The organism is Actinoallomurus sp. NPDC052274 (genome assembly GCF_040679475.1).
Taxonomy (GTDB): domain Bacteria; phylum Actinomycetota; class Actinomycetes; order Streptosporangiales; family Streptosporangiaceae; genus Actinoallomurus; species Actinoallomurus liliacearum.
The window spans coordinates 1-115343 of record NZ_JBFAUT010000022.1 but is presented as its reverse complement, the minus strand read 5'-3'; the positions used below and the strand labels follow the sequence as shown (position 1 = coordinate 115343).

Sequence of the window (115343 nt, the reverse complement as noted above, 5' to 3'; positions counted from 1 at the left end):
TCATCAAGCACGCCCGGCGCGGAACGAGCGTGCCGGACCGCCTCGACACGGCCCACCACACGATCGTGGCCGTCTACGACCAGCACGCGGTCATCGACGTTCCCGACGGTCACAACCTACGCGTCGGCGACCGGATTGCGCTCTCACCAGGGCACCCGTGCACCACGTTCGACAAATGGCGTGCGATCCATCTTGTCGATGACGCCTATATCGTCCGGGACGTGCTCGCCACCTACTTCTGACCGTCGGCGAAGGGCGCCACCACCGTCGCCGAATCACCATAAAACAGACCCTGGGCGCTCCCGGTGGAACCGAGAACGCCCAGGTCAGAACGGCTGCGCCGCCAGGGACTTGAACCCCGAACCCGGGGATCACGAGTCCGATGACGACACTTCCCGTGAGCCGGACCGCGTCAGTAGCGCCGGCCGATGCCGACCGAATCCGGGTACTGGACGGCGTCGTGCGCTCCACGGACGGAAGCATGCTGAGGCCGAGTTCTCGGGCACCTTCCAGGTGCTTGGCCCGCTCCTCCTCAGTGGTCCCGATGATCGGACCCGCCAGGTAGTCGATCACGCTTGTGGATCACCAGGTGACAGGGAGTTCGTAGACGCCGTAGACGGATCCGTCGTGCTTGAACGGGATCTGCCGCAGGTCGGCGGCGAGCCGAAGAGTCGGGATGCGCTTGTAGAGGGTGTTGCAGACGACCTGCAGCTCCATCCGCGCCAGCGGCTGGCCGAGGCACTGGTGCACGCCGAAGCCGAACGCGACGTGGTGGCGCGCCCCACGCCGGAGGTCCAGCCGGTCGGGGTCCTCGAAGGCGTCGGGGTCGCGGTTGCCGATGTCGTTGGGCAGGATGACGCCCTCACCGGCGCGGATGGTCCGCCCGGCGATCTCGATGTCCTCCAGCGCGACCCGACGCCGTCCGTTGTGCGTGATGTGGAGGTAGCGCAGCAGTTCCTCGACCGCCGAGGCGACGAGCTTCGGGTCGTCGGTGTCGCGGAGCAGGGCGAGCTGGTCGGGGTGCTCCAGCAGCGCGAGGGTGCCCAGGGCGATCATGTTCGCGGTGGTCTCGTGCCCGGCGATCAGCAGGAGCACGCCGATCGCCGCGGCGTCCTGCCGGGCCAGCTCGCCGGACTTGATCCGCTCGGTCAGCCGGGACAGCAGGTCGTCGCCGGGGTCGTCGAGCTTCTCGCCCACCAGGCGGTCCAGGTAGTCGCGGAGGTTCTCGCTCGCCGCCGCCCGATCCTCGGGCGTCGCGGTCCGCTTGATGATGGTCTTGCTGTTGGCCTGGAAGAAGTCGTGGTCGGCGTACGGTACGCCGAGCAGCCGGCAGATGACCAGGGAGGGCACGGGCAGGGCGAACGCCTCCACCAGGTCCACCGGCTTCGGGCCGGCCAGCATCTCGTCGATCAGGTCGTCCACGATCCTCTGCACCATCGGGCGCATGGCCTCGACCCGCTTGATGGCGAAGGGGGCGGTGACCATCCGGCGCAGGCGGGCGTGCTCGGGGTCGTCCATCAGGATGAAGCCGATCTTCGGGCCGCCCGGTTGGATCGGCGCCGATCGCGGATAGCCCGGACGTTCGGCGTCGGAGCTGAGCCGCGGGTCGGCCAGCAGCGTCCGCTGGTCGGCGTAGCGGGTCACCAGCCACGAGGTGCTGCCGTCCTCCAACCGGACCCTGGTCAGCGGGCTCCGCCGCTGCTGGGCCATCAGGTCCGGGGGCGGATCGAACGGGCAGCCCGCCGCCCGGGCCATCGGGTACTCCGGGATCTCGGCCGATTCCGCGCCGGACTGCTGCAATGCGCTGGTCATCGCTTCTCCCTTCCGGTTCTCTGGGCGCTCGCTCGTCGCTACTCGCTCATCGCTACTCGTTCAGCCGGATCGCCCCGGCGGGGCAGATGTCGGCGGCCTCGCGGACCGCGGCGTGCAGGCGCTCGGCGGGCCGCTCGTCGAGCAGGACGACGATCCCGTCCTCGTCCCGCTGGTCGAACACCTCCGGCGCGAGCAGGACGCAGTTACCGGCGCTGCAGCATTTGTCCTGGTCAACGGACACTCTCATCGTCGTTCTCCTTCGAGTCGTCGCGGTCCGGCGTGACCGGGGCCAGCAGCAGCCCGACGATCGCGTCGGTCAGCCCGGTCGCCGCGTCCTGCCAGCTCGACCGGGCGGTGGGCGTGCCGTCCGCGAGTGCGCGTTCGCGTTCGGCGGTCATGTGCACGAGCAGCTGGCGGATCATCTCGTCGCGCTCGGCGCGCACCTCGGGCGGCAGTTCGGGAATGCACCGGTTCAGCCCGTCCACGGCCTGGCGCAGCATCGGCCGGCTGAGCGAGTCCTCGGCCATGACGGCGCGCAGTTCGGGGTCGGTCATCACCTGCGCGCCGAACCGCGCGAACCAACTGGGGCTGCCCAGCGAGGCCAGATGCTCGATGTTCGGACGTACCAGGCAGTCGACCCAATCGCGGGCATTCGCGGAGCCGGCTGCCTCGGCCACCATCCGGGCGCGGATCCGCTCGATGTCGTCGGTGTGTCTGCGGACGATCGCGCGGATCAGCTCGGTCTTGGTGCCGAAGTGATAGCCGACCGCGGCCGTGTTGCCCTGGCCGGCGGCCTCGCTGATCTGGCGGTTGGACACGGCGATCAGCCCGTGCTCGGCGAACAGCCGCTCCGCCGCGGCCAGGATCGCCTCGCGCGTCGCGTGCACCCGTTCGGCCCGTACCGTTCCGCCCGCCATGGTCGGCTCCTCACCATCGGACCGGCAGGCCGCGCAGCCCGCCGACGACCAGCCCCTCGATTCGCTGGAGATTCTCGGCCTCGACGGCGAGGTCCAGGGACGGCAGGCGGTCGAGCAGTACGCCGAGCACGACCTGCAACTCGGTGCGGGCCAGCGCCTGCCCGAGGCAGGAGTGCGCCCCGCTGCCGAAGGCCAGGTGCGGGTTCGGGCTGCGGGCCAGGTCCATCTCGTCGGCCCGCTCGAAGGCGGTCTCGTCCCGGTTGGCCGCGGCCATGTCGCACAGGACGGTGGTGCCGTCGGTGACGAGCGTGTCGCCGATCTCGACGTCCTGGTCGATGTAGCGGACCATGCCGAGTCCGAGATCGCTGTCGAACCGCAGCGCCTCCTCGACCGCGGTACGGATCAGGGACCGGTCGGCCAGCAGCCGCGCCCAGCGCCGCCGGTCGGCGAGCAGCATGGCCACCATCTTGGCGATCATGTTCGCGGTGGTCTCGTGCCCGGCGACCAGCAGGCCCTGGCCGGTGGCCACCAGTTCCGCCTCGGTGAGCCCACGGCCCTCGGCGTCGGTCGCGACGATGAGCCGGCTGAGCAGGTCATCGCCGGGCTCGGCCCGACGGGCGGCGATGTGGCCCGCCATGTACTCGTTGAACTCCGCTTGCGCGACCTTCATCTGGTCATCGGTGTAGCGGGTCAGGTTGAGCATGGTGTCCGACCAGCGGGCGAATCGGTCCCGGTCCGACTCGGGGACACCGAGGAGGTCGCAGATCACCCACACCGGCAGCGGGAACGCCAGGCTCGCCTTGAGGTCCGCCGGCTGTCCCTCCTCCACCATCGCGTCGACGAGCCGGCCGGCCATGGCCTCGATCCGCGGTCGCGCCGCCGTCATCCGCTTGGCGGTGAACCACCGGCTCACCAGACGCCGCCATCTCAGGTGCTCCTGCCCTCCCTGCGGGAGCGTGTTGGCCATCTCGTTGTTGAAGAGTCCGCCGGACTCGGTGTCGGTGATCCGGGCGGCGCCGGGCGCGTTGAGCCGACGGCCGAACCGCGGATCGGACAGCACCTGCTTGACGTCCGCATACCGGGTGAGCAGCGACATCTCGTCTCCGCTGGGCATCGTGACGCGCGCCACCGGGCACTCCCGTCGCAAGGTCGCCCATTCCACCGGGGGCTCCAGGGCCGTCGGACGAGGCAGCGGATAGCGCGGCTTTTGCTCATCGACCTGACTCACAGTGGACCCTTCTGTCGGAGTCGGTTGATGTCGCCAGTGAACCTCCCGTAAGACGGTAAGTCAATCGGTTGATTTAAATTTCCGGTAGAGCGGCGCCGACCGTCACGTCTCCGAGCCGGGTCGGCGGGTGAAGCCGTGGAGCAGGTCGAGAAGGGTCTGATTCAGCGTTTCGGGTGAGGTGGGGAGGCGGTCCGCGCCGGTCAAATGGCGGAACACCAGTCCGTCCAGGCAGGCGATGAACAAGGGGGCCTGGGTCGCCGGATCGGTGGCGCCCGCGGCGGCGAGGGTGTTCTCCGCCAGCCGGTGGTAGTGGTCGCGGGCCCTGTCCAGGGCGGCTTGGAGTTCGGGCCGGCGGCCGGCCTCCAGCATGAGTTCGTAGCGGGCCCGCATGCGTTCGCCCGCGGAGGTCGTCCAGTACCGGATGACGCCGGCGGCGGCTTCGGCGATCTCGGTCGGGTCCGCGCTCTGCCCCAGGATCGCGGGCCGCGCGGCGAGGTCGGCGGTGTCCACTTCGACGAGACGTTCGACCGTCGCCTGCAGCAGTGCCTGACGTGTGCGGAAGTAGTACGAGCAGGATCCCTCCGGGAGGTCGGCCGTCTGGTCGACCGCGCGATGGGTCAGTCCGCGCATGCCCGCCCGGGCCAGGGTCGTGATCGCGGCGTCCGCCATCTGCCGCCGTCGTGTCGTGGTGTCGGTCACGTCTCGCTCCGCGTGAGTTCATCGGTCTCTACAAGTGTAGAGTGCACGTCGTCCACTACAGACGTAGAGGAGAGGGAATGGGGAACGAGATGCCGGACTCGAACACGGCGGTGCGCGGCGCGATCGTGGCCGGTGGCGGAATCGGTGGACTCGCGGCGGCCTTGGCCCTGATCGGGCGTGGCTGGCGGGTGCAGGTGCTGGAACAGGCCGCCGAGTTCGGTGAGGTGGGGGCCGGCCTGTCGCTGTGGCCCAACGGCGTACGGGCGCTGGAGGCGCTGGGAGTGGGAGCCTCAGTGCGCGAGCACGCGCTGCCCGAGACCCAGGCCGGCTTCCGCGATGTCTCGGGGCGCTGGCTGTCGCGCACCGACACCGCCGAGCTGGAGCGTCGCTACGGGCCGGTGGTGATGATCCACCGGGCGGACCTGCTGGACATCCTGCGTCGAGCCGTCCCCGGCGCCGCGCTGCGCACCGGAGCCACGGTGACGGCCGTCGACACCGACGGGCCACGGGTGCGAGTCGCGCACACTCAGGGCGTGTCCCACGCCGACCTGCTGGTCGGCGCCGACGGCATCAACAGCACCGTGCGGCGGTCGATCTGGCCACAGGCCGCCGCGCCCCGCTACGCGGGATACACCGCCTGGCGGCTGGTGGTCGACACCGGCCCGCTGTCGGCCGGCGGCGAGACCTGGGGACGCGGCGAACGCGTCGGGATCAGTCCGCTCCCGGGCGGGCGGGCCTATCTGTTCGGTGTCGCGAGCGTTCCCGCCGGGCAGCGCAGCGCCGACGGGGAACTCGCGGAGCTGCGTCGCCGGTTCGCGCACTGGCACGACCCGATCCCGGCCCTGCTGGCGGCCGCCTCCGAGGACGCGGTGAAACGCCACGACATCTACGAACTGCCGCCGCTGCGGTCCTACGCCACAGGGCGGGTCGCGCTGCTCGGCGACGCCGCGCACGCGATGACCCCGAACCTGGGCCAAGGAGCCAACCAGGCTCTGGAGGACGCCGTCACCCTGGCCCCGCTGTTGGACGCCCACTCCACGGTTCCCGCGGCGCTGGCCGCCTACGACCGGGATCGCCGGCCGCGTACCCAGATGATCGCAGAACGGTCCCGCCGCATCGGCGTCCTGGCGCAGTCCACCTCGGCGCCCGGCCGGGCGCTGCGCGACCGCCTGATGCGACTGCTCCCGGCCTCCGTCATGCTCCGCGGCCTCGCGCCGGTACTGCGCTGGCAGCCTCCCCGCGTCACCACAGGCTCAGGGAACGGGTGAAGATCTGCGCGAGGTCCTCGTCCGTCACCGTCCGGGGCGCCATGTCCAGCAGGCGGCGCTGTTTCGCGGCTCCCTCGACGAGGGCCGGAACGTCGGCCTCGGTGTAACCGGTCCCGCCGATCCCGTCGGGCATCTCGATGTCCCGCATGAGGCTCAGCAGCGCCCTCGGAAGGTGCTCGGCCGCGTCGGCGGGCCGCTCCATCTCCGGGGCGAGCAGCTCCGCCGCGCGTACGTGCCGCTCCGGGCAGGACTCGAAGGTGAACCGGAACGCCTCCGGCGCCGTCAGCGCCACCGCCATGCCGTGCGGGACCAACGGTTGTCCGTCCGGGTAACCGGCGGGGCGGAACTCCCGGACCCGCCCGGCGATCGGATAGGCGCCGGCGTGGGGGATGTGAACGCCGGCGTTGCCGAACCCGAGCCCGGCGAACGTCGCGGCCAGCGCCATGTCGCCGCGGGCACGGGCGTCGTCGCCGTCCCGTACGGCGGTCCGGAACGACCGGGCGATCAGGGTCAGCGCGCGTTCGGACCACATGTCGGCGACCGGGTTGGCGCCGCAGTACGGCACCCGCTGCTCGGGGGACTTGCGCTCGAAGGAGGTGTACGGCTTGGCCGTGTAGCTCTCCAGGGCGTGACAGACGATGTCCATGCCCGCCGACGCGGTGACGCCCGCCGGCTGGGTCATCGTCAGATCGGGGTCGACCACCGCGAGGGCGGGCCGCAGCCGGGGATGGCTGATCCCGGTCTTGACCTTCAGCTCGAGCACGTCGAGCACGCAGACCGTCGTGCTCTCGGCGCCGGTACCGGTCGTCGTGGGAACGGCGATCAGGGGCAGCAGCGGCCTGGCCGGAGCCCGTCCGGCGCCGATCGGCGGGTTGAGGTAGTCCGCCAGTTCGCCGTCGTTGGTCGTCAGCAGGTTGATCGCCTTCGCGGTGTCGATGCTGGATCCGCCGCCGACCGCGACGTAGGCGTCCCAGGGGCCGGAGTCGCGGGCCCGCTCGACGGCCTGGCGCAGACCGGCGTCGGTGGGTTCGACGTGCACGCCGTCGAACACCTGCGCCTCGACCCCGTACGCCTTCATCTGGTCCGCGATCCGCTGCGGGGCGCCGGTGGCGGCGACGCCCGGATCGGTGACGAGCAGGACCCGGCGCGCGCCGTACTGGGTCAGATCGAATCCGATTTCGGCGGACGCGCCGGGGCCGAACTTCAGCAGTGGCGCGCCGTAGGTGAACACCGATTCGGGGTTGCTCGGGATGGATGCCATGGATTCGCCTCCTCCCGGCCAGCGTAGAAGCCCGTCGATCGTCGCCGACCCGCCTACCGGGGCAGGTCGTTCGGGCGATGGCGCCGGGTACGCGCCGAGACCTCCCTTGACGACCCGGGCGGGTCCCGTTAGCTTTCCGCGACATGGGACGTCCTACCATCGGACGTCCTACCTCCAGGATTGGGGATGCTCATGCGTCTGCAGAAACGCGGGGGTACGGTGCTCGCCGCCGGTGCCGCCGCTCTGGTCGCGGCCACGGCCACCGGCGTGGCGCCGGCTCAGGCCGCAGCCGGCCGGTGCGAGGTGTCCGTGCCGTACACGGCGAAGACCGAGGGGTACAGCGCGTTCCGCATACCCGCGGTCGTCGAGACCAGGTCGGGCGACCTGCTGGCGTTCGCCGAGGGCCGGTCGGACGGGCTCGGTGACGCCGGGAACATCGACACCGTCGTGAAGCGGTCGACCGACGGCGGCTGCACGTGGTCGCCGCTGCGGGTCGTCCAGGACAGCGGCCCGAACACCTCCGGCAACCCCGCGCCCGTCGTCACGGCGAGCGGCCGCATCGTGCTGCTGACCACCTACAACGCCGGCAGCGCCACGGAGACGCAGATTCTGCGCGGACAGGTGCCGCCCGAGGACAGCCGGCGCGTGTTCGTGCAGTACAGCGACGACGAGGGCACGACCTGGTCCGCGCCACGGGAGATCACCGCCGCGGCCAAGCTGCCGAACTGGCGCTGGTACGCGACGGGGCCCGGTCACGCGACGCGGCTGACCCACGGCCCGCACCGCGGGCGGCTCGTCGTTCCGGCGAACCACTCCATCGCACCGCCCGCGGGCTCCTCCGACCTCGGATCGGAGGCCAAGTACTACGGCGGGCACGACCTCTACAGCGACGACAACGGCCGGACCTGGCACATCGGCTACGTCGACGACGTGCCCGACGGCCAGGTGAACGTGAACGAGACGACCGCCACGGAGCTGCCGGACGGGCGCGTCTACTTCAACACCCGCGACCAGAACGGCACGGCGCCCGGAAACCGGGCCGACGCCTACAGCCTGGACGGTGGCCGGACGCTGCGGCAGCCGTTCCGCCCGCAGCCGGCGCTCGCCGGACCGGTCGTGGAGGGCAGCGTCCTGCAGGTGCGCGGGCGCAAGGCGCCGCTGCTCTTCGCCGGCCCGGCCGATCCGAGCAAGCGGGCGGTGATGACGGTGCGCGCCAGCCGAGACGGCGGGGTCACCTGGCGGTCCGCGCTGACGCTGTCGCAGCTGCCGGCGTCCTACTCCGACCTCGTCCAGATCGACGCCCGCACGGTCGGCCTGCTCTACGAGACCGGCACCGCGGGCGCCAACGAGACCATCACCTTCCGGCGCATCGACCTGCGCGACCTGTCCTGAGATCCGATCGCCTTCCGGTGACTCCTGCCGCGTCGGCCCGTATCGGTGCGGCAGGGCCCGGAAGAGTCGGATCATGGGGGCATGGCCCAAGACCCCCGATTCGACGAAGGCCAGGCGGCGGCCGTCCCTGACCCGGTCGCGGACGCGCCGGCCTCGACCCCGGACGGCCCGGACCCGGACCTGGCCCTGACGCACGCCGCGGAGACCGCCAAGGCCATCAAGCCTCCCGAGACGTCCCGTACCGAAGAGCTCGAGGCGACGCTGACCCGTGAGCTCCGGCCGGCCCGAGTGGTGCCGCGCTGGGCCGGCTGGCTGATCATCGCCGCCGGTGTCGCCATGCTGCCGTGGATCACCGGACTGAGTTTCGTCCTGCCCACCAGCCACGAGGCGGCCCACTACAACGCGTCCTGGATCGGCTTCGACCTCGGGCTGTGCGCGATGCTCCTGCGCACCGGCTGGCTTGCGCAGAAGGGCCGGGAGCACATCGAGCTGAGCGCGGCGATGACGGGCACCCTGCTGCTGGTCGACGCGTGGTTCGACGTGGTGACCGCCGACAGCCGCGGCGAGTTGACGCTCGCGCTCGTCCTGGCGTTCTGCGGTGAGCTGCCGCTGGCCGCCTTCTTTCTGTGGATCGCCGGGCGCGTCGAGTACCGCCGTCAGCGGCGCGCCGAGGCGATGTCACGGATCCTGCGAAGGCTGCGGACGTATCGCTCCCGGGCCGCCCGTGCCTCCGGGGAACAGCGCGGCTGAGGGCGGCCGTCACCTGCTGGGCTGGGGGACCTTGCAGTTCGCGGTCGGGTTCAGCCCGATGTAGTTGAGCGGACCGGAGATCATCGTGAGGCCGATCGTGGCGAACTTGGTGCAGCTCCCGTCGAAGTGGGAGTAGTAGTGGCGCTGCCCGGCGGCGAGCCCCCCGATGACCAGCCAGACGACGACCATCCACCGTCCGACCCGCATCGCCACCTCCGCTGACCCCGCCGTCGACTCCGGAGGCGCGACGGTCTCTAAAAGATCGCCCATAGTTAAGCAAGTCCCGCCGGGCAGTGTCACCTCACCCGGCAAAGGCCGGGTACGGGGCGCCCGGTCTCAGGGCAGGGTCGGCGAGCCGGAGCCGGCGACGTGCAGGGGGACGCCGCGCGTGCGCAGCGCCGCGACCTGGTCGGCCGGTGTATCGGAGTCGACGATGACGAGGTCGAAGGCGGTCAGCGCGGCGAGCTGGTGCAGGCCGTTCTTGGCGAACTTGCTGTGGTCGACGAGCAGGACGCGACGGTCGGCGGAGTCCATCAGCGCCCGTTTCACCGCGACCGTCTCCTGCGACTGGTGGTAGCAGTGGCCGTTGGTGATCGCCGTCGTCGACATGAACAGCAGGTCGGCGTGCAGCGACCGGATCGTCTCGCTGGTGCGCAGGCCGAGGAAGGCGTCGTAGGCCGGGTAGTACGCGCCGCCGAGGGCGATCAGGTCGATGTCGGGCTTGCCGGCGAGCAGGTTCACCGCGGCCAGGAAGTTGGTGATCACGGTGAGCGGTCCCAGTGCCGGCAGCAGCTCCGCGACGGCCAGGCCGGTGGTGCTCTCATCGATCATGATCGAAGAGCCGGGGGAGACGAGCTCGATCGCGGCCTGGGCGAGCTGCCGTTTGGCCTCGGCCATCGCCTGCAGGCGGTGCCGTACGTCGCCGTGGTAGATCGCGGACGGCTGCGCCGTGGCGCCGCCGCGTACCTTGCGCAGCCAGCCGTTGCTCTGCAGTTCGTCCAGATCGCGGTGGATGGTCATCACGCTCACGTCGAACGCCTCGGCAAGGCTCTTGACGTGCACGAACCCTTCGTCCACGACACGCTGACGGATCTTCTCCCGGCGCTCTCGCGCGCCTGCGGCGTCGCTTGCGGCCGGTCCCGTCGCGTCCTCTGCCACCTGCGTTCCCTTCCCCCGAATGAGCCTGGATGTGATGTTCCGCGCGGAACGTAACATACACCCCGCGATGGTCGAAGAACGCCGGATCCGGTGGCCGGGGCAGGGACGCCAGGCACGCGAGGTCAACGTTTTGTAACACTCGATAACACGATTTGGTGTTAAAAACTCACAGAAGCTTGACATGGTTCTGCTCTCGGGTGTTTCGTTCGTCACTCGAGAGGCGGTTCTCGCTGGCCGCCGTGCCTCCTCGACCCCCGAACCATCGGAGGAGAACGTGACAATGCTTCGTCTCAGAACGGTCGCTGCGGCGACGGCCGCCGTCGCCGCGCTCACCGCCGCCACGGCCTGCTCGCAGAACGGCTCTGGTGGATCCGGCGACGCCAAGAAGGCCAAGATCGCGTTCCTCATGCCGGACATCGCCTCGACCCGGTACGAGCTGTACGACGCGCCGCTGTTCAAGGCCAAGATGAAGCAACAGTGCGCGGGGTGCACGGTGCTGTACCAGAACGCCGGTGCCGACGCCTCCAAGCAGCAGCAACAGGCCAGCTCGGTGCTGGCCCAGGGCGTCAAGGCCATCGTCATCGACCCGGTGGACTCCGCGGCGGCCGCCTCGATCGTCCGGACCGCGCAGGCGCAGAAGGTCGCGGTGATCGCCTACGACCGGCCGATCCCGGCGATCAAGGCCGACTACTACGTGTCGTTCGACAACCAGAAGATCGGCGCGCTGATCGCCCAGTCGCTGGTCGACCACCTCAAGCAGGAGAAGGCCAGGGGCGGGATCCTCGAGGTCAACGGCTCGCCGACGGACGCAGCGGCCGGCCTGATCAAGAAGGGCATCCACAGCGCCGTCGACAACAGCGGGCTCAAGCTGCTCGCCGAGTACGACACGCCCGGTTGGGAGCCGGCCAAGGCGCAGGACTGGGTGAGCGGCCAGATCAGCAAGTTCAACGGGCAGATCGCCGGCGTCGTCGCGGCCAACGACGGCACCGGCGGTGCGGCGATCGCGGCGTTCAAGGCGGCCGGCGACACCGCGGTGCCCCCGGTGACCGGGAACGACGCCGAGCTGGCCGCCGCGCAGCGGATCATCGCCGGCGACCAGTACAACACCATCTCCAAGCCGATCAAGATCGTGGCGGAGGCCGCGGCGGACGTGGCGTACAAGTTCGTGCAGGGCAAGCCGCCCGCGGGACAGACCACGCTGTTCAACACGCCGTCCCAGCTGTTCACACCGACCGTGGTGACCCAGGAGAACATCGGCAAGGTGCTGCTCGGCCCCGGCGGCGCCCTCAAGGTCTCCGACGTCTGCACCCCGACGTACGCGGCGGCCTGCACCAAACTCGGGATCAAGTAGCGGTCCGCCGGCCCCGGCTCACCGGACCGGGCGCCGGCGGCTTCGGCCGTATCGACGAAGGATCAGCATGTCCTCATCGCCCTCCCAACCGAGCCCGCTGCTGTCACTGCGGGGCATCAGCAAGACCTTCGGTGCCGTCGCCGCGCTCACCGACGTCGACCTCGACGTCTCGGCCGGTGAGGTCGTCGCGATCGTCGGCGACAACGGCGCCGGAAAGTCCACCCTGGTCAAGACGCTGTCGGGGGTCCACCAGCCCGACGCGGGAACCATCACGTTCGACTCGCGCCCGGTCACCATCCCGAGCCCGGCCGCGGCGCAGCAGCTCGGCATCGCCACCGTCTTCCAGGACCTGGCGCTCTGCGAGAACCTCAACGTGATCGAGAACCTCTTCCTCGGCCGGGAGCTGCGCGGGCTGCGCCTGGACGACGTCGCCATGGAGGTCCGCTCGCGGGAGCTGCTCCGCCGGCTGTCGGCGAAGATCCCGAAGCTGTCGGTCCCGGTCGCCGCGCTGTCGGGCGGCCAGCGGCAGACCGTGGCGATCGCGCGTTCGCTGCTCGGCGACCCGAAGATCGTCATCCTCGATGAGCCCACGGCGGCGCTCGGCGTCGCCCAGACCGCCGAGGTCCTCAACCTGATCGACCGGCTGCGTGAACGCGGCCACGGAGTGATCATGATCAGCCACAACATGGACGACGTGCTCTCGGTCGCCGACACGGTGGCCGTGCTGCGCCTCGGCCGCAACAACGGGGTCTTCGACGCGGTCGAGGCCACCACCGAGCAGATCGTCACCGCGATCACCGGGGCCGCCGACAACGCGGTGACCCGGCGCGCGCGGCGGGCGCGCCGCACCGTGTCGGCGGGCGTCGAGGAAGGGGCCGACCATGAGTGACCTGAGCACCGCGCCGCCGCTCGCCGAGCAGGAGCAGTACGAGCCGGAGGAGCCCACCGGGCTGCGCGCGGTCGTCGCGCGCCTCCGCGGCGGCGATCTCGGCGTCATCCCGGTCGTGGCGGGCCTGGTGGTGATCTGGACCGTGATGCAGATCCTCAACCCGGTCTTCCTGTCCAGCGTCAACCTGGTCAACCTCACCCTCGAGTGCGCGCCGGTCGGCGTCATCGCGCTCGGCGTCGGGCTCATGCTGCTGGTCGGCCAGATCGACCTGTCGGTCGGCTCGCTGAGCGGGCTGGCGGCGGCCCTCACCGCCATCCTGTTCGTCGATCACGGGTTGTCGCCCTGGCTCGCCGTACCCGCCTCGGTGGCGTCCGCCGCCGTCATCGGCCTGCTGTACGCGCTGGTGTTCAACCGGCTCGGCGTGCCCAGCTTCGTCATCACCCTCGCCGGCCTGCTCGGCTTTCTCGGCGTGCAGCTGTGGGTGCTCGGCAGCAAGGGGTCGATCAACCTGCCGTACGACTCCGGTCTGGTCACCTTCGCCCAGCTCGACTTCCTGCCCGCCTGGCTGTCCTACACCCTGGCGGTCGTCGCGGCGGGCTGGCTGTTCACGGCCGGATACCTGCGGGCGCGGGCACGGCGCAGCGCCGGGCTGCCCGCGGCGTCGCTGCGCGGGCTGGTGCTGCGCAGCGTCGTGCTGCTGGCCGGCCTCGGGCTGGCGGTCTGGTACCTCGACCGCGCCCGGGGCGTGGGCTGGATGTTCGTGCTGTTCCTCGCGCTGGTGCTGGCCACGCACTACCTGCTGGCGCGCACGAGGTTCGGCAAGTCGATCTACGCGGTGGGCGGCAACGTCGAGGCGGCCCGCCGGGCCGGCATCAACGTCAAGGGCGTCTACACCTCGGTGTTCGTCCTGTGCACCTCGCTCGCGGCGGTCGGCGGCGTGCTGGCCGCGGCCCGCCTCGCCGCGGCGAACCAGAGCACCGGCGGCGGTGACGTCAACCTCAACGCCATCGCCGCCGCGGTGATCGGCGGCACCAGCCTGTTCGGCGGGCGCGGCAACGCGTTCGCCGCGCTCCTGGGCATCGTGGTCATCCAGTCCATCTCCAGCGGGCTCACTCTGCTCGACCTGAACTCGTCCTTCCGCTACATGGTCACCGGGGCGGTGCTGCTGCTCGCGGTGGCGCTGGACGCGGCGGCCCGGCGCTCGCGCGCCTCCCACGGACGCGCGTGAGGACCTGACGACACGAGGAAGGAAGTAACCATGGCGGTCGTCTGCGTCGACGCGGGCACCACGATGATCAAGGCGGTCGGCTACGGCGACGACGGCGCGGAGCTGGCGGTCGAACGCCAGAACACCACCGTGCGGCACCCGGCGCCCGGCCACGCCGAGCAGGACCCGGCCGAGGTCTGGCAGGCGGTCGTACGCGGCGTGCGGCGGGTGCTCGAACGCCTCGACACCCCGGTGACCCACCTGGCGCTGACCGCGCAGGGCGACGGGTCCTGGCTGGTCGACGCCTCGGGGGCGCCGACCGGCCCGGCGATCCTGTGGAACGACGGCCGGGCCGGGGCGATCGTCGAGCGCTGGGCGCGCGAGGGCGTCCTGGAACGGGCGTTCCGCCGCAACGGGTCGCTGACCTTCGCCGGCCTGCCCAACGCGATCCTCAGCTGGCTCCGCGAGCACGACCCGGACCGGCTCGCCCGCTCGGCCGCCTCGCTCACCTGCGGCGGCTGGATCTTCCTGCGGCTCACCGGGGAACCGGTCGCGGACCTGTCGGACGGTTCCGCGCCGTTCATGGACATCCGCGAGCGCGACTACTCCGACGAGCTCCTCGCCCTGTACGGGATGGAGTGGGCCCGGCCGCTGCTGCCGGAACTGCGCGGCGACGGCCGGCGCGTCGCGCCCCTGACCGCGTCCGCCGCGCAGGAGCTGGGCCTGCCCGAGGGCACGCCCGTGGTCCTCGCCCCGTACGACGTGGCGTCCACCGCGATCGGTGTCGGCGCGGTCGAGGCCGGTCAGGCGTGCACGATCCTGGGCACGACGCTGTGCACCGAGATCGTGCTGGACGAGCCGCTGCTCGACACGAATCCGTCCGGTCTCACCGTGGCGCTCGACCAGCGCTACCTGCGGGCCTTCCCGACGCTCGCCGGCGGCCAGGTGATCGACTGGGCCTGCCGCATGCTGGGCCTCGGAGGTGACCCGGCCGCGCTGTCGCTGCTCGCCGAGCAGTGCCCGCCGTGCGCGGGCGGCCTGGTCTTCCTGCCGTACCTGTCACCGGCGGGGGAGCGGGCGCCGTTCCTCGACCCGCGCGCGCGGGGGTCCTTCCTCGGGCTGTCCATCGACCATGACCGGGAGCACCTGGCCCGCGCCGTCCTCGAAGGGCTGTGCCTGGTGATCCGCGACTGCCTGACCGCCTCCGGGGCCCGGCCCGTGGAGCTGCGGGTCAGCGGCGGCGGGGCGGCCAGCACCGCCTGGCTGCGGATGCTGGCCGACGTGACCGGCGTCCCCGTCGTCCGGACCGCGGACGCCGAGGCGGGGGCGCGCGGCGCGTTCATCGTCGGCGCCGTGGCCACCGGCCGGGCCGCCGGTGAACGCGAGGCCGCCGACGCCTACATCCGGCCCGGCGACGTCTTCGCCCCGGACCCGGAGAACGCCGTACGCTACGCCGGCCTGTACGAGGCGTTCCTCGAGGTTCGCGGTGCCACCGCGGCGGCCTGGCCGACGCTCGCGACCCTGCGCGGGGAGGCGGAGTGAGCGGCCACGACGAGGTCTGGCTGGGCGTCGACCTGGGCACCCAGAGCGTACGGGTCGTCGCCGTGACGGCCACCGGCCGGATCGCCGGGGCGGGCGCCGAGCCGCTGACCGGACGACGCGAGGCGGGCCGCCACGAGCAGGACCCCGAGGAATGGTGGCGGGCCACCGCGGCGGCCTGCGGGCGGGCGCTGCGTGACGTACCGCCCGGCGCGGTGCGGGCCGTCGCCGTCGACGGCACCTCCGGGACGATCCTGCTGACCGACGACGACGGGGCGCCGCTGACCCCCGGTCTCATGTACGACGACACGCGCGCGACCGAGGAGGCCCGCCGGGCCGACGAGGCCGGCGCCGCGGTGTGGGCGGAGCTGGGGTACCGGCGGATGCAGCCCGCCTGGGCGCTGCCGAAGCTGCTGTGGCTCCTGGACCGGCACGAGGGGCCGGTCCGCCTCGCCCACCAGGTCGACTTCGTCAACCGGCGGCTGGCCGGCCACGCCGTCCCCGCCGACCTGAGCAACGCGCTCAAGACCGGGGCGCACCTGATCGAGGAGACCTGGCCGGCGCAGGTCATGGACGCGCTCGGGATACCCGCCGGCACGCTCCCAGAGCTCGTACGGCCGGGCACCCCGATCGGCGTGGTGTGCGCGGCCGCGGCCGAGGCCACCGGCATCCCGCAGGGCACCCCGATCATCGCCGGGATGACCGACGGCTGCGCCGCGCAGCTCGGCGCGGGGCGGTTGACCGTCGGCTCGTGGAACTGCGTGCTGGGGACCACGCTCGTACTGAAGGGCGTCTCCGAGGAGCTCGTCCACGATCCGTACGGCGCGGTGTACTCGCACCGGGCGCCGGACGGCGAATGGCTGCCCGGCGGCGCGTCGAGCACCGGCGCCGGCGTGCTCGCCCGCGACTTCGCCGGCCGCGACCTGCGCGAGCTGGACCGGCTGGCGGAGCGGCACGAGCCCGCGCGGGCCCTCGCGTACCCGCTGGTCTCCGAGGGGGAGCGGTTCCCGTTCGCGGCGCCGGACGCCCGCGGCTTCCTGCTCGGGAGCACCGGCGATGAGGCCGACGACTACGCCGCGATCCTGCAGGGCGTCGCCTACCTCGAACGCCTCTGCTTCGACCACCTCGACCTGCTGGGCGCGCCCACCGGCGGCGACATCACCTTCACCGGCGGCGGCTCGCGCAGCCCGTACTGGTGCCGGCTCCGCGCCGACGTGCTCGGCCGGCCGGTGATCCTCCCGGCCGACCCCGAAGCCGCGCTCGGCGCCGCCATCCTGGCGGCCTCCCCGGGCCGCCGCGTCGCCGAGGTCGCGGCCGAGATGGTCGCGGTCCGCGAAACGATCGACCCGGGTCCGCGTGCCGACCGGTTCGACGACGGGTACCTGCGTCTGGTGGGCGAGCTGGAGCGACGCGGCTGGCTGCCCGCGCCCACGGCCGCGCACGCACGCGCCCGCGCGGCGTCCGATCGAGCGGCGCCGACTCAGGAAGGAACGTCACAATGACCCAATTCGTCCTCGTCCGCCATGGAGAGACCGAGTGGCACGCGGAGAACCGCTACGCGGGCATCAGTGACATCGCCCTGACCGAACGCGGCCTGGAACAGGCACAGCAGCTCGCCGCCTGGGCCAGGACCGCCGGGCTCGTCGCCGTCTGGACCTCCACCCTCACCCGGGCCCAGCTGACCGCCACCGCCTGCGCCGAGGCCATCGGCGTACCGCTGAACGTCGACGAGCGGCTGCGCGAACTGGACTTCGGGCACGCCGAGGGGATGACCCGCGCCGAGATGCACGAGCGGTTCCCCGAGGCGCTGCGGGCGTTCCGCGCCGACCCGGTCGCCGACCACCTGCCCGGTGGCGAGGACCCGACCGCGGCGGTCCGCCGGTTCACCGGCTGCCTGTACGACCTCGTGGACCGGCACCCCGACGACCGGGTTCTCGTCGTCGCGCACACCACGGCCATCCGGCTCGCGCTCTGCGAGCTGATCGGGGTGCCCCTCCGCGACTACCGGCGGATCTTCCCGTCGGTGCGCAACTGCGCGCTGACCGAGATCCGCCTCAGCCGCGAGGCGGCCGCCCTGCTGGAGTTCAACACCCCCATCGAGAGAATCAACGCCGTCCAGGAGACCACATGACCGAGCGGAGCGAGGGAATCGAAAGCACAGCACCTATGAGTCACCCCTCCGACGAAGGAGGGCACATGACCACCCGCCTGCTCGCGGCCGGAGACCACTTCGTCCTCAACCGACTCCTCATCGACGCCGTACGGGCACAGGCCCCGGGTGAACTGGAGTTCGCCGAGATCACGCTGGACTGGCCACTGGTGCCGTTCGGCCGGGTCGCCGAGGTCGACGAGGCGTCCGGCACCGAGGACCAGATGATCGAGGCGCTGGGCGACGCGGAGATCTGCCTCACCCAGATGGCGCCGCTGACCCGCCGGGTCATCGAGGCGTGCCCGAACCTCAAGCTGATCGGCATCGGCCGCGGCGGACCGGTCAACGCGAACCTCGAGGCGGCGGCCGAGCACGGAGTGACCGTCTGCTACGCGCCCGGCCGCAACGCCGGCGCCACCGCCGAACACACGCTCGGCATGATCCTCGCCGCCGCCCGCCGTATCCCGCAGACCCACGCCGACCTGACCGCCGGCCAGTGGCGAAGCGACTACTACCAGTACGACGAGGTCGGCATCGAGCTGGCCGGTAGCACGGTGGGGCTCGTGGGCGGTGGCGCGGTCGGCCACCGGGTCGCCCAGATGCTCGCCGCCCTGGGCGCGCGGGTGCTCATCCACGATCCGTACCTGAGCGAGACCGCCGTCGGCGAACTGGTCTCCCTGGACGAACTGCTGTCCCGCGCGGACGTCGTCACGCTGCACGCCCGCGTCACGCCGGAGACCAAGGGGATGATCGGCGCGCCGCAGATCGCCGCGATGCGGCCCGGCGCCATCATCGTCAACTGCGCGCGCGGCGCCCTGCTCGACTACGAGGCCGTCTGCGACGCGATCGAGGGCGGCCACCTGTTCGGCGCCGGGTTCGACGTCTTCCCGGAGGAGCCGATCCCGGCGGAGTCACGGCTGCTGTCCACGCCGGGCATCGTGCTGACCCCGCACCTGGCCGGCGCCAGCCGCCAGACCGCCGCGAACGCCGCCCGCATCCTCGCCGAAGACGTCGCCCGCTACCTGCGCGGCGAGCCACTGGCCCACGTCGCGAAGGCCTGACCGGCCGCCCGGGACGTGTCCGGCGGATCCGCCCGCCGGACACGCCCGGCGCTGACGTTCACGCGCCGGCGTGCAGGGCGGCGCCCCGCCCCACCGGGTCAGGACAGGCTGTTCCGCAGGTTCGTGACGCGGGTACGGGCGGCGTCGAACGCGCTCTGGCCGAGCTGCCCGCCGCGCAGGGCGTTGGCGAGACCGGTGACCGCGCTCTGGGCGTAGCCCGGGTCCTCCCCGCAGACGAGCAGGAGGTCCATGCCGGCCTTCGCGGCCGAGACCGCCCGCTGCGCCGTGGTGCCGAAGTTCGCCAGCGCGCCGGCGACGAGGGCGTCCGTGATCGTCACGCCGGTGAAGCAGAGCCGGCCGCGCAGTTCGTTCTGCACGATGGTCGGCGACAGACCGGCCGGCAGTTTGGCGTCCAGCGCCGGGTAGATCGCCCACGACAGCATGACGAGGTCGACGCCGGCGCTGATCGCCGGGCCGTACGGCGCCTCGTCGATGGACCGCAGGTTCGACGCCGAGACGTTCAGCGTGACCGGCGCGTTGTCGGTGTTCTGCGTCTTGCTCGCGGCGCCCAGGCCGGGGAAGTGCTTGGCGGTCGCCGCGACGCCGGTCGCCTGCTGGGCCCGGATGAACGCGCTGCCGCACTGGCCGCAGACCGTGGGGTCCTTGCTGTAGGACCGGCCGTACTGGTCCTCGAAGTCGCCGGCGGTGCGGTACACGTCCAGCACCGGGGCGAGGTTGACGTTCATGCCCACGCTGGCGAGGAGCCGGCCGGCCTGGTCTCCGGCGTCGGTGGCGGCCGCCACCGGGTCGGCGGACTGGCCGATCTGCTTCTCCGACATCGTCGGCCCGCCTGGCAACCGGCGTACCTGGCCGCCCTCCTGGTCGGTCATCAGCAGCAGCGGCGCGGTGACGGGGCTGGACCGGTTGGCCTCCTGGAGGTCGGCGCAGACCGCGGCGATCTGGCTCAGGCTCGAGATGTTGTCGCCGAAGAAGATGACGCCCGCCGCCTGGCCCGCCGCGATGGCGTCCAGCAGGGGCTGCGGCACGGTCGTGCCGGAGTAGGAGTAGATGACCCGCTGCCCGGCCTGCTGCTCCGGTGTCAGGGTCACCGCGGGCCGTACGCTCCGGCCCGCCGCGCGTGCGGTGCCGGCCATACCGAGGGTGGCGAAGGCCGCGCCGGCTCCGGTGAGCAACGCGCCGCGCCTGGTCATGGAGTTGTCGTGCATCTCATGTCCGCGCGCCGGGTCTCGCGTGACGGCCGGGCGCGCTGCCTCTCTTCCTGTCCGAGGGTTCGCCGCGGTGGCGGGGGAGTCCGGCCTGCGCCGGGGACCGCCGGCCGGGCGCGCCCGCGGACGCGCCCGGCCGGGTTCGGCGCTGTGCCGCTCAGCCGTTGGCGAGGGCCTTGACGCGCGTGATGTCGCCGTTGAAGTAGTCCTGGTCGCCGGGGAAGGTGCCGCTGTCGGCGAACTGCCAGATGGTCTGGTAGCCCCAGTTGTACGGCATCGGGCCCGGGGATCCGTTGTAGTTGGCGAGCATCAGCGGGTTGGTGGAGGAGAAGTCGCCGGTGTTGCCGGTGCACTGGCTCCACCAGCTCGTCGCCGTGTAGATGACCGGCCAGCGGCTGGTCTTGGCGTGGTACTCGTTGCTGAAGGAGAGAATCCAGTTGACCATCCCGGACGCCGACAGCCCGTAGCAGGCCGCGCCGTAGGGGTTCCACTCCATGTCGAGCATGCCGGGGAACGTCATGCCGTCCTTGGACCAGCCGCCGCCGTGGGCGACGAAGTAGTCGGCCTGAGCGGCGCCCGAGGAGGTGTTCGGCGTGGCGAAGTGGTAGGCGCCGTGCACGATTCCCGCGTAGTACGCGCCGGTGTACTGCTGGCTGAAGTACGGATTGGTGTACGTCGTCGACTCGGTCGCCTTGACGTAGGCGAACTTCGCGCCGTTGGCGGCGACGGTGGACCAGTCGACGTTGCCCTGCCAGCCGCTGACGTCCAGGCCCGGGGTCTGGGCGACGTTGGGCCGGAGGACCGCCCGGCCCGACCCCGGCTCGTGCCTGGCGACCTGGGAGCCCAGCCAGTCGCGCTCGGGGTGGGTGACGGGGTCGGGGGCGGCGGAGGCCGCCTGGACGCCGGTGAACAGCGCGCCGCAGAGGGCGACGGCGGCGGAGAGCGCCGTGAGACGCGACGTACGCGCCGTACGGGGGGAGCGCTTGAGTGGTGACACGTGATCCTCCAAGGAGGGGCCTGGGGACTTTCCGTGTACTCCGCGGGGGACGCTCGCGCTGTCGGTAGCGGTGGCGGGGGGACCGCGGATCGGGGCGGGCGGGGATGGCTCCTTTCGGGCTCGGAGTGCCCACTGGTAGTAGATAACTTGCGCCGCTACCCTAGAAAAGGTGGAAAAGTACCCCAACTGGTGCGGTCGAATTGGCGAGATCTCGCGTCTCTCCCGGTCACAGCGGTCCGAGCGAGGATGCGACGTCGATAGAGTGCGCCGGTGACTCCCCACCGATCCCCCCGCGTGCTCGTGATCCAGAACGCGGAGCGCAGCGGACCCGGCCGACTCCCCGGATGGTGGGAGGAGATGGGGCTCCAGGTCGTGGTGGTCCCCGGCGCCGAGACCCCGGCCACGCCGGAGGGCTTCGACGCGGTCGTCCTGCTCGGCGGCGGCTTCCTGCCCGACGACGACCGGCATGCCCCCTGGCTGCCGGTGGAGCGTGCGCTCACCCGGCGCGCGGTGGCCGACGGCGTTCCGTTGCTGGGCATCTGCCTGGGCGCTCAGGTGCTGGCCGCGGTGACCGGAGGCACGGTGCGCGGCGACCACGGCCGGCCGGAGCGCGGGTCGTGCCGCGTCTCGCTGCGCCCTGAGGCGGAGACCGACGTCCTGTTCGCCGGGCTGCCTCGCGAGATCCGCGTCATTCAGAACCACCGGGACCAGATCACCGAGCTGCCCCCGGGCGTCGTACGACTCGCCGAGAGCGAAGCCTGTCCGGTGCAGGCGTTCCGGGTGGGGGAGCGCGCCTGGGGCGTGCAGTTCCACCCTGAGGCCGGCGCCGATCGCCTCGACCACTGGGACGAAGCGGCCCTCGCCGACGCCGGACTCGACCTCCGGGCGCTTCGCGCCGAGGCCGAGAGGGCCGAGCCGCAGTCGGCGCGGAACGCGAAACGCCTCGCGGCCAACTTCGCCGAAGTCGTACGCCGGGCCGCCGGCGAACCCTCCGATCGCCTCGTCGACGTCCGCGGCGATCTGTCGTAGGGCGCTCGTCGATCGCGCCCGCGGCGTGGCGGGAGCGCGCCTCGGACCGGCGTGTCGTGCTGGTGCCCCGCCCACGCCCGAGATCGCCCCGCTGATCGCCGACTTCCTCGACCGCCTTCGGGGCCGGGGCGATAGAGCGAGCCTATAGGCGTCTAGTTTAGTCACATATTACCTATTAATAGTGTTATGCGCTGATTAAGGAGGGATGATGGCAATTACGGCTGTCCCGAGGTAACCAATCGTGGACTGTCGTGTTTCGGGCTCTATGCCATTCCGATCCAAAGGAGGCGCAGCTGTGTCGAGGAAAGCGTCCGTTTGCGGCCTGGCGGCCGCGGCAGTGGCGAGCGGTCTCCTCCTGGCCTCGCCTGCACACGCCCAGACCCGTACGACGGCCCCGGCCGGTGGGCAGATCACGTCCGCCACGGCGGGGGACCTCAGCTCCGTCCTGCCCGGTCAGGACGGCCGGCGGAGACGCGAGCGTATGCGCAGGGAGCGCGAGATGCGCAGGGAGGAACGCCTGCGCGGCCGGCAATTCCCGCGTGAGCGCCGGGTCACCAGAGAGTTCCCGCGCGAGCGCGGGACCTTCAGGGAGTTCCCCCGCGAGCGCGGCGGCGTGTCCGCGACCACCGGACGGGTCCGCGCGACCACCGGCGAGGAGCGCGGCCGGATGGAGTTCCCGCGCGAGCGCGGCATCACCGAGAGGGAGCGCCCCGGACGGGAGGAGCGCGGTCGGCTGGAGATTCCGCGTGAGCGCGGCATGACCCAGTCTCAGCGGCAGTCCCAGTCCCAGATCCAGGGGACGCGGGGCGGGCTGGAGGAGCGCGGCCGGCCGGAGTTCCCGCGTGAGCGCGGCATGACCCAGTCTCAGCGGCAGTCCCAGTCCCAGTCCCAGGGGACGCGGGGCGGGCTGGAGGAGCGCGGCCGGCCGGAGTTCCCGCGGGAGGGCGGCCGAGAGGAGATTCCGCGTGAGCGCGGCATGACCCAGGCCCAGTCCCAGGAGCAGTCCCAGTCTCAGGGCCAGGGCCTGGAGGACTAGGAAACGCGACCGAGGCCGAGTGACCAGGGGAACTCCGAAGCGGTATCCGGTCCCCTGCGATTCGAGGGCACAGGCGGCGCCTGTGCCCTCGTCCTGTGCGAGACCCGCGCGGTTCCGCGCCGCCGAGCGATAGGCATGACCTATCTTCGGCCTGAGAGCGCCCCGCTCATCCCCGCCTTCCGGGACCGCGCAGGGGCGTCGGCGTCCCGTCGAATGGGCGTGAAATCAACGGATTTCAACACCACGATGGGCTGATTTCAACAAGGTCGCCACTGTATTGACGCGATCGACCAGACTGCTTACTGTCGCGTCAACATCTAGATGTCCCCGCCATCGAGTCTGCCGCGCCGGCACCGCAGACGAATCGCTCTCCTTCGCCCCTGGAGCCGTCCGCTATGCGCAGACACCGCCCCGCCCTGGGCAGACGCGTCCTGCCATCCATCGGCGCGATCGTCGTCCTCATCCTCGGCCTGTCCGGCCTGACCGGTACGGCGCAGGCCGCCACCTCCCTGCCGTGCGACATCTACGGCGCCGCCGGCACGCCCTGCGTCGCCGCGCACAGCACCGTGCGCGCCCTGTTCGGCGGGTACTCGGGCCCGCTTTACCAGTTGACCCGCGCCTCCGACCACGCCACGCACGACGTGGGCGTGCTGTCGGCGGGCGGCTACGCGAACGCGGCCGATCACGACGCGTTCTGCAACGGGACGACGTGCGGCATCACGAAGATCTACGACCAGACGTCGCTGCGCAACGACCTGACGCCCTCCCCGGCGGGCACGGCCGGCACCGGCGCCGACTCGCCCGCCGACGCGAGCGAGATCGCGGTCACCGCCGGTGGCCACAAGGTGTACGGCGTCTGGATCTCCCCGCAGCACGGCTACCGGCACGCCGTCGGGTCCGGTGTCGCGCAGAACGGGCAGCCCGAGGGGATGTACATGGTCGCCAGCGGCACCCATGTCGGATCCGCGTGCTGCTTCGACTACGGCAACGCCGAAGCGGTCCCCTCGGACACCGGCAACGGCCACATGGACGCCGTCAGCATCGCGACGACCTGTTACTTCACGCCGTGCACGGGCTCGGGCCCGTGGGTCGAGGCGGACCTGGAGAACGGGATGTTCCAGGGCGCCAACGGCTCCAACACCGCGAACCTCGGCAACAACAGCACCTATGTGACCGCACTGCTGAAGAACAACGGCCAGACGACGTACGCCCTGAAGGGCGGCAACGCGCAGTCCGGCGGCCTGTCGACGTGGTGGAACGGCGCGCTGCCGAACCGCGGCGGCTACATCCCGATGCACCAGGAGGGCTCGATCATCCTGGGCACCGGCGGGGACAATAGCAACTGGAACATGGGCACGTTCTTCGAAGGCGTGATGACCTCCGGCTACCCGACCGACGCCGCCGACAACGCGGTGCAGGCGAACATCGTCTCGGTCGGCTACTCCGGCCAGACGAACGTGCCGAACGGCCCGCAGGGCACGATCACCGGTCCGGGTGGCAAGTGCGTCGACGTCATCGCCGACGACACCGGTGCGAACGGTTCCGGGGTCGACCTCTGGGACTGCCAGTCGTACGCCGAGGACCAGCACTGGGAGCACTTCGCGGACAACTCGCTGCGCACCCTCGGCCGCTGCCTGGACGTGACCGGCAACGGCACCGCGAACGGCGCGCAGGTGGAGTTGTGGGACTGCAACGGCGGCGGCGCCCAGGTCTGGCTGCAGCAGGCCGACGGTTCGCTGCGCAACCCGCAGTCCGGGCGCTGCCTGGACTCGCCGAGCGGCGCGACCGCGAACGGCACGCGGTTGCAGATCTATGACTGCAACGGCTCCGCCGCGCAGAAGTTCGCGGTGAACGGCGGTGGCGCGATCGTCGGCCCGGGCGGCAAGTGCGCCGACGTTCTCGGCGACGACACCGGCGTGAACGGCACCGCGGTGAACCTCTGGGACTGCCAGTCGTACGCCGGGGACCAGCACTGGGTGCACCTGTCCAACGGGGCCCTGCGCACCCTCGGCCGGTGCCTGGACATCAACGGCAACGGCACCGCGAACGGCACGCAGGTGGAGCTGTGGGACTGCAACGGTGTGGGCGGTCAGGTCTGGCAGCAGCAGGCCGACGGTTCGCTGCGCAACCCGCAGTCCGGGCGCTGTCTCGACTCGCCGAGCGGCGCGACCGCGAACGGCACGCGGTTGCAGATCTATGACTGCAACGGCTCCGCCGCGCAGAAGTTCGCACTGAGCTAGGCACGCCACGGCGAGGCCCGCCGCGCCGATACGGGCGGGCCTCGCTGAAACGCCGCAAAATGTCCTGAACAGCTCTTTCGAGGCGGATAACGGACGCGAGAGGCTGATGGCGTCAATACCGGGCGAAACGGATGGAGCACCCATGGCCCTGGACGTCAGGTCGGTCCGCGCGGCGTATCCCGCGCTGCGGGACGGCTACGCCTACCTCGACGGCGCCGCCGGAACGCAGGTCCCGGAGCCGGTGATCGAGGCCATCGCGGCGGCGTACCGGGCCGGGATCGGCAACGTCGGGGGAGCCTTTCCGGCGAGCGAACGATCCGACGCGATCGTCGCGGACGCCCGCCGGGCCGTCGCCGACCTGGTCGGCGGCGACCCGCGCGGTGTCGTCCTCGGACCGAACATGACGACGCTGACCTACCGGTTCGCCGCCGCGCTGGCGCGCACCTGGCGTCCGGGCGACGAGATCGTCGTCTCCCGCCTGGACCACGACGCCAACGTACGGCCGTGGACGCAGGCGGCCGAACGCGCCGGCGCGACCGTGCGGTGGGCCGAGGTCGATCTGCCCTCGGGCGAGTTGCCGGCCGAGCAGTACGACGCCCTGCTCGGCGAGCGGACGCGGCTGGTGGCGGTGACCGCCGCGAGCAACGTGCTCGGCACCATGCCCGACGTCGCGGCGATCACCAAGCGGGCGCACGAGGCCGGCGCGCTGACCTACGTCGACGGAGTGCACGCCACCCCGCACACGCCGGTCGACGTGGCGGCCCTCGGCGCGGACTTCTACGCGACCAGCGCCTACAAGTGGTCCGGCCCGCACGTCGGGGCGGTCGTCGCGGCGCCGGACCTGCTGGAGACCGTCCGGCCGGACAAGCTGGCCTCCTCATCGGACGCCGTCCCGGCACGGTTCGAGACCGGTACGGCGGCCTTCGCCGACCTGGCGGGCGTCAGCGCCGCCGTCGACCACCTCGCCGGACTCGACCCGGAGGCCACCGGTGATCGGCGGCAGCGGCTGCTCGCGTCGATGGCGTCGGTCGAACGGCACGAACAGGCCGGGCTCGCCCGGCTGCTCGACGGCCTCGTCGCCCAGCCGCGCGTCCGCCTCCTGGGCGGCCCCCGGCGCCGTACCGCCACCGTGTACTTCACCGTCCAGGGGCACACGCCACGCCAGGTGGCCGAACACCTCGCCGCGCGGAAGATCAACGTCTGGAACGGGCACAACTACGCGTGGGAGGTCACTGCCGCGCTGGGCATCCGTGACCACGGCGGCGCCGTACGTGCCGGGCTCGTCCACTACAACGACCGTTCCGACGTAGACCGCCTCATCGCCGCGGTGGCGGAGCTGCGCTGAGAGGCGGCCGTCAGAAGATCACGCGGTCGGTGTCGCGGGTGCCTTTCGCGTATCGGGTGACCGCCTCCTTGAAGGCCTTGTCCGGGTCGAGGTGGCGGAGTTCCTCGGCGATGAGTTCCGCCGTCGGCCGCCGGTGCAGGGCGACCTGACGGTCCGGCTGGTCGGGCCGGGACAGGATCGCGATCCTGCCGTCCGGGCGGGTCACCGCGATCGGACCGGACCTGGTGGACAGTCGTACGGCGGTGATGCCGGGCCCGTAGGTGGAGCACACCTCACAGGGCACGGACAGCCGGGCGGCGAGCCAGCCGCCGAGCAGTTCGGCGCTCGGGTTGCCGGGCTCGGCCTCGACCTCGGCGGCGGTGATGTCGGTGTCCGGCGGCCCGTCGAGGATGGCCGCCAGCAGCGACCGCCACGGTGTGATGCGCGTCCAGCACAGGTCGGTGTCGCCGGGGGAGTAGGCCGCCGCGAGCCGCCGGAGCGCGTCGAGCGGGTCCGCGGCGCCGGCGGCGTCGGTGACCCGGCGCTGCGCCATGGCTCCGAGCGGGTCGCTGCTCGGCCGTTCGGGCGCGGTGCCCGGCCACCAGATCACGACCGGCGTGTCGGGCACCAGCAAGGGCAGCACCACGGAGTCGGCGTGCTGGGCGACCTCGCCGTACAACCGCAGCAGCACGGTCTCCCCGGGGCCGGTCTCGCCCAGGCGCACCTCGGCGTCGAGCCGGGCCTCCTCCGCGGTGCGGCGCGGAATGACGCCCAGGATCCGGCATGGGTTCTCCCGGGCGGCCTGGGTCGACGCGCGCACCGCGTCGTACTGCGCCGCCTCATCCGTCACGATGACAAGGGTCAGGACCTTGCCGGTGGCCGCTCCGCCCATCCGGTGCCGGGTGGTCGTCAGCGTGGCCTGGATCTTACGGGTGTCGGCGTCAGCGAGCTCGATGATCATTGTGGAGTCGCCTCCCGCCTCGTCACGGGCCGCTCTCGCCTGCTACGCCTTCCATTCTCCCGGTCGCGGGAACCGTGCGGACACCGGGCCTCGGTTACGTCCCGGCGTCGGGAGGATTTCGCCGAAGTTTCACCGGTCCAATGGTGGGGCGGACAACAAATCCCCTGGCCAGCGCATATGCCCGGTGGATCGGGCGGTCGGGCGGCGGCGCTGTTACCGAAATGTTACATCCTGACTCTCTTGACTGGCGTGGCAAACAGGGCCACCGTCTCTCTCTGAGAGCGCTCTCAGGAAACCTTCCCGCCGGTTTCCGACGGCATCCGTCGGACCGTGACCCCCGCCCTGGCGCGGTGCCGTTCGGGCCCGCCCCCGCCAGCCCCGCGCCATCTCCCTCCGCACGAAAGGGAGCCGTATGCACTCCATTTCCCGTTCGGCGGCACGCCGCCGCACACCGCTGCACGTCCTGGCCGCCGTCTGCGCCGGGTTGACGCTCCTCGCCGGCTGCCTCCTCGCGGCCACCCCACGGTCGGCCCGGGCGGCCGCCTGCGGTGGTGACAATGTGGCGCTGAACCGTCCGACGACCGCGTCCTCCACCGAGAACTCCGGCACGCCCGCCTCGGCCGCCGTGGACGGGAACACCGGAACGCGCTGGTCCAGCGCCTTCAGCGACCCGCAGTGGCTGCAGGTCGACCTGGGCTCGTCGCAGCAGATCTGCCAGGTGACGCTCACCTGGGAGGCGGCGTACGGGAAGGCGTTCCAGATCCAGGTGTCCGACAACCCCAGCGCCGGCTGGACCACCATCTACAGCACCACGACCGGCACCGGCGGCACCCAGACGCTGAGCGTCACCGGCACCGGGCGCTACATCCGGATGTACGGCACGGCCCGCGGCACCCAGTACGGCTACTCGCTGTGGGAGTTCGCGGTCTACGGCGGGAGCACGACGACGCCGCCGCCGGACTCCTTCTGGGGCGACACGAGCGGCATCCCGGCCGCCCAGAACGTCCTGATGTTCAAGATCTTGAACCGGACGAACGGCAAGTACCCGGACAGCCAGGTCTACTGGAGCTGGAACGGGCAGACGCACTCGATCGCCGAACAGCCGTACATCGACATGCCCGCGAACTCCGCCGGCCGGATGTACTTCTACCTCGGCTCGCCGACCAGCCAGTACCGCGACTTCATCGAGTTCACGGTCGGCCCGGCGGTGTTCAACGGCAACACCACGCGCGTCGACGGGTTCGGCCTGAAGCTGGCCCTGCGCCTGCACGCCAAGGACGGGTACGACACGCAGGTGGGAGAGGACCAGACGACGTTCGCCGAGGACCGCGCGGCGACCTTCCAGCGGTTCCAGAACGAGGTGCCGACCGAGTTCAAGCACCTGGCCACGGTGCAGGCCCCGTACTACATCCCCGCGCCGGGCAGCGACAGCGCGTTCCGGGCCGGCGGCCAGTACGCGAACTACTTCACGAGCTACGCCCAGTCGGTCGGCGTCAACGAGAGCACCTCGAACATCACCGGCTGCGCGGGCTCACTGGCGAACAACCCGGGCATGTGCGCGGCGCTGAACCGTCACGTCGCCCAGCTGCCCCAGTCGCAGTGGTCCGACCCCACCCAGTACTACAAGGCGGCTCCGGCCAACTACTACGCCAAGTTCTGGCACGACCACGCGATCAACCACCTGGCCTACGGCTTCCCCTACGACGACTACGCCGGCCAGTCCTCCTTCATCTCACACGGAAACCCGCAGTACCTGCTCGTCGCCGTCGGCTGGTGACCGAGCCGCTCCCCGAACCGCAACGGTGACCCCCGCCCACCAACGGGGGCGTACGGCCCGCCCCGTACGCCCCCGGTGAAGGAGCACACATGTATCTCGAACGGCACGTGAGACCCCGCCGCGAGACGCCCCCGGCCACCGGCCGCGCCGCGTGGAAGGGCCGCCTCAGGGCCGTGGCCGGGGCGCTCGTCCTCGCCGTCGGCCTGATCACCCCGGTCGCCACCGCCACCGCCATGCCGGCCGGAGCGGGCGCCGCGGCGCCCGCCACTGTGCCGGCGCCGCCCGCGGGCTTCAGCCTGACCTGGAGCGACGACTTCACCGGCGCGAGCGGCAGCGGTGTGAACACCGGGACCTGGAAGTACGACACCGGACCGGGCAGCGGCTTCGGCACCGGCGAGATCGAGACGATGACCAACAGCACGGCCAACGTCTACCAGGACGGCGCCGGACACCTCGTCCTCAAGGCCCTGCACTCGGGCTCGGACCCGCGCGCGGGCTGGACGTCCGGCCGGATCGAGACCCAGGCCGCGACGTTCGGCGCCCCCGCGGGCGGCGTCGTGATGATGCAGGCCTCGATCCAGCAGCCGAACGTGACCACGGCGAACGGCGCCGGGTACTGGCCGGCCTTCTGGATGCTCGGCTCGACGCTGCGCAGCGGCACCCCGTGGCCGACCTCGGGTGAGGTCGACATCCTGGAGGACATCAACGGCCGGAGCTCGGTGTTCGGCACCCTGCACTGCGGCACCAACCCCGGTGGGCCGTGCAACGAGTCCACCGGCATCGGCAGCGGGGAGCGCGGGTGCTCCGGCTGCCAGACCGGGTACCACACCTACGCCGTGCAGATCGACCGGTCCGTCTCACCGGAGCAGATCCGCTGGTATCTCGACGGCAACAACTACTTCACGCTGAGCGCGAACCGCGTGGACGCCACCACGTGGGCGAACGCCGTCGACCACCCCTTCTTCATCATCTTCGACCTCGCGATGGGCGGCGGCTTCCCGGACGCCTTCGGCGGCGGTCCCAACTCCGCGACCGTGTCCGGCGGCCAGCTGAACGTCGACTACGTGGCCGTCTACAACAAGGCGCCCGGCGGTGGCGGCGGGACCGGCACGAACCTGTCCCAGGGGAGGCCGACGACCGCCTCCTCGACCGAGGCGCCGGGTACCGTCGCGGCGAACGCCACGGACGGCAACACCTCGTCCCGCTGGTCCAGCGCGTTCAGCGATCCGCAGTGGCTCCAGGTCGACCTGGGCGCGGTACACCAGCTCAGCCACGTCGTGCTGAACTGGGAGGCCGCCTACGGCAAGGCGTTCCAGCTTCAGACGTCCAACGACGGCTCGAACTGGACCACCGTCTACTCGACCAGCGGCGGCACCGGAGGCGTGCAGGACGTGAACGTCTCCGGCTCCGGACGCTACGTGCGGATGTACGGGACCCAGCGGGGGACTCCGTACGGCTACTCGCTCTGGGAGTTCCAGGTCTTCGGTTTCTGACCCTCAGGCCGACTCCCGGACGACCAGCTCGGTGGGCAGGGTGACGACGGGCTCGATCTCCGCACCGCCCACCAGGCTCAGCAACTGGCGTGCCATCCGGCGGCCGATCTCGAGGATCGGCTGCCGGACGGTCGTCAACGGCGGATCGGTGTCCCGCGCCAGGTCGGTGTCGTCGAAGCCGATCACCGCGACATCGTCCGGCACCCGGCGGCCCGCCCGCCGCAACGTCTCCAGCGCGCCGCCGGCCATCAGGTCCGACGCGGCGAAGACCGCGTCGAGCTCCGGTTCGGCCGCCAGCAGCCGCCGCATCGCCTCCGCGCCCGAGCCGAAGGTGAAGTCGCCGACCTCCACGACGGGCGGCCGGCCCGCCTCCCGCAGAGCCTCCCGGTAGCCGGCCAGCCGGTCGATCCCCGCGACCATGTCCGGCGGACCGGCGATCGTGGCGATCCGGCGCCGCCCCGAGCCGAGCAGGTGGCGTACCGCCGCGACCGCGCCGCCGTGGTTGTCCACGCCGACGTACGGGACGGAGACGGGACCGAGGGGACGTTCGTTGCACACGACGGGGATTCCGATCCGGGTCAGCACGGCGGGGAGCGGATCGGCGCCGTGCAGCGAGGAGAGCATCACACCGTCGACGTGGCGGGCGGCCACCGACCGCTCGATCCGGTCGTGGCTCGCGGCCGATCCGGCCAGCATCAGCACGAGCTGCTTGTCCGCCGCCTCCAGTTCCTGGCTGATCCCCTGGACGAGACCGGCGAAGAAGCGGTCGGCCGAGAACACGCGGGTCGTCGGCTCGGGCACCACCAGCGCGAACAGGTCGGTGCGCCGGGTCACCAGGGTCCGCGCGGCGTGGTTCGGCACGTAGCCCAGCTCCTCGATGGCGCGTCGCACCGACTCCTCGCTCGCCCGCGTCACGGACAGGCCGTTCACCACGCGGGACACCGTCGCCCGCGACACACCCGCCCGAGCCGCGACGCTCTCCAGCGTCGGCCGCTCGCCCCCTGGCCGCCCCATACGGAAATCCCCTCTCTGCGGGAGCGCGTGCGCCGCCCGCCGGCGTCGGCGCACGCGACGTGGTCATCGTCGTGACCACCGGTGACGGCCGTCAACCCACGGCAGCGCGGATCGGCCGCCGGTGAAACCAGCAGGTGGGAGGGGGCGTTCCGATCGGCGGCCCGGCCGGTCCCGTACGGCTGGGAGCGGGCACTCACGACAGAGCCGCACATCCAATTTTTTCGCATGACTGATCGGAAGATGCAGAGATTTGTCTAGATATTGCGATCGCGTGTCATGGGAGTTACCTTCCCTGTAACACGCTCCACCCCGCCCCCAGCCCCGCCCCGTCACGGCCCTCGATCTGGATCGCCCCACCCGCCGGCGTCCGCACTCGTCCGTGCGGCGGCCTCCGGTGCCCGGCTCCCGCCGCAGCGTGCGCGCGGGCCTCTCCAGGTCCGTGACCTCCCGGGGCCTCACCGAGAGTGAGCCGTACATGTCCGATCAGTACGCGAGACGCCGAACCCGTCTCGGTGCCCTCCTCAGCGGCCTGCTCGTCGCCGCCGGCCTCGTCCTGCTGTCGGCCGGGCCCGCCGACGCGGCCGCGAGCGGCGGTGTCGGCGCGACACTGCCGTACGTCGAGGTCCAGGCGGAGAACGCCACGACCAACGGCACGGTCATCGGTCCGAGCGCGGCCTACAACACGCTGTCCGCCGAGGCCTCCTACCGCAAGGCCGTGACCCTGCAGGGCAGCGGCAAGTACGTCGAGTTCACCACCCCGGTCGCCACGAACTCGATCGTCTTCCGCTACAGCATCCCGGACAGTTCCAACGGCTCGGTCTACACGGCTCCGCTGTCCTTCTACGTCAACGGGACCAAGCAGAGCGACTTCACGCTGACCAACGCGTACAGCTGGTACTACGGCGGCTATCCGTTCACGAACACGCCGGGGAGCAACCCGCACCACTTCTACGACGAGGTGCACCGTCTCTTCTCGACCACCTACCCGGCGGGCACGAAGTTCCGGCTGCAGGTGGACGCGGGGAACACCGCCTCCTCCTACACGATCGACTTCGCCGACTTCGAGAACGTCTCGGGCGCCCTGTCCCAGCCGTCCGGCTCGGTCTCGGTGACCAGTAAGGGCGCCGATCCGACCGGCAGCGCGGACTCCACCGCGGCGTTCAACGCGGCGATCTCCGCGGCGGGGGCCGGTGGCACCGTCTGGATCCCCGAGGGCACCTTCAAGATTCCGGGCCACCTCGTCCTCGACAACGTCACGATCAAGGGCGCGGGCATGTGGCACTCGACGATCGTCGGCGCGGCCCCCGGCTTCTACGGCAACTACGCGCCGAACGGCAGCAGCGGCGTCCACCTCGCGGACTTCGCCATCTTCGGCGACGTCCAGGAGCGCAACGACGGCGCCCAGGTCAACGGCATCGGCGGCGCGCTCAGCAACTCCACCGTCGACCGGCTCTGGATCGAGCACGAGAAGGTCGGCGCCTGGATGGACGGGCCCATGACCAACCTCGTCTTCAGCGGCATGCGGATCCGGAACACGACGGCGGACGGCGTCAACTTCCACGACGGCGTGACCGGCTCGAAGGTGACGGGTAGCGACCTGCGCAACCTCGGGGACGACGGCCTGGCGACCTGGTCAGACACCAACGCCGACGCGAACGACTCGTTCGACCACGACACCGTGCAGTACCCGATCCTCGCCAACGGCATCGCCATCTACGGCGGCCACGACAACACCGTCGCCGACAACCGGGTCATCGACGCCGGCCTCACCCAGGGCGGCGGCATCCACGTCGCGCAGCGCTTCAGCTCGACCCCGCTGGGCCGCACCGACGTGCTGCGCAACACGATCATCCGCTCGGGCAGCCTCGACCCGAACTGGAACTTCGGCGTCGGCGCGCTGTGGTTCGACGCGCGGGACGCGGCGATGAGCGGTCAGGTCAACGTCGACAACATCCTCATCCAGCAGAGCCCGTTCGAGGCGATCCAGTTCGTCTCGGGCTCCAGCATCACCAACGTCTCCATCAACAACGCGACGATCCAGAACACCGGGACCTGGGTCGTGCAGGAGCAGGTCGGCGGCTCGGCCAAGATCACTAACAGCACCGCCACCGGAACGCAGGCGCCCGCTCCGATCTACAACTGCGGCGTCGGCTTCACCCTGACCGACGGGGGCGGCAACTCCGGCGTCTTCGGCTCGACGGGGTGCCAGAACATCACCAACCCCACCTTCCCGCCGTACCTGCCGGACAACGGATCGCTGATCTCGATCAGCCCCACCGCCCTCGGCTTCGGCAGCGTGGCGACCGGCTCCACGAGCGCCGCGCAGAACGTGACCGTCACCAACAGCGGCACCGCCGCCGCCCCGGTCGGCTCGATCACCACGAGCGGTGACTTCGGCCAGACCAACACCTGCGGCAGCTCGATCGCGGCCGGCGCGTCCTGCACGGTCAGCGTCAAGTTCAGCCCGACCGCGGCGGGCTCGCGCACCGGCAACCTGAGCATCACGGCGTCCGGGATCACCAACACCGTCCCGCTGTCCGGCACGGGCGTCGCGCCCGGGCCGATCCTCAGCCCGAACCCGGCGAGCCTGAGCTTCCCCGGCACGCTCGTCGGCCAGTCATCGGCGACGCAGGCCGTCACGGTCACCAACACGGGCACGACGTCGGCCACCGTGTCCGGTGTCAGCGCGAGCGGCGACTACAGCCAGACCAACAACTGCTCGACCCTGGCGGTCGGCGCGTCCTGCACGGTGACCGTGAAGTTCACCCCGTCCGCGTCCGGCACCCGTACGGGCAACGTCACGATCACCGGCAACGCCAACAACAGCCCGACGACGGTCGCCCTGACCGGCAGCGGCATCGGCACCGACACCAACCTCGCCCGCGGCCGGACGGCCACGGCGAGCAGCGAGGTGAACGGCACGCAGACCGCCTCGACCGCGACCGACGGCGACGCCAACACGTACTGGGAGAGCGCGAACGGGTCGTGGCCGCAGTGGCTGCAGGTCGACCTCGGCGCCGCGTACAGCATCGGGAAGGTCACGCTGAAGCTGCCGCCGTCCTCCGCCTGGGGCACGCGCACGCAGACGCTGTCGGTGCTGACCAGCACCGACGGCTCGAGCTTCGGCACCGCCGTTGGCTCCGCGACGTACACGTTCACCTCGCCGACGAACGTGGTGAACATCCCGGTGCCGGCCACCAACGCCCGCTACGTCCGCGTCAACTTCACCGCCAACTCCGGCTGGAACGCCGCCCAGGCCTCCGAGCTCGAGGTCTACCCGAGCGGGAGCTCGTCCGGTGGCTCCGCGACGCTCAGCGCCGCCCCGACGTCGCTGAGCTTCGGGAGCCAGGCGGTGAACACGACCAGCGCGGCGAAGGCCGTGACGATCACGAACACCGGCTCGGCGGCGGCCTCGCTGTCGTCCGTCGTGGCCACCGGCGACTACTCGATGACGAACAACTGCGGCAGCTCCCTGAGCGCCGGCGCGTCCTGCACCGCGAACGTGAGCTTCCGGCCGACGGCGTCCGGTACGCGCACCGGCACGCTGACCGTCAACAGCAACGCCACCAACAGCCCGACGACCGTCGCGCTGACCGGCACCGGTACGGGCGGGACGGCCACCGATCTCGCGGCGGGCAAGCCCACCGGCGAGTCCAGCCACAACGACGTCTACCCGTCGGGCAACGTCACCGACGGCAACCAGGACACCTACTGGGAGAGCGCCAACAACGCCTTTCCGCAGTGGGTCCAGGTCGACCTCGGCTCCGCGCAGAGCGCCGACCGGATCGTCCTGCAACTGCCGGCGTCCTGGGGCGCGCGCACCCAGACGCTGTCCGTCCTCGGCAGTACGAATGGGAGTGACTTCACCACGCTCAAGTCGTCCGCCGCCTACACCTTCGACCCCGCGAGCAACAACACGGTGACCATCCCGATCACCGCGACCACCCAGCGGTACTTCCGGGTCAACGTCACCGCGAACACCGGCTGGCCGGCCGGTCAGATCTCCAGCCTCCAGGTCTGGAACGACTGACCCGACGAGTCGGTCCATCGAGTACTCGGCCCCCGTCAACGACACCTCTCTGCTCGCCGCGGTTCGGCACAGAGAGGTGTCGTTGACCGTACGGTCCCTTCCTCTCAGGGGCGGGCGGGTTCGATCACACCGAACCACCGCCGCACGGCCGTCCGGAGTCCTTCCAGTTCCGTGGGATCTGGGTGGGGCGATGCGGATGCCCAGGCCACGTAGCAGTCCGGGCGAAGGAGCAGGGCGGTGGTCGCTGAGCTCTGAGGGCGCGCGGTGACGATATCGACTTGGTCGTGCCACAGGGCGAGCGTCTCCGCCGGCGATGCTCCTTCGGTCAGGTCGAGCAGCAGGGGGCGTGCGGTTCTGGTCAGCTCGGCCAGCCGGACCGGCCCGGTCGGGGTGTGCAGTTCCAGGTCCGGGGCGAACCGGCCGATCAGCGGGTGCGCCTCGGGTTCGCCCATGTCGTAGCGGACGTCGGCGCCTGCGATGAGTTCGGCGAGGCGCTGCACGGTGCTCTGGTCGCGGAGCAGTTCGGTGAACAGCTCGCGCAGTCCGGTGACGTCGCCGCCGGGGGCGATCAGGGCCGACTGCGCCTGCGCGTTCAGGATCATGCGGTGGGCGGCCGCTCGCCGCTCCGTCTCGTAACTGTTCAGCAGCGCGGGCGGGGCGCTGCCACGGAGCACGGTGGCGAGTTTCCACCCGAGGTTGACCGCGTCCTGCAGGCCGAGGTTGAGCCCGGGCCCTCCTCCCGTGGCGGCGTACACGTGGGCGGCATCACCGATCAGGAACACCCGGCCGTCGCAGAAGCGTTCGGCGAGTCGGGTGTTGCCGCCGGTCAACCGGCGCAGCACGTGCGGTCCTTCACCGTCGGGGGGACCGAGTGGCACGTCGACGCCGAGCACGCGGCGGATGCTCGCCCGCAACTCATCAAGGCCCATTGGAGCGTCGGTCTCGGGCTGGTCCCACTCTGTGGTGCTGACCAGCGGCGGGTGGCCGGGCATCGGCGCGTAGGAGAACCCGCCGCGTTCGGTGCGGTGGGGCAGGAACGGCAGAACAGCGCCGTGGCCGGGTACGTTCAGCGCGCCGGTGGCGGGATCGACCAGCTCCGCCGGGACCGTCGCGTGCGCTGTGCGGACGGTCATCCGGTCGTAGGTGACGCCGGGGAATCCGATGCCGGAGAGCTTCCGCGTGGCGCTGTGTGCCCCATCCGCGCCGATGAGATACCGGGCCCGCAGAGGGTATGCCCCGCTCGGACCCGCGACGTCGACGGTGACCGCGTCGTCGTCCTGCGACAGGCCGACGACCTCGTGTCCCCGCCGGATCTCCACGCCCAGTTCGATGGCGCGCTCCTGCAGGACCTGCACGATGCGTCGTTGCGGCACCGGCAGGGCGTGAACGGGGCTGTCGTCCAGCAGGCTCAGGTCCAGGCCCATCGCGCCGAACATGAAGTATCCGGAGTTCGGCTGCGGCGGTCCCGGACTACCGCTGAGACGTTCGTACAGCCCCCGGCGGTCGAGCATCCTCACGACCTGGCCGAGCAATCCGTTCGCCTTCGGTTCCTCGCTCGGCTCCGGTAGCCGCTCCAGCACCACGGGCCGGACCCCGGCCAGGCTCAGTTCGCAGGCCAGCATCAGCCCGTTCGGACCGCCGCCGGCGATGACGACATCTGTGATCATGAGTCTCCTCGGTTGCCTACCTAAGATTTAAGGTACATGTCGTACCTTAAACTCGCTGATGCAGAGCTGGCAATCAAGAAGGATGAGTACGGTCAGTACCGTTCATCGGAAGATCCGACGCAGCGGAAAAGCGGGCCGAGCCGCGGAGTGGCTCCCGGTCAGGCGGTCATCCCGCGGACCGCACCCTGTCCCGGGGGTGGGTGGCGGCGAATGCGGGGACCAGCCAGCGGCGGAGGAAGGGCCGCGGATCCTCGGCGGCCGTCCGCCGGTGCTGCGGGCCGGGGATGTAGGAGTGCAGCAGGCGTAGCAGGAACTCGGCCAGGCCGCTCAGTTCAGCGTCGTCGTAGCCGTGCGCCGGCCAGTCGATCGAGAGGCGTTCCAGCAGCTCACGGGTGAGGCGGATGGCGATCGGCGACAGCATCTCGGCGCCGAAGCTGGCCGTGCGGCCGGTGGCGAGCAGCAGGCCGACGTGCGGCTCGACGGGCACCCGTTCGATGGTGAACGCCAGGGCCTCGACGAGGATGTCGGCGGGCTCGGTGAACGGGGCGACGTGCGCGATCAGCCGGTCGGTGAACTCGTCGGCGGCGGCCAGCGAGGTGGCTTTGATCAGCTCCTCGATGTTGCGGTAGTACCGGTAGATCGTCGCGCGGGTGACCCCGAGCTCCTCGGCGACGTCGGTCAGGCCGGTCTTGCGGGCGCCGTACCGGTCCACGCAGCGGGCGGTCGCGTCGATGATGCGCCGGCGCGCCTCATCGTCGCTCTTCGGCGGATCGCCCCGCCACCCGTGCGTGCGCATGGCCCCCATTTCACCAGACCGGCCGGAACGGCGTCGATCACGTCACTCGGCCTTGACAGTACATGTTTTCAGAATATGTACTCTCGTATGCCGGGCAGTCCCGCACGGGGAGAGAAGCGAGCCCTGGAGCAGTGATGAAGACGGTTTCCGGAGGTCCTGACCACCTCGAGGAGTTGCGCACCGACCCGATCGCCCTGATGCGCCGCGTTCGGGAGGAGTGCGGCGACGTCGGCCGGTTCATGCTGGCGGGGCGGCCGGTCGCCCTGCTGTCCGGCGCGGGGGCCAACGAGTTCTTCTTCCGGGCCCCGGAGGAGGACCTCGACCAGGCCGAGGCCTACCCGTTCATGACGCCGATCTTCGGCGAGGGCGTGGTCTTCGACGCCACGCCGGAGCAGCGCCGCGAGGCCCTGCACAACCAGGCCCTCAAGGGCGCGTACTTAAAGGGGCATGCCGCCACCATCGCCGCCGAGGTCGAACGTATGGTCGCCCCCTGGGGCGAGTCGGGGCGGATCGACCTGCTCGACTGGTTCGCCGAGCTGACCATCTACACCTCGTCCGCGTGCCTGATCGGCAAGAAGTTCCGGGACCGGCTCGACCGGCGCTTCGCCGAGCTGTACCGCGATCTCGAGCGCGGCACCGATGCCATCGCGTACGTCGACCCGTACGCGGACATCGAGAGCTTCCGCCGCCGCGACCGCGCGCGGCTCGCCCTGGTCGAGTCGGTGCGGCAGATCATGGACTCGCGACCGCCGCGACCACCGCGCGAGGACCGCGACCTGCTCGACGTACTGATGTCGATACGCGAGCGGGACGGCACGCCGAAGTTCACCGCGGACCAGGTCACCGGGATGTTCATCTCGATGATGTTCGCGGGCCACCACACCAGTTCGGGCACCGCGGCCTGGACGCTGATCGAGCTGCTGCGCCATCCGGACGTCATGCGGGACGTGGTCGCCGAGCTCGACGACCTGTACGCGGACGGCTCGGAGATCAGCTTCCAGGCGCTCCGGGAGATCCCCCGCCTGGAATCGGCGATCAAGGAGGCGCTGCGGCTGCACCCGCCGCTGATCCTCCTGCTGCGGGTGGCGAAGACCGAGCAGCGGGTCCTCGGCGAGACGATCCCGGCCGGGACGATGGTCGGCTGCTCGGTGGCGGTCTCGAACCGCATCCCGGCCGACTTCCCCGACCCCGACGCCTTCCGGCCGGAACGGTACGGGAAGGGCCGCGAGGAGGACCTGGTCAACCGGTGGACGTGGGTGCCGTTCGGCGCCGGGCGGCACCGGTGCGTCGGCGCCGGCTTCGCGATGATCCAGCTCAAGGCGATCTTCTCGGTGCTGCTGCGCGACTGGGAGTTCGAGCTCGCCCAGGATCCCGGCTCGTACCGGAACGACCACAGCAAGATGGTCGTCCAGCTCGCCCGGCCGTGTGCCGTCACCTACCGGAAGAGGCGCTCGTGAGGATCGAGGTCGACCTGGACCTGTGCCAGGGCCACGCGATGTGCGAGCTGGAGGCACCCGACCTGTTCGCGGTCGAGCGCCGGGGCAAGGTCCGCCTGCTGGATCCGGAGCCTCCCGAGGACGCCCGTGCCGAGGCCGAGGCGGCCGTGCGGTACTGCCCCACCGGAGCCCTCACCCTCAAGCCCACCACGCCCTGACACCGAGGAGGTCGGCATGGCGGGTCACTCCCGCGACGAACTGGACGACATGGTCCGGCACTGGCTCGAGACCAACCGGCGCTGCGAGGAGATCGGCGACTGGCGCCCGCTCGCCGAGCTGTACACCGAGGACGCGACGTACGGCTGGAACGTCGGCCCCGACCAGGACTTCATGGCCGTCGGGCGCGAGGAGATACGCGAACTGGCCCTCGGCAGTGAGATGGGCGGCCTGGACGGCTGGTCCTACCCGTACCAGAGCATCCTCATCGACGAGCGCAAGGGCGAGGTCGTCGGGTTCTGGCGGCAGGTCGCCGACGCGCGCCGTTCCGACGGCGGCCCGTACGAGGTCGCGGGGATCGGCGGTAGCTGGTTCCGGTACGCGGGGGACCGGCAGTGGAGCTGGCAGCGGGACTGGTTCGATCTCGGCAACGTCACCTCCCTCTTCGTCGAGATGATGAAGGCGGACGCCCTGTCGGACGGCATGCGCAGACGCCTGGACCGCGTCGCCGCGGGCGGCCCGATCCCCGGCTACTACAAGCGCGGCCAGACCCCCGTGCCCCTTTGGTGAGCCGACTCCCCGGCCCAGGAGGACGTCCATGCCCGAACAGCCCGTCAACGACGCCATCAACCTGACCAGCGGCGACTTCTGGGGCCGCGACCCCCACGCGGAACTGCGCTGGATGCGGGAGAACGCACCCGTCTACTGGGACCCGAACAGCCGGACGTGGGGCGTCGCGAGCTACGCCGACGTCAAGTCCGTCTCCCGCCGGCCGGACGTCTTCTGCAGTGGCGAGGGCATCCGCCCGGACACCTCCAACCTGCCGATGATGATCGACATGGACGATCCCGAGCACAAGCTCAGGAGGAAACTGGTCAGCGCCGGATTCACCCCACGGCGGGTCGCGGCGCAGCGCGCGTACCTGCGGCGGATCTGCGACGAGATCATCGACTCCGTGTGCGAGCGCGGCGAGTGCGACTTCGTGCACGACATCGCCGCGCAGCTCCCGCTGATCGTCATCGGCGACGCGCTCGGGTTCCCGCGCGAGGAGCGCGAGTCGCTGCTCACCTGGTCCGACGACATGCTGCGCGCCCTCACGGGCGGCGACGACCCCGGGCTGCTGGAGCACGCCACCCGGGCGTTCACGGGCTTCACCGAGTTCGCGTCGAGCACCATCGCCGACCGGCGCGCCTGCCCGCGCGACGACCTCATCAGCGTGCTGATCAACGCGACGGTGAACGGCGAGCGCCTCGACCACGAGTCGCTCATCCAGGAGTCCCTGCTCATCCTGATCGGCGGGGACGAGACCACCCGGCATGTCATCTCCGGTGGCGCGTGGCAGCTCTTCCTCCATCCCGAGCAGCGGCAGAAGCTGGTCGACGATCCGGCGCTGATCCCGACCGCCGTGGAGGAGATGCTCCGTTGGGTCTCGCCGATCAAGAACATGGCGCGCACCGCGACGCGCGACACCGTGCTGCACGATCGGCGCATCGCCGAGGGCGACAAACTCCTCCTGCTGTACCCGAGCGCGAACCGGGACGCACGGGTCTTCCCCGACCCGGACGTGTTCGACGTCACGCGCACGCCGAACGAGCACCTCGCCTTCGGGAACGGCCCGCACTTCTGCCTGGGGAACAGCCTCGCGCGGCTGGAACTGACCGTCCTGTTCGAGCGGCTGCTCCTCCGCCTGCCGGACCTGGAGCCGGTCAGTTGGGAGGAGCCCGCCCACCGGCCCGCGAACTTCGTGTCCGGGTACGAGGCCCTGCCGGTGCGCTTCACGCCCGTACGCCGCTCGGCCGCGTGACCCGACCGCATGAACCTCGGCGCGTCGGCCCGACCGCGTGAACCTCGGCGCGTGACCCGACCGCGTGCGCCGCACCGCGTCAGCCGCGTAGCGGCCGGCGCGTGCGGAACCGGAAGTCCGCGCCGGTGCTGAGCCTGGCGAGCCCGACCTCGGGCGGTTCGGGCACGGGCTCGGCGCCCGGTTCCACCGTGACCTCGAAGGCCACCCGCTCGCCCGCGCGTACGGCGGTGTGCCGCACCCGCGCCCGTGGCTCGCCGCCCCGCACGAGCGCGCCGAACGCCGCCGGACCGTGCCGTTCGTCCTCCAGGGGTGCCAGCCACGTACGCCCGTCGGGCTCGGCGGTCAGCGGGCACTCGCGCAGCGCGAACCGCAGGCGGTCCGGCGCGAGCCGTTCGCAGGCGATGTCGGCGTAGCCGGTGGGCGCCAGCATCGGATGCACCCGCAGCAGCCGGGCGACGCCCCCGACACCGCCGCCGATGCGCAGCGCGCGCCGCAGCCGCCCCGAGGTCAGCGCGCCGAGGCCGGCGAGCATGCGCGGCGTGAAGGAGCGGGCGACGTCGGCGCCGAGGCGCTGCTCGACGGCGATCAGGAAGCTGCGGAACAGCAGGTGGCTCTGGATCGCGACCTCGCCGAGCGCGACCCGCAGCGCGGTGTGCGACAGATCCTCGAACTCGAACCCGGGGTCGAACGGCCCGCCGTAGTCGGGCCGGCCACCGGGCTCGGCGCCCTGGACCGGCGGAGGCGCGGGCAGGGTCACGCCCGCCGCCAGCGACGCCTGGACGAGCGGCAGGTTCGGGTGCGGGCACGCAGGGGGGCCGTGGTCGTCCACGAAGACGCTCCACCGGCAGTGCGGCCACCGGTCGGCGGGGACCCGCGGCGGCCGGTGCACCGGCCGCACCTTGGCGTGCGGGTTGACCGCGCCCGCGGTCGCGTCGAAGGTCGGGTCCTCGATGGTGTGGCACATCCCGCGGACGAAGTCCTCGCCCATCGGCTCCACGTCCAGCAGCGCGCCGCACGAGGCGAGGAAGAACTCGCCCTTCGCCGCGTCGTGCAGCCGGTAGCGGAAGTCGAGGAACTGGTGCGGCGCGCCGATGTCCAGCTGCATGTTCTTGAAGATGACGTCGACGCCGGTGCCGCCGAAGCCCAGCGCGCGCCGCACTCGCGGCGCGTACACCGGGCTCGCCGCCATCCACTCGTCGATCGCGACCTGCTGCATCGTCTCCCGGTCGACGTGCTCGAGCACCAGCGGCATGCCGATCCGGTCCTGCAGATGCCCGTGCAGCAGCCACTCACGGCCCAGCGCGCACAGCTCCCGCCGGCCGAGCCGGTCGATCGTGAAGGTGCGGTCGGACTGCTGCGCCTCTCCCGCCATCCCGGGCTCCCATGTTGAGCGAACGCTTGGTCAAAATTACAGCGGCGAGACCTTGTACGCCATCACTTACCGAACTACTGTCTGGACACGTGTCCAGTGACGCGATGACGGAGGCGACCCGGCGGCGACTGACCGACCGCCAGGCCGACACGGTGCGCCGGCTGACCGACGCGGCGGTCGAGGAGGTCCGCCGGACCGGCGTCGACGGGCTGACCGTCCGCAACGTCGCGCGCCGCGCCGGCGTCGCGCCCGCCACCGCGTACACCTACTTCACGTCGAAGAACCACCTGATCGCCGAGGTGTTCTGGCGGCGGCTGAACACGCTGCCGCCGGTCGACCCCGCGCGGGAAGGGGCGCGGGAGCGGGTGATCGAGGTGCTGCGGGAGATCACCTTCCTGGTCTCCGACGAACCCGAGCTCGCCGCCGCCTGCACGACCGCGCTGCTCGGCACCGACCCCGACGTGCGGGAGCTGCGCCGGCGCATCGGCGTGCTCATCCGCCGCCGCCTCCAGGCCGCGCTCTCCCCGGAGGCCGACGAGCGGGTGCTGGGCGCGCTGGAGTTCGCCTACGCGGGCGCCCTCGTCCACGCCGGCATGGGTTACACGTCCTACGCGCAGATCGCCGACCGGCTCGCTGAAGTGGCCGGACTCCTGCTGTGAGGTGACCGCCGTGGCCTCTACCCTCGAGGTCTCCTACAACCCCTACGACTACGCGATCCACGAAGACCCCTATCCTGCGTACGCGCGGCTGCGCGCGCACGCTCCGCTCTACCGCAACGACGAGCTCGACTTCTGGGCGATCTCCCGCCACGCCGACGTGGCCGCCGCCTTCCGCGACCACGAGCGGTTCTCCAGCGCGAACGGCGTCTCCCTCGATCCGAGCGCGTGGGGCCCGGCCGCGCACCGGACCATGTCCTTCCTGGCCATGGACCCGCCCACCCACACGCGAATGCGGTCCCTGGTCTCGAAGGGCTTCACGCCGCGCCGCGTGCGCGAGCTCGAAGGCGACATCCTGCGGCTGACCCGCCGCCACCTCGAACCCGCGCTGGCCAGGGGCGAGTTCGACGTGGTCGCCGACTTCGCCGGCCGGCTCCCGATGGACGTCATCTCGGAGCTGATGGGCGTCCCGCAGGCCGACCGCGACGAGTTACGGCGGCTCGCGGACCTCGTGGTCCACCGCGAAGAGGGCTTGGGCGACGTGCCGCCCGCCGGCATGGAGGCCGCGCTCACGCTGGCCGTGTACTACCAGGACCTGGTCGCCGAACGCCGCCGCAGGCCGGGCGCCGACCTGACCTCCGCGCTGCTGGCAGCCGAGGAGAGCGGTGACCGGCTGAGCGAGCAGGAGATCATCGCCTTCCTCTTCCTCATGGTCGTGGCGGGCAACGAGACCACGACCAAGCTGCTCGCCAACGCGCTCTACTGGGGCCGGCGGAACCCCGCGCAGCTCGCCAAGCCGCTGGCCGACCCCGCGCGGGTCGTCGCCTGGCGGGAGGAGACGCTGCGGTACGACACGTCGAGCCAGATGATCGTCCGTACGGTCGCCCGGGACACCGAGCTGTACGGCCGGGTCGTGCCGGCGGGCGCGCGGATGCTGCTGCTCGTGGGCTCGGCCAACCGCGATCCGGCGGTCTTCGCCGACCCCGACACCTACGACCTGGAGCGCGACACGTCCGCGCTGATCAGCTTCGGTGGCGGCCGTCACTTCTGCCTGGGCGCCAACCTGGCACGCCTCGAGGCTCGGATCGCCTTGACCGAGTTCGTGCGCCGCGTGCGCGCGTACGAGATCGACGCCGCGAACGCGGTGCGCGTGCACTCGATCAACGTACGGGGGTTCGCCGCCCTGCCCATCGCGGTGACCCTGCGCTGACGTCCACCGATCACCTTCCAGGGAGTCCGCGATGCCCCGGTTCGCACCTCATCCGCAGCGCCGCCCGGCACTGATCACCGGCGCCTCCTCCGGGATCGGCGCCGCCACCGCCACCCTCCTCGCGGCCTCCGGCCATCCGGTGACCCTCGGCGCGCGCCGCGCGAACAAATGCGAGGAGATCGCCGCGACCATCCGCGCGAGCGGCGGCGAGGCCCTCGCCTGCGCGCTGGACGTCGCCGACTCCGACTCGGTCAAGGGCTTCGTCTCGGCCGCCACCGAGGCGTTCGGCGACCCCGAGATCGTGATCTCCGCGGCGGGCGACCTCGACGCCACGCGCGTTCACGAACTCGACTCCGAGGCGTTCGCCGCGCAGCTCCAGGTCCATCTCGTCGGGGCCCATCGTCTGGTCTCCCACGTGGTGCCCGGCATGGTCGCTCGCGCGCGCGGCGACATCGTGTTCGTCTCCTCCGACGTCGTGCGGGTGCCGCGCACCCGCATGGGCGCGTACGTCGCCGCCAAGAACGGAGTGGAGGGCATGGCGCGCGCGATGGCGATGGAGCTGGAGGGCACCGGCGTCCGCGCGTCAGTCCTCCGGCCGGGCCCGACCATGACCGGAATGGGGATGAGCTGGGACGCGGAGACCACCGGCGCCGTCCTGGAGGACTGGGTGAAGTGGGGCGTCGCCCGCCATCCGTACTTCCTGCGGCCGGAGGACGTCGCCACGGCGATCGCCACCGTCGTGCACACGCCGCGCGGCACCCACCTGACGCTGGTCGAGGTCCAGCCCGAGGCCGCGGTCGAGAAGAACAAGGGAGATCGATGAATTCGCTGGACGACTGGCGGGAGAGCCCGTCCCCGCTCCTGATCGACGGAGAACTCGTCCGTGCCGACCGGAGCTTCGCGACGATCGACCCGGCCACCGAGGAGACCATCGGGGCCGCCTCCGACGCCACGCTCGCCGAGCTGGACCAGGCGATCGCCGCGGCCCGCCGCGCGTTCGACGAGTCCGGCTGGGCGGCCGACCTCCCGTTACGGGTCCGCTGCCTGCGTCAGCTCCACGACGCGCTGGTACGCCACGGCGACGAGCTGCGCGACCTGACGGTACGCGAGGTCGGGGCGCCGCGGTTCCTGACGTACGGAGCGCAGTTCGACGCGCCCGTCGCCGACCTCCTCTGGTTCGCGCGGCGCGCCGAGGAGTACGAGTGGACCCGCGACCTCGGCCGTGCCGCGCCGATGGGCATGGTCAGCGACCGTCAGGTGGTGCGCGAACCGGCGGGCGTGGTCGGCGCCGTCACGCCGGGGAACTTCCCGCACCAGATCAACCTGGCCAAGCTCGGGCCCGCGCTGGCCGCGGGCAACACCGTGGTGCTCAAACCGAGCCCGGAGACCCCGTGGTGCGCGGCTGCGCTCGGCCGGCTCATCGCCGAGGAGACCGACCTCCCGCCGGGCGTCGTCAACGTCGTCACCGGCACCGACCACGCGCTCGGCGCGCGCCTCGCCGCCGATCCCCGGGTCGACCTGGTGTCCTTCACCGGCTCGGCGGCGACCGGCCGCGCGGTCATGCGGTCGGCGGCCGAGTCGCTGAAGAAGGTCCTGCTGGAGCTCGGCGGCAAGTCGGCCTTCATCGTCCTGGACGACGCGGACCTGGGGAGCGCGTGCTCGTACGCCGCGTTCAGCGGGATCACGCACGCGGGGCAGGGGTGCGCGATCACGACGCGGCTGCTCGTTCCCCGCGCACGCCACGACGAGGCCGTGGACATCACAGCCCGGACGCTGGCGAAGATCGGCGTCGGGGATCCCGGCGACGACGGCACCGTCTGCGGGCCGCTGATCTCCGCGCGGCAGCGCGACCGGGTCGAGGAGTACCTCGCGCTCGCGGTCGAGGAGGGCGGCGCCTTCGCCACCGGCGGGCGCCGGGCCGACCGGGAGAAGGGCTTCTGGATCGAGCCCACCCTGGTCACCGGGCTGACCAACGCGTCGCGGACCGCCCGCGAGGAGATCTTCGGCCCGGTGCTGGTGATCCTGCCGCACGACGGCGACGACGACGCCGTGCGCATCGCGAACGACTCGCCGTACGGGCTGTCCGGCGCGGTGCACGGCGGCGACCTCGAACGGGCGCGCGCGGTCGCGCGCCGGCTGCGCACCGGCACGGTCGGCGTCAACGGCGGCGTCTGGTACTCCGCCGACGTGCCGTTCGGCGGTTACAAGCAGTCCGGCGTCGGCCGCGAGATGGGCCTCGCCGGGTTCGAGGAGTACCTGCAGGTCAAGTCGATCGCGGAGGGGGCGGGATGAACCGCTTCGAGGGCAGGGTCGCGGTCGTGACCGGCGCGGCACAGGGCATCGGCGAGGCGTACGCGCGCGGGCTGGCCGCCGAGGGCGCGAGCGTCGTGGTCGCGGACATCGACGAGAAGGGCGCCGCGGTCGCCGACGACATCGAGGGCCGCTTCGTGCGCACCGACGTGTCCGATCCGGCGTCGGTCGAGGCCATGGCGGCGGCGGCCGTCAGCGCGTACGGCGGGATCGACTACCTGGTCAACAACGCCGCGATCTTCGGCACGATGAAGCTGGACTTCCTGTTCAGCGTCGACTGGGACTACTACAAGAGGTTCATGGCGGTGAACATGGACGGCGCCCTGCTGTGCGCACGGGCCTGCCATCCCGCCATGGCCGAGCGCGGCGGCGGCGCGATCGTCAACCAGTCCTCCACCGCGGCCTGGCAGTACTCCGGCTTCTACGGCCTCGCCAAGGTCGGCGTCAACGGCATCACCCAGCAGCTCGCCCACGAGCTCGGCTCGCTCGGCATCCGCGTCAACGCCATCGCGCCCGGACCGATCGACACCGAGGCCAACCGCCGGGTCGTGCCCGGCGGTATGTCACAGAAGATCGTGCGGGACAGGATGGCGCTCAAGCGCATGGGCACTCCCGAGGACCTCGTCGGCATGTGCCTGTTCCTGCTCTCCGACGAGGCGTCCTGGATCACCGGGCAGATCTTCAACGTCGACGGCGGCGAGGTGTTCCGCGCATGACGTACGGCTTCGTCGGACTCGGCCAGATGGGCGCTCCCATGGCCAGGCGCCTGATCGGGCGGGATCTGATCGTCTACGACGTTCGTCCCGCGGCGATGGAACCGCTGGTCCAGGACGGCGCGCGGGCCGCCGACCGGCTCGCCGACGTGGCGTCGGCCTCGCTCATCTCCCTCATGGTCCGCGACGACGCCCAGGTCGACGAGGTCGTCACCGCGCTGCTGTCCTCCGCCGAGCCCGGCACGGTCATCGCGATCCACTCGACGATCCACGCCGCGACCGCGACCGCGCTGGCCGGCCGTGCGCGGTCGTACGGCGTCGAGATCGTCGACGCTCCGGTCTCCGGCGGGTTCATGGGCGCGGCGGCGGGCACGCTCGCGGTCATGGTCGGCGGCACCGCCACGGCGTTCGACCGGGTTCGGGAGCCCTTCTCCGCGTGGGCCGACCTCATCCTCCACGCCGGCCCGGTCGGCGCCGGCACCCATCTGAAGCTCGCCCGCAACCTGCTGCACTTCGTCGCCTTCACCGCCGCGGCCGAGGCGGAGCGCCTCGCCGAGGCCGCCGGCGTGTCACTGACCAAGCTCGGCCGCGTGGTCCGCCACTCCGACGCCGTGACCGGCGGCCCCGGATCGATCATGCTCCGCCGTACGACGGCGCCCCTCGACCCCTCGGACCCGCTGCACGACATCATGCGCCACGTCCGGGACCTCGGCGAGAAGGACCTGTCCCTGGCCCTGGCCCTCGCCGACGAACTCGGCGTGGACACCCCACTCGCCCGCCTGAGCCGCGCGCGGTTCGCCGAGGGCCTCGGCCTCTCCTCGGGCGGCACGTCATGAGCGAGCGAAGCGAGGGAATCGGCAAGCACAGCGCCTCTGGTCACTCCTCCGACGAAGGAGGTCTCATGAGGGACGACAAGCGCCGGCGTGGCCTGGAGAAGATGAGCGAGGTGTACGGCTGGGAGGTCGGCGACGGTCCCGGCGACTTCTTCGGCCTCACGGTGGACCACCTCTTCGCCGAGATCTGGACCCGCCCGGGCCTGTCCATCCGCGACCGCCGCCTCCTCCTCATCGGCCTGCTCGCCGGTCAGGGCCTGAACGACGTGCTCGACATTCAGCTCCCCGCCGCCCTCGGCAACGGCGAACTGACCCCCGCCGAACTCCGCGAGATCGCCATCTTCCTCACCCACTACGTCGGCTGGCCCCTGGGCGCGAAGCTCAGCGTCCAGATCGACACCCTGATCGCCCGGCACGAGAAGAAGCCCGGCTGAGACTCACGAAGAGATGAGATCGAACTCCTCCCACGTCCCGATGGCGGTGCGGTTGGCGATCAGCGCCGCGGCTCCGGCGTTCTCCGCGGTGACGTAGTCGTTGTTCGCGTGCGCCCGCAGGCTGACGCTGCCGTCGGGGTTGTGGATCAGGTCGAACGTCTCCCACGGGCCGATCGCGGTCCGGTTGGCGATCAGCGGCGACGCGCCGGCGTCGTCCGCGGTGACGTACTGGTTGTTCGCGTGCGCCCGCAGCGCGATCGCGCCGCCGCCCAGGTCGATCTCGTCGAACTGCTCCCACGGGCCGATCGCGGTCCGGTTGGCGATCAGCGGCGACGCGCCGCCGTTGTCCGCCGTCACGTACTGGTTGTTCGCGTGCGCCCGCAGGCTGATCACGGCGTTGGCGGTGCCGGCACCGAGGCCGAGAGTGGAGGAGGTACCGGACAGCGACTTGGCGCCCTGGTTGGCCGTGCCGGTGAGCCGGGTGGCGGAGTAGCCGCTCAGCGGTTTGGCGGTGCGCTCCAGGACGTACACGGTGTTCGCCGACGTCGGGAAGGTGACCTCACCGCTCGACGACGTCGTGACGATCGCGTTGTCCGACACGCGCCGGACCCGTACCTGCTGGGTGCCCCAGGGATTCACCACGGTGGCCGAGTTCCCGTACAGGCTCTTGAGGCCGACGTACTTGACCTCGCCGGCCTCGCGCTCGGAGCTGACCAGGAAGCCGTTCTTGGCCAGCAGCGTGAACTTTCCGACGAACGAGGAGTCCGACGGCACCGCTGGAAAGACCCGGATCTTGTCGTTGTAGCTCTGCAGCAGCGACTCGTTGACCACCGACAGGTGGACGCCGAGGTACTCGAAGACGCCGTTCGTGTTGTCCGTCAGCCCGTTGGGATACGTCTGGTACTTCCGCAGCATGGTCTTCATGCCGTTGTACGCCTGGTCGCCCAGGCCCAGCCGCGCGGCCTGGATCGCGTCGTTGGCCCAGACGTTGTCGTACGGGAAGGGCCGCCGGTTCCAGGTGTTCACGGCGGTCTGGTAGTCCGGAGCGCCTATTCCGGTCGTGTTGTACGGCCAGATGACCTCCGACGCGACGTTCTCGTCGTTGTGCGTCTGGGCGATCGGCGGCGTGTGCGGCAGGTAGGCGCTGCCGTCGGTCGGGTAGGGCGCGAGGTTGTCGAGGATGCTCTGCCACTGGCCCCGCAGGTCGGCGTCCAGACCGAGGGTCTGGCTCGCCTCGATCGTCACCGGGAAGAGGCTCTTCACCGCGGCCAGGTCGGTGATGGCGCCCGGGACGTTCCAGTACGTCTCGTGGGAGTTGGAACTGGCCATCGTGTACTTGCCCGAGCCGTCGCGGGTCAGCTTCGCGGCGTAGAACCGCACGACGTCCCGCATGAACGGATAGGCGGTGTTCCGCAGGTAGTCCGTGTCGTTCGTGTACCGGTACTGCAGGTACATGTTGTACGCGGCCTCGGTGCCGGTGGACAGGATGTTCTTCGTGTAGTCGCTGTTGATCGTGCCGCGCGCGTTGCCGTCCCAGCCCATCGTCTCCGGCACCCACAGGCCGTCCACGCCGTAGCGGGTGTTCGTGTACGACTTCAGCGCGGTCTGGTTGCGGCTGTAGAGCCGGTTGAACGTGCTCAGCAGGTCGGTGTGGTTCGAGGCGAGGAACGAGTTGTAGACGTCGCGCTGGTTCCAGTACCAGTAGCCGTAGCTCCACTTCGTCTGGTCGCCGGTCGAGCGGTACACGCCGTTGATGAAGTGGAACGGGTAGTTGCCGTAGCCGCCCGAGGCGATCATGTACGTCGCGAGGTAGTAGACGTTCTCCAGGTAGTCCGCGTCGCCGGACAGGCCGGAGTACTGCACGAACGACCGCTGCCAGAAGCCGTGCCACCAGTTCCGGTAGTTGGTGAGCGTCGTGGCGTACCCGGTGCTCTTCACCGCGGCGAGCTGAGACCGCGCCTGGGCGACCGAGTCGTGGTTCGGCGCGTTCAGCCGGCTCGCGGCGGTGAACCAGATCGTGTAGCTGGAGGACGGCGTGATGTTGAGCCGTACCTTGGAGCCGTTCACCACCTGGCTCGTGTAGTTCGCGCCCTCGACGGTCGCCGCGAGGGTGGAGCCGAAGCCGTTCGCGTCGTTCTGCCCCCGGCTCAGCCCGACGCCGCTCGCGTCGGCGAAGGTGGAGTAGGTCTTCCAGGTGTTCAGGTCCGGGACGTCCGCGACGTTCGTGACCGTGCTCGGATCCCACAGGCTCAGGTCGAGTGCCACGCCGGTGACGTTGGTCCGGCGGTCGTCGACATGGATGCCCATGACCTCGGAGTTCGGCGACCCCATGATGGTCACCGTGCGGTCGGAGTCGTACTTGGTGGTCAGCGTTCCGTCGTACAGCGACAGCCGCTGCTGGTAGGTGGAGTACCCGGTGTCCATGCCGGGAGTGGAGTACAGGTTCACCAGGCCGCCCGCGTACGCCGACTGCTCGGACAGGTCGGCGCCGGAGACCTGCATCGTCAGGCCGTTCTGGTTCCACACCATCGCGCCGGTACGGCCGTTGCCGACGGTCAGCCCGTACGCGGAGTTCGTGTTGGGCCGGTTGTAGACGATGTCGTGCTTGCTCAGGTAGCCGGCGTAGTCGACGTTCAGCGCGCCGGCCGAGCCGTCGAACGCCGCGTCGGTCGGGGACGCGAGGGCCGGGACGATCACCGCGAGGTCCAGCACGCCCGCCACCAGGGCGAGGACCGCCAGGAGCCGCCGCAGTGGCCGGCGGTGGGACCGATTGTCATGATCCATCATTGTCACCACGTCAGTCCTGAATGAGGTCGAACTCTTCCCACGGCCCGATGGACGCGCGGTTCGCGATCAGTGACGAGGCGCCCGCGTTCTCGGCCGTCACGTACTCGTTGTTCGCGTTCGCCCGCAGGCTGACGCTGCCGTCCGCGTTGTGGACCAGGGCGAACGTCTCCCAGGAGCCGATGGCCGTCCGGTTGGCGATGAGCGGCGAGGCTCCTGCGTCGTCCGCGGTGACGTACTCGTTGTTCGCGTGGGCGCGCAGCGCGACCGCGCCGCCGCCCTGGTCGATCAGGTCGAACGTCTCCCAGGAACCGATGGCCGTCCGGTTGGCGATCAGCGGCGACGCGCCGGCGTTCTCAGCCGTGACGTACCGGCCGTTGGCGTGGGCGCGCAGGCTGATCACCTGACCGGTCGGCGGGTGCTCGGCGACGCCGAGGACGTACGTCAGCTGGGCGCTCGTGAACTCCGGCTGCAGGGTGCTGGAGGTCGCGGACTGCACCTGGAAACGGCCGGGCGGTGACACCGTGCCGCCACAGCCGGCGTTCGGCGTGCCGACGTGGGTGGAGGTGTCGGTGTTGCCGGTGACGGTCCAGTCGCGGACGCCGTTGACGGCGTACCCGTAGCCCATGTGCGCGCCCTGCAGCGTGTTGCCGGTGACCGAGGCGCCGTAGTTGGTGCCGGTTCCGCAGCCCCAGACCTGCGGGCCCATGGCGATGCCGACCTTGATGAAGGCGCTCTGCGCGTTGATCGTGTTGCCGGTGACGGTCGTGCCCGTGTAGTTGCCGTTCATCGGCGCGTAGTCGACGAGGTTGATACCGCCGAGCAGCGTGCGGGTCCTGGCGACGATCGTGTTGTTCTTCACCGCGGAGCCGGGCGCGCCGAAGATGACGATGCCGCCGTCGGTGGCGTCCTGCACGGTGTTGCCCTGGACGGTGCTGTCACCGCAGGCCAGCGAGATGCCGTCGGCCCACGTGCCGCTCGGCGCGTCGGTACCCGCCGGACCGATCGTGTTGTTCAGGATCTTCGCGCCCTGGCAGGCCGGCGTGCTGTTCGTGACGGCGCCCTCGATGAAGTGCAGCGTCGACCAGCTCCGTGTGTCGTGCGCGTAGACGTTCTGCACGGTCTGGCCGGTGCCGGAGGCGCCCATCTCCATGAGTGCGCCGCCGTCCAGCCGGCCGAGGGCCGGCCGTCCGCCGTCGACCTGGATGTTCCGCACCGTCACACCGGACTGGTCGGTGCCGTTGATCGCCGTCGTGAGCGAGCCGGACAACTTCAGGGTGGCCCGGCTGTCATCGGTGGGCAGGCCCTGCGTCTCGACGCGCTGGTTCGGTGCGGTGAACCTGATCGAGTCGCTCAGGGTGAAGACGGCTCCGGGGCACAGGACGGCGGCCGCGCCGGTCCCGGTGAGGGCGGCGTTGATGGCGGCGTCGGTGCCCGACGGGATGCACGCCGCGGCGGCGCGGGCTCCCGTGGCCGTCGCCGGCACCAGGAGGGCCGCGACGGCCGCGAGCATGGCCGGGAACGTGACGGATCTTCCGCGAATCGGCATTGAGTCGATCCTTACTGGCGGTGGCGGGGGGAACTAGCGCGAAGCCCTGCGGAGGGGCCTGGTCGTCGTCCACACGAATGTCGTGGTGCCGGCGGCGCCGGTGGAGTCGGTGGCGGTCACCGTCACCGTGCTGGTTCCGGCGTGGCGGGCGGCGCCCGTGATGGTCCCCGAGCGGCTGATCGACAGACCGGCGGGCAGGCCCGTGGCGGTGAAGGTCGGGTCACCGGTGGCCGCCGCGGTCATCCGCAGGTGAACCGCCGTGCCCACCGGGCTGCTCATGCCGCCCGGGTCGGCGACCGTGACCGCGCCCGTGCGGCTCGGCGTGCCGGACAGGTCGCTCTTGAGGGTGCTCGTCACGTTGAGCGAGCCGGTCAGCGGCAGGTTGCGCGAGGAGTCGCCGACCAGGATCTGGTACGCGCCGGGCGTCGTCGTCCAGCCGCCGGCCGTGTCGTCCCAGTGCGCCAGGTCGCGGGCGGTCACGGTGAACCGTACGGTCTGGCTCTGGCCCGGTTGCAGGTCGACCCGCTGGAACCCCTTGAGCTGGTGCGGCGGCTCGCCGGTCGTCGCCGGAGCGCCGACGTAGAGCTGGACGACCTCGGCCCCGGCCCGGCTCCCGGTGTTCGTCACGGTCGCCGTCACCGTCGAACCGCCCGAGCCGAGCGCGCCGACCTGCAGGTTGGAGAAGGAGAACGTCGTGTACGACAGGCCGTAGCCGAAGGGGAACAGCGGCGTGATGTTCTTCGCGTCGTACCAGCGGTAGCCGACGTCCAGGCCCTCGGAGTACTGCACCTGGCTGCCGTTGCCGGGCCACTGCGCGGTGGTGTGCGCGGGCACGTCGTTCAGGCTCGCCGGGAAGGTCACCGGCAGCTTGCCCGACGGGCTGACGTCGCCGAACAGGATCGCGGCCAGCGCGTTGCCGACCTCCTGACCGGAGTACCAGCCCTCGAGGACTCCGGAGACCTGGTTCAGCCACGGCATGGTCACCGCGGAGCCGGTGTGCAGGACCACGATCGTCCTGGGGTTGGCGGCCGCCACCGAGGAGATGAGCTGGTTCTGCTGGCCGGGCAGGTCGATCGAGGTGTTGTCGGTGCCCTCGTTCTGCGGATAGGTCGCGAACACGATCGGCACGTCGACCGACTTGGCCAGCGTGACCGCGCGGTTGACGCCGTCCGTGCCGTCGGCCGCCTCGAACTGCACCGTGGCGCCGGACCCGGCGCGGTTCTGGATGCCGGTGAGCGGCGAGACGGTTCCCGAGGAGGTGACGGTGGCGCTGCCGCCCCCGACACTGGCCACGCCCGCGCCGCCGTCGGCGCCGATCACGGCGATCTTCTTGGTGGTGGAGGTGGACAGCGGCAGCACGCCGGTGTTCTTGAGCAGGACGGTGCCCTCTTCGGCGATCTGGCGGGCGATGGCCTTGTGCGCGTCGGTGGTGACGACCGCGCCGGTCGAGCCGGTCTTGGTCTTGTCGAACAGGCCGAACGCGAACATCTGGGTCAGCACCCGGCTGACCATGGTGTCCAGCGTCGCCTGGCTGACCTGGCCGGACGCGACCGCCTGCCGGAGCTGGTCACCGAAGAACGCCGCGCCCGGCATCTCCTGGGTCATGCCGGCGTTGGCGGCGGGAGCCGCCGAGTGCAGCGCGCCCCAGTCGGAGGTGACGAACCCGGTGAAGCCCGCCTGCTGGTAGAGCGCCGTGTTCAGGATGTACGGGTTCTCACAGGCGAACTTCCCGTTGATCACGCTGTAGGCGCACATCACCGAGGCCGCGGCGCCCTGGCCGACGGCCGCCTGGAAACCGGGCAGATAGATCTCCTGCAGCGTACGGGTGTCGACGATCGCGTTGTCCGACATGCCGTTGCGGTAGGTCTCCTGGTTGTAGACCGCGGCGTGCTTGGCCTGGGCCATGACGCCCTGGCTCTGCACGCCCTTGATCTGCGCGACGGCCATCTGGCCCGTCAGGTACGGGTCCTCGCTGAAGCTCTCGAAGCCCCGGCCCCAGCGCGGGTCGCGGTCGATGTTCAGTGTCGGGCCGAGGGCGACGTCCGCGCCCTTGCCGGCGAACTCGCTGCCGGCCACCACGCCGTACTGCTGCTCCAGCGCGGTGTCGAACGTCGCGGCCCCGGCCACCGGCGCGGGCAGCTGGGTGACGCCTCCGAGTCCGTCGCCCGGTCCGCCCGGCCCGTCCTCCAGACCCATCGCGGGGATGCACAGCGACGGGATCGCGGCGGTGTTCCCGATGTACGGCGAGGACGCGCCGGTGCCGTGCAGCAGGGTGATCTTCTGGTCCTGGGTCATCTGCGCCATGACCTGGGCGACGCGCTGGGACACCGGCGCGGTGGACCCCACCCAGGGGCAGGAGCCGTTACCGCCTCCGCCGTCGCCGCCGCCGATGGTGAACACGGCGAACTCCCAGAGCGAGTAGCCGTACTGGGTGGCGCGGGCGGTGCCGTACATCCGCACGTAGCGGCCGGTCCCGGAGATGTTCAGCGTCTGCGTGCCGCCGGCGCCCGTGGTGGTCGAATAGATCGTCGTCCAGTTCGTCCCGTCCCCGGAGACCTGGACCTGGAACGCGGTGGCGTAGGCGGCCTCCCAGGTCAGCCGGGCCCCGCAGACCTGCTTCGACGATCCCAGGTCCACCTGGAGCCACTGCGGGTCGCCGAACGCCGAGGACCAGCGGGTGCCGGTGTCGCCGTCGGTGGCGGCGGAAGCGGGCGTGCCGGCGTTCTCGGTGGACGAGGCCGTGGTCGGCTGGTGCGCGGCGGAGTCGGCGGTGCCGCACGACGCCGTGCCCCCTGAGCCGTAGACCTGGAACTCCCAGAGCGAGTAGCCGTACTGGGTGGCGCGGGCGGTGCCGTACATCCGCACGTAGCGGCCGGTCCCGGAGACGTTCAGCGTCTGGGTGCCGCCGGTGCCGGTCGTGGTGGAGTAGACGGTGGTCCAGGCGTTCCCGTCGGCGGAGGTCTGGATCTGGAAGGCGCTCGCGTACGCGGTCTCCCACCGCAGGACGACCTGGCTGACGGCGGCACTGGAACCGAGGTCCACCTGCAGCCACTGCGGGTCGCCGAACGCCGAGGACCAGCGGGTGCCGGTGTCGCCGTCGGTGGCGGCCGAGGCGGGCGTGCCGGCGTTCTCGGTGGAGGAGGCCGTGGTCGGTCTGCCCTGGGAGAGCAGGACCGCCGCGGCGCGGCCGGGCGGTGCCGCCGCCGTCGACGCGGCGATCAGCCCGATCAGGGCGACGAGCACGACGATCAGTGAGCGTGGCGAGTCGAGGACGCGTCTGGGGCGAGCGCGGAACATCGAGGCTCCTCGGCCGGTGGGAGGCGGACACCGGCGACTCGAGGTGGCGGATCCGGCGTACGCGCGGTCACGGGGGCGCCGCCTGCGGAAGGCGGTGTCCAGCGCCGGTTCGCCACACCTGGCGGGGTGGGTGGCGGGGACGGGGCGTGGGAGCTCTCGACGCTGAGAGCGCTCTCAGGCAGAGTGACGCCGATCACAGAGGCTGTCAAGGAGATCCGATCTTTGACGTCTCTTGACAAGGTACTGCAAAGAGCAGATAAGTTCACGAAAAATACGAACAGCCGCCGATCGGAGCCTGCCGATGAGAAGACATCTGCTGAGAACCGTCGCCGTCATCGGGGCACTCATCGGAGGGCTGCTGGCCGGTGTGCCCGCGCACGCCGCGGCGCGGCCGTGGCTGAACACCGCGCTCGCGCCGGTCGACCGGGCGAACGCGCTGCTCGCCCAGATGACCCTGGCGGAAAAGATCACCATGATGCACCAGGGCGCCTCCTGCGACTACGGCGCCTGCGTCGACGGCAACACCCGCCTCGGTATCCCGCAGCTTCGCCTGCAGGACGGCCCCGCGGGCGTCGCCGACGGCGCCACCGGCGTCACCCAACTGCCCGCCCCCGTCGCCGGCGCGGCGACCTGGGATCCCGACCTCATGGGGGAGTACGGCAAGGTCATCGGCGCCGAGGCGTGGGGCAAGGGCGCGAACACCGTGCTCGGCCCCACGATCAACATCGACCGTGATCCGCGCTGGGGCCGGTCCTTCGAGTCGCTGAGCGAGGATCCGTACCTCGCCGCGCAGCTCGGGGCCGCCGAGATCCGGGGCATCCAGGCGCAGGGCCCGATGGCGCAGGTCAAGCACTACGCGGTCTACAACCAGGAGACCTACCGCAACACCGCACAGGACAACGCCGTCGTCGCGGACCGGACCCAGCGTGAGATCTACCTGCCCGCCTTCGAGGCCGCGGTCAAGGACGGCAAGGCGTACTCGGCGATGTGCTCGTACTCCCAGATCAACGGCACCTTCGCCTGCGAGAACGGGCAGCTCCTGAACAACGTCCTCAAGCAACAGTGGGGCTTCCCCGGCTTCGTCACCTCCGACTGGGGCGGCACCCACTCCACCGTCGCCTCGGCGAACAACGGCCTCGACCAGGAGATGACCGGCAGCACCTACTACGGCGACGCCCTCACCACCGCCGTGAACAACGGCCAGGTCTCCCAGGCCACCATCGACGACCACGTACGCCGGATCCTGACCTCGATGTTCGCGAGCGGCCTGTTCGACTCCCCGCCGACCGGGACCATGGGCGCGACCGTCACCTCCGACGCCCATCAGGCGACCGCCACGAAGACCGCAGAGGAGGGCAGCGTGCTGCTGAAGAACAGCGGTCCGGTGCTGCCGCTCGGGTCCTCCACCTCGTCGATCGCGGTGATCGGTGACGACGCGGGCGCGAACGCGATGACCGCGGGCGGCGGCAGCGCCCACGTGAACCCCTCGACACTGGCCTCCGTCGTCACGCCGTACCAGGGCATCAAGTCCCGTGCGGGCAGCGGCACCAAGGTCACCTACGCCCAGGGCGTCGCCTCGCCGAACGGCCAGGTCGTCGACTCGTCCTACCTGACCCCGGCCTCCGGCTCCGGGACCGGGCTGACCGCCCAGTACTACAACAACACCGGCATGACGGGGACCCCGGTCCTCACCCGGACCGACCCGAACGTCAACTTCCTGTGGGGCGGCCAGCCGCCCGCCTCCGGCCTCCCCGGCAACGGCTGGTCGGTCAAGTGGACCGGCAGGCTCACACCGCCCACCACCGGCACGTACACCTTCGCGCTGACCAGCGACGACGGCAGCCGACTGTACGTCAACGGGCAAAAGGTCATCGACAACTGGGCGGACCAGCCGCCGACCACCAAGACCGGCACCATCGCGCTCACGGCCGGACAGCCGGTGGACATCGAGGTCGACTACTTCCAGGACGGCGGCGGCAGCCAGGTCAGCCTCGGCTGGCAGATCCCGAACCAGAACCTGCACGACGAGGCGGTCGCGGCGGCGCGCGCGGCCCAGGTGGCCGTGGTCTTCGTCTCGAACGGCGAGGGTGAGGGCGCCGACCTGAACACCATCGACCTGTCCGGCGACCAGAACAGGCTCGTCACCGACGTCGCCGCCGCCAACCCCAACACCGTCGTCGTCGTGAACAGCGGCTCGGCGGTCACCATGCCCTGGGCGAACGCCGTCAAGGGCATCGTCGAGAACTGGTACCCGGGCCAGACGGACGGCACGGCGATCGCGGCGCTGCTGTACGGCGACGTGAACTTCTCCGGCAGGCTTCCCGTCACCTTCCCGCAGAGCCTCGCCGACGTGCCGGCGAGCACCGCCGCGCAGTGGCCCGGCCAGAACGGCACCGTGCAGTACTCCGAGGGCCTGAACGTCGGCTACCGCTGGTACGACGCGAAGAACAAGACGCCGATGTTCCCCTTCGGACACGGTCTGTCCTACACGACCTTCGGCTACAAGAACCTCACCGTCGGGACGCCCGACGCCTCCGGCAACGTGGCGGTCGGCTTCGACGTCACCAACACCGGGTCGCGGGCCGGGACCGAGGTCGCCCAGGTCTACGTCGGCCAGCCGTCCTCGGCCGGCGAGCCGCCGAAGAACCTGCGCGGCTTCAGCCGGGTCACGCTCGACGCCGGCCAGACCAAGCACGTCACGGTCACACTCGACGCCCGCAGCTTCCAGTACTGGAACGGCGGCGGGTGGGCGACCACGGCCGGGACCCACCAGGTCCTCGTCGGCGCGTCCTCCCGGGACATCCGGCTCACCGGCCAGGTCACCGTGACCTCCTCGACGAGCCACGTGATCACCCTGCGGGCGCACGCGAACAACCAGTACGTCACCGCGGAGAACGCCGGCGCCGCGCCCCTGATCGCGAACCGGACCGCCATCGGGCCGTGGGAGCAGTTCGACGAGGTCGACCAGGGCGGCGGCGCGATCGCGCTGCGCTCGCACGCCGACGACAAGTACGTCACCGCCGGAGCCTCGCCGTTGATCGCGGACGCGACGAGCGTCGGGGCGGCACAGACCTTCGACCTCATCCACAACTCCGACGGCAGCGTCAGCCTGCGAGCGCACGCGAACAACGACTACGTCTGCGCCGAGAACGCGGGCGCCGCCTCCCTCATCGCCAACCGCACGGCGATCGGTCCTTGGGAAGAGTTCGACCTCATCAACGACTGACTGGAAGGAGCGTCATGACCATCTCCCGCCGAAGGTTCATGACCTCAGCGGTGGCCGGCTCGGCCCTCGCCGCCCTGCCGGGAGCCACGTCGGCGCTGACCGCCCCGGCGCGGGCGGCCAGTGGGCCCGGCGACGTGGTCGGCAAGATCACCGTCGGCTACCAGGGCTGGTTCGCGTGCGCCGGGGACGGCGCGCCGATCAACGGCTGGTGGCACTGGAGCCAGAACTGGTCCCAGCCGCCGTCCACGAGCAACAACGTCATCAAGGCATGGCCGGACATGCGGGAGTACAGCAGGACGTACAAGACGAACTACCCCAACCTCAACGGCGGCGCGTCCGCGACGCTGTTCTCCTCCTACGACCAGCAGACCGTCGACACCCACTTCGCGTGGATGCGGCAGTACGGCTGCGACACGGCCGCGCTGCAGCGCTTCAACCCGACCGGTGGAGAGGGCCCGACGAGAGACGCGATGGCGAGCAAGGTCAGGTCCGCCGCCGAGTCGCACGGCGTGAAGTTCTACATCATGTACGACGTCTCCGGCTGGACGAACATGCAGTCGGAGATCAAGGCCGACTGGACGAACAAGATGCGGGCGCACACCTCGTCCTCGGCGTACGCCCGGCAGAACGGCAGGCCGGTGGTGGGCATCTGGGGCTTCGGTTTCAACGACGGCAACCACCCCTGGAGCGCGTCCGTGTGCCTGGACGTCGTCAACTGGTTCAAGGGCCAGGGCTGCTACGTCATGGGTGGTGTGCCCACCTGGTGGCGGACGGGAGTGAGCGACTCACGGTCCGGCTACCTGGACGTCTACCACGCCTTCAACATGATCTCGCCGTGGATGGTCGGCCGGGTCGGGGACGCCGCCGGCTCCGACTGGTTCTACGCCAACGCCAACCAGGGCGACCAGGCCGACTGCAACGCCCACGGCATCGACTACCAGCCGTGCGTGCTGCCCGGGGACCTGTCGGCCCGTCAGCGCGCCCACGGCGACTTGATGTGGCGCCAGTTCTACAACATGGTGCGGGTGGGCGCGCAGGGCATCTACATCTCGATGTTCGACGAGTACGGCGAGGGCAACCAGATCGCCAAGACCGCCGAGAACGCCGCCATGGTCCCGTCGGGCTCCGGGCTGTGGGCCCTGGACGAGGACGGCACGCCCTGCTCCTCGGACTACTACCTGCGCCTGACCGCCGACGGCGGCCGGATGCTGAAGGGCCAGCTCGCCCTGACGCCGACCCGCCCGACGAAGCCCACGTGACGGGCGGTAACGGCCCATCCGGGCTGGGTAGCATGCCACCATGCCGTCGATCCGGGAGCACGCCGAGCTCAAGCTGCAGCCGTTGCCGCACGCGCGGCGGTCGCTGGCCGAGCAGGTGATCTCCGAGGTGCGGCGGGCGGTGCACACGGGCGCGATGGTGCCCGGCCGGCTGTACTCGGTGTACCAGATCGCCGAGCAGCTCAACGTCTCCCGGAGCCCGGTTCGCGAGGCACTGTTGCGGCTCGCCGAGGCGGGCCTGGTGCAGGTCGAGCGCAACCGGGGGTTCCGCGTCGTGCTGCCGCACCCTCGGGAGATCGTCGAGATCTTCGGGGTGCGGCTGGCGCTGGAGCTCCCCGCCGTCCGGCGGGTGGCCGACGGCGACCTCACCGACCTGGGGGAGACCCTGCGGGCGACCATGGCGGAGATGGCGGCGGCGGTCGAAGCCGGTGACGAGGCGCTGTTCTTCCACTTGGACCAGGCCCTGCACGACCACATCCTCGTCGCGGCGGGCAACGGCCGGGCGCGGGCGATCGTCGGCGGCCTGCGCGACACCATGCGCATCCTCGGCACGTCGACCGACGACCGGTCCCGTACGCTCCGGCAGGTGCACGAGGAGCACGAGCCGATCGTGGCGGCCGTCGCCGCCGCGGACGCCGACGGGGCCGTACGGGCGATGCGGGCGCACCTCACCAACACCGGCCTGATCCTGGCCAGGCAGGCCGCCCGGGCCCAGGGCGAGCCGGTCGACGTGGACGCCCTGTGGGCGTCCATCGTCGACGAGCTCTAAGGCAGGGCGATCGCGAGGTCGAGGCCGAGTTCGTCGCGTACGCGGGTCAGCGACGCGGCCCGGATCGAGGCGTACAGCTCGTACGGGTCGTGCAGCGGCCGGCCGAGCACGCCGGCCAGCGCCTCGGCGCCGAACTCCGCGCCGTCCCTGGTCACGTCCTTGGATCCATCGGAGGTCAGGTTGGACTGGAAGATCCCGGCGGCCGAGCGGGGCAGGAAGTCCTCGTACACGATCGGCCGGGCCGTGACCCATCCCTCCGCCAGGAGGCCGGCGAGGTCGGCCGGGGGAGTGGAGCCGGGGCGCGCACCCGTGGTGTGGCCCGTGGTGTGGAACGTGAAGTAGGCGAGGTCCCCGGCCACGAGCTCGGCCTCGGTGGACGGCACGCGGCCCTCCCACAGCTTGGCCGCGACGGCGTTACGCTCCTCGGCGGTCACCCGCCGGCCCGCGAGCGCGGCGTCCAGCTCCGCGGACAGTTCGTCGTACAGCGCGCGTCCCGCCGGGGTGACGGCGATGCCCCGCGCCTCGACCTCGCCGAACCGCACCCGCAGGTCGTCCTCCACGACGCGGCCGTCGTCCTCCCGGAACACCCGCGGCTCGGCCAGCGCGCGGAAGGAGGTCTGGCGCAGCAGCAGGTCCGGACCGTTCCAGCGAGGTGGCCCCTGGATGGCGTCGATCATCGTGATGCCGCGTTCGCTCATCCGCGCGTAGAGGGCGTCGATGTCGAGGACGCGCGGGGTCAGGTGGTTGACGTGCGTGCTCGGCACCCCGCCGATGTCCGCGGCGACCGAGGACACCCGCTCCAGTTCGGCGTACCAGCTCCGCGAGACCGGCTCGCGGGACAGCTCGAACGCGGCCGTGGCGAGGGTGAGGAACTCCTCGGCCGCCTGGTCGTCCAGGCCGCCCTCGGCCTCGGCACGGTCGGCCAGCTCCAGCAGCCGGGGCGGGAACAGCCGGCGCGCCCCGAGGAACTCGCCGAGCCTGCGCTCGAGGTCCTCGTCGAAGAACCGCCGGTCGCCCGTCACCAGCATGGAGGTGAACACGCGGAAGGGGTTGGCGGCCAGCTCGGCCTCGTCGACGGGCCGGAACGCGGTGGAGACGACCGGGACCGAGCTGGCGGCGGCCTCGCGCAGGTCGTAGTAGCCGACGGGGTACATGCCCATCGCGCCGAAGACGCGGGCGACCTGCGCCATCTCGGCGGGCGTGCCCACCCGGATCGCGCCGTGCCGCTCGGCCGTGACGCGGTCGATGGAGCCGAGCCGCTCGGCGTCGGCGCCCATCCGCTCCAGCACGTCGCGGTTCACCTCCTGCGCGACGTCGACCAGCGTGTTGTACGCGGGGACCTCCGTGCCGTACATCGCTGACAGCCGTCGAGCGAAAGCCGCCCGGAGCGCCGTCGAGTCGACCATCTGCCCTGCCTCCTTGCCGCCGAACCGTCGCCTTGTGACACGGAAGGGTACGGAGAATGTGCGCGGAGCGCCAGGGGTCGCATGTAACATGCTACTTATGGACCGGGCCGCCAACCTCGCCACCGACCTGCGCCGACGCGGAGTCACCGACCTGCTGACCGACTCCATGTCGCGGTCGGCGTTCTCCTCCGACGCCTCCCTCTACCGGGTGCCACCCCTCCTGGTGGCGCGGCCCCGGTCCGCCGAGGACGTGGCCGCCGCGGTCGAGCTGTGCGCTCGGCACGAGATCCCGCTCACCGCACGCGGCGCGGGCACGTCGGTGGCCGGCAACGCGGTCGGTCCCGGGCTCGTGCTCGACTTCAGCCGCCACCTGCGGAAGGTGGTGCGCGTCGACCCCGAGACCCGGACCGCCGTGGTCCAGCCCGGCGTCATCCAGGCCGAGCTGCAGCGTGCTGCGGCCCCGCACGGGCTCAGGTTCGGCCCCGATCCCTCCACGCACACCCGCTGCACCATCGGCGGCATGATCGGGAACAACGCGTGCGGGTCCCGGACCCTCGGCTACGGCCGTACCAGCGACAACGTCGCCGGTCTCAAGGCCGTCACCGGCAACGGCACCATTCTGGACCTCTCGTCCCCGCTCGGCGAGCCCGCGCCCGGCGGCCCGGCCGAGGTGGCCGCGCTGCACGACCTCGCGGCCGCGAACCTCGCCACGATCAGGACGGAGTTCGCCCGGTTCGGCCGTCAGGTGTCCGGGTACGCGCTGGAACACCTGCTGCCGGAGCGGCGATTCGACGTCGCCCGCCTGCTGGTCGGCAGCGAGGGCACCCTCGCCGTGCTGACCGAGGCGACGGTCACCCTGGTCACCGACCCGGCGCACCGGGTCCTGGTGGTGCTCGGCTACGACGATATCGCCGCGGCCGGCGACGCCGCCCCCACCCTGCTGGAGCACCTGCCCACCGCCTGCGAGGGCATCGACGCGCGCATCGTCGACGTCGTGCGCACCCGGAAGGGCCCGGACGCGGTGCCGCCGCTGCCGCGCGGTGCCGCGTGGCTGTTCGTCGAGGTCGCCGGGGACGACGAGGCCGAGGTCCGGGACCGGGCCGGGCGGGTCGCCGCCGGCTGCGAGGACGCCCTGGTCGTCACCGACCCGGCGCGGGCGGCGGCGCTGTGGCGCATCCGCGAGGACGGCGCGGGCCTGTCCGGCCGCAGCCCCGCCGGGCGCCCCGCGCACGGCGGCTGGGAGGACGCCGCCGTGCCCCCGGCGATGCTGGGCCGCTACCTGCGCGACTTCGAGTCGCTGATGGGCGAGTTCGACGTGACGGGCCTGCCGTACGGGCACTTCGGCGACGGCTGCCTGCACATCCGGATCGACTGGCCGCTGGACCGGCCGGACGGGCCGCAGCGGTTCCGCTCCTTCCTGGAGTCCGCGGCCACGCTGGTCGCCGGCTACGGCGGTTCGCTGTCCGGCGAGCACGGCGACGGCCGGGCCCGCAGCGAGCTGCTGCCGCGGATGTACTCCGAGCCGGTCATCGACCTGTTCGCCCAGGTCAAGGGGATCTTCGACCCGGGGGACGTGCTCAACCCCGGCGTGCTGGTGCGGCCCCGCCCGGTCGACGCCGACCTGCGGATCCCCGCCGCCCGGCCGGTGCGGGGGAGTCTCGCGCTCGCGTACCGCCACGACGGCGGCGACTTCGGCCAGTCGGTGCACCGCTGCACCGGCGTCGGCAAGTGCCGCGCCGATAACACCGGGTCCGGCGGCGTGATGTGCCCGTCCTACCTGGCGACCCGCGAGGAGAAGGACTCGACCCGAGGGCGCGCCCGGGTCCTGCAGGAGATGGTCAACGGCTCCCTGGTCTCCGGCGGATGGCGTTCACCCGAGGTCCACGAGGCCCTCGACCTGTGCCTGTCCTGCAAGGGCTGCGCCTCGGACTGCCCGACCGGGATCGACATGGCCGCGTACAAGTCCGAGGTGCTCCACCAGAGCTACCGCGGGCGGCTGCGTCCCGCCGCGCACTACTCGCTGGGCCGGCTCCCGCTCTGGGCGCGGCTGGCCGGCCGCATGCCGCGCGTCGTCAACGCGGCCCTGCGGGTGCCGGGGCTGCGGCGGGCGGCGCTGGCCGTGGCCGGCGTGGACCGGCGGCGCAATCTGCCCGAGTTCGCGCCCCGGACGTTCCGCGACTGGTTCGAGCGGACCCGCGACGAGCGCCCGGCGGAGGGCCGGCCGGTCATGCTGTTCGTCGATACCTTCACCGACCACTTCGCGCCGGAGGTCGGCCGCGCGACGGTGGCCGTGCTGGAGGCGGCGGGGTACCGGCCGCAGATCAGTGAGCGCCGCCAGTGCTGCGCGCTGACCTGGATCTCCACCGGTCAGCTCGACGCGGCCAAGAAGATCCTCGGCCGTACGGTCACCGAGCTGGCCGAGGCCGCCGAGGCGGGCATCCCGATCGTGGGCATGGAGCCGTCCTGCACGGCGGTCCTGCGCTCGGACGCGCTGGAGCTGCTGGACGAGGCGGTGGCGGCGCCGGTGGCGGAGCGGACCCGCACGCTGGCCGAACTGCTGGCCGAGACCCCGGACTGGCGGCCGCCCTCGTTCGACGGAACGACGGTCGTGGCCCAGCCGCACTGCCATCACCACGCCGTCATGGGGTGGGGCCAGGACGCCGAGATGCTCGAGAACGCGGGCGCGGAGGTGCGGCGGCTGGGCGGCTGCTGCGGCCTCGCGGGCAACTTCGGGGTCGAGAAGGGGCACTACGAGGTGTCCGTCGCGGTCGCCGAGCACCAGTTGCTGCCCGCGCTGCGCGAGGCGGACGCCGATACCGTCGTCCTCGCCGACGGCTTCTCCTGCCGCACGCAGATCGCAGACCTGTCGCCCCGCCAGGGCGTCCACCTGGCCCAGCTCCTCGCCGAGCGACTCGCCCCCGATTCGTAGATCCGTAGCCGAGCATGCTCAATCCCGTCCACCTGCGGACGCTGACCGCCGTCCTGGACGCCGGGTCGTTCGCCGACGCGGCGCGGCGTCTCGGCTACACCGCCTCGGCGGTCTCCCAGCAGATCGCCGCGCTGGAACGGGCCGTGAAGATGCCGCTGTTCGAACGCGGCGCCCACACGATCAGGCCGACGCCGGCGGCCGTCTACCTCGTACGGCGGGCCGTCGACGCGCTGTCCGCGCTCGAGGCACTCGAAGAGGACGTCCGCGGCATGGCGGAGGGACGCATCGGCCGGCTCCGGCTGGGCAGCTTCCCGACGGCCAGCCAGCGGCTCCTGCCGATCGGCCTGGCCGCCTACGCCCGCGCGTACCCGTCGGTGGAGATCCTCCTCGACGAGGGCGAGCCGGACGAGCTCATCCCGCTCGTACGGGCCGGTGAGCTCGACCTGGCGCTCGTCTACCGGTACGACCTGGTGCCCCGCGCCTGGCCGCGCGACCTGGAGGAGACCCCGCTGCTGGGGGAGGACCTGCTGCTCCTGCTGCCCGAGCGCCATCCGCTGGCCGCCGCCGAGGAGGTCGCGCTCGGCGACCTCGAGCACGAGACCTGGGTGGCCGCCCGGGAGGGCACCGCCGGCGCGTCCTGCCTGCGCCGCCTGTGCGCCCAGGCGGGCTTCGAACCGCAACTGGACTACCGCAGCAACGACTACGGCGTGATCCACGGCTTCGTACGGTCGGGCCTCGGAGTGGCGCTGGTCCCGGCGCTCGCGCACCTGCCCGGTGCGGGCGTGGTCGCGACCCGGCTCGGCGGGACGGCGGCCCGCAGGCACGTCATCGCGGTGCATCGCCCGGCGGCCGTGAACCCGGCGGTGACCGGCGCCGTACGGACGCTGCGCCAGGCCGCGGCCCGGCTCGCGGAGGACCTGCCCGCCATCGCCGTCGAAGCATAAGAAGTTCTTCGGCCACGGCGACAGATGGCGATGCTCGGCCGCTTCCTCCGGCCGTGCGCGGTCCCCGATGCTGGACGCACCGAGCGAACCGAGAGGTGGGCAGCGCTGCCGTGAGCGATGACGTCTTCGCACTCATGGACGAGTGGGGACCCGAGAAGGTCGTCTGCGTGTCCGACCGCAGAACCGGGATGCGGGGTGTCCTCGTGCTGGACAACACCGCCCGCGGGATGGGCAAGGGCGGCACCCGGATGAGCCCCGGGGTGACCGTCGGCCAGATCGCGCGGCTCGCCCGCACGATGACCTGGAAATGGGCCGCCGTCGACCTCTTCCACGGCGGCGCCAAGGCCGGCATCGTGGCCGACCCCACGGCGCCGAACAAGGAGGAGATCCTGCGGGCCTTCGCGCGGGCGCTGGCGGGCGAGGTGCCGAAGGAGTACGTCTTCGGCCTCGACATGGGCCTGACCGAGAACGACGCCGCGATCCTGCTCGACGAGCTCGGCGACCGCGGGGCGGCCGTCGGCCTGCCGGCTGCGCTCGGCGGCTTCCCGTACGACCAGCTCGGCGTGACCGGGTACGGCGTCGCGGAGGCGGCCGACGCGGCCGCCGCCGAGCTCGGCCTGGAGCTGCGCGGCGCCCGCGTCGCCGTCCAGGGACTCGGCGCGGTGGGCCGGGCGGCCGTCCGCAGGCTGAGCGAGCTCGGCGCGGTGGTCGTGGCCGCGTCCACCGTGGCGGGCTGCGCGTACGATCCCGACGGCCTCGACGTGGACCGCCTCCTCGCGCTCAGCGCCGAACTCGGCGACGACTGCGTCCGCGAGTACGGCCCGCCGGCGCCCGCGGAGCGGGCCCTGTCGGCGGAGACCGACATCCTCGTGCCCGCGGCCCGCGAGGACGTCATCGACGTCGACGTCGCCGGGTCGACCACCGCCAGGCTGGTCGTCGAGGGCGCCAACCTCCCGGCCACGCCGGCGGCCCGGGAGATCCTGCACAAGCGCGGTGTCGCGGTGGTGCCCGACTTCATCGCCAACGCCGGCGGCATCGTCGCCGCCGCGCACTCGATGGACGCCCGCTACTCGCCCTTCCAGGTGGAGCCCGGTGACGTCTTCTCCATGATCTCCAGCAAGCTGCGCGCCAACGCGGTCGCCGTGCTCCGCGAGTCCCGCCGCGCGGAGGTCACCCCCCACGAGGCGGCGTACGCGCTGGCCCAGAGCCGCGTCCGCGAGGCCATGGTCCTGCGCCGGCGCGTGCCCGAGCACGTCTGAAAGGAACCTGTCGATGAGTCGTGAGCTGCCCACCCGCGCGTCGGCGGTCATCATCGGCGGCGGCGTCATGGGCGTCGCCGCCGCGTACGAGCTGGCCGCGGCAGGCGTGACCGACGTGGTCCTGATCGACCAGGGGCCGCTGGGCTCCGGCTCGACGTCCAAGGCCGCCGGGGGAGTGCGCGCGCAGTTCTCCGACCGGGTCAACATCGAGCTCGCCGTGCGCAGCCTGCGGACGTTCGAGACCTTCGCCGAGCGGTTCGGGCAGGAGATCGACCTGCACAAGCCGGGTTACCTGTTCCTGCTCGACTCGCCCGAGGCCGTCGCGGAGTTCGAGCGGAACGTCGCGGTGCAGAACGACCTCGGTGTGCCCAGCCGGATCATCACGCCGCGCGAGGCGGCGAAGCTGTCCCCGCTCATCGACACCGACGGGCTGCTCGCCGCGGCGTACTCGCCCACCGACGGGCACTGCACACCCGAGTCCGTGGTGCTCGGCTACGCGGGCGCGGCCCGGCGGCACGGCGCGACGCTGCTGCCGAACTGCGCCGCCACCGGCATCGACACGCGGAACGGCCGCATCGTCGCCGTCGAGACCGAGGGCGGCCGCATCGAGACCGACACCGTGATCTGCGCGGCCGGCGCCTGGTCGCGCGCCGTCGGCGCGTGGGTCGGCGTCGACCTGCCGGTGACCCCGCTGCGCCGGCAGATCCTGGTCACCGAGCCGATCCCGGACCTGCCGCCGACGGCGTTCACCATCGACTTCGCCACCTCGTTCTACTTCCATCGGGAAGGGCGCGGCCTGCTGATCGGCATGTCCGACCCCGAGGAGACGCCGGGGTTCAAGCTCGACCGGTCCGACGCCTGGCTGCCCCGCCTCGGTGAGGCCATGGCCCACCGCGCCCCCGCCCTGCTGGACGTCGGCTTCGGCACCGGATGGGCGGGCCTGTACGAGGTGACGCCCGACCACAACGCCCTCATCGGGACCGCACCGGGCGTCGACCGGTTCATCTACGCCACCGGCTTCTCCGGCCACGGCTTCCTGATGGGCCCGGCCGTCGGGGAGGTCGTCCGCGACCTCTACCTCGACCGCGCGCCGTTCGTGGACGTCACCGGCCTGGACGCGCGGCGGTTCGACCTGGCCGGGGCACGTCCCGAGCTGAATATCGTCTGACCAGAACCCACTACTCGAGGGAGAAACCCTGATGGTGACCACGCTGCCCGGCGCCGACGAACTGGCCGCCCTGGCGCGAGAGACCGCGAAGCGCTGCGGTGTGGACGTGGACGCGCTCGGCGCCGAGGTCACGACCACCTCGCCGATCAACGGCGAGCGCCTGGCCGCCGTCGGGTGGGTCGACGCCGGCGCCGTCGATGAGGCCGTCGGACGAGCCCGCGAGGCGTTCCTGGCCTGGCGCCGGGTGCCGGCGCCGGTGCGCGGCGCGCTGGTCAAGCGGTTCGGCCGGTTGCTCACCGAGCACAAGGACGACCTCGCCACGCTGATCAGCCTGGAGGTCGGGAAGATCACCTCCGAGGCGCTCGGCGAGGTCCAGGAGATGATCGACATCTGCGACTACGCGCTCGGTCTGTCCCGCCAGTTGTACGGGCGCACGATCAGCTCCGAGCGGCCGGGCCACCGGCTCATGGAGACCTGGCATCCGCTGGGTGTGGTCGGAGTGATCAGCGCGTTCAACTTCCCGGCGGCCGTCTGGTCCTGGAACACCGCGATCGCCCTCGTGTGCGGCGACCCGGTCATCTGGAAGCCGTCCGAACTCGCCCCGCTGACCGCCCTCGCGTGCGCCGCCATCCTGGACCGCGCCGCGGTCGAGGAGGGCGCGCCCGAGAACCTGAGCCAGGTCCTCCTCGGCGGTCCCGAGGTCGGCGAGGCGCTGGTCGACCACCCGGGGATCGCCCTGGTCAGCGCGACCGGCTCGACGCGCATGGGCCGCGCGGTCGGCCCGCGCGTCGCGGCCCGCTTCGGGCGGTCACTGCTCGAACTCGGCGGGAACAACGCGGCCATCGTGTGCCCGTCGGCCGACCTGGACCTCGCCGTGCGCGGCATCGTGTTCTCCGCCGCCGGGACGGCGGGCCAGCGCTGCACGACCATGCGCCGCGTCATCGCCCACACCGACGTCGTCGGCACGCTCGTCGACCGCCTCGCCGACGCGTACGGCCGGCTGCCGATCGGCAACCCGCTGACGGCCGGCACCCTGGTCGGGCCGCTCATCAACGAGCGCGCGTACGAGGCCATGCGCGGCGCGCTGGACGCCGCCATCGCCCAGGGCGGCGCGCTCGTCGCCGGCGGCGGGCGCAGGCTCGACCAGCAGGCGCCGGGCGCCTACTACGCCGAGCCGGCGCTGGTGCGGATGCCGGAGCAGACCGAGATCGTGACCCGGGAGACGTTCGCCCCGATCCTGTACGTCCTGCCGTACGAGAACCTCGAAGAGGCCATCGCGCTGAACAACGCGGTTCCCCAGGGCCTGTCGTCCAGCATCTTCACCCGGGACCAGGCCGAGGCGGAGCTGTTCGTCTCGCCCGAGGGCTCCGACTGCGGCATCGTCAACGTGAACATCGGCACGTCCGGCGCTGAGATCGGCGGCGCGTTCGGCGGCGAGAAGGAGACCGGCGGCGGCCGCGAGTCCGGCTCGGACGCCTGGCGCGGCTACATGCGCCGCGCCACCAACACCATCAACTACTCCGGCGAACTGCCCCTCGCCCAGGGCGTCGAGTTCACCGTCTGACCGAACGCCCGGCCCGCCGCGACGCGGCGGGCCGGGCACACGGGCTATCGGACCGTGCAGTTCCCCGGCCGGGCGGAGGATGCCTCGAATCCGAGGTCGCCGATGGACTGGCCGTGAGCGAGCTCGCGGCTCTCGCCGTTGAAATCCGGGTGGTCGTACAGGCACCAGGGCCGGGCGTCCTGGTTCTGCGCGCTGCGGACCGGCGGGGCGAGGAACCGCTCCTCCTGGTGGATGAGCCGCAGATGGCCGTGGCCGTGCGGCCCGGTGAAGGCGCACACCACCCCGAAGATGCGCGGGCAGGGCAGCGGCTCATCGGCATGCGCCGCTGACACCGGCCCCGCCACCCCCGCCGCGACGGCGGCCCCGGCCACCGCCAGCGAGACCCGGCGAACGATCGTGTTCATGGTCCTCCTCGATCAAGAGGCGTACCGTACGCAAGGAGTTATAGCAGAGCGTGAGATTCAATGGACGCTTAGTAGTCACTGCTGGTCGGGTGACTTAATGGTCACCCCGCATCACGGGCGATCAGCGCACGTCGCGGGTTAGACGGGCTCGCAGCGGAACGCCGCGCGACCCGTGCGGCGTGCTTCGTCGACGGCCGCGAGGCGCGCGAAGAGCGGCGGGCTCATGGCCTTCCTCCATCCGTCGAGAGGCTGGACGAGCCACTCGGTGTGTTCCGCCGGATCGAGAACGATGCGATCGAGCCGGTCGGGTGTGAGCACGCCACCGTCGAAGACGAAACCGACCTTGGCGCACGGCCAGGCGGGCCGGGGCGGCAGGAAATGCGTCAGGAGAAGGCGCGGTTCGCCCGCGAAGTCGAGGCTGGTCTCCTCCCGGCACTCGCGTACCGCCGCGGCGAAGGGCGTGGCGTCACCGTGTTCGACGTTGCCGCCGGGGAACTGCCACGCTTCCGCGCCTTGGGCCGACCGCAGCGCAAGGGGGTCGCCGGCGACATCGGTGAAGTACAGCGCCGCGTACATCGTGGCGCTCGGGAGCGTCTGGATGTACTGCTCGGGGGGAAGCCAACTCACGAACGCTCTCCGACTTCGCTGGTATGCCCGCCGCCGCAGTGGCCGCGTGCTCATCCAGGCCCAGCGTACGCCGGGGCGGAGAACCGAAGTCTCGGTGATCCCTGCCGGTACCGGCGGACGATCGCCCGGAACCGGGATGATCCTGGCCGCTTCATCAAGCCTTAACCGAGGCTTCTGTACACGCTCGCCCTGGGTAACCAGAGACTCCGGGGCGAATGGCGCGTGCAGAACGGCTCGACGACCGCGCAGGTCAGCCCCAAGAAGGCGAAGGGCTCCGGGGATGACCCGGAGCCCTGTCACCGCAGTTTGCCTCACGCGGCAAGCGCCTTCTCGATCATGCGGTTGATCCGTTCCTCGTCGCCGTCGAGACAGGGACCGCCCCGGCCAAGTTGGAGGCTAGATCGCTTGGTTCTCAGCCGACCCGGGGCTCTACGCCGAGTGACCGTCAGCGGTACAGACCCTCGCCCAGCGTCCAGCGTGCGCCTTCACGTGGCGAGGGCCAGGGCCAGGACTGGGATTTGATGACCGCCTGGGTCAACTGATCAGGATCGGCCGCCTCGATCAGTCGCCATCCGGCCGGGGGCGGGACGATCGCCCACCACGCTCCCGTGCGTGCGCCGAACCAGAACACCAGCCCCGGGAACCGCCGATGCAACACGACGACCGGGTCCGTGTTCATGGCCGTCCGCCTGGCCTCGTATCACGCCTTTTCAGGTATTCGGCGAGTTGCGCCGCCGCGCCGGCGGGGTCGTCGGCTGGGTGATCTTCATACTCGTCGCGTCGCCACACGAAGGAGCCGCGTGAGACGTCGACTTCCACCCATATCTTCTGTTGGGTGAGATCGCTCCGAAGCGATACGGCGGGACGCGCATCGCTCAGCCCGGGCTTGAGACCCAGGGCGGCCAAGTGGCGACACAACTCGATCAGCGTCTCAAGCGCCTGTTCCCGGTTGGCCTCAGCCACTGTGTGCTCCTTTGGTTGAAGCGGGGCCGACTGGAGAACCTGCGGATTCCTGACTGCACCTGAGCGGATAGAGGTAAGCGCAGATCCGCCTGTTGCTGTCGCCAGTCCCGCAACCCGTCGTCCCGCCCGCAGCCGGATGGCTGCGAGTCGACGCACGTAGGAGCTTGCCGAGGCCCAGTGTCCCGTCTCGATATCGGACAAGCCCCGTCTGCGGCTTTTGCTGCTCAGTTGTGTCTCGTTTCGTTCTCCCTCGTGTTACGTTCGACGCATCCGGGCGGTTGCAGGGAGGGGCATAGCGGTGGCCACTATGCTGATTCGGCTCAAGGCCGTACTGCGGGAAAAGCACCTACAGCCGCATGGTGCATTTTGTCGGGAATACGACAAAGTGGCACGTGTGATCGATCCGGAACTCGTCGGCAGTTGGCCCAGCCGTGCACAGTTCAATCGATGGCTGTCCGGCGAGTTGAAGGGGCTTCCACACCCTCATCACTGCCGGGTGCTGGAGAAGATGCTCCCGGGTTACACGGCGACGCAGTTGTTCGAGCCATACAAGACTGACGTACCGAACGCCGCAGAAACAGGCGTATCTGACGGGGCCGGGCTGTTCTCTCTCATCGAGAGCCGCATTGATCGTCCGGCGGTCAGCGCCATCGAGTGGGGGCCGGAACAGTCGCAGGCGGGGAGGGGCCACACCGGGCTGTCCGCGCGTGACGCCGCGAACGTGAGTGAGAGCACCCAGCGGGTGGGCCAGCGACTGCTCAAGCTCAAGCAGGAGCAGTGCTTAAGCGATGAGGAGATCAGCCAACTCGCTCACCTCGCCGGTTACATCATCGACCTGGACACCCGCATCGACATCCATATCGCCCGCGGCGGGGCAGCACACGTCACCTACCGTTACGAGCTGCTGAACTTGACGGACCGCCCGCTGACCCGCCTTGCGCGGGAGCTATGGTTCGAGCACACCATCGGCAAGCTCGACCTCTCCCCGTTGCGAGAGAGCACCAGGCGCATGGCGATTCAGCGCAGACATGACACCCCGAACCTGTCGAAGTTCGCCTGCCAGCTATCGCCGGCGATCCAGCCAGGAGAGTCCGCGGTGATCGGCTACGTCTGCGAGGGCGGCAGGTTCGAAGACGCCTTGTACTGGCGCCAAGGCATCAACCGTTACACCCGTCGCTTCACCCTGAACCTCCGGCAAGCGGACGCCGGGGACTTGATCGGCTGCTCGGCCATCGAGGAGCATCAAGATGGCCTGGAGGTCTCCGCTACCGAAGAACTGATCTGGGACTACGAAGGGGACGACGTCATCATCACGCTGACCCGCGACTACCTACGCCCTGGCCAGTCGGTCACGCTGCGCTGGACGGTGACGCGTGAGCGCGCGTGACGCCGTAGAGCACACTCTTCGAGCCTGGAACCGGCACGAGCTGGATCGGGGCGCGCCTGCCGTCATCGACTTCGATTTCCTCCCGCCCGAGGACGACCCGCCAACGCCCGCCGACCGGCTCACCACCTTCGAGCGGCTGAGCGCGCTGACCGCTGAAGTACGGGATCCCGCCGTCCTCAAACGGATCACCGCCGATCTGGCGTATCTTCGCGCGCTGATGGGCGAGCGCCCGCCGCTGGATGTCTACATCCGCGCTACTCAGGGGTGCTCCGCAGCCGGATGGCCGACCGAATACGTCACCGCGAAGGGCGAGCAGGCCCGCGCCTGCCTTGACGCACTCGGCATCGGTTGGGGAGAGACCACTTTCACCGACCTCGCCCAAGCGGAAGGGCACATCGACGTCGACGCGGCACCGGACGCGATCCGGCAGGCCGCCGCCGAGTACGAGCCTGCGGTCCGCCGCATGACCGGCAGCAGCGCCCCGTACGAGCTGACGGTGGAGACGACCTCCGTCGACGCCTACTGGGCGTACTGGCTGGACGGCGCCGGTCAGCAGGTCCGGCTCCGACTCAACGTGCGGAACGCAACGTTCACCAAGGTCCAGGTCCGCCAGTTCGCCCTTCACGAAGTCCTCGGCCACGGGCTGCAAAGCGCCAGCATCGCCACCCGATGCCAAACCGAAGACGTCCCCTGGGTACGCCTGTCATCGGTCCACGGTCCTCAGCAGGTCCTCCTCGAGGGACTCGCCCAAGCCATGCCCCTGTTCGTCAGCCCCGACGACGAAGCATTGATCAGTCGCGTCCGTATCGACCACTACCTCCAACTCGTGCGAGCCGAACTCCACCTGGCCATCAACGCCGGAACGCCGATCGAAGAATGCGTACGGCACGCCAGACAGCGCGTCCCCTGGTGGAGCAACGACCGGATCGCCGGCACACTGACCGACCGCAGTACCGATCCACTGCTCCGCACGTACATGTGGGCTTACGTTGCGGGGATCGACTGGTTCGCGAACCTCGCCGAGGCCGACAGCGCCAGGATCGGCCAGGTGGTACAAGCCGCCTATCAGGCACCACTCACACCGGCCGATCTCGAAGCCCTCTGGCCGCAGGGCCCGACCATCGGAGGCCCCAGGAAGCAGCCACAACTAGGCAGCCCAGAGGCCCGTCACCGAATGGCCAACCGCGCCGGATGAGGACTTTCTTCACGTATTCAAGGGCGCCCCGCTGCGCGGGCCGCCGGGCGACCGCCCGGCCCTCGGGCCGGGCGTGCGGCCTCTGCGGGCCGACCCGTCCGGAGACCGGCCGGCCGCCCTACCCGGATACGGAACACCACTGAAAGCGGAAGCCAGCCGACCGGTAGGCCGCTCGTTCTCCCGCGCTGTGCAAGTCTCCCAGCCGTGGCCGGCGGGTCAGGCTAAGCCGCGACGCCGTCGACAGGTCCAACTTTGACCCACCGGCCACGGCTGGAGGGTTGACGGCAACGAGGAGATCAGGGAGTGGGAGCGACGGCTCAGGCCTGACGATCGCAGTGGGTGGTTACGCGCTCCACGGGCTGGGGCGATCGGCTAACGCGGCGCTTCCGGTCCTCGGGCCGTGGCCGGCCCTGCGGTCCGGGTCACCTTGTTCTCGGACATGACGGCGAAGGTCTTCCCGCGAGACAGCAACTACTCGCCGGGAGTTGAAAACGATCACTCTCCTCGGGAGTTGTCAGCGTCCCGTTGCCGCTGCACATGGCTGAAGGGTAAGCATGATGTCACTTGGCATAGCGAAGAACGCCTACGAAGGGCAATGCTTTGCTGAAGTTTCGCATACAATCTCGTCTATCCCTCTCGCTGATGTCCGAAGGCATCCCCAACGTGAAGGACAGTCATGGATTTCGAGAGCGTCGCAAGCCTTGCTGGGAAATCGGTGGTCACGGCCCTAACTTCTAAGGTAGTTGGCGAGGCGATCAGCAAGATCACAGCCGTCTTCAACAAGCAGAAGCCCGCTGCTGAAGTCGCGGCTAAGTTGGAGAGAAGCCAGGCGGCCATCAAAGCCGACCCTGGAAATAGCATTGGTGAGACCTACGTCTGGAAGCTTGAATTCCTCGGTCTCCTGAGAGAGCATCCTGAGGTTCTTGCGGACGTGCAGGCTCTCGCCGAGACACTCGCGACTCTTGCAGGCGAAGAGCTTTCGAATATCAATCAGACGGTGATCAGCTCGAAAGGAGTCACTCAGGTCGGCCGGGATATGATCGGTGCGAGCGAAACTCGCAAGGTCCGAAAGCGCTGGCGCTGGTAGTGGCCACGAGCCCTCGGGATAAACCCGACATCGGTCAAAGTGTTGATGACAGCAATAATGTCACCCAAGTCGGACGAGATGCTTACATCCTTAATATCCATAATGGACAGCCAGAGGAGAACTCCTCGGAGGAGGTGGATTCGCCAACCCGGCCGATCAAAGTGCTTGGCGTTCTTGCTCTGATAGGATTTATTGTCTTTGCTCTTATACGTCAGTGTGTCGCGGGTGGCGATCCTGGGAACTCTCGCGATGGTGCACACTCTATCCCGTTTACTGAACCTGGAGATACGTGGCCCGCCGGAGCGACAGGTGAGCTAATTACCCATCCTATCGTAGCTAAATTCGTCTCCTGCGCTAAGGCGGCTGTCCTTGATCCCCTAACATGCCCCAACGCTAGCGACGATTCTAGGTCGGACGCATTCAAAGTCCATTGGGAACTTGTTGGCGATCCCGGCGATGGGGCGGTTATCTCGTTTCACGGGACTAAGGCAGACGTAATCGGCCATGCCGTGATGACGGTTTCGTATGAAGATCCTGCCGGTCCACAGTTCGAGCTTCATGAGCTCCAATATCGGACTACGGTCGACTGGAATAACGGAAATCCACAGATCGTAAACCCGCTGAGTCTTACTAAAATCACGCCTAAGAGGAGCGTCATCACCAAGAGCCGGCCATCCGCAGGGGCGTGGACCCACGTTGAGTCGGTCCTCCGTCAGGCATTCGACCGCTGCGTATCAAGTCATAAAGTCCCCATGCCGCCGACATGTCCCAGGAACCTTACTACCGACACAGATCGCGGAAGAGTAAGGTGGAGCTTCGATGGAGACCCTCTACTCAATACAGCTTCCAGTTATGACCCGAGTTGGGGGCTGATACATGTGAGAGGGAATTACGCTCTCAATTTCACTTATAATGTTCTTTTCTTCGGATCGCAGTCGGACTCGCGGAGCGGGATATACGACGCTGTGCTATCGGCCGCAGGGTCGCACGTTAGGGTTTTGGAGATCGCGAAGCGCTGAGCGGCGTCATCCTTCGAGCTGGGAGAAGATGCTGCGCGTGGACTTGGGATCTGCGGCTTGACGGCTCTGCAGCTAAGATGTCGCGCCGCTACTGGGAACAGGTTCCCGGTCATGTCCACCTGGCAAACTCGCGGCCGAATGCGGTCAGTGTCGGCCGTATCACACTCTGCCTTAGGCAATAGGTGTTAGATCAGAGCCGTGAAGCATGCCGCACCCTGGTTCACCTCGGGGACCTTCTGGACCATCGTCGGAGTCGCCGTCGCGTTGATCGGCATACCGATCACCAACTGGGTGACCCTCAGAGCAGGCTATCCCAGGCGGCGGTTGTACTACGGATTGCCAGTCGTAACGCCTATGTTGAACGCTGAGGATGACATGCGGGAGGGCATCGAGGTTCGCAGAGGCGGTCGCGTACTAACCGAGCCGCATGTGGTGGAGATCAAGCTCATCAGTCAAAGCCGACTAGATATTGCGAACCACCACTTCAATGCCGGTCGTCCGCTTCGGCTTGATGTTGGCGCTCCGATAGTCGAAATCCTCAAGGTGAGCACTCAGCCATCTAACCGGGAAATCCCAAAGGTGGAAGTCGTCGGCACTGGTATAGAAATCGGTCCTGCTCTGATCGGCAAACGTCAGGAAGTCTCATTCTTCCTGCTCGTTGACGGCCCAAAGCCTCGACTGACCTGCCCACATCCCGCCGCTCATTGACGTCGAAGTTCGCTATCGACCGCCCGATATAGATCCCGTAAAAGACGGTCTAACGATAGGAAATTCTGCTATTGCACTCCTGGCGGGAGCAGTGCTGGGATACATGCGTGACTGGTTCATGGGCGCTTTCGTAATAATCGCTCTTGGCTTGTCGTGCTGGCTATTCATCAGAGATATTCGCAGGAAGCGTTCCGAGAATTCCCGTTGATGGTTGACCCATTCCGGGTCGAGCCCGCGTCGCATCCACACGCGAGAGGTAGGCATGACATGCGCACTGTGGCCGACTGCTGTACAGCACGGAAGTACAGCAACACCGTCGTGCAGCGCCGGCCACGATCACACGGCAACACATGTCCGAGCAGGGCACGCCAGGGTCAACCTTGATCGTGCCGGTAGTTCGGGACGAAGAGGTCGCGGGTTCAAATCCCGCCACCCCGACAGATGCCCAGAAAGTCAGAGGCCGCTTGGCTGTCCCGAGGTGTAATCTCCCGATGTGGTAGGTGGCCAGATTGAGAGACCGGAGCATCTTGTCAAAGCCAAATTCGCTTAAGTCGCTAAAGCTCATTAATTACAAGGGCTTTGAGAATCATACGATCAGCCTGCGCCGGACAAATGTCTTGGTAGGTGCAAACAACGCTGGCAAGACGACCGCTCTGGGTGCATTGCGGCTTATCATCGCGATGCTTCCCCAGGCGCGCCGGGTTGCCCCGTCGGAAGTAGGCGAAGTCGAGGGGCGGCCGACTCGCGGATGGCCGATCACTGCAGCGGCGGTGGAGGCGTCGGCATTCTCGAACGAGAACATTCGGTACGATTTTCGGCCAAGAGAAACCCGAATCGAGGTGGTCGTAAACACAGGTGTTCGGCTAGTCGCTTCATGGGCCAAAGTGGAAGACTACGACTTGGATGAGCGCCCACCGTCAGGGATGTTTTTCATCTTTCCCCCTAATGACAACGTGACGATGCCGCCAAGAGCTGTGGCTCGGGAGTTGGTGCCGAACGTAGCAGTGGTTCCAACGCTGACGCCCTTGGATGACCGCGAGTCTTACGTCGGAGACGACACGCTGCGCCGGCACATGACGGGACGGAAAGCAAGCAGGTATTTTCGCAACGCACTATGGCGGTTGGGTGAAGAAGAATGGCGCGACTTCACGTCCTATGTGTATGAACGCACGCCCGAGCTTGCGAACTTGTTCCTTCGCCGTGCTCCGGGTACGCCGCAGGACGATTTCGACCTCTTCTATACCGAAGAACGAACCCGTCATGAGCGAGAGATCGGGTGGGCTGGCGACGGCATCCAGATCTGGCTGCAGGCACTGTTTCACCTGTGGCGGCAGCGCGGGAGCGATGTGGTCATCCTAGACGAGCCGGATGTGTTTCTGCATCCGGATCTGCAGCGGAGGTTGGCGCGGACGCTGTTTGGGACGGCTCAGCAGACCGTTGTTGCAACCCACAGTGTGGAAATCCTAGCCGAGGCGGAGCCGGGCAGCGCCGTGTGGATCGACCGTTCGCGTAGGACCTCGGAGCGTCCTCGTGCTGACGGGTCATTGGCACTCATGGGGCGACGGCTCGGCAGCGGATATGAGCTGGGAGTTGGACGGGCATTGCGGAGCAGTTCAGTTCTTTTCGTCGAAGGCGACGACGCCCCCGTGCTTGCGCATCTGGCCCGACGGCTCGGGATATCAACAGTTGCATCTTCCGATACCTACGCCACCGTGCCCCTGGGCGGATTTAGCAGGAACTGGCTAGCCAGTGCGTTCACTGAGACCATGCTGGCCCTGGGCAGTGCTGTAGCGACGTTCGTGATCCTGGACGGAGACCTGCGGTCTCAAGAGGCGATCGACTTCGAGACTCGGGAGCTGCGGAAGGTCGGCGCCCGGGTCCACGTGTGGAGTCGACGCGAGCTGGAGAACTACATGCTGGTGGCGTCTGCAATCGCAAAGGCGGCTGGCATTCCGCGCGAGGACGCCGCGGAACTCCTAATCGAGGTTGTGAGCGAGCAGAGGGAGGAAGCCGTCCTCGCGCTGGAAAGTCAGAGACTCGATGAGCACAAGCGCAAGATCGGCGAGACAAAACTCGCTCAAAAGACTGTTCTGGAGAATGCGAAGACCGAATTTAACACACGTTGGGCGACGCTTGAAGGACAGCTTGGGCTCGTAGACGCGAAAGTAACGATCCGAATGCTCAACTCTCGACTTCAAGCGCGTAAGGCGAAGACCGTCAACATGCACTCGCTCGCCAGAAACGTACCACCCGGTGACATGCCCTCCGAAGTGCAAGACGTGATCCGCAAGCTCGAGGCCTTCATTAGAGGACACTGAACGCATCCTTTCTGCACTTGCGTATCCTCCGAGCACCAGGTGAGCCTCCGGGGATGAGCTGCGCGGGTCAGCGATAGAGGCCTCGTGCAATTAGCTGCAATTAGGGGCGGTGATCAGGGCTCAATCACGGTCACTCACGGGTGGTTGGTTGGCCAGGTTAGCGCGTGTGACGTGGTGGAACAGGATTTTTCTCAAGCTGATAGCGCAAGGATGCATCGCCGTTTTATCAACGTGCGGCTCTGAGCACGCCGTGCAAGGATCATGGTGTCCCGACAACAGGCGCTCCGGGGCGCCCGAGGTTCTCGCGGCCGAACCGGCGGAGTAAGAGGCGGCTCACGGGGCGGCCGTATGCGTGGCGCGCGATCGGCGTCCTGGGTAGGCCCCACCGGACCCGGCCAAGAAGCGTTGCCCACTCTGCGGGATATTTGCGGGATGACGGTCGACCGCATCATGCACCATGGCGACTCGATCGCAGGTCAGAAGCACACCGGCTGACGCATCACCTGTGGATTCCTAAACCGTGTGCAGCCCTCCCCGGGACGGGGAGGGCTGCGGTTCGCGGCGGGCGTCATCCGTCATCGGGCGACGCCCGCCACTTGGTCATCGGCGCCAGCGGCGCTTGGTGACCGTGGTCTCGATGTCGAACGTGCCGGTGGGGCTGCCGTCCCAGTCGAGGCGCGGCGTGATCTCGCCGCGCCGGACCTTCAGCGGGCTGCCGGGCGGGAAGTACCACTCGGCTTGGGTCATCGCGTCTTCGCGGACCGCCGGATCGCGCAGTTCTGCACGCGTCCGGTCGTTGAGCCTCACCTTGGCGGTGCGGCCTTCCTTCCTCGTGTAGGAGGAATTGCGTGCCACGAGGATCATCTCCTGGTGCTTGTGGGTGACGTGCTGGCTGCACATCCCCGGATTTGCGTTGTGTGGGTCTTACGGGAGCGACCGTCCGCAGCAGGAGGGGCTCCGCCAACCCGGGTTCTCGAAGAGGCCTCCGCCGGAGATTCAGGTTCTGGCGGTCGCCGCGACGCTGTCGCGTTCGAGGAAGCGGGCCGGGACGACGGTGCGGCGGCCGCGACCGTCGCCGTCCGTGGCGTCGGCGCGGCCGATCTGGGCGAACAGTTGCTCGGCGGCGGCGCGGCCCATGTCGTACGACGGTTGCACGACGACCGAGATCCTCGGGCGCACCAGCGTCGTCCACTCCAGGTCGTCGAAGCCGAGCAGGGAGATCTCCTCGGGGATCGCGATGCCCCGCTCGGAGAGCAGCGAGAACGCGCTCTTGGTCATGTAGCTGTCGGCCGTGAACAGCGCGGTCGGCGGATCCTCGATGTCGAGCATCGCCTCGACGGCCTGCGTGCGGCGCTTCGGCTCGCCGCCGTGCGGGACGAGGGCGATGAGGTCGCGGTCGGGATGGATGCCCGCCGCGGACAACGCCCGCAGGTATCCCCGTACCCGGTCGAGGGAGGGGCGGGAGGGGCCCGCGACGCTCGCCCGTACCTTGCCGATCCGCAGCGCGGGGGGCTCCTCGGGCTGGACCGAACCGAGGAAGGCGACGCGGCGGTGGCCGAGGCCGATGAGGTGGTCGATCGCGGCCGTCGTCGCCGCCTCGTTGTCGGCGACGACGCTGTCGATGCCGGCGTCGCTGAGCTGCCGGTCCAGCGACACGACGGGGACTCCGGCCCGGGTGACGGCGTCGATGTGGCCGTGCTCGCGCACCGAGATCGGGGTGATGATGATGCCGTCGACCTTGTGCGAGAGCAGGACCTTGGTGGCCTGCTGTTCCTGGCTCGCCCGGTCGTCGGTGTTCATGACGATGACCTGGGAGCCCTCGCGCAGGGCCACGTCGCAGATGCCGCGCATGGCGGCGGAGAAGAAGGCGTCGGAGATGTCGGCGCAGACGAAGCCGATGACGTCGGACTTGCCGCTGCGCATCGTACGGGCGATGCGGTCCGGCTCGTAGCCGAGTTCGCGGACCGCCTGGTTCACCCGCTCGATGACCTCCTGGCTGGAATAGCCGTACCCGCCGAGCACACGGGAGGCGGTGGCCCGCGAGACGCCCGCGCGTTTCGCGACGTCGTTGATGTTGGGCCGCGACCGCTTGGGGCGTTCCCGGGATCCGGGTTCAGGCGCCACGTTGAGTTCCTTCTGGTTCGTGCGGAGGCGGCGTGCTCACAGGTCGACCCGGGTGCCGATGCCGTTCGAGCGGGCGGCGGCGTACGCGCGCCACGCCAGCACGGCGTCCTGAACACCCAGGCCGTTGCTGTGGAACACTACAGTTTCCGCTTCGTCGGCGCGTCCCGGATGATCACCGCGGAGCACCTCGGCGATCGGACGCACCGCCTCCTCTTTCAGCATGCCCGCCCGTACGGCGGCCAGCACCGGTCCGGTCGACCGCAGCGCCTGCTCGGGCAGGTCGGTGAAGGTCCGGGCGGCCCGCGCGGAGCAGGCGACGTCGATCTCACATCGGTCCGGGGCGTACGAGCCCATCGTCAGCACGGTCGTGCCCGCCCGCAGCCAGGCTCCCTCGATCACCGGGGTACGGCTGAGGGTGCAGGCGGCGATCGTACGGCTGCGTTCGCACAGGTCCCGCGGTGACGCGGCCACCTCGACCGGGAGCTCCGCCAGGCGGGCGTCGAGGTGCGCCCGGCCGAGGGCGTGCAGCCTGGGACTCCACATCAGGAACCGGTCGACCGGCAGCAGCGCGTGCATCAGGCCGACGAACTCGGTGGCCTGCGCGCCGGCCCCCAGCACGCCGACGGTGTGCGGCCGGTCGGGGGACAGGGCCCGCGCCGCCGCGACCAGACCGCCGGCCGTGCGCAGCGCGGTGATCGTCGTGCCGTTCAGCACGCCGACGGTCCGGCCGGAGTCCGGGTCGTGCACGGTCACGGTCGCGTGCACGGTCGGCAGGTCCCGCTCCGCGTTCTCGGGATGCTGCGTGCCGGCCTTGAAGACGACGCCGGTCTCGCCGGCCGCGACGGCGCTGTGCACGAACGCCATGCCGTCGGGGGCGAACGTCGTGTAGTGCGTGTGCGCCGACCGTACGCCACCGCCCTCGGCGGCCAGGAGGAAGGCGCGGTCCTGGGAGTCCACGACGTCGGCGGCGCCGACGGCGGCCCGGATCTGCGCGTCCGACAGGATCAGGACGTCCATCTCAGAGCACCCGGGCGAGGAAGGAACGGGTGCGCTCGTGCTCGGGCGCCGCGAAGATCTGCTCCGGCGGGCCGGCCTCCACGACGCGACCGCCGTCCATGAAGACCACGTGGTCGGCGACGTCCCGCGCGAAGCCCATCTCGTGGGTGACCACGATCATGGTCATTCCCTCGTCCGCCAGGTCGCGCATGACGGCGAGCACGTCGCCGACCAGTTCGGGATCGAGCGCGGAGGTGGGCTCGTCGAACAGCATGAGCTTCGGTCGCATGGCCAGGGAACGGGCGATCGCGACGCGCTGCTGCTGCCCGCCGGACAGCGAGTCGGGGTACGCCTCGGCCTTCTCGGCCAGGCCCACCTTGGTCAGCAGCTCCATCGCGCGCCGGCGCGCGGTCGCCCGGTCCACGCCGCCCACGACGACGGGGCCCTCGACGACGTTCTCGATGACCCGCCGGTGGGGGAAGAGGTGGAAGCCCTGGAAGACCATGCCCATTTGGCGGCGCTGGGCCGCGAGCTGGGACGATGTCATCTCACGGAGCGCGTCGCCCTTCCAGCGGTAGCCCATCGGCTCGCCGTCGAGGTAGACGTGCCCGCTGTCGGGGACCTCCAGCCGGTTGACGCAGCGCAGCAGGGTGCTCTTGCCGGAACCGGACGGGCCGATGACGCACTGCACCTGGCCGGCGTGGACGTCGAGGGAGACGTCGCGCAGCACGTGGTTCCCGCCGAACGCCTTGTTGACCTTCTCGATGCGCAGGAGAGGGAGCATGACCGGCTCACGCCTTTCCGAACGAGGGGAGGAACCGCAGCCGCTTGACGTTCTTCGTCGCCCCGGCCTGATGGTGCGTCGTCTTGAGCCGCTTCTCGACCTGCTGCTGGGCCACGGTGAGCAGCGTGGTCAGTACGAGGTACCAGATGGTGGCCACCAGCAGGAGCGGGATCGTCTTGTAGTTGCGGGAGTAGATCATCTGGGCGCTGTAGAGCAGGTCCGGGGTGGCGAGGACGCTCACCAGCGAGGTGAACTTCAGCATCGAGATCAGGTCGTTGCCGATCGGCGGCACGACGATGCGCAGCGCCTGCGGCAGGACGACCCGCCGCATCACCTGGAACCTCGACATCCCGATCGACAGCGCCGCCTCCGTCTGCCCCTTCGACACCGCCTGGATGCCGGCGCGGATCATCTCGGCGGCGTAGGCGCTCTCGGTCAAGGACAGGCCGAGGATGGCCGCCGTGAACGCCGAGATGACCGTGTTGGTGTCCCACGACGCGAGCGTGGGACCGTACGGGACTCCGAGCTTGAGCTTCGGGATCAGCGTGGCCAGGTTGAACCAGAAGACCATCTGGACCAGGGGCGGCACGCCGCGGAAGAACCACAGCCACAGCCAGCTCACCGACCGGAACAGCGGGTTGGCGGACAGCCGCATGACCGCGAGCAGGATGCCGAGGGCCAGCCCGATCACCATGGCGAGGACGGTCAGCTCGAGGGTCGTGACCAGCCCGCTGAGGATCTCGCCGTCGAAGAGGTACTCCAGGACCGTCGACCACTTCATGTTCCGGTTGGTCACGAGGAGCTGCGCGAACATCCCGATGATCAGGATGAGGACGACCCCTCCGACCCACCACCACGGGTGCCGGAGCGGCACCTTCCGCGCGCCCTCGGCACTTCGGAACCCACGGTCATCTTCGGCCTGGTCGGCCGGGCTGCCCGCCATCTGCATCGTCGACTCCTTCACGTGGGGGTGGGTCAGAGGGGTCCGGGCGGCCTCAGCCCTCGGGGTGGGCCTTGGTGATGAGGACGGCCGTCTTGAGGTCGCCCTGACTGGTCACGCCCCACTGGGAGCGGATCTTGGCGTAGGTGCCGTCGTTGATGACCGCCTGGAGCGCCGCCTTCAGCGCCGGGCCGAGGGGGCTGCCCTGCTTCACGCCCAGGCCGTTGTAGACCGCGTTGACGAGCAGGTCCGAGGTGTCGAGCTGGCCGCTCTGCTTCGCGCTGTACTTCAGCTTCCCGGATCCGGCGGCGACCAGTTGCACGCGGCCCGACGTGACGGCGAGCTCGGCCGAGGGCTGGTCCTTGAACTGCTCGATCCGCATGGGGGTGGAGCCGCACGTCTTGGCGTTGTTCTCCGTCAGGTACTTGTACTCCCACGCCCCGGTGAGCACCGCGACGGACTTGCCGCACACGTCCTGGATCTTCTGGACGTTGAGCCCCGAGCCCTTCTTCCAGCCGAAGGCGGTGCCCTCCTTCTGCAGGGGCACGAAGTCCAGGCTCGCCAGCCGGTCGGGGGTCACGCCGAGCGAGGCCACCGCCACGTCGTACCGGCCGTTGTCCAGTCCGGGGATGATGACGTCGAAGCCGGTGGCCTGATAGGTGAAGGTCATCCCCATCTTGGCCGCCATCGCCTTGGCCAGGTCGACGCTCCAGCCCTTGATCTTGCCGCTCTCGACGTACTCCTCCGGGGCCCAGTCCCCGAAGACGGCGACCTTGGCGCTCTTGAGGTTCGCGGGCACGAGCTTGGCGACCGCGGGGTCCGCCGCCTGCTTCGGGGCCGCGTCCCCGGACGCGGTGGAGGTCTTGGAGTCGTTGCCGCAGGCGGAGAGGACGAGTGCCGCGCACGCCGCGAGCGCGGCCAGAGCCGCGCCGGCGCGGCCACCCCGGGTACCGGTCATGATGATTCCTTTGCTGCTGTGGCGGACAGGTGCCGTGTCAGGTCGGAGGTGATCGGTCTGGCGTGCCCGAAGGCACCGAGGGAGGTGCAGACGTGAGCGGCGTGCGCGCAGGCACGGCGCAGGGTCTCCTGCTTCCCGAAACCCGAGGTCAGGCCGGTCAGCATATGAGCGATGAAGGTGTCTCCGGCCCCCAGGGTGTCGACCACGTCGACCGGGGCGGCCGGCTCCGCGAAGAACGCGCGGCCGTCGTAGAGCTGCGCGCCCGCCGCGCCGCGGGTCGCCAGGGCGACGCGCGCCCCCTGGTCGCACGCCCAGCGCAGCAGGTCGCCGGTCTCGGCCTCGCCGAGATGGGAGGCCGAGAAGAAGGCGTAGGTGACATGCGGGAGCAGCCGGGCCGCGTACTCGTCGCCGGTGTGCGCGTCGAAGTCGAACGACAGGGGCAGGCGCTCCGCGACGGCCGGCAGTTGCTCCTCGAGTTGCGCCGAGTAGCTTGAGTGCGCCAGGTCGTGGGCCGCGATGAACTCCAGGTCCTCGTCGTCGAGCCGGAACCGCGCCACGCCCCGGTCGTACGGCCCGAAGGTGCGCTCGCCGCCGACGTTGACCACCGTGGCGTAGCCGGTCGGACCGGCCGGCCGCCGCAGGCGTGAGACGTCGACGCCCTCCGCCCGCAGGGCCGCGGCGAGCTGGTCGCCCCGCTCGTCCCGCCCGGCCGATCCGACGTAGGAGGACCGGGCGCCGGCGCGGGCCGCGTGGACGGCGACGTTCACGCAGTTGCCTCCGGGGTACATGTGCCCGGTCTCCGGATAGCAGTCGATGATGTTGTCACCGACGGCGGCGAGCCGCATCAGTACTCGACCTTCCACATGTAGCGGCGGTCGGTCAGCGGACGGCCCGAGAACGCCTCGAAGTGCTGCGCCAGCCGGGCGGTGACCGCGCTGGCCATGACGAACGCCCCGACAGTGGCGCGCAGGTCCGCCGGCACCCCCGGAAGTGACAGGGACGCGCTGTCGATGACGTGGTTGCGGTGGTTGTAGCGCTCCAGGAAGTTCAGCGCCCGCTGTCCCATCGGACGCGTGGCGTCCTCACCGAGCAGCAGGACCACCGGCACCTCTCCGTCGATGACCTCGAAGGCGCCGTGCAGGAACTCACCCGAGCCGGTGGCGACCGCGTGCTTGATCTGCATCTCCTGCAGGTAGCAGGCCCCGAAGGTCTGCGCCGCGCCCTCCAGGGGGCCGGAGCCGAGGACGTACACGCACGGCTCGTCCACGCACGCCGCCGCGATGTCGCGCAGCCGGTCGTCCAGTTCGCGCACGGAGGTCTCGAACGCCGCCGAGCAGCCGCGGAAGGCGGCCACGGCCTCGTCGTAGTCGTCGGCGACGCCCTGCGCCTTGAGCAGGGCGTACGCGATGAGCCCCTGGAGGACCTGCTTGGCCTCGACGCTGCGGTGCAGGACGATGTCCGCCGCCTCCTTGGCGACGACGCTCTCCGGGTCCTTCGTGACGAGCAGCACCGGCGCCCCGGCGTCCCGGGCGAACCGGACGGCCCGCGCCGTCTCGGCGGTGCCGCCGTTCGTGCTGCTCGCGATCACGATCGAGTCGGGACCGAGGGCGGACGGATGCCGCAGCATGAACTCGTCCGCGTTCAGCGCCACCGCGGGGATGGGGGAGCGCTCCAGGATGAAGCGCATCGCCCCGAACATGAACAGCGAGCCGCCACAGCCCACCAGGTAGATGACCCGGGTCGTCGGCTTGAGTGCCTTCTCGACGAAGGCGGTCACCTGAGCCTCGATCTCGGGCGTCACGGCGACGTCGATATCGCCACGGAGGGTATCGGGAATCGGGCCAAGGGGACGGACGGGCTGGCGTACCAGGCTCAATGCAGGCTCCACTGTGAGAACGATCTCAGATTGGGGGTGATGATGCCCCCGCCGCGACGGGCCCGTCAAGACCCCGACGGAGGTCGGTCCGCCGTTGGTCTGCGGCTCCCAGGCCAGGCGTCGTCAGGAGGCCTGCGTCGGGCGGTGCCGAGTGGGTGACGCTGGACGCGGGCCGGTCCCCCGAGCCCGCCCGGGGTCGTGACCTTCTCCGCCGTCGAGCGCTGTCTTCCCTGGCCGCACAGGAAATTCCTCGCCGATTCCGTGGTGCGGTTCGATTGGCGGATTCCACCGCCGTACGGCCCCATTTCCAACGTCTCCGCCGGGCAGGACGATCAGGTTGGTCCGACGCGCCCGTGAGATGAATCGATGTGCTTAACGGAACGGCCGGCGAGCACCTTTCCATGCCGCGCACGCCGCCCGACGACGTCCGGCCTGGTGGGCCGCATCGGTCTCTCGATCCGCGCGAGGGCTTTCGACCCATATCAAAACCCCGTCGCGTGATCTTCCGACGCGCTTTGATGGTGCTTCACCGAAAGATCCACTTGTATGCAGAAGGAGCAGTATGCGGGCAGCGACCCTGGCGATCGGCGTCTCCGGCCTCCTGGTTCTCACGGCGTGCGCGTCTCCGGCGCCGACCGTGAAGGTGGCCGCCGAGGATGACGCCCTCACCGTCTACGTGCGGCCGGGCGGCGCCTCGGTCGCCGGTCGCTCGGGGGAGGCGCGCGCCGACTCGGCGGGCCGCGTCGGCGTCACCGCGCAGACGGCGGTCGGCTCCCTGGCGGACGCGCAGGCGGTGATCGCGGCGAGACGGGCGAAGAACGTGTCTGTCCTCCTTCGCGGAGGGACCTACCACGACGCGGACGTGTGCTGGACGGTGGGCGCCCCGGACGAGACGATCACAGTGTCGCCTCAGCCGGGGACGGGCCCGGTCGTCTTCGACGGGCAGGCGGCCAAGAAGACGGGGTACTGGACGATCGTCACGCCGAAGTCCGCCAGGCTCGTCTTCAAGGGTCCGATGACGATCCGCGATTACGGCGACGGCGGCATCAAGGCGCAGGGGAACAGGACCGACGGCCCGGTGCGCGGTCTCGTCGTCAAGGGGATCACCTTCACCCGCCTCGGCAACGCCTGGGTCAAGGGAGCCGGCGGCTACGCTGGCGTGCACCTCAACTACGTCGAGAAGGCGCAGATCCTGAACAACAGGTTCATCAACCTGGAGAACACCGCGGGTCCCGCCAACATGCACGGCGTCTACTTCGCGTTCACCCCCACGGGAAAGACTCCGGGGAGCAACCACGGACTGGTCGAAGGGAACACCTTCCAGGTGATCTCCGGGGACCCTATTCGCGCCACCGACGGCAGCAGCTACAACGTCGCGCGGGGCAACGTGTTCAAGACGGGTAAGGGTCACAACGGAAAGACCCGTGGGAACGGCTACAAGGGGATGTTCACCTATTGGGTCTTCCCCCGCGCGGCCAGGTGCGGCAAGGGCAACAAGTTCTATGGCAAGAAGTCGTATCAGAGCTATTCGAACACGAAGGCTCCCGGCGCCACGTCCGGCCCTTCCGGCAGCAAGTGCAAGTCGGTGACCAGGGTGGGCGGCTGACCGCCGGTCTCCGAGCCCCGCGGCGCCCCGGGCGGGCACCGCGGTCGGCATGACCACGGCCGGTCCCGGACCGCTCCGCTCAGGAGGCCGGGGCCGGCCGTCGCGTCGATCCGAACGGCTGAGCGACGGCGGAGGCCGGTCGGTGATTCGTACGGGCCCCGGTGGGGCTCGGACCCGGCCGTCCGTCTCGGCCGGCCGCGTCAGTGGAGGCGGCGGCTACCGGCCGCCTCGTCGAAGATGAGCCAGGTGCGCGTCGACCGGATGCCGGGGAGCGTGTGGATCCGGGCGAGGACGACGTCGCGCAGTGTGACGTTGTCGGGCGTGCGGACGAGCATCACGAGGTCGACGTCGCCGCCGACGAACGCCAGGTGCTCGATGTACGGCACGTCGCGCAGGCGCGCGGTGACCTCCCGCCAGGAGTGCTGCTCGATGGTCAGGAGCACGTACGCCGCGGTGCCCAGCCCGGTGCGCACGGGATCGATGCGGGCGGTGAACCCGGTGATGACACCTTCGGCGACCAGCCGTTCGACCCGCGCGTAGACGTTGGAGCGGGAGACGCTCACGCGCTCGGCGAGGGTGCGCATGGACAGGCGGCCGTCGCTCTCCAACTCGCGCAGGATGGCTCGGTCGACGTCGTCGAGGGGGGCCGCCGATCGTCCGGCGGTCCCCGGCTGTGCCGCCGCCTCGAAGGACAGATGATCCATCGGCCACCCCTCGTAGAGCCGTTTGTCCGTGTTTCCGGCCACATGCTGGCCTTTTGGCTGTTTTACAACGATATTCCTAGCACTGGCCGAGCAAGGAAGGCGGGGCCGTATGACGGATCGACAGCACGATGGCGGCCCGGAGGCGCTGCTCCCCTCGGAGCGGCCGGTCCGCTTCCTCACCGACACCGGAACGGCGGTGCGCGGCCGTCCCCGCTATCCGCTGCCCAGCCCGGAGACGCTCCGCCGGGCGTACCGCGCGATGGTCGTCGGACGCCGGTTCGACACCCAGGCGACGGCGCTGACCAAGCAGGGACGCCTCGCCGTGTACCCGTCGAGCCGCGGGCAGGAGGCCTGCCAGGTCGGGGCCGTCCTCGCCCTCGAGGACGGTGACTGGCTCTTCCCCACGTACCGGGAGTCCATGGCGCTGGTGACGCGCGGCATCGAGCCGACGGAGGTCCTCGCCCTGCTGCGCGGCGACGCCCACTGCGGCTACGACCCGCACCGCCACCACGTCGCGCCGCAGTGCACGCCGCTGGCGACCCAGACCGTCCACGCCGCCGGACTCGCCTACGCCGAACGGCGCAAGGGCAGCGGCCGGATCGCCCTCGCCTGCGTCGGTGACGGCGCGACCAGCGAGGGCGACTTCCACGAGGCACTGAACTTCGCCGCCGTCTTCAAGGCGCCGGTCGTGTTCCTGGTGCAGAACAACCAGTACGCCATCTCCGTCCCGCTCGACCGGCAGACCGCGGCGCCGTCCCTGGCCCACAAGGGCGTCGGGTACGGGATCCGCTCCGAGCGCGTCGACGGCAACGACCCGGTGGCGATGCTCGCGGTGCTGTCCGCCGCCGCCGAGCACGCGCGCTCCGGCCACGGACCGTTCCTGGTCGAGGCGCACACCTACCGTCTCGAGTCGCACACCAACGCCGACGACGCGACCCGCTACCGCACCGACGCGGAGGCCGAGGAGTGGCGCCGGCGCGACCCCATCGCCCGGCTGGAGGCGTACCTGCGCCGCCGCGGCCACCTCGGCGACGAGGACGTCGCGGAGGCGTCGGCCGCCGCCGAGGAGTTCGCCGCCCGGCTGCGCACCGCGATGAACGCCGACCCCGAGCTCGCCCCGCTCGGGATGTTCGACCACGTCTACGACGTCCCGACCCCGCAACTGGACGAACAGCGGGCGTCGCTCCGCTCCGAACTCGAGGCCGAGGAGGCGCTGACGTGACCAGCCCGTCCACCACCATGGCGCAGGCCCTCAACTCCGCGCTCCGCGACACCCTGGCCGACGACGAACGGGTCGTTGTCTTCGGCGAGGACGTCGGGCGGCTCGGCGGTGTCTTCCGTATCACCGACGGCCTGACCGCCGAGTTCGGCGAGGACCGCTGCTTCGACACGCCGCTCGCCGAGGCGGGCATCGTCGGATTCGCCGTCGGCATGGCCATGGGCGGCTTCCGGCCCGTCGTCGAGCTGCAGTTCGACGCCTTCGCCTACCCGGCGTTCGAGCAGATCGCCTCGCACGTGGCCAAGATGCGCAACCGCACCCGCGGCCGGGTCGAACTCCCGATGGTGATCAGAATTCCGTACGCCGGCGGCATCGGGGGAGTCGAGCACCACTGCGACTCGAGCGAGGCGTACTACGCGCACACGCCGGGGCTGAAGGTCGTCACGCCCGCCACGGTGGACGACGCGTACTCGCTGCTGCGCGAGGCGATCGAGGACCCGGACCCGGTGATCTTCCTGGAGCCCAAGAGGCTGTACTGGTCGAAGGCGCAGGTCACCCTGCCGGTGCGTGCCGAGCCGTTCGGCCGCGCCGCGATCCGCCGCCAGGGCCGCGACGCCACGCTCGTCGCGTACGGCCCGACCGTTCCCGTCGCTCTGGAGGCCGCGGAGGCCGCCACCGAGGAGGGCTGGGACCTGGAGGTCGTCGACCTGCGGACGATCGTGCCGTTCGACGACGAGACCGTCACCGCGTCGGTGCGCCGGACCGGCCGGTGCGTGATCCTCAGCGAGGCCGCGGGCTTCGCCGGGGTCGGCGCGGAGATCGCGGCCCGGGTCCAGGAACGCTGCTTCCACAGCCTGCACGCCCCCGTGCTCCGGGTGACCGGGTTCGACATCCCGTACCCGCCGCCGATGATCGAGCATCATCACCTGCCGAACGTCGACCGGGTCCTCGACACGCTCGACCGGCTCCAGCGCGACGACCGCCCCGACCAGCGTTTCCTGCCGCTGGGCGGTGCGGCGTGACCGCGACCGGCACCGAGGTGATCTTCCGCCTCCCCGACCTCGGCGAGGGACTGACCGAGGCCGAGATCACCGAATGGCGCGTCGCGCCGGGGGAGACCGTCACCGTCGACCAGAACGTCGTCGAGGTGGAGACCGCCAAGGCCGCGGTCGACGTCCCCATCCCGATCGCGGGCACGGTCGCCCGGCTGTACGGCGAGGTCGGAGCCGTCATCGCCGTCGGCGAACCCCTCATCGCGGTGACCGTCGCGGCCGAGACCCCTGCCGCCCCGGCGGTGGCCGACCCGTTCGCCGATGACGAGGGCCGACGCGCAGCCGAGCGGTACCGCGAGGAGGAGCGTGCCGGCTCGGGCAACGTCCTGGTCGGATACGGAACGGGCACGGCCCGCCGGTCGCGCCGCCGCCGCGCCGGACGCCCCGTCCCGCCGTCGCCGCACCGAGCACCCGCTCCGACGCGGGTCGCCTCGGCGGCCGCGGCCCCCTCGAGCGCCCCGGGGACCTCGGAAGCCTCGGCACTCCCGGAGGAGTCGGCGCTCTCGATGGCCCCGGCGCTCTCGATTGCCCCGGGGACCTCGGAGGGCCCGGCACTCCCGGTGGCTTCGGCGCCCTCGAGCGCCCCGGCCACCTCGGTCGCCCCGGCTGCCGGGACGCCCGTACGGCCCGAGGCGCCGCGCGTCATCTCACCCGTGGTCCGCCAGCTCGCCCGGACGCACGCCATCGACGTCGCCGCTCTCACCCCCAGCGGCCCCGGCGGTGTCGTGCTCCGCCGCGACGTCGACGCCGCCATCGCCACAGCCGCCGCGCCGGGAAAGGCCGCGCCCGCACTGGCCCAGGCGCCGGGGATCACCGCCTCGGCTCCGGCGGCGGCCACCGGCCTGGCCGTGGCCCCGGAGCCGGCCGTCCACCGGGCGGACGAGGGGCGGACGGACGACGAGACTCCCGTCCGCGTCCCGCTTCGGGGCGTGCGGCGGGCCATCGCGGAGAAGCTCTCGCGCAGCAGGCGGGAGATCCCGGATGCGAGCACCTGGGTCGACGTCGACGCCACGCCCTTGGTCGAGCTCAAGGCAGATCTCGCCCGCGCGCTCCCCGACGCCCGCATCGGGATGCTGGCGCTGTTCGCCCGGATCTGCGTCGCCGGGCTGCGGAGATTCCCCGAGCTCAACGCCTACGTGGACGCCGAACGCCAGGAGATCGTCCAGGTTCCGCAGGTGCATCTCGGCTTCGCCGCGCAGACCGACCGGGGCCTCGTCGTGCCGGTCGTCCGTGACGCCCACCGGCTCACGCTCGCCGAACTCGCCGCCCGGATCCGGGAACGTACCGAGGCCGCCCGGACCGGCCGGCTCGATCCGCGCGACCTCACCGGCGGGACGTTCACGCTGAACAACTACGGGGTCTTCGGCGTGGACGGCTCCAACCCGATCATCAACCATCCCGAGGCCGCCATGCTGGGCGTCGGCCGGATCACGGACCGGCCCTGGGCGTTCGAGGGGGAGATCCGGCTGCGCAAGGTGGCGCAGCTGTCCTTCACCTTCGACCACCGCGTCTGCGACGGAGGCGTGGCCGGCGGCTTCCTCCGCTTCGTCGCCGACTGCGTGGAACGCCCAGAACTCCTGGTCGCCCACCTGTAGACGCGCCGCCGACCGCACCGCGCCGCAACGCTCGGCGAAGACGCGCCGCAGGAGGCGACATGCGGGGGTCCGTCCTGATTCGTCAGCCGGATCACCGAGCCTTCGGCGCGCCACCACCGAGTCTGCGCGAAGGCCGACGGAGCCGATCGCGTTCGCGCGCGGTTGGACGTGGATCCACTGGTGATCGCTGCTGTCTAGCAGCAGCGATCACCAGGGATCTTCACACCGCCGGGCGTGGGGCGGCTCCCTGCCCTGCTTTGATCACATCGGTCGCATGCGCGCACGGGCAGGCGGCAGCGGCATGGGAGGGTGACGGGTATGCGGGTGCTGGTCGAGTGGCAGCGGGCGATCGACACCGAGCCACGGGGCGCGCTGGTCAGGTTCCGGCGGTAGGTCGCCGAGCGAGTGTGGAGCGATCTCGTGGATCCGCGGTTCGCGACCGAGGTGGGGATCTGCCACTCCGATGGCCTGTTCCGGGCGTTCACCTCGCTGATCGGCCATGCCCCACAGACCCCCGAAGCCTGTGCCGGTGACCGGCGGGTGGGCCGGTCACCGGACGCGGCGGCTATCCGCCGGACTGCTCGCTGCGGTGCCGTACCTTCTCGGTCAGGCGGTCCAGGCTCTCGGTCAGTTCCTGCTCGACCCGGGAGCGGGGCGGCGCGTGCTCCTCGTCGAAGAACGACAGGTGGACGACCGCCTCGCTGCGGTCCGGCTCGATGCCCGTGACCTGGAGCCAGCCGGCGTACTCATCCGTGTCGCGGGTGCCCCACTCCACCCGGAGCTGATCGCGCTCGGTCCGCATCAGGGCGCGCTCTCGCTCGGAGCCGTGCTCGACCGTGACCTCGGGCAGGTCGGCCGCCTCCAAATGCACCTCCTGGGGCATCCACTCGTCCATCGTCTGCGGGTTCGCAGCCTCGTCGAAGACCAGTTCGGCGGGGGCGGCGAAGGCCCGGGACCTCTCGTACTCGGTCATCGTCGTACTCCTTCCCGTCAGGGCGGCGGTAGCCGCCGCTGACCGGTCGGCTACCCGAATGTGCCGGTCCGACACTCCGGGTGACACGGGAGTACGGTCACCGCGGTGGGGTCTGGCCGTAGCCGGAAAGCCTCTCGGCGACCCGCGCGATCTCTTCGGCGTCCAGGAGGCGCGGCGTGCCGGCGCTCACCGCGCGCAGGTAGAGCTCGCTCAGCCATTCGAGGTATTCGCTGCCGGTCCGGGCCGCGCGCAGGTCGGCGCCGATCGTCACCGTGCCGTGGTTGCCCAGGATGCAGGCGGTCGACTCGCGCAGGCCCTGGACGGTGTTGTCGGCCAGTTCCCGGGTCCCGTATGTCGCGTAGGGCGTCACGCGGACCGGGCCGCCGTACTGCGCGATCATGTAGTGGATGGGCGGCAGCTCGTCGACGAGCGTGGACAGCACCGTGGCGGCCGTCGAGTGCGTGTGGACGATCGCCGACGTCTCCTTCGCGGCGTACACCGCCAGGTGCAACGGCAGTTCCGAGGTCGGCCGCAGCGGCGCGTCGACGGGCGTTCCGTCCAGCGCGTGCACCCCGACGAGATCGGCGGTCAGCTCGGCATAGTCCACGCCGCTGGGGGTGACCGCGACGCGGTCGCCCACCCGGACGCTGACGTTGCCGGACGTGCCCGGCAGGAGACCGGCCCCGGACAGGCGTCGGCAGGTGTCGACGATCTCTTCGCGGACCTCACCGAGCAGCATGGCACTTCCCCTCACACGGCGCCGGACCCGGCCGCCGCATCGATCTCAGCATCTCCTGCCGGCCGCCGGGTCCTTCCCGCCGGCGCATCGGCCGACCGGGCTCCGTTCGTCGCCGGTCACGTCGGCTATCTTCCCAAGGGGACGGGGTCATAGGTCACGGGGCGGTCGATAGTTTTCGAAAGTCATTGCGGATCCTCGTGGGCGCCACGCCGGAGAGATTCGCCTGCGGTTCGCCGGTGTCGACCGTCGTTGACCGGGCGACCTGCTCCTAGGAGGATGTCGAAAGATTGCGCTAATCTTCGAAACGCGAGATCGACGATGTGGAGGCACGCGTGGCACGTCCAGCCGAAACGGGATCGGAGCCGACGACCGGTCGGCGCTCCCGGCCCACCTTGGCCGACATCGCCGTGGAGGCCGGCGTCTCCACGGCGACGGTGTCCAAGGTGCTCAACGGCCGGACCGACGTCGCCGCGGCCACCCGGGAGCGGGTCACCCGGCTGCTCAAGGCCCACAGCTACCTCCCGCCCGGCGTACGACGGGCACGCAGGTCAGGGCTGGTCGACGTCGTCATCAGCGGGCTCGACAGCCCCTGGGCGGTGGAGATCCTGCGGGGCGTCGAGGCCGAGTGCGCCGAGCGCGGCACGGGCACCGTCGTCTCGCTCGTGCGCGGGGACGACGCCCGGCCGCCGAGCTGGGCCTCGCTCAGCGTCCAGCACCACAGCGACGGCGTGATCCTGGTCACCTCCCGGATCACCGCGGCGCAGCGCGCGCAGATCGAGCGGGCGGGTGTCGGGCTCGTCGTCATCGATCCGGTCGACCTGCCCGAGTCCGATCTGGTCAGCGTCGGAGCGACGAACTGGTCGGGTGGCCTGTCCGCGACCGAGCACCTCATCTCGCTCGGTCATCGGCGGATCGCCGCGATCGGGGGCCCGCAGGAGATGCTGTGCACCCAGGCCCGGATCGACGGCTACCGGGCCGCCCTGGAGCGCGCGGGCATCGAGCTGGACCGCACTCTGATCCGGTACGGCGACTTCCAGTACGAGGGCGGGTTCCAGGCGGCGCGTGACCTGCTGGAGTCGGCGGACCATCCTACCGCGATCTTCGCGGGCAGCGACCAGCAGGCGATGGGGGTCTACGAGGCGGCGCGCCAGGCGGGTCTCACCATCCCGGGGGACCTCAGCGTCGTCGGCTTCGACGATCTGCCGCTCTGCCAGTGGCTGTCGCCGCCGTTGACCACCGTGCGCCAGCCGCTCGAGGAGATGGGGCGGGTCGCCGCCCGGACGCTGTTCCAGCTCCTCGACGGCGAGTCGCTCGTGACCCCGCGCGTCGAGCTCGCCACCGAGCTGCGGGTCCGCCTGTCCACCGCCCCGCCCTCCGCCTGACCGGCCCCGCGACGACATGGCGAACTCGGCCCGGGGAAGCGCCCGCTCCGCGTCCTCCGACGGTTCCGCGTCCTCCGACCGCTCCGAACCGTCCGCGCGTGCCTTTCGCAATCCGGTCCTGCCGGGCTGCCACCCCGACCCGTCGATCTGCCGGGTCGGCGACGACTACTACCTGGTCACCTCCTCGTTCGAGTGGTTCCCCGGGCTGCCGATCCACCACAGCCGGGACCTGGTGCACTGGCGGCCGCTCGGTCACGTCCTCGACCGGCCGGAACAGCTGCCGCTCGACGGCGTCCGCCCCTCGGGCGGCCTGTACGCGCCGACCATCCGCCACGCCGACGGCACGTTCTACGTCGTCTGCACGCTGGTCGACGGTCCCGGCCCGTCCGGCAACTTCGTGGTGACGGCGACCGACCCGGCCGGGCCCTGGTCCGAGCCGCACTGGCTCGGCGAGGTCGAGAGCTTCGACCCGTCCCTGCTGTTCGACGACGACGGGCGGGCCTGGTTCCACGCGACCCGCCCGGTGGACGCCGACGGACACACGGAGATCTGGCTGCGAGAGTTCGACCCGGCGGCGCTGCGCCTGACCGGACCGGAACACGTGCTGTGGCGCGGCGCCCTGCGCGACGCCGTGTGGGCGGAGGCCCCGCACCTGTACCGGGTGGGGGACTACTACCACCTGGTGGTGGCCGAGGGCGGCACCGCCGGCGACCACGCCGTCACCGTGGCGCGGTCCCGCGAGGTCACCGGCCCGTACGAGGGGAATCCGCGCAACCCGGTCCTGACCCACCGCCATCTCGGCGCCGGCCACCCGATCGTCGCCGCCGGGCACGCCGACCTCGTCCGGACCGGGTCGGGGGAGTGGTGGGCGGTCCTGCTCGGCATCCGCCCGTCCGGCGGCCGCCTGGGCAACCTCGGCCGGGAGACCTTCCTGACGCGCGTGGTGTGGGAGGACGACTGGCCGGTCGTCGCGCCCGGCATCGGCCGGGTCGAGGCCGTCGGAACCCCTCCGGACCTGCCCGAGCACCGCTGGCCCGCCGAGGCCGCCTGCGACCACTTCGAGGATCCCGAGCTCGGCCCGCAGTGGAACCGGCTCCGCACGCCGCGCGAGCGGTTCTGGGACCTGGCCGAACGCCCGGGCCACCTGCGCCTGCGGCTCCGGCCGGAGACCGTGACCGAGCACGTCTGCCCGAGCCTGGTCGCCCGCAGGCAGAGTCACGCGCACTTCCTCGCCCACACCGCGCTGGACTTCGCTCCCCGCGGCGCGAACGAGTGCGCCGGTCTGGTCCTCCTGCAGAACGACGCCTTCCAGATCCGGTGCGTGGCCACCCTCCGCGACGGCCGGCGGGTGCTCCGGCTGATCCGCAGGGCCGCCGGGGCGGACGAGACGCTCGCGGAGGAGGCGCTGCCGGAGGGGCGGGTCCGGCTGGCGGTCGAGGCGCACGACCAGGTCTATGGGTTCCGGTACGCCGTGCGCGGCTCGTCGTGGCGACCGCTCGGCGGGCCGGTGGACGGCACCGTGCTGAGCACCGAGGTCGCCGGCGGCTTCATCGGGGCCTTCCTCGGGATGTACGCCACCAGTGCCGGACGGCCCAGCGCGAACGTCGCCGACTTCGACTGGTTCGAGTACCGCGGCCTGGAGTGAGCCGCCCACCGTCGGCCGCCCCCGCGTTCCGGCGGATCCGTCCCGATTTTGACCGTCTTCGGGACGGTTGAGAGACTCGCTGGCGGAAAAACTTTACGGCCCAGCCCAGCCCAGCCTCGCCCGGCGGACGGGGGACGGCCTGCCGCCTGGCACTGTTCGGTTCCGCCCGCCGCGCGGCCGGGTGGGGGCCGGCCTCACTCCAGGAAGCGCCGTACCCGTTCGACCGTGCCCTCGGGGTCCTCCCAGAAGAAGAGGTGCCCCTGGTCGGGGAGCCACTCCAGCCGCGCGCCGGGGACGCGCTCGGCCAGCAGCGGCGCGTTGCGGGGGTCGACGACGCGGTCGGCGGTGCCGTGCAGGACCAGGGTCGGCGCCGTGACGCCGGCCAACCGCCCGAACGCGTCATGACCGAGCGAGGCGGCCGACTGCGCCTGCCACGCCCTCGGATCCTGCGGGTCGGCCAGCCTGCGGGCGAGGAGATCCTCCAGGGGGTGCGGCGACGCCAGCGCGTTGGCGGTCAGGCGGCGCGTCGCCTCCTGCGGTGGCAGTCCGGTCGCCTCGCGGATGAGGGTGAGGGTCGCCTCCGGCAGCGGGTACGCCTCCGCGCCGCCCGGCGTCGTACAGGCCAGGATCAGCCGGTCGACCCGGTCCGCGTGGTCCAGGGCGACCATCTGGGCGATCATCCCGCCCAGGCTGGCGCCCATGACGTGCGCGCGCCGTACGCCGGCCGCGTCCAGCACCGCGACCGCGTCCGCGGCCATCGTCGCGGTGTCGTACGGGCCCGGCGGCGCGTCGCTGTCGCCGATCCCGCGGTTGTCGAAGGTGATGACCCGGTGGGTCTTGGCGAGCGGCTCGACGACGGGCGCCCAGCCCCAGCGGGGGTAGCCGAGACCGTGGATCAGCAGCAGCGGCGGACCGTCGCCCACCTCCTCGTACGCGATCCGTACGCCCGCCGCCGTCGCCGTGCCCGTCGTCATCGCCGTCCTTCCGTCTCGCGCGTTCAGCCCAGCCAGGAGGCCATCTGGGCCTCCGCGCCCGAGCTCCAGCCGAGCTGCAGGTGGTTGAGGGGCAGGGTCGCCGAGGCCGCGCGGTTCGCGATCCCGGCGGTGTTGGTGCAGCTGGCGACGAACACCGCGCCGTCGGACGGGCCGGTGTGCTCATTGTGCAGCAGCGGCATGGTCGGGGAGTTCCCGCACAGCTCGTACACGGGGACGCCGGCCGGGACGCCGGCGTCGATCAGCGGCTGGACCAGCGAGCCCTGGTCGATGCTGTACTGGATGCCGCGGCCGCTCGTGTAATAGCCCTGGCCGCCGTAGTAGGTGGTGTACCAGTCCTGCTCGGTGGTCGGCAGCGGGTAGACGTCGTCCCAGCGGTACAGCATCTGCCGCGCGCCGGGGAACGCCGTGCCCTCGTAGCTGAGCTGTGTCTCGTCGTACCAGAGGCCGTAGCAGACCATCGCGGTGTGCGGCGCGGGGGCGTCGAGGGAGCCGCCGCACTGCGGGTAGATCGCGAAGTCGTGGCTCCAGCCGTGCCGGAAGCCCCAGTCGAAGCCCTTGTTCGGGCCGCCGACCAGGATGAGCCTGCGCACGTCGCCGGCGTACGCGGTGCCCCACGACTTGCGCAGCGACGAGACGTACATGCGGGCGTTGAACGCGCCCTTCGACCAGCCGACGACGTCGACCTGGGACGCGCCGGTCTCGGCCTTGATGAGCTTGACGGCGTCGCCGATCTGCTCGCTCCAGTAGTACCCGTCGCCGGTCTTGTGCGGGAAGCCGATCGCGAAGACCTTGTAGCCGCGCCCGTCGAGGTACTGCATGAGGCCGGTGGAGGGGCAGCTCGTGCTGCCGCAGCCGTTGGCGCCGAGGACGTTCGGGTTGGCCCACGCCTGGTCGGCCGTCTGGTTCGCGCCGTGCACGAGCAGCACCGGTACCGGCTTCGAGCCGGTCAGCGCGCCCGGCGCCTGGTACAGCAGGAAGCGCGACGAGTGCGGCTCGGCCACGCCGCCGAACAGTCGCTGCGTCTGCCCGGTCTGGTCGCCCACGCCGCCCGGCGGGTACGCCTCGGCGGCGAACCCGGATGATGTGTCGCGATACCGCTCGACCTTGGCCCAGCCGTTCTCCAGGCCGCTGGTGTAGGTCGCCTCGAGCGTGACCGAGGACGTCGCGTACGCCGGGAGAGGCGACGCGAACATCAACAGGAGGATCAGAGTGAGCAGGATTCTGCGCATCCGCCGCCCCTTTTATGAGAGGTGATTCACCTGTTAATTTGGCGGTGCCGGCGTACCCCGTCAAGAGCCGGTCGGGAGTAGACATGACCTTGTACACGCGGGAGGCCGGCGAGGGCGAGCCGGTGCTGTTCGTGCACGGCAACCTGTCCGACGGCTCCGCCTGGGACGAGCAGCTCCGCCTGCTACCGCCCGGCTACCGCGGCATCGCCCCGGACCTGCGCGGCTTCGGCCGCAGCGACCCGGCGCCGATCGACGCGACGCGCGGGGTCGGCGACTTCCGCGACGACCTCGTCGCGCTGCTCGACGAGCTCGGCCTGGACTCGGCCCACCTCGTCGGGCACTCCATGGGCGGCGGCGTCGTCATGGACCTGGCCGCCCGGCACCCCGAGCGCGCGCGGACCATCACCCTGGTCGCGCCCGTCAGCCCGTACGGCTTCGGCGGCACCCGCCTCGACGGCACGCCGTGCACGCCGGACTTCGCAGGATCGGGCGGCGGCACCGCCAACCCGGACCTGGTCAAGCTCATGCGGGAGGGGGACCGGACCGACGCGCATCCGGTGTCGCCGCGCAACGTCGTCCGGACGCTGTACTTCCCGGGCGCCGAGGCCGTGCGCGCCGAGGAGGAGCTGCTCGAGGGCATCCTGCGCACCCGGGTCGGCGACGACCACTATCCCGGAGACGCGACGACCTCGCCGCACTGGCCCGGCACCGCGCCCGGTGCCCGCGGCGTGCTCAACACGATGTCGCCGAAGTACTTCGACTGGAGCGGCTTCCCCGAGTCGGGCTGCCGGGCCCCGGTGCTGTGGGTGCACGGCGACCAGGACGCGGTCGTCTCCGACACCTCGATGTGCGACCTCGGCCACCTGGGCGCGCTCGGGTACGTCCCCGGCTGGCCGGGCGAGGACGCCTTCCCCGCCCAGCCCATGGAGGCCCAGACCCGGCAGGTCCTCGACCGCTACGGCGCCTACCAGGAGAGGGTGATGGCCGGCACCGGGCACTTCCCGTACGCCCAGCGGCCGGACGAGTTCGCCGCGATGTTCCACGCGCACCTGGCGGGCTGAGGCGATGGCCTGGCGCATCGAGGAGGAGCCGCCGCCCACCAGCACGCGCGGGCGGCCGCTGTCGGCGAAGGGGGAGCGCACCAGGCGCAGCCTGCTGGACGCCGCCGAGCAGGTCTTCGGCGCTCTCGGTTACCACGACGCGTCGATCGTGAAGATCACCGAGGCGGCCGAGGTCGCGCAGGGCACGTTCTACCTCTACTTCGAGGGCAAACGGCAGATCTTCGACGAGCTCGTCGCCGACCTGAACCGGCGGGTGCGCCGCGCGATGTCCGAGGGCGCCCGGCAGGGCCGTACCCGCACGGAGGCCGAACGGCTCGGGTTCCGGGGCTTCTTCCGGTTCACCGCCGAGCACCCGGCGCTGTATCGGATCATCCGGCAGGCGGAGTTCGCCGCGCCCGACGCGCTCCGCCGGCACTACCAGGCGATCGCCGACGGGTACGTCGCCGGGCTGCGCGGCGCGATGGACGCCGGGGAGATCGCGCCCGCCGACCCGGAGGTCGTCGCCTGGGCGCTGATGGGCGTCGGCGAGATGATCGGCATGCGCTGGATCCTGTGGCGGGACGACGCCGAGGCCGGCGAGGTGCCGGAGCACGTCTTCGAGGAGATGTACGCCTTCGTCCGGCGCGGGCTCGGCGCCTCGTGAACCTCGGACGCTGGATCCGCGACCGGGCGCGTACGACGCCGCGCCGGACCGCGATCGTGTTCGGCGACGAGGAGGTCACCTACGCCGAGCTCGACGACCGCTCGGAGCGGCTGGCGGCCGGGCTGGTCGCGCGCGGTCTCCGGCGGGGGGACCGGGTCGCGACGCTCACGGACAACCGGCCGGAGCACGCCGAACTCTTCTTCGCCTGCGCCAAGGCCGGGCTGGTCCTCGTGCCGCTCAACGTGCGGCTGACCGTGCCGGAGCTGGCCTACCAGGTCTGCGACGCCGAACCGGCGATACTGCTCGCCGCCCCCGGCCGTACCCTCCCGCCCTTCGCCGGACCGGTGCTCGAGCTGACCCGCGAGGGCCTCGACGCGGTGGCGGCCGCGCCCGGTCCCGTCCAGGAGGAGGGGGTCGGCCCGGACGCCGGGCTGCTGATCGTCTACACCTCCGGCACCACCGGCCGACCCAAGGGCGCGCTGCTCAGCCACGCGAACTGCTTCTGGACGAACCTGTCCCTCGACCGAGGCTGCGAGCTGCGGGAGGACGACGTCGTCCTGCAGGTGCTCCCGCAGTTCCACGTCGGCGGCTGGAACGTCCAGCCGCTGCTCGCCTGGTGGAAGGGCGCCACGGTCGTGCTCGAGCCGGCCTTCGACCCGGGCCGTGCGTTGCGGCTCGTCGCGGAGCGCCGGGTGACCACGATGATGGGCGTCCCGGCGACGTACCAGTTCATGGCCGCGCAGCCGGACTTCGCCACCGCGGACCTGTCGTCGCTGCGGTGCGTGGTCGTCGGCGGCGCTCCCATGCCGGAGCCGCTGCTGCGCACCTGGCTGGAGCGGGGAGTGCGGATCACCCAGGGGTACGGCCTCACGGAGGCGGCCCCGAACGTCCTGTGCCTGCCCCCGGAGGAGGTCGCGGGCCGGGTCGGCTGGGCGGGCAGACCGTACCCGCACGTCGACGTGGCGCTCCTCGGCCCGGACGGCCCCCTGACCGGGCCGGGCCGCGGCGAGCTGGTCGTCCGCGGCCCGAACGTCTTCGCCGGCTACTGGCGGAACCCCGCCGCGACCCGGGAGGCCGTCCCGGACGGCTGGCTGCGCACCGGCGACATCGCCGAGCGTGACGCGGAGGGCTTCTACCGCATCTGCGACCGGGTGAAGGACATGTACGTCTCCGGCGGCGAGAACGTCTACCCGGCCGAGGTCGAGTCGGTGCTCGCGGGGTTCCCCGGCGTCGTCGAGGTCGCGGTCGTCGGCGTGCCCGACGGGCGCTGGGGTGAGGTCGGGTGCGCCTTCGTCGTCGGCGACGTCCCGGTCGATGGGCTGCTCGCGCACTGCCGGGAGCGCCTCGCGGCGTTCAAGGTGCCCAAGCACGTGCGCATGGTGCCCGCGCTGCCGCGATCGGCGGTCGGCAAGACGCTCAAGAACGAACTGCGCGCGGAGTTCGCCGGATGATCGGGCTGGCCGCCACGGCGTCGTACCTGCCGTCCCGCTGGATGCCGGCCGCGGAGATCGCGGGACTCAGCGGCATCCCCGAGCACGTGCTCGTCGACCGGTTCGGCCTGCGCGGCAAGCACGTCGCCGCACCGGACGAGCACGTCAGCGACATGGCGGCGACGGCCGCCCGCCGCCTCATGGCCGAGCGCGGCCTCCGCCCGGACGACGTCGACGCCCTGGTCTACTTCGGCTCGACGTGGAAGGACTACGCGGTCTGGCACGCCGCGCCGCGCATCGCGCACCTGCTCGGGCTGCGCCGCGCGGCCGTGTTCGAGATGGCGTACGTCTCCTGCGGAGCGCCCGTCGCCGTGCGCGTCTGCCGGAACCTCCTGCGCGCCGAGGCGGAGCTCACCACCGTCCTCGCGGTCGGCGCCTCCCGCGAGTCGTCCCTTATCGACTACACCAACCCGCGCGCCCGCTTCGCGTACGACTTCGGCGACGGCGCGGTCGCCGCGCTGTTCACCCGGGACGAGGGCGCGGAGGTCCTCGGCTGCCACATGCTCACCGACGGGTCCTTCTCCGGCGACGTCATGGTCCCGGCGGGCGGCAGCGTCGCGCCGGCCGACGCCGAGACCGTACGCGGGCGGCGGCACCTCCTCGACGTGCCCGATCCCCGGTCGCTGAAGGAGCGCCTCGACCCGGTCAGCCTGCCGAACTTCGTCGTGGCGGCGACCGGCGCGCTGACGCGCTCGGGCGTGGACCGCGCCGACTTCCTCTGCGCGCTGCACGTCAAGCGCTCCCTGCACGACGCCCTGCTCAAGGAGCTCGGCCTGCCGCCGGAGCGCGCGGAGTACCTCGACGACACCGGCCACATGAGCGGCGTCGACCCGCTCCTCGCGCTGGACCGGGCCGCCCGGGCGGGCCGTCTCGTGCCCGGCGACCACGTCCTCCTCCTCGCCGCGGGCACCGGCTACACCTGGGCCGCCGCCGTGCTCCGGTGGACCGGTTAGCCGCGCGGCGGACGGCGGCGTCCGCGAGTCACTCCCACGCCGGGGCCGGCACCGTGCCGGCGTCGGCGCGTAGTCCGTCGAGGAAGAACGCCAGGTGCCGTTTCCAGGCGAGCGGTGCCACGTCCATCGATTCCCGGATCACCTGCGACATCGCCCAGACCAGCGTGACAAGGTCCTGCGACTCGAAATCGGCCCGCAGCACTCCGTCGTCCTTGGCCCGTTCGATGACCCTCTCCGCCTGTTCGAATCCGCGGCGACAGGCCGCCTTCACCGCAGAGCTCATGGGGAAGCGCTGGGCGAGCGCGTCGTTCATTCCGCGGTCCGCCGCCTGCAACGTGAACAGCCCTTCGATGAAGCCGACGAATCCGGCCCATGAGTCATCGGCCGCCAGCGCGGTGGCGGCGATCCGGTCCAGCGCGCCCAGCCGCTCGGGGAAGATCACGTCGAAGAACGCCTCACGGGTCGGGAAGTGGTTGTAGAGGGTGCCGATGCTGACCCCGGCCCGGCGGGCGATCTCCTCCAGCGGTGCGTCCAGGCCACGCTCGGCGAACATCTGAACAGCGGCCGCGAGAAGCTTGTCTCGGTTGCGCGCGGCGTCGGCGCGCATCGGCTTGGCTCCGGTTGCCATGCCTTCCATCCTATGAAGTCGAGGGTCGCCTCATATTCGTGCCAGCGTAGCGCTTAACTTGAGGAAACCCTCAACTTCACTGGAAGGGCGCTCTCATGTCCGCACGCAAGACCACCGTGGTCGTGGGCGTCGGCCCCGGGCTCGGCATGTCCATCGCGCATCGCTTCGGCCGTGAGGGCCATGCGGTGGCGCTCATATCCCGCAGCGACCGCCGGCATGCGGGATACGTGTCCGCTCTGGCCGAGGCGGGCATCGAGGCCGAGTCCTTCGTCGCCGACGTACGCGACCGCGACCAGATCCTGTCCGCCCTGGACGCGGTCACCGAGCGGTTCTCCCGCATCGACGTGCTCTACTACGGGCCTGGGGCGGCGGACCTGCGGACGCCTCCGGAGCCGATCGTCGGGATGGACGCGGTGAGCGTCCGGGAGGCGATGGCGTCGGTGTATTCGGCCGTCGACGTGGTCGGCAAGGTGCTACCCGGAATGATCGAGCGCGGCGACGGCGGTCTGCTCTTCGCGGGTGGCCTCAGCGCCCTCACGCCCATGCCCGCTCTCGGCGCCCTCGCGCTGTCCTCGGCCGCGCTGCGCAACTACGCCCTGACGCTGAACACGGCGCTGGTCGAGAAGGGCGTCTACGCCGGAAGCGTGATCATCGGCGGGCTCATCGAGCGCGGTGACATCCACAAGATGGTCGAGTCCCAGCGGGACCGGTCCGGCGACGTCGGGATCAGATCGCTGGATCCCGATGAGATCGCCGACACGGCCTGGAAGCTGTACTCCCAACGTGACCGACCCGAAGCGACGTTCAACGCCTTCGGCTGACTCATCCGGAAGGTGGACGACGCGCCGTGGCCATCGGCGCTGCGGAGCCGCGGATGGCGGTGCGGTGGGCAGCCGCTCACAGGGCCGCCTCCCGAACGTGACGTCGGATTTCCGCGAGTCCGGCGGGCGTCGTCCGTCGCAGAGTGGAGGCATGACCTCGCAGATCACCGCCCCGGAGGTGAGGCGGCACGTCGACGCCGCCGACTGGACGGCCCTCGCCGGAGAGCTGGACGAGTACGGCTGCGCGCTGACGCCTCGGCTGCTGACCCCAGAGGAGTGCCGCGCCATCGCCGGGCTGTACGAGCGGGCCGAGCTGTTCCGCACGACGGTCGACATGGCCCGGCACCGGTTCGGTTCCGGTGAGTACCGGTACTTCACGCACGAGCCGCCCGAGCCGGTCGCCGAGCTGCGCCGCGCCTTCTACCCGCGTCTGCTGCCGATCGCCCGCGACTGGGCGGCGCGGCTCGGCAGGCCCGCGCCGTGGCCCGACGACCTGGACGAGTGGCTCGCGATGTGCCACGCCGCCGGCCAGGACCGGTCGGCCCAGATCCTGCTGCGCTACCGGGAGGGCGACTGGAACGCCCTGCATCGCGACGTGTTCGGCGACATGGTCTTCCCGCTCCAGGTGGTCATCGGCCTCGACGAGCACGGCACCGACTACACCGGCGGCGAGTTCCTGCTGGTGGAGCAGCGGCCCCGGGCCCAGTCGCGGGGCACCACCACCGTGCTCCGGCAGGGCCACGGCCTCGTGTTCACCACCCGCGACCGGCCGGTCCGCACCAAGAGGGGCTGGTCGGCGGGCGCCGTACGCCACGGTGTCAGCACCGTGCGGTCGGGCCACCGCCGCGCTCTGAGCCTGGTCTTCCACGACGCGACCTGATCCGCGCGCTCAACGCGGGATGGCGAACACCGCAGCCCCGGCGACCACGTCCTCCTCCTGGCCGCGGATCCCGGCTGGACCCGGGCTGACGCGGTGATCCGGTGGACCTCGCGGCCGCCTGCCGACCCGGGCTCGGGACGGCACGGGGTCGTGGGCGGTCGAGGTCGACGGCGAAGTGACGCGGCAGCGTCCCGCCGCAACCGCTGGTCATTTCGACCACGGCCCCGGCGGGAGCGACGCGAACGCCCGGCATCGGGTCGCGCCGGCGCGCGCGTCGCGGTTCACCTTCATCGTCCACGAGAAGGACGCGGCGGCGGCGTCGCCGCGCACGTGGGAGACACCGCCGTCGAAGACCTTGTTCAGTGACGCGGCCTGCCCCTCCGGCTCAGCGGGGGAGGGCGAAGACCGCCGCCGCCGTGACGGCCCGTTCCTCCAGGTTGGCGGTGCCCGCGACCTCGTATCGGGCGACGGCGGTCAGGCCGTCCGGCAGATAGGGCCGGAGGGGGTCCCCGAGCAGCACGTCCAGACCACGTCGGCGCTGCGCGCGCAGAAAGGTCATCATGGCCTCGGCGAGATCCGCGTCGTAGCAGACGTCTCCGGCGAGGATCACATCCACTCCGTCGACGCCGCGTTCGAGGACGTCGTCGGCGAGGACGTCGACGTGCACGCCGTTGAGGGCGGCGTTGAGGCCGATGGCGGTCGCGGCGAGAGGGTCGATGTCGCAGGCGGTCACCGACCGGGCGCCCGCCAGCGCCGCGCTGATCGCCACGAGGCCGGAGCCACTGGCCAGGTCCAGGACGCGCCGTCCGGCCACCGCCTGCGGCTGGTCGAGGACGTGCCGGGCGAGGGCCTGGCCACCCGCCCAGGCGAAGGCCCAGAACGGCGGCGGGACGTCCGAGGCCGCCCGGCCGCGCTGCGTCGCCTCCCAGGCCGCGAACGGCTCCTCGGCCAGGTGCAGGGAGATCTCCGGAACCAGGGGAGGCGCCGAGATCCAGGTCAGCGCCCGGACCGTCGCGGCGTTGCCGTCCGTCACGGGCGGCTCCGCGAACAGGGGATCACGTGGCCCAGCCTATCCAGGCACCGGCCGGCCGGCGGTTCGAGCGGCCCGCCGCCGTGGCGGCGGGCCGTCCTGCCAGGCCGTCGTTCTACCGGGCGTCCCTGCCCGGCGGTCGTTCTACCGGGCGTCCCTGCCAGGCCGTCCTACCGGGCCGGAGCCGCTCGTTCGGACCATTCCGTCAGGTCGCGGCCCTCGATGGCGGCGGCCATCAGGTCGGGGAACGCGTCGGGCGTGCAGGCGAAGGCGGGCACGCCCAGAGACGTCAGCGCGGCGGCGTTCGCGTGGTCGAAGGCGGGCGCGCCCTCGTCGGACAGGGCCGTCAGCGCGACGATCCGCGTGCCCGCGGCGGTCATGGCCGCGACCCGCTTGAGCATCTCGGCGCGGGACCCGCCCTCGTACAGGTCGCTGATCAGGACGAGGACGGTCTCGCGTGGACGGGTGATGAGGCGTTCGCAGTAGGCCAAAGCCCGGTTGATGTCGGTACCGCCGCCGAGCTGCGTGCCGAACAGCAGCTCGACCGGGTCCCGCAGCCGGTCGGTGAGGTCCACGACCGACGTGTCGAACGCGACCAGCGAGGTGCGCAGCGTCGGCATCGAGGCCAGGACCGAGCCCAGCACGCCGGCATGGACGACCGACGCCGCCATGGAACCGCTCTGGTCGACGCACAGGACGATGTCGCGTTCGACGGTCCGGCGCCGGCGGGCGTAACCGACGAGGTGGTGCGGGACGACGGTCCGGCGGGCCGGAACGTAGTGGCGGAGGTTCGTCCGGATGGTGCGGTGCCAGTCGACCTCGGAGACGCGCCGGGGACGGTGCCGCCGCGCGGACCGGTCGAGGGCGCCGTCGACCGCCGACCTCATGCGCCGCGCGAGACGCTCCTCCAGCCGGCCGGCCACGGCGCGGACGACGGCCCGGGCGGACTCCCTGGCCCGCTCGGGCAGCACCTGGTTCAGTGACAGCAGGGTCCCGACCAGGTGGACGTCGGGCTCGACCGCCTCCAGCATCTCGGGTTCGAGGAGCAGGCGGGTCAGGTCGAGGCGTTCGATCGCGTCCTTTTGCATGATCTGGACGACGGTGGACGGAAAGAAGGCCCGGATGTCGCCGAGCCAGCGGGCGACCTGCGGCGCGGACGCGCCGAGCCCGGCGCCGCGGCCGCGCCGCCCGGCACCCCGCCCGCCCGTGCCGTACACCGCTTCGAGCGCGGTGTCCATCTTGGCGTCGTCGCCGGTCAGGGCCGCGCCGGTGGAGGCGGCCGCCTCGCCGCCGAGCACCATCCGCCAGCGTCGCAGCCGCTCCTCGTTCGCCTCCGCACCGGCGGTCACGTCCGCTCCCTCCCATCGTCCGGCCGCGGCTTTCCCCGGCCGGTCGTCCCAGCGCGACCTCTCGGGCCGGAACCCGCCTGCGGCGGGCCGAGGATGTCGAGGACGGTGCGCACGGCCGGGGCGGCGCGGCCGAGATCGAGGGCCTCGTCGTCGGCGGCACCCAGGCCGGACGCGGTTCCGATCCGGGCCACCCGTTCGCCGATGGCACGGCGCTCCGGCGCCTCGAAGGTCCCGAACGTCCGGCGGAGCAGCGGCAGCACGCCGGTGAAGGAATCCGGCGGCAGCCCGGCGATCCAGTCGTCCACCAGCCGCAGCAGCCGGTCGTCGTGGACGAGGATCAGCCCGCCGCCGGACAGGAACCCCTCGACCCAGGCGGCCGCGCGGGCCGGAGAGGCGCCCACCGAGACGGCCCGCGCCATCCGGTCGCCGATCCCGCCCGCGGGCCCGTCCGCGCCGTCGAGCAGCTCCGCGTCCAGCAGCAGGCGGGTGAGCCGTCCCTCGATCAGGCCGTGCAGCCCGGGGCGGTCGAGGAGGGCCCGCAGGGTCCCGTGCCAGCGCGCGGTGTACTCGCCGGCGCCGAGAAGGGACAGCGCGCCGTGAACGTCGTCGACCCGGTCGAGCAGCGTGCGGGCCGCGTCGTCGTCGAGTCCGGTGACCTCGGCGGGCAGCCCGACGCAGACGCGCACGACGAGGCCGTCGACGACGGTGCGGAGCGGTTCGGCCGCGGTGCCCCGGACGTCCCCGTAGCGCAGCGTACGGACCAGCGCGGGCAGCGCCGCCATCAGGTGGGCGACGTCGGTGTCGGCCGCCGCCCGGTCGGCGAGCGCGGCCATCACGGCCGGCAGCGCGTCGCCGAGGTCGGCGGGCAGGCACCGCTCGGCCAGCGCGGTGAGGTCCGCGAGGCCGGTGGCCTCGGCGGCCAGCGCCCGCGCCCGCGCGGACGCCGCGTCGCGTACGGTCAGGCCCCACGCGCCGCCCTCGACGAGCCGGACGTCGAACTCCGGTCGCCAGGCCAGCGTCCAGTTCTCCCGGAACGTCCCCTTGCCACGCCCGGACGCGCCGGGCTCGCCCCAAGGGACGCCCAGCAGCCGGAGCCGGTGCAGCAACCGGCTGCGATCGAGGTCGACGGGCCGGCGCAGGTCCAGGTCGAGCTCCCTGGCGGACGCCGACGGCTGGAGGCGCAGCCGCCGTTGTTCGTCCCGCAGGTCCCGCTGCAGCGGCACCATCGGCGCGCCGTCCGGTACGGCGCCGAGACGCTCGCCGACGACCATGCGGCGCTGGATGAGCTCCAGGGGGAGTTCGGCGCCCTCGCACAGGACGGCGAGCGTCGCCTCGGTGACCTCGGCCAGCCCCGCCAGCGGCCGGTCACGCAGGGCGGCGAGCGCGTTCGCGAGCCGTACGGCCTCGATGACGTGCGCGGACGACACGGGCAGGTCCTCCGCCCGCAGTACCGCCGCCGCCGCGGTGAGCCAGCGCTCGATCGGGCGGTCGGGCGCGGTGAACAGGTGGTGGTACCAGCCCGGGGACGTGACGCCCGCGCCGTAGCCGGACCGGATCGCCAGGCGGCCGTACGACCAGGGCACCCAGGTCATCGCGACTCTCGTCGTCGGCAGCCCGCGCAGCGTGCGGTCGTCACCCGCCGCGGTGGGCGCGTCGGCCGAGCGCGACGGGCCGAGCCCGGCGGCGATCGCGGGTACGTGCCAGGCCCCGCAGACGACGGCGATCCGCTCGAAGCCGTCCTTGAGCGCGCGGCGTACCGTCCTGCGCATGTACGCCTCGCGGCGCTCGTCCCGCCGCAGGTGGTCCTCCGGCAGGGCGGGCGCGTGCTCCCGGAGCGCGGCCATCGCCTCGGCGACGGCCGCGAACGGCGCGGGGCCGCCATCGCGGTGCTCGACCACGTCGTCCCACCAGCGTTCGGGGTCGTCATAGCCGGCGGCCTCGGCCAGCCGGGCCAGCGGATCGAGCCGTACGGCCGCCGCGCCCGGCTCCGGCCCGGCGCCGGGCGGCCGCCCGTCCGTCCCCGGCGCGCCGCCGGGACCGGGTGGTCGCTCGTCCGCCGCCGGGACCGTCCCGGGCGCGGCGGGCCGGGATCCGGTCGGCGCGTCCGGTTCGGGCATGGTGTGCCGGGGACCGGTCGGCCCATCCGGCTCGGGGACCGTCTCGGCCGCGGCGGGCCGGGGACCGGTCGGCGCGGCCGGCCGCTCGCCGGGCCCCGCGAGGTCCTCGGCACCCGCGGGATCGACGGCCGCCTCGTCGGCGAGCTGGTGCGCGGCGGGCAGGTCGCAGAAGCGCACCGGCACCCCCGCCTGGAGAGCGTGCCGGATCGCCTGCCACTCGGGGCTGAACTCCGCGAACGGCCAGAACGCCGCCCGCCGTCCATCCCCGCCGTCCACCGCGTGGGCGAGCAGCGCCACCGGAGGCACCATGCCGGGCTCGGCGGCGAGACCGACGATGGCGTCGGCCTCGGGCGGCCCCTCGACCAGGACGACGTCGGGCCGCAACTCGTCCAGCGCGCGGCCGAGCGCCCGCGCCGACCCCGGGCCGTGATGCCGGATCCCGAAGATCCGGACGCGCTCGTGGGCAGGGGCGGTCACGGTCAGGAGACCTCACGGCAGGCGCGGTAGAAGTCGCTCCACTCGGGACGTTCGCGCACGACCGTCTCGAGGTACTCCTGCCAGACCACCCGGTCCGACACCGGGTCCTGCACGACCGAGCCGACGATGCCGCCCGCCACGTCGGCGGCCCGCAGCACCCCGTCGCCGAAGTGGGTCGCGAGGACCCGGCCGTTGGTGATCACCGAGATCGCCTCCGCGGTGCTGAGCGTGCCGCTGGGCGACTTCAGGCGGGTACGGCCGTCGGCGGTGCGGCCGGAGCGCAGCTCCCGGAAGACGGTGACGACCCGTCGGATCTCCTCCAGCGCGGCGGCGGTCTCCGGCAGCTCCAGCGACGTGCCGATCTGGGCGACCCGGCGGGCGACGATGTCGACCTCCTCCTCGGTCGTCGCGGGCAGCGGCAGCACGACGGTGTTGAACCGGCGGCGCAACGCGCTGGACAGGTCGTTCACCCCGCGGTCCCGGTCGTTGGCGGTCGCGATGACCGTGAAGCCCTTGCGCGCCTGCACCTCGGTGCCCAGCTCCGGGACGGGCAGGGCCTTCTCCGACAGGATCGTGATGAGGGAGTCCTGCACGTCGGACGGCATCCGGGTGAGCTCCTCGATCCGCGCGACGGCCCCGGACCGCATCGCCCGCATCACCGGGCTGGGCACCAGGGCGTCCTCCGAGGGCCCCTCGGCGAGGAGCCGCGCGTAGTTCCAGCCGTACCGGATCGCCTCCTCCGCCGTGCCGGCCGTGCCCTGGACGAGCAGCGTCGAGTCGCCGCTGACCGCGGCCGCCAGGTGCTCCGACACCCAGGTCTTGGCGGTGCCGGGCACGCCGAGCAGGAGCAGCGCCCGGTCCGTGGCGAGCGTGGCGACGGCCACCTCGATCAGGCGGCGCGGCCCGACGTACTTCGGCGTGACGACCGCGCCGTCGGGCAGCGTTCCGCCCAGGAGGTAGACCGTGACGGCCTGCGGGGACAGCCGCCAGCCGGGCGGGCGCGGCCGGTCGTCTCGTTCGGCGAGGAGGGCCAGCTCATCGGCGAACTGGCGTTCGGCGTGCGGGCGCAGCACGGCCTCGGTCACGGAACCTCCTTCGTCGGCCCCCATGACCGAGGTGCTGTGTCGATTGATTCCCTCGCTCCGCTCGGTCATCGGTGCGGCTCCTTCGTCGGGGGTGTTCCGTCGCCGGTGGTCATCGAATCCTCGTTCGCTTCGCGGCCGGGGTCACCGGAGTTCTTCGAGCATGTCGTGCCGGAAGCGCAGGACGTCGGCGAGCTCGGACAGCGGCCGATGACCGGGATGCCGGCGGGCGAGTTCGCCGATGCGCGGCGCGGTGGCCGGGGCGAGCCGCTCGCCGGCGAGGCGGCACAGGTCGGCCGGAAGCCGCCCGGCGGCGAAATCCGCCAGGGCATCGCCCAGGGCGGTGGTCATCACGTCGGCCAGCGGTCCGGTCCAGGGCCCGGGGACCCGTTCGAGCACGGTGAGCCGGTCGGCCCGGCCCTCGATCCGGCGCGCCGCCGTGGCCGCGTGATCCTCGCGCTCCGCGTGGGGCAGGACGTCCAGCAGGCCGGTGAGCGCCGGAAGGTCGCCGAGTACGACGTCGCCCGCGAGCAGCGCACGGGCCCAGGCGGCGTCCCGCTGTCGCGCCGCCGCGCGCGCCCAACCGAGGTGGACGTCCCGCCTGCCGTGCTCGTCCGGCGCGGACCGCGCGCCGGCGGTCATCGGCGGCGCGACGATCGGCAGCGCGGCGACGCGCGACGGGGGCAGGCCGAACCGCTCGGTCCAGGTGGACAGCGGCGTGCGGGCGAGGATCTCCCGCAGCCACCCCGCGCGGTTCCCGACGCGCTCGGTGGCGTGGTACGCGGCCGTGCCGCGGCCGAGGCGGGGAGAGGGAAGGGTCACCGTGGCGTGCGTCGACGGCGAGTGGCACGCGCTGCCCG

At 71.0% G+C, this 115343-nt stretch carries 95 protein-coding genes and 1 pseudogene (1 of these 96 running past the window's edge); 54 read left to right on the top strand and 42 right to left on the bottom strand.

Translation table 11 applies throughout. The annotated features are described in order from the left end of the window. On the top strand, window positions 1-242 hold the 3' portion of the coding sequence (locus AB0K82_RS20495; RefSeq protein ID WP_364398977.1) for a hypothetical protein. Its footprint begins 1054 nt before the window's first position; only the last 242 of its 1296 coding nucleotides appear in the window; the start codon falls outside the window, past its left edge; the stop codon is at window positions 240-242. A 340-nt stretch (window positions 243-582) separates the two neighbouring features. Here AB0K82_RS20495 and AB0K82_RS20490 read toward each other — a convergent pair whose 3' ends face one another. From AB0K82_RS20490 to AB0K82_RS20470, 5 genes are all read right to left on the bottom strand, one after another. Further along, window positions 583-1812, bottom strand: a complete 1230-nt coding sequence (locus AB0K82_RS20490) for a cytochrome P450 (protein WP_364398975.1) — start codon at window positions 1810-1812, stop codon at window positions 583-585. Between the two features lie 52 nt (window positions 1813-1864). Further along, entirely contained in the window at window positions 1865-2059 is a 195-nt protein-coding gene (locus AB0K82_RS20485) for a ferredoxin (RefSeq protein WP_364398974.1), read from the bottom strand. Continuing rightward, window positions 2043-2729 carry a TetR/AcrR family transcriptional regulator gene (locus AB0K82_RS20480; protein WP_364398973.1) on the bottom strand — a complete coding sequence of 229 codons (687 nt, stop codon included), beginning with the start codon at window positions 2727-2729 and terminating at the stop codon, window positions 2043-2045. The genes AB0K82_RS20485 and AB0K82_RS20480 overlap by 17 nt, the downstream gene beginning before the upstream one ends. Before the next feature lie 10 nt (window positions 2730-2739). After that, window positions 2740-3891: a cytochrome P450 gene (locus AB0K82_RS20475; RefSeq protein ID WP_364398972.1), complete on the bottom strand. Its 1152-nt coding sequence runs from the start codon at window positions 3889-3891 to the stop codon at window positions 2740-2742. A 168-nt stretch (window positions 3892-4059) separates the two neighbouring features. After that, on the bottom strand, window positions 4060-4656 hold the full coding sequence (locus AB0K82_RS20470; protein ID WP_364398970.1) for a hypothetical protein: 597 nt from the start codon (window positions 4654-4656) through the stop codon (window positions 4060-4062). A gap of 77 nt (window positions 4657-4733) precedes the next feature. On the opposite strand from AB0K82_RS20470, the gene AB0K82_RS20465 reads away from it, so the two are divergent. Then, window positions 4734-5924, top strand: a complete 1191-nt coding sequence (locus tag AB0K82_RS20465) for an FAD-dependent monooxygenase (protein ID WP_364398969.1) — start codon at window positions 4734-4736, stop codon at window positions 5922-5924. On the opposite strand, the gene AB0K82_RS20460 is transcribed toward AB0K82_RS20465, so the two are convergent. Continuing rightward, a complete protein-coding gene (locus AB0K82_RS20460; protein ID WP_364398967.1) occupies window positions 5899-7185 on the bottom strand; it encodes a hydroxyacid-oxoacid transhydrogenase in 1287 nt (428 codons plus the stop codon). The genes AB0K82_RS20465 and AB0K82_RS20460 overlap by 26 nt on opposite strands. A 186-nt stretch (window positions 7186-7371) precedes the next feature. On the opposite strand from AB0K82_RS20460, the gene AB0K82_RS20455 reads away from it, so the two are divergent. Next, complete coding sequence (locus AB0K82_RS20455) at window positions 7372-8577, top strand: sialidase family protein (RefSeq protein WP_364398965.1); 1206 nt, start codon at window positions 7372-7374, stop codon at window positions 8575-8577. 81 nt (window positions 8578-8658) lie between these two features. After that, a complete protein-coding gene (locus AB0K82_RS20450) occupies window positions 8659-9327 on the top strand; it encodes a hypothetical protein (RefSeq protein ID WP_364398963.1) in 669 nt (222 codons plus the stop codon). A gap of 9 nt (window positions 9328-9336) precedes the next feature. On the opposite strand, the gene AB0K82_RS20445 is transcribed toward AB0K82_RS20450, so the two are convergent. Together AB0K82_RS20445 and AB0K82_RS20440 are read right to left on the bottom strand one after the other, a co-directional pair. Next, window positions 9337-9534: a hypothetical protein gene (locus tag AB0K82_RS20445; protein ID WP_364398961.1), complete on the bottom strand. Its 198-nt coding sequence runs from the start codon at window positions 9532-9534 to the stop codon at window positions 9337-9339. A gap of 129 nt (window positions 9535-9663) precedes the next feature. Continuing rightward, the gene (locus AB0K82_RS20440) at window positions 9664-10485 is read right to left on the bottom strand and encodes a DeoR/GlpR family DNA-binding transcription regulator (protein WP_364398959.1); all 822 of its coding nucleotides are present in this window, start codon (window positions 10483-10485) and stop codon (window positions 9664-9666) included. Window positions 10486-10765: 280 nt separating this feature from the next. Here AB0K82_RS20440 and AB0K82_RS20435 point away from each other — a divergent pair, with 280 nt between their 5' ends. The 7 genes from AB0K82_RS20435 to AB0K82_RS20405 all read left to right on the top strand — a co-directional run bounded on the left by AB0K82_RS20435 (window position 10766) and on the right by AB0K82_RS20405 (window position 18681). Continuing rightward, window positions 10766-11836 (top strand): substrate-binding domain-containing protein, encoded by a 1071-nt coding sequence (locus AB0K82_RS20435; RefSeq protein WP_364398957.1) that lies wholly within the window; start codon window positions 10766-10768, stop codon window positions 11834-11836. 67 nt (window positions 11837-11903) lie between these two features. Then, complete coding sequence (locus AB0K82_RS20430; RefSeq protein WP_364398955.1) at window positions 11904-12725, top strand: ATP-binding cassette domain-containing protein; 822 nt, start codon at window positions 11904-11906, stop codon at window positions 12723-12725. After that, a complete protein-coding gene (locus AB0K82_RS20425; RefSeq protein WP_364398953.1) occupies window positions 12718-13953 on the top strand; it encodes a sugar ABC transporter permease in 1236 nt (411 codons plus the stop codon). The genes AB0K82_RS20430 and AB0K82_RS20425 overlap by 8 nt, the downstream gene beginning before the upstream one ends. A 30-nt stretch (window positions 13954-13983) precedes the next feature. Then, window positions 13984-15474: an FGGY-family carbohydrate kinase gene (locus tag AB0K82_RS20420; protein WP_364398951.1), complete on the top strand. Its 1491-nt coding sequence runs from the start codon at window positions 13984-13986 to the stop codon at window positions 15472-15474. Then, window positions 15471-16973, top strand: a complete 1503-nt coding sequence (locus AB0K82_RS20415; RefSeq protein WP_364398950.1) for an FGGY family carbohydrate kinase — start codon at window positions 15471-15473, stop codon at window positions 16971-16973. The genes AB0K82_RS20420 and AB0K82_RS20415 overlap by 4 nt, the downstream gene beginning before the upstream one ends. Further along, on the top strand, window positions 16970-17602 hold the full coding sequence (locus tag AB0K82_RS20410) for a histidine phosphatase family protein (protein ID WP_364398948.1): 633 nt from the start codon (window positions 16970-16972) through the stop codon (window positions 17600-17602). Before AB0K82_RS20415 ends, AB0K82_RS20410 begins: the two co-directional genes overlap by 4 nt. Window positions 17603-17667: 65 nt before the next feature. Then, window positions 17668-18681: a 2-hydroxyacid dehydrogenase gene (locus tag AB0K82_RS20405; RefSeq protein WP_364398947.1), complete on the top strand. Its 1014-nt coding sequence runs from the start codon at window positions 17668-17670 to the stop codon at window positions 18679-18681. A gap of 98 nt (window positions 18682-18779) precedes the next feature. Here the strand turns inward: AB0K82_RS20405 and AB0K82_RS20400 are convergent, their stop codons facing one another. Then, entirely contained in the window at window positions 18780-19907 is a 1128-nt protein-coding gene (locus AB0K82_RS20400) for a glycoside hydrolase family 3 N-terminal domain-containing protein (RefSeq protein ID WP_364398945.1), read from the bottom strand. 157 nt (window positions 19908-20064) lie between these two features. Then, window positions 20065-20904 carry a GH25 family lysozyme gene (locus tag AB0K82_RS20395; RefSeq protein WP_364398943.1) on the bottom strand — a complete coding sequence of 280 codons (840 nt, stop codon included), beginning with the start codon at window positions 20902-20904 and terminating at the stop codon, window positions 20065-20067. 270 nt (window positions 20905-21174) lie between these two features. On the opposite strand from AB0K82_RS20395, the gene AB0K82_RS20390 reads away from it, so the two are divergent. The 4 genes from AB0K82_RS20390 (at window position 21175) to AB0K82_RS20375 (ending at window position 26554) form a co-directional block, all read left to right on the top strand. Then, window positions 21175-21933, top strand: a complete 759-nt coding sequence (locus AB0K82_RS20390; protein WP_364398941.1) for a type 1 glutamine amidotransferase — start codon at window positions 21175-21177, stop codon at window positions 21931-21933. A 499-nt stretch (window positions 21934-22432) separates the two neighbouring features. Beyond that, a complete protein-coding gene (locus AB0K82_RS20385; RefSeq protein WP_364398939.1) occupies window positions 22433-22969 on the top strand; it encodes a hypothetical protein in 537 nt (178 codons plus the stop codon). 395 nt (window positions 22970-23364) lie between these two features. Further along, window positions 23365-25209, top strand: coding sequence for an arabinofuranosidase catalytic domain-containing protein (locus AB0K82_RS20380; protein WP_364398937.1), 1845 nt, complete (start codon window positions 23365-23367; stop codon window positions 25207-25209). A 142-nt stretch (window positions 25210-25351) separates the two neighbouring features. After that, window positions 25352-26554, top strand: coding sequence for a cysteine desulfurase-like protein (locus AB0K82_RS20375; RefSeq protein ID WP_364398935.1), 1203 nt, complete (start codon window positions 25352-25354; stop codon window positions 26552-26554). A gap of 10 nt (window positions 26555-26564) precedes the next feature. Here the strand turns inward: AB0K82_RS20375 and AB0K82_RS20370 are convergent, their stop codons facing one another. Then, window positions 26565-27494 (bottom strand): glucose-6-phosphate dehydrogenase assembly protein OpcA, encoded by a 930-nt coding sequence (locus AB0K82_RS20370; RefSeq protein ID WP_364398933.1) that lies wholly within the window; start codon window positions 27492-27494, stop codon window positions 26565-26567. Between the two features lie 412 nt (window positions 27495-27906). Between AB0K82_RS20370 and AB0K82_RS20365 the strand changes: the two genes are divergently transcribed. Both AB0K82_RS20365 and AB0K82_RS20360 read left to right on the top strand, forming a co-directional pair. Continuing rightward, window positions 27907-29271, top strand: coding sequence for a beta-1,3-glucanase family protein (locus tag AB0K82_RS20365; protein WP_364398931.1), 1365 nt, complete (start codon window positions 27907-27909; stop codon window positions 29269-29271). A gap of 89 nt (window positions 29272-29360) precedes the next feature. Continuing rightward, window positions 29361-30764 (top strand): discoidin domain-containing protein, encoded by a 1404-nt coding sequence (locus tag AB0K82_RS20360; protein WP_364398930.1) that lies wholly within the window; start codon window positions 29361-29363, stop codon window positions 30762-30764. A gap of 3 nt (window positions 30765-30767) precedes the next feature. On the opposite strand, the gene AB0K82_RS20355 is transcribed toward AB0K82_RS20360, so the two are convergent. After that, window positions 30768-31778: a LacI family DNA-binding transcriptional regulator gene (locus AB0K82_RS20355; protein WP_364398928.1), complete on the bottom strand. Its 1011-nt coding sequence runs from the start codon at window positions 31776-31778 to the stop codon at window positions 30768-30770. A 475-nt stretch (window positions 31779-32253) separates the two neighbouring features. On the opposite strand from AB0K82_RS20355, the gene AB0K82_RS20350 reads away from it, so the two are divergent. Next, on the top strand, window positions 32254-35808 hold the full coding sequence (locus tag AB0K82_RS20350) for a choice-of-anchor D domain-containing protein (protein ID WP_364398926.1): 3555 nt from the start codon (window positions 32254-32256) through the stop codon (window positions 35806-35808). 104 nt (window positions 35809-35912) lie between these two features. On the opposite strand, the gene AB0K82_RS20345 is transcribed toward AB0K82_RS20350, so the two are convergent. Both AB0K82_RS20345 and AB0K82_RS20340 read right to left on the bottom strand, forming a co-directional pair. Beyond that, window positions 35913-37475: an FAD-dependent oxidoreductase gene (locus tag AB0K82_RS20345; RefSeq protein ID WP_364398924.1), complete on the bottom strand. Its 1563-nt coding sequence runs from the start codon at window positions 37473-37475 to the stop codon at window positions 35913-35915. 166 nt (window positions 37476-37641) lie between these two features. Then, window positions 37642-38271, bottom strand: coding sequence for a TetR/AcrR family transcriptional regulator (locus AB0K82_RS20340; protein WP_364398922.1), 630 nt, complete (start codon window positions 38269-38271; stop codon window positions 37642-37644). A 134-nt stretch (window positions 38272-38405) separates the two neighbouring features. On the opposite strand from AB0K82_RS20340, the gene AB0K82_RS20335 reads away from it, so the two are divergent. From AB0K82_RS20335 to AB0K82_RS20320, 4 genes are read left to right on the top strand one after another with little or no spacing between them, the layout of a single operon-like run. Further along, window positions 38406-39728: a cytochrome P450 gene (locus tag AB0K82_RS20335; protein ID WP_364398920.1), complete on the top strand. Its 1323-nt coding sequence runs from the start codon at window positions 38406-38408 to the stop codon at window positions 39726-39728. After that, window positions 39725-39925, top strand: a complete 201-nt coding sequence (locus AB0K82_RS20330; RefSeq protein ID WP_364398919.1) for a ferredoxin — start codon at window positions 39725-39727, stop codon at window positions 39923-39925. The genes AB0K82_RS20335 and AB0K82_RS20330 overlap by 4 nt, the downstream gene beginning before the upstream one ends. 16 nt (window positions 39926-39941) lie before the next feature. Continuing rightward, on the top strand, window positions 39942-40493 hold the full coding sequence (locus AB0K82_RS20325) for a nuclear transport factor 2 family protein (protein ID WP_364398917.1): 552 nt from the start codon (window positions 39942-39944) through the stop codon (window positions 40491-40493). Window positions 40494-40521: 28 nt separating this feature from the next. Next, the gene (locus AB0K82_RS20320; RefSeq protein WP_364398915.1) at window positions 40522-41727 is read left to right on the top strand and encodes a cytochrome P450; all 1206 of its coding nucleotides are present in this window, start codon (window positions 40522-40524) and stop codon (window positions 41725-41727) included. 79 nt (window positions 41728-41806) lie between these two features. Here the strand turns inward: AB0K82_RS20320 and AB0K82_RS20315 are convergent, their stop codons facing one another. Continuing rightward, complete coding sequence (locus tag AB0K82_RS20315; protein WP_364398913.1) at window positions 41807-43099, bottom strand: hypothetical protein; 1293 nt, start codon at window positions 43097-43099, stop codon at window positions 41807-41809. An 89-nt stretch (window positions 43100-43188) separates the two neighbouring features. On the opposite strand from AB0K82_RS20315, the gene AB0K82_RS20310 reads away from it, so the two are divergent. The 7 genes from AB0K82_RS20310 to AB0K82_RS20280 all read left to right on the top strand — a co-directional run bounded on the left by AB0K82_RS20310 (window position 43189) and on the right by AB0K82_RS20280 (window position 49255). Next, window positions 43189-43758 carry a helix-turn-helix domain-containing protein gene (locus AB0K82_RS20310; RefSeq protein WP_364398912.1) on the top strand — a complete coding sequence of 190 codons (570 nt, stop codon included), beginning with the start codon at window positions 43189-43191 and terminating at the stop codon, window positions 43756-43758. A gap of 10 nt (window positions 43759-43768) precedes the next feature. Continuing rightward, on the top strand, window positions 43769-44965 hold the full coding sequence (locus AB0K82_RS20305) for a cytochrome P450 (RefSeq protein ID WP_364398911.1): 1197 nt from the start codon (window positions 43769-43771) through the stop codon (window positions 44963-44965). 31 nt (window positions 44966-44996) lie between these two features. After that, a complete protein-coding gene (locus AB0K82_RS20300) occupies window positions 44997-45788 on the top strand; it encodes an SDR family oxidoreductase (protein WP_364398909.1) in 792 nt (263 codons plus the stop codon). Then, window positions 45785-47257: an aldehyde dehydrogenase gene (locus tag AB0K82_RS20295; protein WP_364398907.1), complete on the top strand. Its 1473-nt coding sequence runs from the start codon at window positions 45785-45787 to the stop codon at window positions 47255-47257. The genes AB0K82_RS20300 and AB0K82_RS20295 overlap by 4 nt, the downstream gene beginning before the upstream one ends. Then, complete coding sequence (locus AB0K82_RS20290; protein ID WP_364398906.1) at window positions 47254-47991, top strand: SDR family oxidoreductase; 738 nt, start codon at window positions 47254-47256, stop codon at window positions 47989-47991. Before AB0K82_RS20295 ends, AB0K82_RS20290 begins: the two co-directional genes overlap by 4 nt. Beyond that, window positions 47988-48824, top strand: coding sequence for an NAD(P)-dependent oxidoreductase (locus AB0K82_RS20285; protein WP_364398904.1), 837 nt, complete (start codon window positions 47988-47990; stop codon window positions 48822-48824). Before AB0K82_RS20290 ends, AB0K82_RS20285 begins: the two co-directional genes overlap by 4 nt. 65 nt (window positions 48825-48889) lie before the next feature. Next, complete coding sequence (locus tag AB0K82_RS20280; RefSeq protein WP_364398902.1) at window positions 48890-49255, top strand: carboxymuconolactone decarboxylase family protein; 366 nt, start codon at window positions 48890-48892, stop codon at window positions 49253-49255. 3 nt (window positions 49256-49258) lie between these two features. Here AB0K82_RS20280 and AB0K82_RS20275 read toward each other — a convergent pair whose 3' ends face one another. From AB0K82_RS20275 to AB0K82_RS20265, 3 genes are read right to left on the bottom strand one after another with little or no spacing between them, the layout of a single operon-like run. Continuing rightward, a complete protein-coding gene (locus AB0K82_RS20275) occupies window positions 49259-52039 on the bottom strand; it encodes a hypothetical protein (protein WP_364398901.1) in 2781 nt (926 codons plus the stop codon). A gap of 13 nt (window positions 52040-52052) precedes the next feature. Then, entirely contained in the window at window positions 52053-53588 is a 1536-nt protein-coding gene (locus tag AB0K82_RS20270) for a hypothetical protein (protein WP_364398899.1), read from the bottom strand. A gap of 33 nt (window positions 53589-53621) precedes the next feature. Beyond that, entirely contained in the window at window positions 53622-56885 is a 3264-nt protein-coding gene (locus AB0K82_RS20265; RefSeq protein ID WP_364398897.1) for a glycoside hydrolase family 3 C-terminal domain-containing protein, read from the bottom strand. Between the two features lie 301 nt (window positions 56886-57186). On the opposite strand from AB0K82_RS20265, the gene AB0K82_RS20260 reads away from it, so the two are divergent. Genes AB0K82_RS20260 through AB0K82_RS20250 form a run of 3 tightly spaced genes read left to right on the top strand, consistent with a single transcriptional unit; the run spans window position 57187 to window position 62157 of the window. Next, window positions 57187-60111: a glycoside hydrolase family 3 C-terminal domain-containing protein gene (locus tag AB0K82_RS20260; protein ID WP_364398895.1), complete on the top strand. Its 2925-nt coding sequence runs from the start codon at window positions 57187-57189 to the stop codon at window positions 60109-60111. Window positions 60112-60125: 14 nt separating this feature from the next. After that, entirely contained in the window at window positions 60126-61370 is a 1245-nt protein-coding gene (locus AB0K82_RS20255; RefSeq protein ID WP_364398894.1) for a hypothetical protein, read from the top strand. 40 nt (window positions 61371-61410) lie between these two features. Then, on the top strand, window positions 61411-62157 hold the full coding sequence (locus AB0K82_RS20250; protein WP_364398892.1) for a GntR family transcriptional regulator: 747 nt from the start codon (window positions 61411-61413) through the stop codon (window positions 62155-62157). Here the strand turns inward: AB0K82_RS20250 and AB0K82_RS20245 are convergent. Then, window positions 62154-63563 carry a VOC family protein gene (locus AB0K82_RS20245; RefSeq protein WP_364398890.1) on the bottom strand — a complete coding sequence of 470 codons (1410 nt, stop codon included), beginning with the start codon at window positions 63561-63563 and terminating at the stop codon, window positions 62154-62156. The genes AB0K82_RS20250 and AB0K82_RS20245 overlap by 4 nt on opposite strands. A gap of 97 nt (window positions 63564-63660) precedes the next feature. Here AB0K82_RS20245 and AB0K82_RS20240 point away from each other — a divergent pair, with 97 nt between their 5' ends. From AB0K82_RS20240 to AB0K82_RS20220, 5 genes are all read left to right on the top strand, one after another. Continuing rightward, the gene (locus AB0K82_RS20240) at window positions 63661-66492 is read left to right on the top strand and encodes an FAD-linked oxidase C-terminal domain-containing protein (protein ID WP_364398889.1); all 2832 of its coding nucleotides are present in this window, start codon (window positions 63661-63663) and stop codon (window positions 66490-66492) included. Window positions 66493-66506: 14 nt separating this feature from the next. Next, window positions 66507-67436 (top strand): LysR family transcriptional regulator, encoded by a 930-nt coding sequence (locus AB0K82_RS20235; RefSeq protein ID WP_364398887.1) that lies wholly within the window; start codon window positions 66507-66509, stop codon window positions 67434-67436. 110 nt (window positions 67437-67546) lie between these two features. After that, window positions 67547-68695 carry a Glu/Leu/Phe/Val dehydrogenase dimerization domain-containing protein gene (locus AB0K82_RS20230; protein WP_364398885.1) on the top strand — a complete coding sequence of 383 codons (1149 nt, stop codon included), beginning with the start codon at window positions 67547-67549 and terminating at the stop codon, window positions 68693-68695. A gap of 13 nt (window positions 68696-68708) precedes the next feature. Further along, window positions 68709-69863 carry an FAD-binding oxidoreductase gene (locus AB0K82_RS20225; protein WP_364398884.1) on the top strand — a complete coding sequence of 385 codons (1155 nt, stop codon included), beginning with the start codon at window positions 68709-68711 and terminating at the stop codon, window positions 69861-69863. A gap of 31 nt (window positions 69864-69894) precedes the next feature. Then, window positions 69895-71427: an aldehyde dehydrogenase family protein gene (locus AB0K82_RS20220; protein WP_364398882.1), complete on the top strand. Its 1533-nt coding sequence runs from the start codon at window positions 69895-69897 to the stop codon at window positions 71425-71427. 44 nt (window positions 71428-71471) lie between these two features. Here AB0K82_RS20220 and AB0K82_RS20215 read toward each other — a convergent pair whose 3' ends face one another. The 4 genes from AB0K82_RS20215 to AB0K82_RS20200 all read right to left on the bottom strand — a co-directional run bounded on the left by AB0K82_RS20215 (window position 71472) and on the right by AB0K82_RS20200 (window position 73421). Next, a complete protein-coding gene (locus tag AB0K82_RS20215) occupies window positions 71472-71831 on the bottom strand; it encodes a hypothetical protein (protein WP_364398881.1) in 360 nt (119 codons plus the stop codon). A gap of 138 nt (window positions 71832-71969) precedes the next feature. After that, the gene (locus AB0K82_RS20210; RefSeq protein ID WP_364398879.1) at window positions 71970-72458 is read right to left on the bottom strand and encodes an NUDIX hydrolase; all 489 of its coding nucleotides are present in this window, start codon (window positions 72456-72458) and stop codon (window positions 71970-71972) included. 445 nt (window positions 72459-72903) lie between these two features. Then, window positions 72904-73137, bottom strand: a complete 234-nt coding sequence (locus tag AB0K82_RS20205; protein WP_364398878.1) for a hypothetical protein — start codon at window positions 73135-73137, stop codon at window positions 72904-72906. Then, window positions 73134-73421, bottom strand: a complete 288-nt coding sequence (locus AB0K82_RS20200; RefSeq protein ID WP_364398876.1) for a hypothetical protein — start codon at window positions 73419-73421, stop codon at window positions 73134-73136. Before AB0K82_RS20200 ends, AB0K82_RS20205 begins: the two co-directional genes overlap by 4 nt. A 298-nt stretch (window positions 73422-73719) precedes the next feature. On the opposite strand from AB0K82_RS20200, the gene AB0K82_RS20195 reads away from it, so the two are divergent. The 5 genes from AB0K82_RS20195 to AB0K82_RS20175 all read left to right on the top strand — a co-directional run bounded on the left by AB0K82_RS20195 (window position 73720) and on the right by AB0K82_RS20175 (window position 81135). Continuing rightward, window positions 73720-74808, top strand: coding sequence for a hypothetical protein (locus AB0K82_RS20195; protein ID WP_364398874.1), 1089 nt, complete (start codon window positions 73720-73722; stop codon window positions 74806-74808). After that, entirely contained in the window at window positions 74795-76003 is a 1209-nt protein-coding gene (locus AB0K82_RS20190) for a hypothetical protein (RefSeq protein WP_364398872.1), read from the top strand. Before AB0K82_RS20195 ends, AB0K82_RS20190 begins: the two co-directional genes overlap by 14 nt. A 676-nt stretch (window positions 76004-76679) precedes the next feature. Continuing rightward, window positions 76680-77090 carry a hypothetical protein gene (locus AB0K82_RS20185; RefSeq protein ID WP_364398870.1) on the top strand — a complete coding sequence of 137 codons (411 nt, stop codon included), beginning with the start codon at window positions 76680-76682 and terminating at the stop codon, window positions 77088-77090. Window positions 77091-78307: 1217 nt separating this feature from the next. After that, window positions 78308-78817 (top strand): hypothetical protein, encoded by a 510-nt coding sequence (locus tag AB0K82_RS20180; protein WP_364398869.1) that lies wholly within the window; start codon window positions 78308-78310, stop codon window positions 78815-78817. 500 nt (window positions 78818-79317) lie between these two features. Next, a complete protein-coding gene (locus tag AB0K82_RS20175) occupies window positions 79318-81135 on the top strand; it encodes an AAA family ATPase (protein ID WP_364398867.1) in 1818 nt (605 codons plus the stop codon). Between the two features lie 600 nt (window positions 81136-81735). Here AB0K82_RS20175 and AB0K82_RS20170 read toward each other — a convergent pair. The 8 genes from AB0K82_RS20170 to AB0K82_RS20135 form a co-directional block, all read right to left on the bottom strand. After that, complete coding sequence (locus AB0K82_RS20170) at window positions 81736-82035, bottom strand: hypothetical protein (RefSeq protein WP_364398865.1); 300 nt, start codon at window positions 82033-82035, stop codon at window positions 81736-81738. 96 nt (window positions 82036-82131) lie between these two features. Further along, complete coding sequence (locus AB0K82_RS20165; protein WP_364398863.1) at window positions 82132-83259, bottom strand: LacI family DNA-binding transcriptional regulator; 1128 nt, start codon at window positions 83257-83259, stop codon at window positions 82132-82134. A gap of 36 nt (window positions 83260-83295) precedes the next feature. After that, window positions 83296-84276, bottom strand: coding sequence for an ornithine cyclodeaminase family protein (locus AB0K82_RS20160; protein WP_364398862.1), 981 nt, complete (start codon window positions 84274-84276; stop codon window positions 83296-83298). A 1-nt stretch (window position 84277) separates the two neighbouring features. Then, window positions 84278-85039, bottom strand: a complete 762-nt coding sequence (locus AB0K82_RS20155) for an amino acid ABC transporter ATP-binding protein (protein WP_364398860.1) — start codon at window positions 85037-85039, stop codon at window positions 84278-84280. Window positions 85040-85046: 7 nt separating this feature from the next. Next, a complete protein-coding gene (locus AB0K82_RS20150; protein WP_364398858.1) occupies window positions 85047-85988 on the bottom strand; it encodes an amino acid ABC transporter permease in 942 nt (313 codons plus the stop codon). A gap of 46 nt (window positions 85989-86034) precedes the next feature. Beyond that, the gene (locus AB0K82_RS20145; RefSeq protein ID WP_364398856.1) at window positions 86035-86937 is read right to left on the bottom strand and encodes a transporter substrate-binding domain-containing protein; all 903 of its coding nucleotides are present in this window, start codon (window positions 86935-86937) and stop codon (window positions 86035-86037) included. Beyond that, on the bottom strand, window positions 86934-87782 hold the full coding sequence (locus AB0K82_RS20140) for a PfkB family carbohydrate kinase (protein ID WP_364398854.1): 849 nt from the start codon (window positions 87780-87782) through the stop codon (window positions 86934-86936). The genes AB0K82_RS20145 and AB0K82_RS20140 overlap by 4 nt, the downstream gene beginning before the upstream one ends. Then, window positions 87782-88738 (bottom strand): SIS domain-containing protein, encoded by a 957-nt coding sequence (locus AB0K82_RS20135; RefSeq protein ID WP_364398852.1) that lies wholly within the window; start codon window positions 88736-88738, stop codon window positions 87782-87784. The genes AB0K82_RS20140 and AB0K82_RS20135 overlap by 1 nt, the downstream gene beginning before the upstream one ends. Window positions 88739-89375: 637 nt before the next feature. Here AB0K82_RS20135 and AB0K82_RS20130 point away from each other — a divergent pair. Beyond that, window positions 89376-90419, top strand: coding sequence for a hypothetical protein (locus tag AB0K82_RS20130; RefSeq protein WP_364398850.1), 1044 nt, complete (start codon window positions 89376-89378; stop codon window positions 90417-90419). A gap of 200 nt (window positions 90420-90619) precedes the next feature. Here AB0K82_RS20130 and AB0K82_RS20125 read toward each other — a convergent pair whose 3' ends face one another. Then, on the bottom strand, window positions 90620-91123 hold the full coding sequence (locus AB0K82_RS20125; RefSeq protein ID WP_364398849.1) for an Lrp/AsnC family transcriptional regulator: 504 nt from the start codon (window positions 91121-91123) through the stop codon (window positions 90620-90622). A 109-nt stretch (window positions 91124-91232) separates the two neighbouring features. Between AB0K82_RS20125 and pdhA the strand changes: the two genes are divergently transcribed. From pdhA to AB0K82_RS20110, 3 genes are read left to right on the top strand one after another with little or no spacing between them, the layout of a single operon-like run. Beyond that, on the top strand, window positions 91233-92345 hold the full coding sequence (gene pdhA / locus AB0K82_RS20120; RefSeq protein WP_364398847.1) for a pyruvate dehydrogenase (acetyl-transferring) E1 component subunit alpha: 1113 nt from the start codon (window positions 91233-91235) through the stop codon (window positions 92343-92345). Window positions 92346-92362: 17 nt separating this feature from the next. After that, a complete protein-coding gene (locus AB0K82_RS20115; protein ID WP_364399010.1) occupies window positions 92363-93364 on the top strand; it encodes an alpha-ketoacid dehydrogenase subunit beta in 1002 nt (333 codons plus the stop codon). Then, entirely contained in the window at window positions 93361-94989 is a 1629-nt protein-coding gene (locus AB0K82_RS20110; protein WP_364398846.1) for a 2-oxo acid dehydrogenase subunit E2, read from the top strand. The genes AB0K82_RS20115 and AB0K82_RS20110 overlap by 4 nt, the downstream gene beginning before the upstream one ends. Before the next feature lie 565 nt (window positions 94990-95554). Here AB0K82_RS20110 and AB0K82_RS20105 read toward each other — a convergent pair. Together AB0K82_RS20105 and AB0K82_RS20100 are read right to left on the bottom strand one after the other, a co-directional pair. Then, on the bottom strand, window positions 95555-95962 hold the full coding sequence (locus tag AB0K82_RS20105) for an SRPBCC family protein (protein ID WP_364398844.1): 408 nt from the start codon (window positions 95960-95962) through the stop codon (window positions 95555-95557). Window positions 95963-96059: 97 nt separating this feature from the next. Further along, window positions 96060-96701, bottom strand: coding sequence for a class II aldolase/adducin family protein (locus AB0K82_RS20100; RefSeq protein WP_364398842.1), 642 nt, complete (start codon window positions 96699-96701; stop codon window positions 96060-96062). 332 nt (window positions 96702-97033) lie between these two features. Between AB0K82_RS20100 and AB0K82_RS20095 the strand changes: the two genes are divergently transcribed. Together AB0K82_RS20095 and AB0K82_RS20090 are read left to right on the top strand one after the other, a co-directional pair. After that, the gene (locus tag AB0K82_RS20095) at window positions 97034-98083 is read left to right on the top strand and encodes a LacI family DNA-binding transcriptional regulator (RefSeq protein ID WP_364398840.1); all 1050 of its coding nucleotides are present in this window, start codon (window positions 97034-97036) and stop codon (window positions 98081-98083) included. Window positions 98084-98099: 16 nt separating this feature from the next. Next, window positions 98100-99728 (top strand): glycoside hydrolase family 43 protein, encoded by a 1629-nt coding sequence (locus AB0K82_RS20090; RefSeq protein WP_364398838.1) that lies wholly within the window; start codon window positions 98100-98102, stop codon window positions 99726-99728. Between the two features lie 194 nt (window positions 99729-99922). Here AB0K82_RS20090 and AB0K82_RS20085 read toward each other — a convergent pair whose 3' ends face one another. Then, window positions 99923-100702: an alpha/beta fold hydrolase gene (locus tag AB0K82_RS20085; protein ID WP_364398836.1), complete on the bottom strand. Its 780-nt coding sequence runs from the start codon at window positions 100700-100702 to the stop codon at window positions 99923-99925. Window positions 100703-100725: 23 nt separating this feature from the next. Continuing rightward, window positions 100726-101952 carry a hypothetical protein gene (locus tag AB0K82_RS20080; RefSeq protein WP_364398835.1) on the bottom strand — a complete coding sequence of 409 codons (1227 nt, stop codon included), beginning with the start codon at window positions 101950-101952 and terminating at the stop codon, window positions 100726-100728. Between the two features lie 83 nt (window positions 101953-102035). Between AB0K82_RS20080 and AB0K82_RS20075 the strand changes: the two genes are divergently transcribed. The 4 genes from AB0K82_RS20075 to AB0K82_RS20060 are packed head-to-tail and all read left to right on the top strand — an operon-like array spanning window position 102036 to window position 106099. Next, window positions 102036-103013, top strand: coding sequence for an alpha/beta hydrolase (locus AB0K82_RS20075; RefSeq protein WP_364398833.1), 978 nt, complete (start codon window positions 102036-102038; stop codon window positions 103011-103013). A 4-nt stretch (window positions 103014-103017) separates the two neighbouring features. Beyond that, on the top strand, window positions 103018-103656 hold the full coding sequence (locus AB0K82_RS20070) for a TetR/AcrR family transcriptional regulator (protein WP_364398831.1): 639 nt from the start codon (window positions 103018-103020) through the stop codon (window positions 103654-103656). Continuing rightward, entirely contained in the window at window positions 103653-105107 is a 1455-nt protein-coding gene (locus tag AB0K82_RS20065; RefSeq protein WP_364398830.1) for a long-chain fatty acid--CoA ligase, read from the top strand. Before AB0K82_RS20070 ends, AB0K82_RS20065 begins: the two co-directional genes overlap by 4 nt. Next, complete coding sequence (locus tag AB0K82_RS20060) at window positions 105104-106099, top strand: 3-oxoacyl-ACP synthase (protein ID WP_364398828.1); 996 nt, start codon at window positions 105104-105106, stop codon at window positions 106097-106099. Before AB0K82_RS20065 ends, AB0K82_RS20060 begins: the two co-directional genes overlap by 4 nt. A 28-nt stretch (window positions 106100-106127) precedes the next feature. On the opposite strand, the gene AB0K82_RS20055 is transcribed toward AB0K82_RS20060, so the two are convergent. Next, window positions 106128-106727 (bottom strand): helix-turn-helix domain-containing protein, encoded by a 600-nt coding sequence (locus tag AB0K82_RS20055; protein WP_364398826.1) that lies wholly within the window; start codon window positions 106725-106727, stop codon window positions 106128-106130. Window positions 106728-106822: 95 nt separating this feature from the next. On the opposite strand from AB0K82_RS20055, the gene AB0K82_RS20050 reads away from it, so the two are divergent. Both AB0K82_RS20050 and AB0K82_RS20045 read left to right on the top strand, forming a co-directional pair. Beyond that, window positions 106823-107548 carry an SDR family NAD(P)-dependent oxidoreductase gene (locus AB0K82_RS20050; protein ID WP_364398825.1) on the top strand — a complete coding sequence of 242 codons (726 nt, stop codon included), beginning with the start codon at window positions 106823-106825 and terminating at the stop codon, window positions 107546-107548. Window positions 107549-107699: 151 nt separating this feature from the next. Continuing rightward, on the top strand, window positions 107700-108428 hold the full coding sequence (locus tag AB0K82_RS20045; RefSeq protein WP_364398824.1) for a 2OG-Fe(II) oxygenase: 729 nt from the start codon (window positions 107700-107702) through the stop codon (window positions 108426-108428). A gap of 385 nt (window positions 108429-108813) precedes the next feature. Here the strand turns inward: AB0K82_RS20045 and AB0K82_RS20040 are convergent, their stop codons facing one another. From AB0K82_RS20040 to AB0K82_RS20020, 5 genes and pseudogenes are all read right to left on the bottom strand, one after another. Then, the gene (locus tag AB0K82_RS20040; RefSeq protein WP_364398822.1) at window positions 108814-109461 is read right to left on the bottom strand and encodes a 50S ribosomal protein L11 methyltransferase; all 648 of its coding nucleotides are present in this window, start codon (window positions 109459-109461) and stop codon (window positions 108814-108816) included. 167 nt (window positions 109462-109628) lie between these two features. Beyond that, window positions 109629-110759 (bottom strand): VWA domain-containing protein, encoded by a 1131-nt coding sequence (locus tag AB0K82_RS20035; protein ID WP_364399008.1) that lies wholly within the window; start codon window positions 110757-110759, stop codon window positions 109629-109631. A 44-nt stretch (window positions 110760-110803) separates the two neighbouring features. Then, window positions 110804-113401, bottom strand: coding sequence for a DUF5682 family protein (locus AB0K82_RS20030; RefSeq protein ID WP_364398820.1), 2598 nt, complete (start codon window positions 113399-113401; stop codon window positions 110804-110806). Between the two features lie 2 nt (window positions 113402-113403). After that, window positions 113404-114510, bottom strand: a complete 1107-nt coding sequence (locus AB0K82_RS20025) for an AAA family ATPase (protein ID WP_364399006.1) — start codon at window positions 114508-114510, stop codon at window positions 113404-113406. Window positions 114511-114627: 117 nt separating this feature from the next. Next, a pseudogene (locus AB0K82_RS20020) lies at window positions 114628-115343 on the bottom strand (hypothetical protein); the annotation flags it as partial.

What these genes read in the sequence shown, in the direction of transcription:
- AB0K82_RS20490 (WP_364398975.1), bottom strand. Translation starts at nt 1,812, where the DNA reads ATGACCAGCGCATTGCAGCAGTCCGGCGCGGAATCGGCCGAGATCCCG.
- AB0K82_RS20485 (WP_364398974.1), bottom strand. Translation starts at nt 2,059, where the DNA reads ATGAGAGTGTCCGTTGACCAGGACAAATGCTGCAGCGCCGGTAACTGC.
- AB0K82_RS20480 (WP_364398973.1), bottom strand. Translation starts at nt 2,729, where the DNA reads ATGGCGGGCGGAACGGTACGGGCCGAACGGGTGCACGCGACGCGCGAG.
- AB0K82_RS20465 (WP_364398969.1), top strand. Translation starts at nt 4,734, where the DNA reads ATGGGGAACGAGATGCCGGACTCGAACACGGCGGTGCGCGGCGCGATC.
- AB0K82_RS20460 (WP_364398967.1), bottom strand. Translation starts at nt 7,185, where the DNA reads ATGGCATCCATCCCGAGCAACCCCGAATCGGTGTTCACCTACGGCGCG.
- AB0K82_RS20455 (WP_364398965.1), top strand. Translation starts at nt 7,372, where the DNA reads ATGCTCATGCGTCTGCAGAAACGCGGGGGTACGGTGCTCGCCGCCGGT.
- AB0K82_RS20450 (WP_364398963.1), top strand. Translation starts at nt 8,659, where the DNA reads ATGGCCCAAGACCCCCGATTCGACGAAGGCCAGGCGGCGGCCGTCCCT.
- AB0K82_RS20445 (WP_364398961.1), bottom strand. Translation starts at nt 9,534, where the DNA reads ATGCGGGTCGGACGGTGGATGGTCGTCGTCTGGCTGGTCATCGGGGGG.
- AB0K82_RS20435 (WP_364398957.1), top strand. Translation starts at nt 10,766, where the DNA reads ATGCTTCGTCTCAGAACGGTCGCTGCGGCGACGGCCGCCGTCGCCGCG.
- AB0K82_RS20430 (WP_364398955.1), top strand. Translation starts at nt 11,904, where the DNA reads ATGTCCTCATCGCCCTCCCAACCGAGCCCGCTGCTGTCACTGCGGGGC.
- AB0K82_RS20425 (WP_364398953.1), top strand. Translation starts at nt 12,718, where the DNA reads ATGAGTGACCTGAGCACCGCGCCGCCGCTCGCCGAGCAGGAGCAGTAC.
- AB0K82_RS20420 (WP_364398951.1), top strand. Translation starts at nt 13,984, where the DNA reads ATGGCGGTCGTCTGCGTCGACGCGGGCACCACGATGATCAAGGCGGTC.
- AB0K82_RS20410 (WP_364398948.1), top strand. Translation starts at nt 16,970, where the DNA reads ATGACCCAATTCGTCCTCGTCCGCCATGGAGAGACCGAGTGGCACGCG.
- AB0K82_RS20405 (WP_364398947.1), top strand. Translation starts at nt 17,668, where the DNA reads ATGACCACCCGCCTGCTCGCGGCCGGAGACCACTTCGTCCTCAACCGA.
- AB0K82_RS20400 (WP_364398945.1), bottom strand. Translation starts at nt 19,907, where the DNA reads ATGCACGACAACTCCATGACCAGGCGCGGCGCGTTGCTCACCGGAGCC.
- AB0K82_RS20385 (WP_364398939.1), top strand. Translation starts at nt 22,433, where the DNA reads ATGCGCAGGGAGGAACGCCTGCGCGGCCGGCAATTCCCGCGTGAGCGC.
- AB0K82_RS20380 (WP_364398937.1), top strand. Translation starts at nt 23,365, where the DNA reads ATGCGCAGACACCGCCCCGCCCTGGGCAGACGCGTCCTGCCATCCATC.
- AB0K82_RS20375 (WP_364398935.1), top strand. Translation starts at nt 25,352, where the DNA reads ATGGCCCTGGACGTCAGGTCGGTCCGCGCGGCGTATCCCGCGCTGCGG.
- AB0K82_RS20370 (WP_364398933.1), bottom strand. Translation starts at nt 27,494, where the DNA reads ATGATCATCGAGCTCGCTGACGCCGACACCCGTAAGATCCAGGCCACG.
- AB0K82_RS20365 (WP_364398931.1), top strand. Translation starts at nt 27,907, where the DNA reads ATGCACTCCATTTCCCGTTCGGCGGCACGCCGCCGCACACCGCTGCAC.
- AB0K82_RS20360 (WP_364398930.1), top strand. Translation starts at nt 29,361, where the DNA reads ATGTATCTCGAACGGCACGTGAGACCCCGCCGCGAGACGCCCCCGGCC.
- AB0K82_RS20355 (WP_364398928.1), bottom strand. Translation starts at nt 31,778, where the DNA reads ATGGGGCGGCCAGGGGGCGAGCGGCCGACGCTGGAGAGCGTCGCGGCT.
- AB0K82_RS20350 (WP_364398926.1), top strand. Translation starts at nt 32,254, where the DNA reads ATGTCCGATCAGTACGCGAGACGCCGAACCCGTCTCGGTGCCCTCCTC.
- AB0K82_RS20345 (WP_364398924.1), bottom strand. Translation starts at nt 37,475, where the DNA reads ATGATCACAGATGTCGTCATCGCCGGCGGCGGTCCGAACGGGCTGATG.
- AB0K82_RS20340 (WP_364398922.1), bottom strand. Translation starts at nt 38,271, where the DNA reads ATGCGCACGCACGGGTGGCGGGGCGATCCGCCGAAGAGCGACGATGAG.
- AB0K82_RS20335 (WP_364398920.1), top strand. Translation starts at nt 38,406, where the DNA reads ATGAAGACGGTTTCCGGAGGTCCTGACCACCTCGAGGAGTTGCGCACC.
- AB0K82_RS20325 (WP_364398917.1), top strand. Translation starts at nt 39,942, where the DNA reads ATGGCGGGTCACTCCCGCGACGAACTGGACGACATGGTCCGGCACTGG.
- AB0K82_RS20320 (WP_364398915.1), top strand. Translation starts at nt 40,522, where the DNA reads ATGCCCGAACAGCCCGTCAACGACGCCATCAACCTGACCAGCGGCGAC.
- AB0K82_RS20315 (WP_364398913.1), bottom strand. Translation starts at nt 43,099, where the DNA reads ATGGCGGGAGAGGCGCAGCAGTCCGACCGCACCTTCACGATCGACCGG.
- AB0K82_RS20300 (WP_364398909.1), top strand. Translation starts at nt 44,997, where the DNA reads ATGCCCCGGTTCGCACCTCATCCGCAGCGCCGCCCGGCACTGATCACC.
- AB0K82_RS20295 (WP_364398907.1), top strand. Translation starts at nt 45,785, where the DNA reads ATGAATTCGCTGGACGACTGGCGGGAGAGCCCGTCCCCGCTCCTGATC.
- AB0K82_RS20290 (WP_364398906.1), top strand. Translation starts at nt 47,254, where the DNA reads ATGAACCGCTTCGAGGGCAGGGTCGCGGTCGTGACCGGCGCGGCACAG.
- AB0K82_RS20285 (WP_364398904.1), top strand. Translation starts at nt 47,988, where the DNA reads ATGACGTACGGCTTCGTCGGACTCGGCCAGATGGGCGCTCCCATGGCC.
- AB0K82_RS20280 (WP_364398902.1), top strand. Translation starts at nt 48,890, where the DNA reads ATGAGGGACGACAAGCGCCGGCGTGGCCTGGAGAAGATGAGCGAGGTG.
- AB0K82_RS20275 (WP_364398901.1), bottom strand. Translation starts at nt 52,039, where the DNA reads ATGGATCATGACAATCGGTCCCACCGCCGGCCACTGCGGCGGCTCCTG.
- AB0K82_RS20270 (WP_364398899.1), bottom strand. Translation starts at nt 53,588, where the DNA reads ATGCCGATTCGCGGAAGATCCGTCACGTTCCCGGCCATGCTCGCGGCC.
- AB0K82_RS20265 (WP_364398897.1), bottom strand. Translation starts at nt 56,885, where the DNA reads ATGTTCCGCGCTCGCCCCAGACGCGTCCTCGACTCGCCACGCTCACTG.
- AB0K82_RS20260 (WP_364398895.1), top strand. Translation starts at nt 57,187, where the DNA reads ATGAGAAGACATCTGCTGAGAACCGTCGCCGTCATCGGGGCACTCATC.
- AB0K82_RS20255 (WP_364398894.1), top strand. Translation starts at nt 60,126, where the DNA reads ATGACCATCTCCCGCCGAAGGTTCATGACCTCAGCGGTGGCCGGCTCG.
- AB0K82_RS20250 (WP_364398892.1), top strand. Translation starts at nt 61,411, where the DNA reads ATGCCGTCGATCCGGGAGCACGCCGAGCTCAAGCTGCAGCCGTTGCCG.
- AB0K82_RS20245 (WP_364398890.1), bottom strand. Translation starts at nt 63,563, where the DNA reads ATGGTCGACTCGACGGCGCTCCGGGCGGCTTTCGCTCGACGGCTGTCA.
- AB0K82_RS20240 (WP_364398889.1), top strand. Translation starts at nt 63,661, where the DNA reads ATGGACCGGGCCGCCAACCTCGCCACCGACCTGCGCCGACGCGGAGTC.
- AB0K82_RS20235 (WP_364398887.1), top strand. Translation starts at nt 66,507, where the DNA reads ATGCTCAATCCCGTCCACCTGCGGACGCTGACCGCCGTCCTGGACGCC.
- AB0K82_RS20225 (WP_364398884.1), top strand. Translation starts at nt 68,709, where the DNA reads ATGAGTCGTGAGCTGCCCACCCGCGCGTCGGCGGTCATCATCGGCGGC.
- AB0K82_RS20220 (WP_364398882.1), top strand. Translation starts at nt 69,895, where the DNA reads ATGGTGACCACGCTGCCCGGCGCCGACGAACTGGCCGCCCTGGCGCGA.
- AB0K82_RS20215 (WP_364398881.1), bottom strand. Translation starts at nt 71,831, where the DNA reads ATGAACACGATCGTTCGCCGGGTCTCGCTGGCGGTGGCCGGGGCCGCC.
- AB0K82_RS20205 (WP_364398878.1), bottom strand. Translation starts at nt 73,137, where the DNA reads ATGAACACGGACCCGGTCGTCGTGTTGCATCGGCGGTTCCCGGGGCTG.
- AB0K82_RS20185 (WP_364398870.1), top strand. Translation starts at nt 76,680, where the DNA reads ATGGATTTCGAGAGCGTCGCAAGCCTTGCTGGGAAATCGGTGGTCACG.
- AB0K82_RS20170 (WP_364398865.1), bottom strand. Translation starts at nt 82,035, where the DNA reads ATGTGCAGCCAGCACGTCACCCACAAGCACCAGGAGATGATCCTCGTG.
- AB0K82_RS20160 (WP_364398862.1), bottom strand. Translation starts at nt 84,276, where the DNA reads ATGGACGTCCTGATCCTGTCGGACGCGCAGATCCGGGCCGCCGTCGGC.
- AB0K82_RS20155 (WP_364398860.1), bottom strand. Translation starts at nt 85,039, where the DNA reads ATGCTCCCTCTCCTGCGCATCGAGAAGGTCAACAAGGCGTTCGGCGGG.
- AB0K82_RS20150 (WP_364398858.1), bottom strand. Translation starts at nt 85,988, where the DNA reads ATGCAGATGGCGGGCAGCCCGGCCGACCAGGCCGAAGATGACCGTGGG.
- AB0K82_RS20145 (WP_364398856.1), bottom strand. Translation starts at nt 86,937, where the DNA reads ATGACCGGTACCCGGGGTGGCCGCGCCGGCGCGGCTCTGGCCGCGCTC.
- AB0K82_RS20140 (WP_364398854.1), bottom strand. Translation starts at nt 87,782, where the DNA reads ATGCGGCTCGCCGCCGTCGGTGACAACATCATCGACTGCTATCCGGAG.
- AB0K82_RS20130 (WP_364398850.1), top strand. Translation starts at nt 89,376, where the DNA reads ATGCGGGCAGCGACCCTGGCGATCGGCGTCTCCGGCCTCCTGGTTCTC.
- AB0K82_RS20125 (WP_364398849.1), bottom strand. Translation starts at nt 91,123, where the DNA reads ATGGATCATCTGTCCTTCGAGGCGGCGGCACAGCCGGGGACCGCCGGA.
- pdhA (WP_364398847.1), top strand. Translation starts at nt 91,233, where the DNA reads ATGACGGATCGACAGCACGATGGCGGCCCGGAGGCGCTGCTCCCCTCG.
- AB0K82_RS20115 (WP_364399010.1), top strand. Translation starts at nt 92,363, where the DNA reads ATGGCGCAGGCCCTCAACTCCGCGCTCCGCGACACCCTGGCCGACGAC.
- AB0K82_RS20105 (WP_364398844.1), bottom strand. Translation starts at nt 95,962, where the DNA reads ATGACCGAGTACGAGAGGTCCCGGGCCTTCGCCGCCCCCGCCGAACTG.
- AB0K82_RS20100 (WP_364398842.1), bottom strand. Translation starts at nt 96,701, where the DNA reads ATGCTGCTCGGTGAGGTCCGCGAAGAGATCGTCGACACCTGCCGACGC.
- AB0K82_RS20090 (WP_364398838.1), top strand. Translation starts at nt 98,100, where the DNA reads ATGGCGAACTCGGCCCGGGGAAGCGCCCGCTCCGCGTCCTCCGACGGT.
- AB0K82_RS20085 (WP_364398836.1), bottom strand. Translation starts at nt 100,702, where the DNA reads ATGACGACGGGCACGGCGACGGCGGCGGGCGTACGGATCGCGTACGAG.
- AB0K82_RS20080 (WP_364398835.1), bottom strand. Translation starts at nt 101,952, where the DNA reads ATGCGCAGAATCCTGCTCACTCTGATCCTCCTGTTGATGTTCGCGTCG.
- AB0K82_RS20075 (WP_364398833.1), top strand. Translation starts at nt 102,036, where the DNA reads ATGACCTTGTACACGCGGGAGGCCGGCGAGGGCGAGCCGGTGCTGTTC.
- AB0K82_RS20070 (WP_364398831.1), top strand. Translation starts at nt 103,018, where the DNA reads ATGGCCTGGCGCATCGAGGAGGAGCCGCCGCCCACCAGCACGCGCGGG.
- AB0K82_RS20060 (WP_364398828.1), top strand. Translation starts at nt 105,104, where the DNA reads ATGATCGGGCTGGCCGCCACGGCGTCGTACCTGCCGTCCCGCTGGATG.
- AB0K82_RS20055 (WP_364398826.1), bottom strand. Translation starts at nt 106,727, where the DNA reads ATGGCAACCGGAGCCAAGCCGATGCGCGCCGACGCCGCGCGCAACCGA.
- AB0K82_RS20050 (WP_364398825.1), top strand. Translation starts at nt 106,823, where the DNA reads ATGTCCGCACGCAAGACCACCGTGGTCGTGGGCGTCGGCCCCGGGCTC.
- AB0K82_RS20045 (WP_364398824.1), top strand. Translation starts at nt 107,700, where the DNA reads ATGACCTCGCAGATCACCGCCCCGGAGGTGAGGCGGCACGTCGACGCC.
- AB0K82_RS20035 (WP_364399008.1), bottom strand. Translation starts at nt 110,759, where the DNA reads ATGGTGCTCGGCGGCGAGGCGGCCGCCTCCACCGGCGCGGCCCTGACC.
- AB0K82_RS20025 (WP_364399006.1), bottom strand. Translation starts at nt 114,510, where the DNA reads ATGGGGGCCGACGAAGGAGGTTCCGTGACCGAGGCCGTGCTGCGCCCG.